Source organism: Bacillus sp. FAU20, assembly GCF_056033865.1.
On record NZ_JBVYHY010000003.1, the window covers coordinates 1,089,237 to 1,204,579 of the forward strand.

Consider the following 115,343-nt stretch of genomic DNA (forward strand, 5'->3'; position numbering starts at 1 on the left):
TCTTTTTATTTCCGCCACCTTTTCCTTCAATTGCAGGAAGAGCATCTTTTAAAAGAGCATTCATATCGAGCGTTACTGTTTTTCCGCAAGCGAGAATACATTGTAGTTTGTCATCATTTTCAATAACGAAATACGTAATTGCATGCTCTTGTTGTTCTGTAATGATAGCTGATAGTTTTGCAATTTCTTGCATAGAACGATCTGTAAATGCTTTAGAAATAAGTAACCCAGCATGTATTTCGGTGGGCTGTTGCAGTAATTCATTTGCCTCTGCAAATAATAATTTTTCATTCATTGTTTGTATTGTTTTTTCGTTTTCCTTTTGAGCGGTAAGAAGCTGTGCTACTTTTGCTGGGATATCAGTTTCGCTACTGTTTAATTGTTTGGAAACATCTTTTATAATTTGTTGCTGTTACCCCATTAATTTAAGTGTACGCCAACCAGCGATAAAGGTTAAGCGTATACCACCTTTATTGCGCTCCCATCCTAGTACTTGAATAGGACCAACTTCACCAGTGCATTTCGGATGGGTTCCACCACAGCCGTTGTAGTCGTAATTTTCGATAATAACAACACGTATATTCTCTGTCATAGTCGGTTCTTTACGAAGGGGCAATGTTTTCGCTTCTTCTAAGTTCATCCACTCTATACAGATTGGATGGTTTTCAAAAACTATATTGTTTGCAATTTGTACTGCTTTTTCAACCGTTTCTGCATGTAAATTTTCTGTTTCTAAATCAATTGTTACCGTTTCTTTACCAAGATGGAATCCAATCGTAGGTATGTTAAAATAATCCCAAAAAGCAGCAGATAAAATGTGCTGAGCCGCATGTTGTTGCATATGATCAAAACGGCGCTCCCAATTAATTTTACCTTCTACGTCTTCTGTATGTAATTGTTCTGCGATGTAGTGACGAATTTCTCCGTTTATCTCTTCTACATTGATTACATTTATATCATTTAATGTACCAGTATCGTATGGTTGTCCGCCACCTGTCGGATAAAATGCTGTTTCATTCAAAACAACGTATAAGTTACCATCTTTATCATAATCTTGCTTTATAATTTTAGTAGTAAAGTCTTGCTTATAAGCGTCAGTGTAATATAATTTGTGTTCCAATTTTCTTTCTCCTCTCGCATTAACTAGTTTCATTGTAAAGCAATTGAAATTAGTTTCCTAATATTTCAGAAGAAAGAAACTATTTTTAGAATTTTCTTGCTATAATAAGGGAAAGAAAATGCGGGGGTGGAATAAATATGTTATATGAAAACGGCGTAGATAAACTGCTTAGTTTAAGCAGAAATATTTCCGAATTATATCGAGAATTAAACGAAATGACCCGGATTTTAACGGATTGTAATCGAGAAAGTGTGAAGTTTGATCGATTATATGTAAAAGAGTTACTTTGGAAGAAAGAAGATGTAATAGAGAAATATGACCAGCTACTTGTACAACTTTGTATTAACGAATGCTTTGATCTAAAAAGTGTCATTACAGGGGAATATAAGTATACATATGAAGAAGTAGAAAACATCGTTTTACAATTTAATGAAAAGTATAATGTCGTAATCTTAATTAAAGATGTGTGTAAAGAATTACAATTCACATATGGAATTGATATGGACATAACGAGAACAACTCGGGTATCAACAGCTCAAGTATAGAAAAAGGAAAAGAAAGCAGATCCTTTGCTTTCTTTTTTTGTGAAAATAGAGAGAGTAGGTTTAACGATGAAGGGGAAGTTACAGCATATTCATCCGCTTGGAATGAGTATTATTTTAGGGACATTGTTTGCTAGGTTTGCAACTTCAATGAGTATCCCTTTTTTAGCGATTTATTTAACGACTGTTAAAGGTGTATCAGCTGGAATGACTGGTGCTATTATCGGAACGAGTGCACTTGTTGGCGTTTTTGCTAGTTTTATCGGAGGGAATTTATCAGATCGATTTGGCCGGAAAACGATTATGCTCTGGTCCATGATTGTTTGGATTTTTGTGTTTATAGGTTTTTCACTTGCGGATCATGTTTTAAGTTTCTTTTTATTAAACGCTTTAAATGGATTATGTAGGTCGTTTTTTGAGCCAACATCAAGAGCATTATTATCAGATTTAACAAAGCCTGAGTATCGGTTACTCGTCTATAACTTACGATACGGTGCAATAAATGTTGGAGTTGCAATTGGACCAATTGTTGGATTACAGATTGGAAGTGCAAAATCAACAATTCCTTTTTTAGTAGCAGCTGGGGTATATATTCTATATACAGCTATATTAGCGTTCCAATTTAAGAAGTATCCAATGGAAAAAAAGAAAGTGAGGACAGAAAAACCTGTTACAATGCTAAATGCAATGCGTATATTGCGAAAAGATATAGTATTTTTAGTTGCTTTAGTCGGTATTATTTTGAGTAATTGCGGTTTTTCACATTTAACGACGACAGTATCTCAATATTTTGCAAATGCATATATATTTGAGGATGGAGTGAAGCTATTCTCATATATGCTCGCTTTAAATGCAATTGTTGTAGTGATTATCCAATACCCTGTTATTCAAATGTGCAAAAAGTATACACCGTTAACATCAATTATGGTGGGGACTTTATTTGTGAGCGGAGGATTGTTTGGCTTTGGAATAGTAGAATCTATGCTAGGTGCTGCCGTTTGTACAATTATTTTTACAATTGGAGAAGTATTAATGTTTTCAATGACGGATGTATTTATTGATGATATTGCTGTTGCGCATCTAAAAGGAACATACTTCGGTGCGATGGGCTTTTCGGGAATTGGAGCAGTAATAGGTCCGTGGTTTGGAGGAGTACTTCTCGATTACTACGGGTACCAAAATGGGTTTGCAGTATTTTCAGCACTAGCTATATTTTCAACTGTCGCATTTCCTGTGCTTTTAGTTACAAAAGGTTTATTGAAAAAAAGATATGATAGAAATTCTAATATAGAAATGCATGCGAAATAACATAAGCCCCAGTAACCAACTGGGGCTTAGTTTGTATTATATTAACTCTTAATTTGAAAAAAGAACTTTCTTTTCATGCTTATCAGCAACTTCATTTTTGGAAATATGAATGGCTAAAAATCCGTTTTCTAAGCAGGCTAGCATCTTTTTGTAAATGATAGTAGTAGGTAAAGGGATTGTTCGTTGTAAGGAAATGTTTTTATGAAGTATGCAAATAGCTAGGCCTGTCTCTAACTTTTTAATGAGTACATTTTGTTCTGAAACATTTTGTACATCTGTTTCCAAAATATATTCTTCTTCAGTTTCACAAAGGTCGATGTGAATTTGATTTGGAAAGCTAAAGTTACTATAAGAATCGGAACAAAATTGATCCATCCATTCTTCGAAACCATCAACATGAAAAAGACAATTCTTCTTTTTCTTGCCCATGTAAGACACCCTCCGTAAAATATCAATTCATATCATGTTATGCATGAATGAAACAGAGGTGAAGAATAAATGATGAAATACAAACATTTTATGTTGAATGTGCACTGTATGTGAATGTTTTTTATTACATATCATGATGTGCATGTTTTTTTTGGCGTGAATGGTTACGGTTTTTTACTTTATGAGATCCGCTTAATGGCTCAGGTTGTCCTTGTTTTTCTTTTGATTCACGGTTGTTTTTACCCATTGTATATGACACCTCCTCTTTCTTTTTAGAATGAGAGAAGTTGACGATTTTATACGAGAATGTTTTTAGAAAAAAAGGTAAAGATAAAGGGGACTAACTATTACAGAAAGGGGATTATATAATGCCATATCATAAAGATAAGCAACAAGCTTTTCAAGCGGCACAGCAAGGCGTTACACAAGCAGAAAATGCATTTAACAACATTGTGAAAAATGATCCAAACTACGGTCATGATTTAAAAGAATTACGCCAAGAGGTTCAGGAAGCATATGAACAAATTCAAAATGCACTAGAGGTAGCTTCAGAAACACAACGTCCACAACTTGAGCAATATGAAAATAATCTCCAAAATATAATGCGAAATGTAGATCAATTAGAAAAGTAAATGAGGTTGTTGTTTATTCGACAACCTTGCTGCTTTAGTAAACGTTATGCTAAAACAGAAAATTTTTCTATTCGTTTTTTCTTTGCTATGTGCAGTACATATATTTCAAGTGGAAAAAGTGGAAGCGAAAATGTTGCTCAGAAAAGAGTTAGAACCAACTGGTTATGTAACATGGGAAGTACCTAATAATGAAAAAATTATTGCAATTACATTTGATGATGGGCCAGATCCAACGTATACACCACAAGTTTTAGATTTATTACGTCAATATAAGGCGGAAGCGACATTTTTTATGATTGGATTTCGAGTTCAGCGTAATCCATATTTAGTGAAGCAAGTGTTAAAAGAGGGACATGAAATTGGAAATCATACGATGAATCATTTGTATGCGAGTAATTCGTCAGATGAAAAATTAGAAAATGATATTTTAGATGGAAAGAAATTTTTTGGAAAATGGGTGAAAGAACCTTTGCTATTCCGTCCTCCTGGCGGATATATTAACGATGCTGTATTTAAAACAGCGAAAGAGGCTGGCTATCAAACCGTTCTATGGTCGTGGCATCAAGACCCGCGTGATTGGGCAAATCCAGGGGTTGACTCCATTGTAAATCATGTAGTGAAAAATGCTAAAAGTGGCGATATTGTATTGTTACATGATGGAGGGAATGATCGTAGTCAAACGGTAGCAGCGCTAGCAAAAATTTTACCTGAGCTGAAAAAACAGGGCTATCGATTTGTAACGGTTTCGGAATTACTACGTTATAAACATTAGAAGAAATCCCAAAAGGAAAATAGACCTTTTGGGATTTTTCTTTACTGGTTCTTTTTACGTTTCTTATTATTTTGTCGCTCTGCTGGAGTTAAAGGCTCGTTTGCAAATTCTTCATTGTAACCAGTTCCTTGTCCTTGTGCAGATGCAGCATTCATTCCTGAAATAGTATGATTTGCTTTTCTTTTACCCATTTTATTTCACCCCTATAACATTTTTTGTATGTTGAATGATGAGCAGTTCATAGTATGTATGAACTGTAAGTAAACCGCTGATAGAGCATTTTACTTTATGATAATAGTATTCATAAGGAGCATGAAAGCTATTCAAATTTAGAAACATAAAGAAAACTTATGATAATCTATAAGTTTCTTATTATTTACTTATTTAGAAAGTTGTAATAAGATATTATCGTAAGGTATTGAAAAGTTTGTCTACATTTTATATTCAGACAACTTAGTCACGTTTAACAGGGGGGAAACATAATGGTCAAACATAATCCATTTCAATCACGTGCAACTTTTGAAGTAGATGGAAAAACGTATCATTATTATGATTTGAAAGCGCTTGAAAATGCAGGGGTTGGCAACGTATCTCAATTACCATATTCCGTGAAAGTTTTACTTGAATCAGTACTTCGTCAAGTAGACGGACGTGTAATCACAGAAGAGCATGTTACAAATTTAGCGAAATGGGGAACGAAAGATGTTCAAGATATCGATGTTCCATTTAAACCATCTCGTGTAATTTTACAAGATTTCACTGGTGTTCCAGCTGTTGTTGATTTGGCTTCGCTTCGTAAAGCAATGGCAGACATGGGCGGAGATCCTGACAAAATTAATCCTGAAATTACTGTAGACCTTGTAATTGACCACTCTGTACAGGTTGATAGAGCGGGTACGGCAGACGCGCTTGCATTCAACATGGACTTAGAGTTTAAACGTAATGAAGAACGTTATAAATTTTTAAGCTGGGCACAAAAATCATTTGATAACTACCGTGCGGTTCCACCAGCTACAGGTATTGTACACCAAGTAAACCTTGAATATTTAGCACCAGTTGTTCATGCTGTGAAAAATGCTGAAGGTGATTTAGTTGCATATCCAGATTCGTTAGTTGGAACAGACTCACATACAACAATGATTAACGGTATCGGCGTTCTTGGATGGGGCGTTGGTGGTATTGAAGCAGAAGCAGGAATGCTTGGACAGCCTTCATACTTCCCGGTACCTGAAGTAATCGGTGTGAAATTAACTGGTACACTTCCAAGTGGTACTACAGCGACAGACGTTGCATTAAAAGTAACACAAGTATTACGTCAAAAAGGTGTAGTTGGTAAATTCGTTGAGTTCTTCGGAAATGGACTAAAGAGCATGCCTTTAGCTGACCGTGCAACAATTTCAAATATGGCACCAGAATACGGCGCAACTTGTGGATTCTTCCCAATCGATGATATTTCATTAGAATACTTACGTTTAACAGGTAGAGATGAAGAACAAATTCGCGTTGTTGAAGAATACTGTAAAGCGAACGGTTTATTCTATACAGCAGATAGTAAAGATCCAATCTATACTGATCTTGTTGAAATTGATTTAAATACAATCGAATCTAACCTTTCTGGACCGAAACGCCCACAAGATTTAATTCCACTTTCAGATATGAAAGATGCGTTCCACAAAGCTGTTGTAGCACCAGTTGGAACACAAGGACTTGGATTTAATGAGCAAGAGTTCGATAAAGAAGTGAAGGTTACATTAGAAGATAAAGAAGTAACGATGAAAACAGGTGCAATTGCAATCGCTGCAATTACAAGCTGTACAAATACATCAAACCCATACGTATTAATCGGGGCAGGTTTAGTTGCGAAGAAAGCAATTGAAAAAGGACTTAAAGTACCTGAGTATGTAAAAACATCATTAGCACCAGGATCAAAAGTTGTTACTGAATACTTAGATAAATCAGGTTTAACAACATATTTAGATCAATTAGGTTTCCAAACAGTTGGTTACGGCTGTACGACTTGTATCGGTAACTCTGGTCCATTAGCGCCAGAATTAGAAGAAGCAATCGCAGCAAACGACTTACTAGTAACATCTGTTTTATCTGGTAACCGTAACTTTGAAGGTCGTATTCATCCACTTGTAAAAGCAAACTACTTAGCATCACCACCACTAGTTGTGGCATATGCACTTGCAGGTACTGTTGATATTGACCTGAAAAATGATGAAATCGGTAAAGATGCAAATGGCAATGCTGTTTACTTCAACGATATTTGGCCATCAGCTAAAGAAATTGAAGATGTAGTTCAAAACGTTGTTACATCTGAACTGTTCAAGAAAGAATATGCACAAGTATTTAACAGCAATGAGCGCTGGAATGAAATCCAAACTTCAAACGAAGCTTTATATACTTGGGATAATGATTCAACATACATTCAAAACCCGCCATTCTTTGAAGGTTTATCTAAAGAGCCAGGTGAAGTCGAAACATTATCAGGTCTACGCGTAGTTGGTAAATTTGGTGACTCTGTAACGACAGACCACATTTCACCAGCAGGTTCAATCGGTAAGCATACACCAGCTGGACGCTACTTATTAGAAAACGGCGTACAACCAGTTGACTTTAACTCTTACGGTTCTCGTCGTGGTAACCATGAAGTTATGATGCGTGGTACATTCGCAAACATCCGTATTAAAAACCAAATCGCACCAGGAACAGAAGGCGGATATACAACATATTGGCCAACTGGTGAAGTAACATCTATCTATGATGCTGCTATGAAATATAAAGAAGATGGAACAGGTCTTCTAGTTGTTGCTGGTAAAGATTACGGTATGGGAAGTTCTCGTGACTGGGCTGCGAAAGGTACTAACTTATTAGGTATTAAAGCAGTAATCGCAGAAAGCTTCGAACGTATTCACCGCAGTAACTTAGTGTTAATGGGTGTACTACCGCTTCAATTTAAAGATGGCGAAAGTGCTGAAACGTTAGGTCTTGTTGGTAACGAGTCATTTGAAATTCAAATCGACAAAACAGTTAGACCACGCGATCTTGTAAAAGTAGTTGCAACTGATGCAGATGGCAACGAAAAACAATTTGAAGTAGTAGCTCGTTTCGATAGTGAAGTTGAAATTGACTACTACCGTCACGGTGGTATTCTGCAAATGGTTCTTCGTGAGAAAATTGAAGAATCTAAAGTATCGAACTAAATTATTGAAATGAACAATAAGGAAGCTAACAATAGTTAGCTTCCTTATTTTATGGAAAGGGATGAAACCATTTGGTTTCATCCCTTTCTTTTTACTATAAAAATGGAGGAAACGTCATGACAGAGTATAAAAGAATATTGTTGCCGTTACGACAAGAGAAAATATTAGTAATAGCAGCTGTATGTAGTGGGATAATTGCTGCCATTTTAAATTTATCACGCCCAATTTTCATGGGGTTAATTGTAGACAATCTTATTCAAAGGGAGCTAAAAGGTGCGTATTTATATATAGCCTTGTTTGCGGGTAGTCGCTTTTTAATGTGGGCGAACAATCTTTTATTTGATTATATAAGTTCAAAAGCGAGTCAACGTATATTACAAACGAAACGTATAGAATTATTACGTAACTATTTCTCATTACCGTTTGAAGAGAGTGAGAAGATTAAGCAAGGAGAGTTAGAAACTTTGGTCGTGTCTGATATTCCGAACTGGGTCAGATTATATGGCTCTATATTAATAGAATATATACACGCTATTGCCCAATTTATTGGGGCTTTCATAGCACTACAACATATAGATATACAGTTTATATTGTGGGTAACTCCGTTTTTATTTTTAAGTACAATTGTTCCAATACTGATGGGAGAAAAGGTAAGAGATATTGCAAGCGTTGCTCAAAAAAATCACTCAAGTGTTGTAGAGATGGTGTCACAGTTTGTAAAGGGGATACAAGATTTGCGGAGTTTACAAAAAGAAAAATGGGCAATTCGCTTATTTAAAAGAGTAACGGCACAATCGTATAAATCGGAAGTAAAGAAGACGATGATGCAACATTGTATTGGAGTAGTTGGAACGGTGATTGAAACAGGAGCATATATCCTTGTTCTCATTATAGGTGCACAAAAAATAATGAGGGGAGAAATAGAAGTTGGTTCACTCATTGCAGTGTTAGCGACAATTGAGATGCTCTTTTTCCCTGTCCGTTATGTGGGCGATTTATTAATAATGACACAAGTTGCAGTCGCTTCGGCAAATAGAGCTTTTTGCTTTTTAAATAAACGAGCAGCAGATAGCAATGTAGAAAGAGCGATGGGGATCAGGATAACAAATGTTTCATTTCAGGAGAATGATGGAGAGAAATGTAGAATTCATAATATCGATTTACAAATTCATCCTGGTGAACTCGTTATTATTGTGGGAGAAAGCGGTGCAGGAAAAACAACGCTTTTAAAGTTAATAACGGGCTTGTATAAACCATCTAACGGTAGCATTGCTTATTATGGTAATGAAGCTCGTATGACTACAGTGTGGCAAGAACCACGTTTTTTCCGAACGACGGTAACAGAGAATATGTATTTCGGGGAAGAGGGTTTAGAAAATCAGCTAGAAAAAAATAGTGAACTTATAAATGCAACGCCGATTATTAGAGGGTTACCTGAAGGGAGTCAAACTGTGCTACATAAAAGCGGTGAAGAGTTTTCAGGAGGCGAAAGAAAACGTCTTGCATTATTGCGAGCGATTGTATCAAATCCAACTCTTATTATTTTAGATGAACCGACGGCTGGGTTAGATCCGGGCAATCAAGAATTGGTTTGGAATATGATTGAAGGGATAGGAAGAGATGTAACGAGAATTGTGGCAACACATGATGTAGAGAGAGCGATGATAGCAGATTGTGTTGTTGTCATGAAGAATGGGATTATTGTGGAATGTGGGAATCCTAGAGAATTATTAAATTGCAACTCATTGTACAATGAGTTGCAAACAAAAAGATAAGAGATATGTAATGCTCTTATCTTTATTCCGCTATTTGCCGGGTAGCCCGATTGGTGAGGGCTGATTAAAGTTTCACTTTATTCGGTCTCATTAAGTTGATAAGTATAAGAATTCGGATCACTAGAATTAACTTCTTTGACGAGAGTAAGTTGATTTGTATCTGGATTATATTTAAAAATCTTAATTGTATGTTCGCTATTTAGTAATGGATTATATTCTTGAATAGCGAATGTATTTTCCGCAATTTGTGTCATATTACTGGTGGGAACATTTTCTATGGAATCATGATTTGTAGAAATTTCAACGACTTTTTCACTGTTGAAAAATAAAAGAACGATTACTAAAATAACTAAGCATATTCGTATATAGCGTAGCTCTTTTGTGATAGGGTGTTCTCCCAAAACAATCATCCTTTCTATAACTATTCTATAGTAGTAATGGTAGTCATTGTGAAAAAAGTAATAATGCCGAGGCCTGCCAAAAGGATAAATGAGATTAATGCGATATAGAGACAAATACGTCCAACTTGTTTTTTTAGGATCTTTACTAAATAGTGAGATAATCCATGTGATAATTCCGATTGGGAAAAATATAAAACTAAGAATATATAGAAGTATTTTTTCAAATAAATTCATGAGAGCTCCTTTCATTGTAAAATGTTCCGTGTATTTCTAATTATATGATTAAAAGGTAAATATTTCATATTATTTATAAAAATTCTGATTATTTAGAATGTGAATATTTTCAAGCTTGTCCGTATAAGCTAAAATAAGGTATATAGCATTTGAATGGATATATTAAAAGAAGATAAACACGTTAGGGTGATATAACATGTGGCGGAAGCTTATGATTATTGTAGTGTTACTTTGTTTAGCGGGATATGCAGCTTATGAACAGTTTGGTCATAAAGAGCAGGCGGTAAAAGTGAAGCAAGAAAAAAGTGAAGTTGCTATGAAAGAGATGATCGCAAGGAATGGTATTGAGATAGGGAAGAGTGCACCGGACTTTGAATTAACTAAGTTAGATGGGACAAATGTAAAGTTATCGGATTTAAAAGGAAAGAAAGTAATTTTAAACTTTTGGGCTACGTGGTGTGGACCATGTCAGCAAGAAATGCCGGATATGGAGGCTTTCTATAAAGAACATAAAGAAAACGTAGAAATTTTAGCGATCAATTATACGCCTTCAGAAAAAGGTGGGGGGGAAGAGAAGGTAAGCAATTTTGCTAAAGAAAAAGGAATTACTTTTCCTATTTTATTGGACAAGAACATTGATGTGACAACAGCTTATAAAGTAATTACGATTCCAACTTCGTATTTTATAGATACAAAAGGTGTCATTCAAGATAAGTTTATTGGGCCGATGACACAAAAAGAGATGGAGAAAAGAGTTGCTAAATTAAAATAATGGTGAAAAGGTAGAGGTGGAGAGTTCCCATTTCTGCCTTTTCTTTTTCAAGTAGTAATCACTTCATGATATGATGTAAGAAATATAAACGTTTAGAGATAAAGGAGTGTATGGAGTGGGGAATGTATCCTTACCGTTAGATTATGTTGTAATTGATTTTGAAACAACAGGATTTAACCCTTATAATGATAAAATTATTCAAGTTGCAGCAGTGAAATATCGTAATCATGAATTAGTAGATCAATTTGTTTCATACGTGAATCCAGAGCGGCCAATTCCGGACCGAATAACGAGTTTAACAGGTATTACTAATTATCGCGTTTCAGATGCACCGACGATTGAAGAAGTGTTACCTTTATTTTTAGCATTTTTACATACAAATGTTATTGTGGCCCATAATGCTTCTTTTGATATGCGCTTTTTGAAAAGTAATGTAAATATGCTTGGGTTGCCTGAACCTAAAAATAAAGTAATTGATACTGTATTTTTAGCAAAGAAATACATGAAGCATGCGCCTAATCATAAACTTGAAACGTTAAAACGAATGCTTGGAATTCGTTTAAGCTCTCATAATGCATTTGACGATTGCATTACGTGTGCTGCTGTTTATCAAAAGTGTGCAGCTATTGAAGAAGAAGGGAAACGAAAAGTAAATAAGGCTATGCTTGATGAAACTGCGGTATATGAAGCGGTGAAAGAAATACTTGCATGTAATAAACGTAATGTAGAATGGCTACGTTGTATGAACGTAGGAAGTTATTTAGATATAAAAGCTTTTTATCCAGTTATGAGATTAAAGGTAAAAGGGCGAAAGAAATATGTATTAACAGAGATATTAGAAGAAGATGTGAAAGAAATATGTACAAGTTTAAAATGTGAACCGGCGTTAAAAAGTGAAGTTGGTAATACGAGAATTATGCTTAATAGCTTAGAGGATGTTATGAAATTAGAAAGTTATATTTTAGAGCAGTATGATTTTGTATTACAGGCGCTTCATGATTATAAAGAAAATGAAATGAATGCAGATGAAAAGTTGAAAGAGTATTTAAATATTATGGTATAAAAAACTCCGTGTGCAATATATTGTACACGGAGTTTTTTTAGGAGTACTAAAACATAAAATTTTCTTACAAATCTGATTAAAGAGTTTTTTGTTTGCTCATACTATGTAATAAGAAAGTGAAGGAGAGAGGGTGAACAACATGAGAAGAAGTCGCCGTAAATCATTTGAAGAACTTGTAAATGAAAATAAACAACAATTATTAAGCGATCGTGAGGCAATTGATCGCATTGAAGAGCGCATTGAAAAACGTTATGAAATGAAACTTTTTAAGCAAGCTGAATAATTCTTAACACTAGTACGATACTAGTGTTAAGGAGGCGATAGTAATGGGTAATCCGAAAAAAAATTCAAAAGACTTTGCACCAAATCATATTGGAACACAATCAAAAAAAGCTGGTGGAAATAAAGGAAAGCAAATGCAAGATCAAACAGGTAAACAACCGATTGTTGATAATGGTTAAAGAAAAGGAGAATATTACATTCTCCTTTTTTATGTATAAATTTGAGGAAAGATAGGTAATTTAAGATGGTGTGTATATACAATATTAGGAGGGAAGTACATGCCAAATCCAGATAATCGAAGTGACAACGCTGAAAAGTTACAAGAAATGGTGCAAAATACAGTTGATAACTTTAATGAAGCAAAAGAAACAGCGGAACTTTCTAATGAAAAAGATCGTGCTGCTATTGAAGCAAAAAATCAAAGACGTTTAGAAAGTATTGACTCATTAAAAAGTGAAATCAAAGATGAATCTTAACAAAATGTACAAAAAGGGCTGACTTTTGTCAGCCCTTTTTCGTAATCGTAAAGTTTTCAACAAGTAAACGCCAATTTTGTGGAAATGGCAAGCCAATCTTCCAATAACTAATACCGCCAATGCCCTGCTCTTTCATTAAATTGAATTTACTTTGAATAGACCTCGCATCTTCAAACCAAACTTCATGTTGTACGCCATTTTCGTCAAAGTAATTAAAATGTGGAGCTTGAGCTGTGAAATCATAGCGGATAGGAACATTATATTTACGAGCAAGTGCAACAGCTGCGACAGAGCTAACTGCTTTTGCTGGTGGATTCCCTTGTTTGAACGGAAGTTTCCAATCGAATCCGTATAAGTTTTGCCCCATCATAATTTTTTGGGGAGGCATTTGAGATTTTGCGTATTGAAGTACTTCTTTTACAGGACCGATAGGAGAGATTGCCATTGGTGGCCCGCCCTGCCAACCCCAGTCATATGTCATAATGACGACGAAATCAACAATTTGCCCTTGCGCTTTATAATCATGGGCTTCGAAAAATTTTCCCTTTTGATTTGAACTTGTTTTCGGTACGAGAGTTGTGCTTAATGTGTACCCGCTAGGTAAGCGTGTTTTTACATTTCGTAAAAAGCGATTATACGCCTCGCGGTCTTCGGGTGCTACACTCTCGAAATCGAAATGAATGTCTCGCATGCCATATTTTTCAGCTGTTTGCAAAATGTTAGTAATAAATTTGTTTTGAATCGTTGCGTCGCGTAAAATAACCGATGTTAGATCGGCACTGAAATTACCATTTTCAATATTTGTAATAACGAGCATAGGGATTGTTTGCCCTTGCGTTGCAATATTAGCAATTTTAGCTGTTTCAGTAGGTTCTTTTAATGTGCCATCTCTTTTTGCCTCAAAACTAAAATAAGCTAAATATGTTAAAAATGGATTGATGGCACGTGTAGCATTAACTAAACTCTCTTTAATCGGTATAGTGGAAGGTTGTAAATAAGCGATGGATTCTACAGCTCGTTTTGTGCCTTTTGGTACATATAATTGTTGTCCGACATGGAGAATAGATTTTAAAGATAAATTATTAACTTTAGCTAAACTAGCGAGGGGGACATTATATGTTTGAGAAATCCGATAGAGGCTGTCACCAGGCTGTACATAATAATTATTTCCTTTTGTATTAACGATAAGTGCCTGACCAACAACGAGCGTTTCAGCTGGATTTAGTCCATTGTCTTTTACTATTTCGTCAGGTGTCGATCCATATTTTGATGCCAAGCTATATACGCTATCACCGCTACGAACCGTTACAATTTGAATCATATGCTGGCTCCTTTCAGTAAAAGATTCACTGTTTTTATTTTATTTTTGATGTTACTGTATTATGATTAAATGTATGCAAGGCAGCAGAAGTGAAAGAAGGCGAATACATATGTTTGTAGCAGAACATGAAGTTGAAATCCGTTATGCGGAAACAGATCAAATGGGTGTTGTTTACCATTCAAACTACTTAGTGTGGCTTGAGTTAGGTCGCACGAAACTTATACAAGATTTAGGTTTTTCATATGTTGAAATGGAGAAAGAAGGAATTATTTCTCCTGTGTTAGATTTACAAATTTCATATCGTAAAGCGATGCGTTACGGAGAAAAAGCAATCGTAAAAACATGGGTAGATACTGTGAGCCCACTTCGCGTTGTATATGGATATGAAATATATAATGGTGATGGTGAACTGTGTATTACTGCAAGTACGACGAATATTTGTGCGAAAAAAGAAGGGTTCCGTCCTGTATCATTTAAAAAGTTATATCCTGAGTGGTATGCGAAATATGAGGAAATTAAGAAAAAATAAAAAAGCGTGGCAGAAGCCACGTTTTTTTATTTTTCATAATTAAATTGTGGGAAGTCGTCACCTTCGTTAAGTGTAACAGATAAATTATGTCCATCGAAGAACCATTCATCATCGCCTTCAATAAAGAAGTTAATGCCTTCTTCTTGAATTTGAACAGCAGGGTGTGCAGGATCATCTTTACGAATACCTAAAGAAAGTCCTTTTTGCACAGTACTGCAACCACCGTATTGTACGAAAAAGCGTAGTGTTTCATTTGATTGTAAGTTTAATTCATTTTTATACCATTGTGCTGCTTCTTTTGTTACGGAAAGATTCATGTATAGTTCCTCCAAATTATGTTGCTTTTTCTTTAGTATAAAAAATAACGCAAAAAGACGCTATTAATATGCTTCACGTTTTCTTTTTGCGTTATGTGGGTTACGATCTTATTTTTGCTTTTTTGAAAAGTTTGCTTTTGGTTCAGTTTTATTTATAATTCGTCCGATATTTGCACGGTGTTTATAAATAACCATACCTGCTAATAAACACATCGCAATAATGAAGATTTTATCCCCGCTAACAATGGATGCAATAACAGCAACAACTGCTGTTACCATAGAAGAAAGTGATACGTATCTTGTTGTAAATAAAAGGGTGAAAAATACAACAGCCAATATTGCAAAAACAACTGGTGAATAGCATAATAGTACCCCAGCAGAAGTTGCAACTGCTTTACCACCACGGAATTTCGCGAAGATTGGATAGACATGTCCAAGAACAGCCGCTAACCCGAACCATAGTGGGTGAATATCTAATCCGAAAATCATTGGTAGACTTGTTGCTAAAGTCCCTTTTAAAATGTCAGCAATTGTAACGGTAAAACCTGCTTTTTTCCCTAATGTGCGGAATGTGTTTGTTCCGCCTAGATTACCGCTCCCGTGCTCACGAATATCGATTCCGTAGCCAATTTTTCCAACAACTAGTGCAAATGGAATCGAGCCAAGTAAGTAGGCAACGATAAATAAAAGATATGTAGTAACCATAAGTTCAGTCTCCTTTATTCAAATGTGTTGATAAAGGGTAAAAAGAGTTTTTCCCGTATATTGTACCATACATTTGTAAAGAGCACATTTCTTTTTTGTAAATGAAAAATTCATTATTTCGTGAAAAAAATTTCACAGTAATGTTACATTTCTCACAGAAACAGTAAGACTATATGTAGTAACATTTTAATCAAAAGATAACAACATATTGGTGGAGGGTTATAAATGTTACAAAATAATACACGTGGAGAAGAAGAATTAATGAAAGTGTTCGAGACAATAGTCCACGGCAATGAACAAGATTTAATGCAAGAAAATGCAAATGTAGACGGCCGCTCTCCAATGGGCGTAATGGGAACCTTCGCATCTGAGAGTGCAAAATATTATGCTGTTGAGAATTTATTGTCAGATCAAGTGAAAAAAGCAATAAATGAAAATATATTATATCCACATGATTTAGATTTTTATGCGACAGGAACGACGACTTGTTCACAAATTCCGTTAGCACAAATGCTTGCTAACGGTTTTCATACGGGGCATGGACATATGAGACAACCGCAAGACATTAAAAGTGCATTGGCTCTTGCGTCTATTATTTTTCAAGCGAATCAAAATATGCAGCATGGTGGTCAATCGTTTGCACTCTTTGATATTGATTTAGCACCTTATGTACGAAAAACAATTGAGAGACATAAAAAACGATTACAATTATATCCGCTTACGAAAGAACAAATAGAAGAATTTGCATGGAAAGAAACGGAAAATGATACGTATCAAGCGTGTGAGGCTTTCGTTCATAATTCGAATAGTATGCATAGTAGGGGCGGAGGACAAGTCCCGTTTATTTCTATTAATTACGGAACAGATACATCAAAAGAAGGAAGAATGTTAATTAAACAACTTTTAAAAGCGACACAAGCTGGACTTGGTAAAGGAGAGACACCGATTTTTCCGATTCAAATTTTCAAGATGAAAAAAGGTGTGAATTTTGAAGAAAGTGATCCGAACTACGATTTATTTGAATTAGCATTAGAGACAACCGCAGAGCGATTATTCCCTAACTTTTCATTTTTAGATGCGCCGTTTAATGCAGTGCATTATGATGGAAGACCAGAAAGTGAAGTATGTTACATGGGATGTCGTACCCGTGTTATGTCTAATATACATGGAGAAGAAACAGCGATTGGTAGAGGGAATTTATCATTTACGTCTATTAATTTAGTGAAATTAGCGTTAATTAGTGGTTCAAAAGAAGCGTTTTTTGAAGCGCTAAACTATTATTTAGATTTAGGAATTAAGCAGCTATTAGAAAGATATGCGTATCAATGTACGAAGCGAGCAAGAGATTTTCAGTTTTTATATTCACAAGGTGTATGGCGTGGTGGAGAAACGTTGCAGCCTGAAGACTCCGTAGCCTCGATTTTAAAACAAGGGACGTTAAGTATTGGTTTTATCGGTCTTGCGGAATGTTTAGTAGCTTTAACAGGAAAGCATCATGGGGAAGATGAAGAATCATGGAAACTTGGGTATGAAATTATTTCCTTTATGAGAGATAGAATGGATAAAGCGACAGAAGAACATCAACTGAATTTCTCAGTAATTGCAACTCCAGCAGAAGGATTATCAGGGAAGTTTGTGAAAAAAGATAGAGAAGAATTTGGTGAAATTAGCGGTATAACGAACCATAATTACTATACGAATTCATTCCATATTCCAGTTTATTATAACATTCAAGCGATAAATAAAATCCGTTTAGAGGGCCCGTTCCATGCTCTCTGTAATGGAGGACACATTACTTATATTGAACTAGACGGAGCAGCAATGCATAACAAAAAGGCATTAAAACAAATTGTACAAGCTATGGCAGAACATGGCGTTGGATACGGTTCAATTAATCATCCTGTTGACCGTTGTAAGTGCTGTAGTTATCACGGGGTTATTGGGAATGAATGTCCAAGTTGCGGGAATGAAGATGAGGCTAATATAGAAAGAATTCGCCGTATAACAGGCTATCTTGTAGGAGATATGTCGAAGTGGAATAGTGCGAAACGTAGTGAAGAGATAGATCGGGTGAAACATAAATGAAAGTGATGAATATTATTCATGATAGTGTAGTAGATGGAGAAGGATTGCGGACAGTCGTGTTTTTTGCGGGCTGTCCGCATCGTTGCGTTGGTTGCCATAATCCGAAATCATGGAATATTTGCAATGGAACGGAAATGACAGTAGAAGAAATTGTGAAAGAGATTGCAAGTAATCCATTAACTGATGTAACATTTTCAGGTGGAGATCCATTTTTTCAAGCTGCTGAAGTGAAAAAGGTAGCAAAAATCGTGAAAGATTTTAAAAAAAACCTATGGATGTATACAGGTTATACGTTAGAAGAGATACAGAGTTCTCAAAATAATGATATGATAGAGTTGTTACATTATGGGGATGTTTTAGTCGATGGAAGGTTTGAAATTGAGAAAAAAGATTTAACACTTCCATTTCGCGGAAGCTCCAATCAACGTATTATTCGATTGAAAGAGTAAAAAGGCGGGATAGATGATATGAATAAAACAGTATTGCTTGTTGAAGATGAAAGAAGATTACGTGAAATTGTTAGTGATTATTTTCGTAATGAAGGCTTTGAAGTAATCGAAGCAGAAGATGGAAAAAAAGCGTTAGAGTTATTTGCAGAGCATGAAATTGATTTAATTATGTTAGATATTATGTTACCAGAAATAGATGGATGGTCTGTTTGTAGAAGAATTAGAAAAGAATCAGCAGTACCAATTATTATGTTGACAGCACGTTCGGATGAGGATGATACATTGCTAGGTTTCGAATTAGGTGCAGACGAGTATGTAACGAAACCATTTAGCCCGAAAGTATTAGTAGCTCGTGCAAAGACGTTATTGAAACGTGCGGATGGTGCGGTAGGAGTAGCGGAAGAAAATGCTATGTCTTTAGCTGGAATAGAAGTAAATCGTCTATCTAGAACTGTTTTAGTAGATGGAGAAGAAATTATATTGACACATAAAGAATTTGAACTTCTTGTGTATTTAATGGAGAACAAAGGAATCGTGTTATCACGTCAACATTTATTAGATCAGTTATGGGGATATGACTATTACGGTGATGACCGAACGGTTGATACCCATATTAAAAAACTTCGAAATAAGCTAGGAGATAAAGCGAAGCATATCGGTACTGTTATTCGAGTTGGTTATAAATTTGAAGAATAATCTAGAACGATTTGTGTAATTTAGCCTAGGGAAATGGCGATTTTATACTCTCTTTTGAAGGTAGAATGTACAAAAAATACTTTTTTTGTCTACAATGTTAGATAGGAGTATTTTTTTAATTAGATTTCACGATGAGTTCACAAGAAGGACACAAAACGTGACTATACTGAAAATACGAATTCACCAGAGAGGGGAAATAAAACATGGGATATTACGACGGACCAAATTTAAATGAAGAGCATAGTGAAACGAGAGAAGTGAGAAAATCAGGTAGTAAAAAAGGCTATTTCTTCACAGGTTTAGTGGGAGCTGTAGTCGGAGCGGTTTCGATTAGTTTTGCAGCACCATATATGCCATGGGCTCAAAATAATGGAGCGCCAGTATCATCATTTAGTTCGGATTCAAAAGTAGAAGGTACTGTAGTTCCTGTTGTAAATAAAGCGAAAAATGAAACTGATTTACCTGGTATGATTGAAGGGGCGAAAGATGTTGTTGTAGGTGTTATTAATATGCAACAAAGTGTTGATCCATTTGCAATGCAACCGACAGGTCAAGAACAACAAGCTGGTTCAGGATCAGGTGTTATTTATAAAAAAGCAGGGAATAAAGCATATATTGTAACAAACAACCATGTAGTGGATGGAGCAAATAAACTTGCTGTGAAGCTGAGCGACGGAAAGCAAGTTGATGCGAAATTAGTTGGTAAGGACCCTTGGTTAGACTTAGCAGTTGTTGAAATTGATGGATCTCATGTAAATAAAGTTGCCACTTTAGGTGATTCAAGTAAACTTCGTGCGGGTGAAAAAGCCATTGCAATCGGTAACCCGCTAGGATTTGATGGAAGTGTAACGGAAGGTATAATCAGTAGTAAAGAACGCGAAATTCCGGTTGATATTGATGGCGATAAACGACCAGATTGGCAAGCACAAGTTATTCAAACAGATGCAGCGATTAACCCTGGTAACAGTGGTGGTGCATTATTTAACCAAAATGGTGAAATAATTGGGATTAATTCAAGTAAAATTGCACAACAAGAAGTTGAAGGAATTGGATTTGCTATTCCAATTAATATCGCAAAACCAGTTATTGAATCTCTTGAAAAAGATGGAGTAGTAAAACGTCCAGCGCTTGGAGTAGGTGTTGTTTCATTAGAAGATGTGCAAGCTTATGCAGTCAATCAATTGAAAGTACCGAAAGAAGTAACTAATGGTGTTGTATTAGGTAAAATTTACCCAATCTCACCGGCTGAAAAAGCTGGTTTAGAGCAATATGATATTGTAGTAGCATTAGATAATCAAAAAGTAGAGAATGCTCTTCAATTCCGTAAATATTTATATGAAAAGAAAAAAGTAGGCGAGAAAGTAGAAGTTACATTCTACCGTAACGGTCAAAAAATGACGAAATCGGCTACTTTAGCAGATAATTCAGCTACAAAGAATCAATAATCGAAATAAAAGAAAGTCTCTTTCATATTGAAAGAGACTTTCTTTATCGGCTATACTAAAGGAATAGGAGGGATTAATTATGACAATTGAAAACCCAACTCGTACGGAAATTGGTGAAGTGCTAAAGAAAAGCAAAACAATTGCGGTTGTTGGATTATCAGATAAGCCAGAACGTACATCGTATATGGTTTCAAAAGCAATGCAAGATGCTGGATACCGCATTATTCCAGTTAATCCAACAGTAGATGAGGTGCTTGGAGAAAAGGCAGTTTCTTCACTAAAGGATATTAAGGAACACGTTGACATAGTAAATATATTTCGTCGCTCAGAGTTTTTAATGGATGTTGCAAAAGAATTTGTAGAGATTGATGCAGATGTTTTTTGGGCACAATTAGGAGTACAAGATGAGGATACATATAAACTTTTAAAAGAAAAAGACTATACTGTAATAATGGATCGTTGTATTAAAGTAGAACATGCGATGACAAAATAGTGTAGATGTAAAGGTAGAAAGATTGATTCAGCCCTCATTATAGATAAGTAGGGCCGATGAACGAGGTGTTCATCATGAGATTTTTTAAAGGCTGTTTTTGGGGATTGTTATTTGTAATCCCATTTTGGATCTTGATCATTTGGATCATAATAAAGGTTTGGAATGTGTAATCTTGGAATACATATCCATTTCTCGTTGACAAACGATTATTTTTCTGAAATAGTAGCCTAGAGGAATCCTTGTGAGAAAACAAGGATTTTTCTATTGAAAATGGTATATAAAAGAGATAAGATAACTTGCCAAAACGATAGTCGAGGCGTTATTCTATAATAGAAACATATGTTCTGATTTTGGATTAGGAAAGGGGCAAGGAGTTTGGCGAAGCATCAGTTCCAATATAATGAAGATGCGATTCAAGTGTTAGAAGGACTTGAAGCCGTTCGAAAACGCCCGGGTATGTATATCGGGAGCACGGACAGCCGTGGATTGCATCATTTAGTATATGAAATAGTAGATAACTCCGTTGACGAAGCGTTAGCGGGATTTGGCGACGAAATTTCAGTCGTAATACATAAAGATAATAGTATTAGCGTTATAGATAAAGGGCGAGGAATGCCTACGGGAATGCATAAACTTGGGAAACCTACACCTGAAGTTATTTTAACTGTACTTCATGCCGGTGGTAAGTTTGGTCAAGGTGGTTACAAAACGAGTGGTGGTTTGCACGGTGTTGGGGCATCTGTTGTAAATGCCTTATCAGAATGGTTAGTCGTAACGATTAAGCGTGACGGAAATATTTACGAACAACGCTTTGAAAATGGCGGTGTTCCTGTAACGACGCTTGAGAAAATCGGGAAGACGAAAGAGTCTGGTACTACGATGCATTTCAAACCAGATACAACGATTTTCAGCACAACAAATTATAATTATGAAACATTATGTGAGAGATTACGCGAATCTGCATTCTTATTAAAAGGGATGAAAATCTCAATAAAAGATGAACGAAATGATTTAGAAGATGTCTTTCATTATGAAACAGGAATTGAAGCTTTCGTTTCCTATTTAAACGAAGAAAAAGATTCAATTCACCCAGTTGTATATTTCACTGGTGAACAAAATGGGATTGAAGCAGAACTAGCATTTCAATTTAACGATGGCTACTCAGAAAATATTCTTTCGTTTGTAAATAATGTACGTACAAAAGATGGTGGAACACATGAAGCTGGATTTAAAACAGCGATGACGCGTGTGTTTAACGAGTATGCTCGTAAAGTAGCACTATTAAAAGAAAAAGATAAAAACTTAGAAGGTACAGATATTCGTGAAGGTGTAGCGGCTATCGTTTCGGTACGTGTACCAGAAGAAGTGCTTCAGTTTGAAGGGCAAACGAAGGGGAAACTAGGTACAAGTGAAGCGCGTTCTTCAATTGATGCCATTGTATCTGAGCATTTAGCATACTTTTTAGAAGAAAACCCTGATGTAGCTACACTTCTTGTGAGAAAAGCAATTAAAGCAGCACAAGCCCGTGAAGCAGCCCGTAAAGCAAGAGAAGAAGCGCGTAGTGGTAAGAAAAAGAAAAAATCAGAAGGTACGTTAAGCGGGAAATTAACACCTGCACAATCACGTAACCCGCAAAAAAATGAACTATACCTAGTAGAGGGTGACTCTGCCGGTGGTTCTGCGAAACAAGGACGAGACAGACGTTTCCAGGCCGTATTACCGTTACGTGGTAAAGTAATTAATACAGAAAAAGCAAAGCTTGCTGATATCTTTAAAAATGAAGAGATTAATACAATCATTTATGCGATTGGCGGCGGTGTAGGAAATGAATTTGATGTTGAAGATATTAACTACGATAAAGTTGTAATTATGACCGATGCCGATACCGATGGGGCTCATATTCAAGTATTGTTATTAACGTTCTTCTACAGATATATGAAGCCACTTATCGAAGCTGGTAAAGTATTTATCGCACTTCCTCCTTTATACAAAGTAAGTAAAGGAAAAGGTAAGAGTGAGGTAATTGAATACGCTTGGTCAGATGAGGAATTAGACGGTGTAACGAAAAAAGTTGGAAAAGGCTATATGTTACAACGTTATAAAGGACTTGGTGAAATGAATGCGGATCAATTATGGGAAACAACAATGAATCCTGAAACGCGTACATTAATTCGCGTAAAAATTGATGATGCAGCAAGAGCAGAGCGTCGCGTTACAACGTTAATGGGCGATAAAGTAGAACCGCGCCGTAAATGGATTGAACGTAATGTACAGTTTGGTATGCAAGAAGAAGGAAATATTTTAGAAAATGAAATGATTATGGAGACGGAGGTGGAATAACATGCAAGCAGAGAAGTTTCATGACCTCCCGCTTGAAGACGTGTTAGGTGATCGCTTTGCACGTTATAGTAAATATATTATTCAAGATCGTGCACTTCCAGATGCACGTGATGGCTTAAAGCCAGTACAAAGACGTATTTTATATTCTATGTATGTAGAAGGTAATGTACATGATAAAGCGTTTCGTAAATCAGCTAAAACAGTAGGTAATGTTATTGGTAATTATCATCCACATGGAGATTCCTCTGTATATGAAGCAATGGTACGCTTAAGCCAAACTTGGAAAGTACGTAATGTTTTAGTTGAAATGCATGGTAATAACGGTAGTGTTGATGGGGACCCAGCGGCAGCGATGCGTTATACGGAAGCTCGTTTATCACCAATTGCATCTGAGTTATTACGTGATCTTGATAAAGAAACAGTTGAATTCGTGTCAAACTTTGATGATACGAGTGAAGAACCGGTTGTATTACCAGCAGCGTTCCCGAATTTATTAGTGAACGGATCTACAGGGATTTCCGCTGGTTATGCAACAGAAATTCCTCCGCATCATCTTGGAGAAGTTATTGATGCTACAATGATGCGTATTGATAAGCCAAATAGTACTGTTGATGATTTATTAACAGTTATGAAAGGACCAGATTTCCCAACAGGCGGTATTATTCAGGGGATTGATGGTATTAAAAAGGCGTATGAAACAGGTAAAGGTAAAATTATTATTCGCGGAAAAGCAGAAGTTGAAACAGTGCGTGGTGGGAAACAACAAATTGTAATCACTGAAATTCCTTACGAAGTGAATAAGGCAAACCTTGTAAAGAAAATGGATGAATTACGTCTAGATAAAAAGTTAGATGGTATTGCTGAAGTGCGTGATGAGACAGATCGTACTGGTTTACGAATTGTTGTTGAATTAAAGAAAGAAGCAAACGCCGAAGGTATTTTAAATTATTTATATAAAAATACAGATTTGCAAATTCCATATAACTTTAATATGGTAGCGATCAATAATCGTCGTCCAACACTTATGACATTACCGAAAATTTTAGATGCTTATATTGGACATCAAAAAGAGGTTATTACGAGACGTTCGCAATATGAATTAAGAAAAGCAGAAAATCGTCAACATATTGTAGAAGGTTTAAAGAAAGCATTATCGATTTTAGACCAAGTAATTGAGACAATTCGAGCTTCAAAAGATAAACGTAACGCGAAAGATAATTTAAGTGCAAAATTTGGCTTTACAGAAGCACAGGCAGAAGCAATTGTTTCCTTGCAATTATATCGCTTAACGAATACAGACATTACGGCGTTACAAGAAGAAGCAGATGAGCTTAATAAGAAAATTATTGAGCTACAGGCAATTTTACAAAGTGAAAAAAGATTGCTTCAAGTAATTAAAACAGATTTAAAGAGAGTTAAGAAAACATATAGTGATGATCGACGCGCGATTATTGAAGATCAAATCGAGGAAATTAAAATCGATGTAGAAGTGATGATCCCACAAGAAGATGTCATCGTTACTGTAACGAAAGAAGGATATGTGAAACGTACTGGATGGCGCTCACATAATGCCTCAAACGGCAAAGACTTCGGTATGAAAGAGGGTGACATCTTACTTGAACGATTCGATACGAATACGACAGAGACAGTCCTCTTATTTACGAATAAAGGAAACTATATATATCTGCCAGTATACGAAATGCCAGATATTCGTTGGAAAGATTTAGGTCAGCACGTTGCTAATATCGTTTCACTCGACCGGGATGAAACAATCATTTGGGCAACGGTTGTACCGAACTTTGAGGAAGAAAAACGATTTATCGTATTTGTAACACGAAATGGTATGATAAAGAAAACAGAATTAAATCAATATAAAGTTCAGCGTTATTCAAGGGCATTCGTTGCTGTAAACTTGAAAAAAGATGATGAAGTTGTCGATATATTTGCGACAGATGGAACGAGTGATATCGTTCTTGCTACACACGGTGCATATGCACTTATTTTCCATGAAGATGAAGTAAGTCCAGTCGGTGTAAGAGCTGCTGGAGTGAAAGCAATTAATTTAAAAGAAGATGACTATGTCGCTTCTGGTAAACCGTTAAATGGTGATAAAGATCAACTTATTCTCGTAACACAGCGCGGTGCTGTAAAACGTCTAAAAGCATCAGAAATTGAAAAATCAACGAGGGCGAAACGAGGTCTAGTTATTTTCAAAGAATTAAAACGTAATCCGTACCGCATTGTCGGTATTGAAATTGTTCGGGACGATGAATTAGTTTACATGAAGACAGAGAAAAACATTGTAGAAGAGATTGATCCGAAAGCGTATCGAAATAAAGACCGGTATAGTAATGGTAGCCTAGTGCTAGATGTTAATGATACTGGTGAAGTAGTAGAAACGTGGACGAAGAAAAGACCAGAATAAAGAGGGCATCTTGCTATGAATAATAGCAAGATGCTTTTTTCTAGGCAATTTATTATGTAAATAATAATAATCTTGTTATAATAACTGGATGAAATCGTTCTCATAAAGTGAAACTTTAATCAATGGGATTTTCTTTATCCACATTGATTATTAGTTGAATCAATCGGGCTTTAACGAGCAGTTGATTCCTCACCTAATTCCTTAGCTTTCGCTGAATTTTGAGTTAGGAATCTTACTGCCCGTTAGAGCGGGACAAATGGAGGGGCAACATGAAAAAAATAGGTGTAGGGATTGTAGGATTTGGTTTTTCAAGTACGACATTTCATATCCCACTATTACAAACGATAGAAGAATATGATATTCGTGCTGTATTATCCTCAAAAGAAGAGGTAGTAAAAGAAACATTACCAAACGCTAATGTTGTTAGTACAATTGATGAATTGGTGAAGCGAGCTGATGTTGACTTAGTTGTTATTACATCACCTAATACAACTCATTTTCCATATGTAAAAGAAGCAATTTTAAACGGTAAGCATGTTGTTGTAGAAAAACCATTTGTTGTTTCAATTGAAGAAGGGGAAGAGCTTATTTTATTAGCAGAGCAGCATAATGTAATGTTAAGCGTATATCATAATCGTCGTTTTGATAATGATTTCTTAACAATTAAGAAATTGTTAGGAGAAAACAGAGTAGGGAATGTATATGCATATGAATCGAATTTTGATCGTTTCCGTCCACATGTACGTGATCGATGGAGAGAAAAAAATCTACCAGGCTCCGGTATATTATATGATTTAGGATCGCATTTAATTGACCAAGCGTTATCAATATTCGGGAAACCAGATGCTATAAGTGCAGATGTAATAAAACAACGACCAGGTGCAGAGGTGGATGATTATTTCCACATAGAACTTCATTACGGAGTTAAACGTGTCATTTTACGTAGTAGTAGTTATGTGAAAAAAGCTGGACCGCATTTTATAGTGCATGGAGAGAAAGGTTCTATCGTGAAGTATGGTATGGATTCGCAGGAAGAGCAATTAAAAAATGGAATGAAGCCAGGTGATAACGGTTATGGAGTAGACGATGAAGAGAATTTTGCTACTTTAGAAACAGAAGAAAGCTTAGAGCGTATTCCAACAGAAGTCGGTTGTTATAACAATTATTATAAAGGTATACGAGATAGTATATTAAATGGTGAGAAACTACCTGTAACAGCAAAAGAAGGTTTAGATGTTATTAAACTGATTCAATTAGCGATTGAAAGCAGTGAAAAGGGTAGAGTCATTTCTATAAAATAAAAAGACACGAAATTCGTGTCTTTTTATTTTTGTGGAACAGAAAGACCATAGAAGAACATCGTAACGATATCTTGTATATGTTTTTCGCGATCTCCTTCAAGAAGTTGTGCTCCAAATTCATCACCTAACTTTGTAAACATTTGAATGTAAAGTAACATCATTGCTTTAGTAAGGTGTGGATTAATTTCGTTTTTGCGCTGAGCTCGTTCTAATATTTCTAAATACCAGGGCAGGATTTTTTCATTTTGATAACTATAAATAAACTTACGGAGTTCTTCGTCCCTTTGCATCATTTGTAGTAACATATCAGGTTGAAATAATCCGCCAGTATTCATTTTTCTTACAATCATTTTTTGCATCATATCATGAAAAGGTAATTTTTCTTCCGCAAGCTCTTTATAATATTGAAATTCAGATATGATAAATTCTTGTATAAGCTCCCTAAATAACGCATCTTTACTTCCGAAATGATTATAAATTGTAACTTGAGAAACGTTTGCTTCTTTTGCGATATGTTCTATTTTCACTTCATTAAATCCACGTTCTGAAAATAATACGAATGCTGCTTCTTTAATGGCACGCTTTTTCTTTTCTTTTACTCTTTCAAAGCCGTTCAATGCAATCACCTCACTTAAAATATACAAGAAAAAATAATGGAAAACAATAATTTTGAAATATAGACTAATAAATATTTCAAAAAATTGTTGCGAATATGGAAGATGAGGAGTACAATAATTTTGAAATATCACATATTAAATATTTCAAAAAATGAGGTGGAATTATGATTTCAGTTCAAGATGTCACAAAACAGTTTTCGAATGGAAAAGGTTTGTTTCATATTACATTTGATGTAAAAGAGGGAGAAGTATTTGGTTATTTAGGACCGAATGGTGCCGGAAAATCAACGACGATTCGTAATTTAATGGGATTTATAAAACCGACAGCTGGTAAAGCGACAATTTTTGGATTAGATTGTTGGAATGAAGCAGCGAAAATTCAAAGGGAAGTTGGTTATCTACCGGGTGAAATTTCTTTTATTGAAGGAATGAACGGATTAGAATTTTTAAAATTAATGCAAGGAATGCGTGGATTAAAGGATACAAAAAGACGAGATGAACTGATAGAGCGTCTGCAATTTGATGTGAAAACACCGATTCGCAAAATGTCTAAAGGAATGAAGCAAAAAGTAGGGATAGTCGCTGCATTTATGCACGATCCAGAGGTGTTAATTTTAGATGAACCAACATCTGGACTTGATCCACTTATGCAGCAAGTGTTTATAGATTTAATATTAGAGGAAAAGCAAAGAGGAAAAACAATCCTAATGTCATCACATATTTTCACTGAAATTGAGAGAACTTGTGACAGAGTAGCTATTATTAAAGATGGTCGACTCGTAACGGTTGAAAATATTCACGATTTACAAAGTATGAGAAGACAGGTGATAGATGTAATAGTATCATCACAAGAAGAGATTGAGTCCCTTACAAAGTGTAATTTGCAATTTGAAGCGGTAAAAGGCAGAGAGGCATCTATCATTGTACAAGGAAATTATCAAACTGTTTTACAAACACTTTCAAACTATAATGTAACGGCACTTCAAACGAGAGCGATGGATTTAGAACATTTATTTATGCATTATTACGATAAGAAAGAAGGGATAGCGCATGAATAAGCGATTATTTTTAGCTAGTTTGAAAGAAACACAAAAAAGTATTTTGAGTTATGCGTCTGGTGCAGCTTTATATCTGTGGTTATTAATTTGGATATTCCCGTCAATGGTATCAGCGAAAGGGCTAAATGAATTAATAGCTGCCATGCCTGATAGTGTGAAAAAAATCGTTGGTATGGAAAGTCCGATTCAAAACGTAATGGATTTTCTAGCGGGCGAATACTATAGTCTATTGTTTATTATCATTTTAACAATTTTTTGCGTAACAGTTGCGACACATTTAATTGCTCGTCATGTAGATAAAGGAGCAATGGCATACTTGCTAGCAACGCCTGTATCTAGAGTACGAATCGCAATTACGCAAGCGGCTATTCTTATATTAGGACTACTGATTATTGTAGCGGTTACGTATGTAGCGGGTATAGTAGGTGCAGAATGGTTTTTAGAGGATAATAACTTAAATAAAGAATTATTTTTGAAGATAAATGTAGTCGGAGGGCTCATATTTTTAGTCGTTAGTGCCTATTCATTTTTCTTTTCTTGTATATGTAATGACGAAAGAAAAGCACTAAGTTATTCAGCGAGTTTAACTATCTTATTTTTCGTATTAGATATGGTAGGGAAGTTAAGTGATAAGTTAGAATGGATGAAAAACCTATCATTATTCACGCTGTTTCGTCCGAAAGAAATTGCTGAAGGATCATATAATATATGGCCGGTAAGTATAAGTTTAACTGCTGTAGCGCTTTGTATTTTTATCGTAGCGATTGTAATATTTAGGAAGAGGGATTTACCGTTATAAAGTAGAAAGTCCACTGAGAAAGTGGGCTTTTTTTATTTGTAAATTTAAACTAGTATGTTCATTGCATCCTTATAAAGGATATTTATCTTTTTAATTACAAAAATATTCAAAAAAGTGAACCTTTTTCTAGGTTCATACGTCTAATACATGTAAAGTTAAATTGGAAGTGATGAAGTGAGGATGAAACAGGAGGAGCGATTGTGAAAGTAATCCCTTTATATAAAATGATTATAAAAGAAGAAACGGATGTTTCTTTAGCGAAAAAAGGTGATCATGAAGCCTTTATAGCGCTTATACATACAGAAAAAGTGAAAATGTATCGAATAGCAAAGGCGATGTTACGTGATGAGACAAATATAGAGGATGCGATACAGACAACAATTTTAAAAGCCTATGAAAATATAAAAAAATTAAAAAAAGAAGAATTTTTTCAAACTTGGTTAATTCGAATACTAATAAATGAGTGTAACAATATTATTAGAGCTTATAAAAAGGTAATTGTGACAGAAGAGAATGATTACAATATGAGTGCGTGTGATCAGTATGAAGATATAGATTTGTGTAATGCGATTCAATCGTTACATGAAGAATTAAGAGCTGTTACGGTGCTTTATTACTATGAAGACATGAATCAAGAGAGTATAGCAAAGCTGTTAGAAATACCGAAAGGAACAGTGAAATCAAGATTATCACGTGCGAGGGAACAACTACAAAAACGATTAAAGATGGAATAGGGGGTGCAAAGGATGGATAATGAAAAATTATTTGATGAGAAATTAAAAAAGAGAATAAAAGATGAAAATGTTATAGTACCTCCAGAGTTAAATGAAAAGATTAATGGCACGGTACATAATCTTAAGGTAAAAAAGAAGAGTTACAAAATTTATATGATGATAATTAGTGCAGCGGTTTGTATACTTTCAGTGGTATCTATGTCTGAGTTTTCTATACAAAGTTTTGCGCAAAACGGTGGAGTATTTGAATATGTAAAGAAAAAAGCATTTTCTGATTATGAAAATGAAGAAGAAATAAAATCGAATGTACATTATCCAGATAAAGAAAAGATTCATCAAAAGATGCTAGATTCTATTGATTATTTTAAAAATATTTCAGGACAATTTGAGGAATATTCTAGCTCATCAAGAATTGCTACAACATATAAGTATGCGATTGATACGGAGAAACAAAGAGGTATCTCTTCGAAAGAAGATAAACTAGCGAAAAAACGAACAATTATATATAACGAGGGCAAGAAAAAAGAGTTTGATGATGAGAAGTATACCTATAAAGAGACAAAATGGAACCCGAAAGAAAGAAACAATGAACTATTAAAATTAAATCCTACGGAAAGGGTAGTGAGAAAATCAGATGAGAAAAAGAGATATGATGATGAATATGTAGGGCTAGCTAAATATAGTATTCAATCAGAATTTGCAGATTTGTTAATTCGATATAAAGATTGGAATTATAAAGAAACGAAATATCTTGGATTAGATTGTTACAAAATTGAAGGAGTTATCAACATAGAGATGCCTGTTAGCACCTCTGAAGATTTAAGAGGGAAATTCGAAATGGTTGTGGAGAAAAATACAGGGATTATGTTGAAATTTCTTAGTTTTCAAGAAGGCTTGATTCAATATTCAGTTACGACTGAATGGATACAAATAGATAAGGGATTGAAAGAAAGTATGTTTCAAAAGGATAGCGCTAAATATGAAAAAATGAAAAACATATTTGATGAATAGAGACAGGAGGAGAGTAGATGGGGAATCATTCATCTTTAAGAGAAGAGAAAATTAAGCAAAAATATAAAAAGAAAACGATAATAAGTTTACTACTGGCGGTATTACTATTTGGTGGAATTGGCTATGGAGCTTATGTATATATGAAAACTTCTAGTCTCGTACAAAAATCTAATTTGAATTTAGCACGAGGTGAAAAATCCAATTTACGTGAAAAATCTGTAAAGCCAATTGCAAATCATGTTTCACTTTTAATTATGGGAATTGATGAAAATCAAGAACGACAAAAGGAATATAATGGTGCATTTCATACAGATGCATTACTGTTAGCGACTTTTAATAAAGATGATAAAACAGTGAAATTAACGAGCATACCGCGTGATACATACACATATGTTCCAGTTGAAAAGAAAAAAGATAAAATAACCCATGCATATGGAAGTGGTTTCGTTAAAAATGGTAAAGATGGAGGACCGCAAGCTTCTGTGGAAGCGGTAGAAAAATTGTTACAGGTGCCTGTTGATTATTTTGTGAAATTTAATTTTGGTTCCTTTACTAAAATTGTTGATGGGTTAGATGGTATTGAAGTGGATGTCCCAGTTGAATTTACGGAGCAAAATAGTAAAGATGAACCTGATACGATTCATTTGAAAAAAGGATTACAAAAATTAAATGGGGAAGAAGCACTCGCACTAGCAAGAACGCGTCATATTGATAGTGATGCAATAAGAGGACAGCGCCAACAACTTGTTATTGAAGCGATTTTAAGTAAATTAAAAAGTGTAGGATCGATTACGAAGCTAGAAAAAATAGTTGAGGCGGTTGATGGTGATTTTAAAACAAATTTAGTAATGGACGATATTTTATCTTTTTATAAATACGGTTTAAACGGTTCAGTTGAAAAAATACAATTAGCTGGTGATGATTTATACTTACCTAATGGCCCAAACGGGCAACGTGTATATTATTATAATCCTAATAAAAAAGATCTACAGAGTTTGAGTAATACTCTTAGAACACATCTAGGATTAAGTGAAAAGCAAATTGAGGAGAATTAAAGCAGATGTAATGTCTGCTTTTTTATTTTTGTCTAATGGTATGACATTTAGTTTTTAATGTTATATACTATTTAAGAATTAGAGTTAATAGTGTAACATAATAGTAGGGTTCAAGTTAAGTAGCAAGGGGGCTATCACATAGAATAAATGTTATTGCTTAAAATAGTTTGGGAGAAATGAAAATACAGGGGAGTAGCAAAAATGAGAATTGCAAAGAATTTAACATTCCAAGTTATTGTGGCCATTATTTGTGGTATTGCAGTAGGGGCAATTTGGCCGAGTGTTGGACAACAAATGAAGCCAATTGGTGAAACATTCATCAATATGATTAAAATGGTTATTGCACCGATTATCTTTTTAACAATTGTACTCGGTATTGCAAGTATGGGAAGTATGAAAAAGGTAGGCCGTGTTGGTGGGAAGGCACTATTATATTTTGAAATTGTTACAACAGCTGCTTTAATTATTGGTATCATCGTAGCGAATGTTGTGCGTCCCGGAGATGGATTAGATCCCTCAAAACTAAAAGGCGGAGATGTTTCACAATATGTACAAAGCGGGCAAGAAATGAAATGGATGGATTTCTTTTTACATATTGTACCGTCTAACATGTTTGAAGCATTTGCAAAAGGTGATATTTTACAAGTGTTATTCTTCTCCATTTTATTCGGCGCAGGATTAACGATGTTAGGGAAAAATGGACAACCGGTTATTGATTTTTTTGAAAGATTATCGAAAGTATTTTTTAACATTTTATCAATTGTAATGAAATTAGCACCGGTTGGAGCATTCGGTGGGATGGCATTTACAATTGGGAAGTATGGTTTAAGCACGCTCATACCACTTGGCAAATTAATGATTTGTGTATATGCGACAATGGCATTATTTGTTTTTATTGTTTTAAATTTTATTTGTAAACTGTATAAATTTAGTTTGTGGAAATATTTAGCTCATATTAAAGAAGAATTACTTATTGTTCTCGGGACATCATCGTCAGAATCAGTACTGCCGCGAATGATGACAAAGATGGAAGACTTCGGGTGTTCGAAACCGGTAGTAGGTTTAGTCATTCCAACAGGCTATTCTTTTAACTTAGATGGAACAACAATTTATTTATCGATGGCTACTATATTTTTAGCACAAGTTTTCCACGTCGATCTTTCACTAGGTCAACAATTAACTATAATAGCTATTTTATTAGTTACATCTAAAGGAGCAGCAGCAGTAACCGGCGGGGGATTCATTGTGCTAGCATCTACTCTATCTGCAATGAATGTTATCCCATTAGAAGGTTTAGCGTTATTACTTGGTGTAGATCGTTTCATGTCAGAAGCACGTGCTATCGTTAATTTAATTGGTAACGGTATTGCAACTGTAGTTGTTGCAAAAAGTGAAAATGAATTTGATGATGAGAAGTATACGAGAGTAGTAGAGGAAATGAAACGAAAAAAAATGGCCGGGTAAAAAGTCAGCTTTGCTGACTTTTTTATTTTTGTAGAAAAGATGTTTTTAGATATATGCATTATTTATTAGCAATAATTAACAAGTATTCAAGTGGTAAATGAGATGAAAGTGATTAAAACAACGAATGTGTATGAATGCGAAATAAGGTTTGAACAACATATGGCATTTTTATGAATATTACTGTAAAAAAATAATTTTTTAAAAATTTTCAATAATAATACTTTACAAAAATTAAAAAATTAGTAGAATAAGAATTAGTAAGAATCGTCTGATAAATATATAGAGAAAAACAGAATTATCAGAAAATTCTTTAATAGCTATCGTTAAGAATTAGGGAGGGTACAAAATGAAAAAGAAACAAATGAAAAAACTAACAGCAGTTGTAGCACCGGTTTTAGCAATGAGCATGGCGTTAACAGCATGTTCTACATCAGGCGGAGATAAAAAGACAAGCACAAACTCAAGTGGAGATAGCAAGTCAGAGGGAAAATTGGCGGCAAAACAAGTGTTGAATCGAACAGTAAACCAAGAGATTCCAACGATGGATTCTTCTAAATCAACAGATACAGTATCTTCACAAATGCTAGGGAATACGATGGAAGGATTATATCGTCTTGATAAAGATAATAAGCCTATTCCAGCTGCAGCAGAATCTAGCACGAAAAGTGAAGATGGTAAAAAATATACGTTCAAACTACGTAAAGATGCAAAATGGTCAAATGGAGATCCAGTAACGGCGAAAGATTTCGTATATGCTTGGCAACGTCTATTAGATCCAAAAACAGCTGCTGAGTATGCATTTATCGCATTCCCAATTAAAAATGCAGAAGTGGTTAATAAAGGTGAAAAACCTGTAGCTGAATTAGGAGTGAAAGCGGTAGATGATCTTACGCTTGAAGTTGAATTAGAGCAAGCGGTACCGTACTTCTTAAACTTAGTAGCATTCCCATCGTACTACCCATTAAATGAAAAATTCGTAAAAGAAAAAGGGGAGAAGTTCGGTATAGAGTCTGATACAACAGTTTATAATGGACCGTTCGTTCTTAAAGATTGGAAGCATGAACAAGGATGGCAATTAAAGAAAAATGATCAATATTGGGATAAAAAGACTGTAAAACTTGAAGAAGTTAACTTCAGTGTTGTTAAAGAACCAGCAACTCTTATCAATTTATATGATAGCGGTCAAGTTGACTTTGCTTTATTAACTGGAGAGTTCGTAGATAAATACAGAAATAAGAAAGATGAATTCGGAACATATTCACAAGTGAGTACGTATTTCATTCGTATGAACCAAAAACGTGATGGACAAGATACACCATTAAAGAGTAAAAAGTTACGTGAAGCAATTGCACTATCAGTTGATAAAAAGAATTTAGCAAACGTAATTTTAAATGATGGATCAAAAGAAGCTGACTTCTTAGTACCAAAAGGTTTAGCAACTGGACCAGACGGTAAAGACTTCCAAGAAACGTTTAAGAATGGTTTAAAACCAAATGCTAAAAAAGCTGCTGCAGCTTGGGAAGAAGCGAAAAAAGAGCTAGGTAAAGACCAAGTTACAATTGAATTCTTAAACTATGATACTGGTAATGCGAAAAAAGTTGGAGAATATATTAAAGACCAAATTGAGAAGAACTTAAAAGGTGTAACAGTTAACATTAAACTTCAGCCATTTAAGCAAAAACTAAAATTAGAATCTGAGCAACAATATGATATTTCATACGGTGGTTGGAATCCAGATTATGCAGATCCAATGACGTTCTTAGATATGTTTGAGACTGGACATTCTCATAACCAAATGAGCTTCTCTGACCCTAAATATGACGGCATGGTGAAAAAAGCTGGAACGGAATTAATGAGCGATGCGAAAAAACGTTGGGAAGAGTTAGGAAAAGCTGAAAAAACATTACTTGAAGAAGATGTAGCGATTGTACCTTTATATCAACGAGGAGATTCTTATGTTTTACAACCAAATGTAAAGGGAGTAGTAAAACATAATATCAGTCCAGAATTTAGCTTTAAGTGGGCATATGTGACTGAAAAATAATAGAGTTGAAAAAGCATTTAAAAGTGGCTTAGCTACTTTTAAATGCTTTTTTGTGAGCTTAAAATACTAATTTTTAGTGTGGTTAAATAGAGGCGAATAAGGTGTATAGTATGTACATATAGTAGATGGGGGATAAATCCTACTAAATTAAAAAATAAGAATATTTAAAATAAAACTATTTACAAGTACGAAAAAAAGAGTAGAATAACATTAGTTGTAATTTTCTGAAAAAATAAATCTTTAGTAAGGGGTCTCTCAAGGATTGGTAATGTACATATAATTAGGGAGGGTATAAAAATGAAGAGAAAAAAGATGAAAAAGTTAACGGCAGTTGTAGTACCAGTTTTAGCGATGAGTGTTGCATTGACAGCATGTTCTGGGGCAGGTGGGGAAAAGAAAACGACTACTACATCAAATAGTGGGGAAGAAAAAAAATCTGATATTAAATATGCAGCGAAACAAGTATTAAATCGTACGGAAAACCAAGAAATTCCGACGATGGATACTTCTAAATCTACTGATACATTAGGTTCGCAAATTTTAGGGAACACGATGGAAGGCCTATATCGTCTTGATAAAGATAATAAGCCAATTCCTGCTGCGGCAGAGTCTAGTACGAAAAGTGAAGATGGTAAAAAGTATACGTTTAAACTGCGAAAAGATGCAAAATGGTCAAATGGTGATCCTGTAACAGCGAAAGATTTCGTTTTCGCATGGAAGCGCTTACTTGATAAGAATACTGCGGCAGAATATGCATTTATTGCTTACTATATTAAAAATGCAGAAGCGATTAATAAAGGAGAAAAACCTGTAACTGAATTAGGAGCGAAGGCGGTAGATGATTACACGCTAGAAGTAGAATTAGAAAAACCGGTACCGTATTTCTTAAATTTATTAGCATTCCCATCATACTATCCATTAAATGAAAAATTCGTAAAAGAAAAAGGTGATAAGTACGGTTTAGAAGCAGATACAACTGTGTATAACGGTCCATTCGTTATGTCTTCATGGAAACATGAACAAGGTTGGCAGCTAAAGAAAAATGATAAGTACTGGGATAAAAAGACTGTGAAATTAGAAGAAATTAACTATAGTGTAGTAAAAGAGGTTGCAACGAAAGTAAACTTATATGATACAGGATCAATTGATTTTACATTACTATCAGGAGAGTTTGTAGATAAATATAAATCGAACAAAGAAGAATATGGTGAGTATGCGGAATCAAGTACATTCTTCTTACGTTTAAATCAAAAACGTAACGGACAAGATACGCCTTTAAAGAGCAAAAAACTTCGTGAAGCAATTGCATTATCAGTTGATAAAAAAGGATTGGCAAATGTAATTTTAAATAATGGATCAAAAGCAACAGATCAATTGGTTCCAAAAGGACTTGCGACAGGGCCAGATGGTAAAGATTATCAAGATACATTTAAAAATGGTCTGAAATATAATCCGAAAAAAGGAGCAGCAGCATGGGAAGAAGCGAAAAAAGAACTTGGAAAAGATCAAGTTACAATTGAATTGCTAAGCTATGATGATGGAACTGCGAAAAAGATTGCTGACTATGTAAAAGATCAAATTGAGAAAAATTTAAAAGGTGTAACGATTAATACGAAAATTCAGCCGTTCAAACAAAAATTAAAATTAGAAACTGCGCAAGATTATGAAATTTCTTATGCTGGTTGGAGTCCAGACTATGCGGATCCAATGACATTTATTGATATGTTTGAATCGAAGAGCCCGTACAACCAAATGAGTTATTCAAATCCAAAATACGATGAAATGGTAGGAAAAGCAGGTAATGAATTAATGAGTGATGCGAAAAAACGCTGGGAAACGTTAGGGAAAGCTGAAAAATTATTCCTTGAAGAAGATGCAGGGTTAGTTCCTTTATATCAAACAGGAAGATCGTATGTAATGAAACCGAATGTAAAAGGAATTGTGAAACATAACATCAGTCCAGAATATAGCTTTAAGTGGGCGTATGTAACTGAGGATGGCGGAAAAAAATAAAGTGAAAGCATTTCAAAAGTGGCTGAGCTGCTTTTGAAATGCTTTTTAGTATGTATAAGGGAATAAATCTCGTTAGCCTATTGAGAATCGGGTAGGTAATTAGGAAGGTTCTATCGGAGGGATTTAGAGAGGTCAGTAAGTAGTAAGACAGATGATAGTAAGAGACCTCATGCTAATAAGAAAAATATAGAACGTAGTAATAGATTGGAATAAGGGGAAGGATGTTTACATATAGTAGACAGGGGATAATCCATATAGTAGTTAAAACGATAAGTTACTATAATAAAAAAATAAATATTTAGAAAATTTACAAAAATACTTTACAAAATCTAAAAAAACAGTAGAATATTAATTAATAAGAATTTTCTGATAACGAAAGTTAGTAGAGAATTTCTAAATGTTAATATCGTACATATAATTGGGGAGGGTACAAAAAAATGAAGAGAAAAAAGATGAAAAAATTGACAGCGGTCGTAGCACCAGTTTTAGTAATGAGTATGGCATTAACGGCTTGCTCTGGATCAGGAGATAAAGAGAAGGCAAGCACAACACCAAAAAGCGGTGAAAAAGAAGGTGGAAAGCTAGCGGCGAAGCAAGTGCTTAATTTAACAGAGTCTCAAGAGATTCCATCTATGGACTCTGCTAAAGCGACAGACCAAGTATCGTTTCTCGCTTTAAACAACGTAATGGAAGGTTTATATCGACTTGATAAAGATAATAAAGCAACACCAGGAGTTGCTGAATCATATAAAAAGAGTGATGATGGTAAAAAATATACATTTACATTAAATAAAAATGCAAAATGGTCAAATGGAGAGCCTGTAACAGCGAAAGATTTCGTGTTTGCTTGGAAACGTGCGGTAGATAAAAATACAGCAGCAGAATATGCATACATTATGTTTGATTTGAAAAATGCACAAGCGATTAATGAAGGAAAAGCTGAACTAGATACATTAGGAGTAAAAGCTGTAGATGACTATACGTTAGAAGTAGAATTAGAAAATCCAGTTCCTTACTTTGTAGAATTAACTTCATTTGGAACATTTTATCCATTAAACGAGAAATTTGTAAAAGAAAAAGGTGAAAAGTACGGTTTAGAATCAGATACGACGTTATACAACGGACCGTTTACATTGACAGACTGGAAACATGAAGAAGGTTGGAAGTTAAAGAAAAATGCACAATATTGGGATAATAAAACAGTTAAGTTAGATGAAATCAACTTTAACGTAGTAAAAGATAGCGGTACACGTGTTAACTTATATGAAAGTGGACAAATCGATCGTTCAGGACTTACATCTGAATTTGTTGACAAATATAAATCAAACCCCGACTTCTTTACACAAAAAACACCGTCAACGTACTTCTTACGCTTAAACCAAAAACGTGGTGGGCAAGATACAGTGTTAAAGAGCAAAGATCTACGTTTAGCGATTGCAAAAGCGTATGATAAAAAAGGCTTAACGAACGTTATTTTAAATGACGGATCTACCCCGGCAGATTACTTAGTACCAAAAGAATTTGCTAAGAGCCCAGATGGAAAAGACTTCCGTAAAGAAAATGGAGATATTTTAAAAACAGATGTGAAAAAAGCAAAAGAGCATTGGGAAAAAGCGAAAAAAGAACTTGGAAAAGATGCAATTACAGTAGAACTATTAAACTATGATGGTGATGGTGCGAAAAAAGTAGGAGAATTCTTAAAAGGAGAACTTGAGAAAAACTTACCAGGTTTAACAGTGAATTTGAAAAACCAGCCATTTAAACAAAAGTTAAAATTAGAATCAGATCTAGATTATGATTTATCTTACGCTGGTTGGGGACCTGACTACTTAGATCCAATGACATTCATTGATATGTTCGTTACAAATGGCCCTCATAACCAAACAGGATATTCAAATCCTAAATATGATGAAATTGTACAAAAAGGTAAAGGTGAGCTATTAACGAAAACGAAAGAGCGTTGGGATAGCTTACTAAAAGCGGAGAAAATGTTATTGGAAGATGCAGCAATTGCACCATTATATCAACGTGGTGATGCTATCGTTCAAAGACCTAAAGTAAAAGGTATTGTTCACCATCCAGTTGGTGGAGACTACAGCTATAAATGGGCATATATTACAGAGGATAAGTAAGATGGGGGGCGTATAATACGCCCTTTTTTCTATGCACTTTTCTTCCGTGCTTGAATATATAAAATAAAAAAGGGAGAATCCCATGAAACGAAACACATACATCGATTTCCTAGCTTATTACGGAATAGGAAGTGCTCATCCTGGTGGCTTTACGTTAACAAAACAATTGTTAGCACAACTGCCTTTTAAATATGGAGCGAATGTCCTTGAGATAGGTTGCGGTACGGGGAGAACAGCGGCGTATATGACAAGGGAATTTGGCTATAAAGTAACAACGGTTGAAAAGAATGAAATTATGATTCAAAAGGCAAAAGATAGATGGTTGTTTGAAGGGTTAGATATACAATTAATTGAAGGAAATGTAGAGCATTTACCGTGTTTGAATAACTCATTTGAGTTCGTACTTGGAGAATCAATCATCGCTTTTACAGACAAAGAAAGGGTTATCTCGGAGTGTTATCGTGTATTACAGCAGGACGGTAAGCTTGTTGTCATTGAAATGATTATTGATAGGCACATTGATAAGGGTGAGGAAGAAAAAATCGCCCAATTATATGGCATGAAAGAACTATTAACTGAGAAGGAGTGGGTACAATTATTTCAGAAAGCAAATTTTAAAAGAATTACAACTGCAGGTGGTGGCACGATTGCAGAAACAATCTCTGGCTATGTAGAAGAGCCAGAATGGAATGTATCCTCACATATTCCGAATGAGTTATATGAGGCGTGGGTACAGCATGAAAATGTACGGCTTATGTACCAACACATTTTAGGGCATCGTATTTTTATATGTGAAAAATAAAGAAAAAGAGTTGGCTAAAGGTAGCCAACTCTTTACTATGTTAAATGAAAAATAATGCAGCTAATGTAATTCCGAAGATGAAACCAAATCCGAGTTCAACACCCCAGCCACAACCGCCGCCTCCCCAGCCGCCGCAACCACAACTACTACAACCACGACCACCACATCCGCAGCTGCTGAATCCACCACCGCATCCGAATCCACAACTATCACACCTGCTAAGGCCTCCACAAAGGTCACAACCACCGTTTGCATAAGCGTCGTAGTATCCGAATCCTGAATCAAAAGATGAGCGCTGTTGCACCGGTTCAATCCATACAGAGCTTTGTGTCACATCGATTATTTTCCCTAAATGTATACGGCCATCACGGTCTTCAATCCGAACAACTTTTCCGAAGTAACGTCGGCATGTATCATAACATTTTTGTCTATGCATGTTCTTTCCTCCTTCCGCATTACAGTAATACGATATGTAAGGGGGACAAGTGCGGCTTGTACGAATGCCCTATCTATCATAATTGTTATAGGAAAGGGGAAATATAAGAAGAGGATATATAAGGAGGAAAAGGCATGAAATCTACAGATCAGTTTCAGACATACGAAGTACCGTGGGAAGAATTTATTGAAGCGTTGCGAGAGGAAATGAAGAAGCAAGTAGGGGCAGATATTATTGATACAGTAGTTTGCAATTTAGAAGATGGTTTTGAAGTGTATACATATGTGCAGGGGGATTTAGATTTTGAATATAAGGAAGCGCTTGAGAGAAAATACGGAAGTGATGCGAAGACACCTAATGTGTTAACGATAATGTTATTAGCTAGTATTTATAATACAAGTGAAGAGAATATACGCTTGCATGCGGATCATAAAGAGAATCCGATTGTTGAAGTGTATGTAAAGCAATGAAACACGCTGTGGAAGGCGTGTTTTTTATTTGTATGATAAAATGTTAGAAAATTGAGAAAGAAGGTGAAGGATTGGGAATTAAACATCTTAATTTAACAGTTACAGATGTAACAGCATCTAGAGCGTTTTTAGAGAGGTATTTTAGTTTAACTTGTAGCGGAACAAGGGGAAATGGCTTTGCAGTTATGCGTGATAATGATGGGTTTATATTAACGTTAATGAAAGGGAAAGACGTACATTATCCAAAAACATTTCATGTAGGATTTCCACAAGAAAGTGAAGAACAAGTAGATAAGATAAATCAAAGATTGAAGGAAGATGGATTTTTGGTTGAGGCTCCTAAACGTGCACATGCGTATACGTTTTATGTGGAAGCACCTGGTGGATTTACAATTGAAGTGATGTGTTAGTTAAAAATCAAACTTTTTGTTAAGTGTTTTTAAAATAAAAAGTAGGAAAAGTCTGTTTTAAGTGTGGAGCTTAAACAGGCTTTTTTACTTATATAATTGGATAGAGAATGCTAGAAGGAATATTACCAAGTGTATGGTCTGTTTACATAATAAAGTTATGGTGGGTTAGTTGTCCTAAAATACAAGTCATATATCTTGTTTCCTCTCATAAATTTAAACATAGGAATTTGTCTACAAAGGTGGCGAAGCCTCATCATGAAAATCCGAATTTGTGCCACGTTCATGTTGTTTCTATTTATATGTTTACCTTTATCAGCTTTTGCAAAAGGAGAGGAGGCAAAGGAAAGGGTCGTTTCACTTGTATATGACGATTCGGGCAGCATGAGAAATAACGATCGCTGGAAATATGCCAATTATGCTTTGCAAAGTTTAGTTGCGCTATTGGATGAAAAAGATAAATTTTCTTACGTTCCAATGAGTAAGCCGAATGATACATTAAACATTTCGTTAACGAAGGATAAAAGGCAAACAGAAATTGAGGGAATTGGAGCATGGAAAACGTATTTAAATACTCCATTTAGCGCAGTCGAAACGGCGATGCAATCTATAAAAAAGGAAGCAGATATAGATGGAAAACGTGAATTTTGGCTTATTGTATTAACTGACGGGGCATTTAATGATTTAGAGAAAGATAAGGTTGGCGGAAAAGAACAAATTTTGCGGGAATTAGCCCAGTTTAAGAAAGAAATGGATGCAAAAAAGATATCGTTACATCCAGTCTTAATTACGATGGAAGAAGATTTAGGACAACAAGAAAAAGAACAACTAAATACGTTCAAGGAAATATGGAAGAAAGAGATAAATGGTGTTACGATGCCGTCAAGCGGAGAAGATGGCATTGTAAAAAGTGTAAATCAAGTGGCAGCATTAGTTGCAAATCGTGATCCATTCTCCTCTGTTGAATCGATTGTAAAAACGAAAGTAGTTGGGAAAAGAGTAGAGATTACAACACCGTTTCCGTTAAAGCGTATGACGCTTGTACGACAATCGCCTTCTCTGCTCGATTATCAGGTCACACAAATTTCTAAACCATTACAATTACAATCTTCTTTTTCCATACATGCACCAGGAGAAGCAAAATTGTTCGGAAATATAGTTCATATAAGTACGAAAAATGAGGAAGTTATTAAACCAGGAACTTATACGATAGAAGTGGACCAGGACATTGAGAAAGAAGGACTACAAGTACTAGTTGAACCAGCGCTTAATTATACGGTTTCTACTTATGACAAAGATGATAGTAGTCAAAAAAATGTAGAGAAAATGTACGAAGGTGTTACTGCTGTTATTGAAGCAAAGCCTACGGAGTTACCAGTTCAGTCTTCTTACTTTCAGGCAGAATTAGAAATAGACGGAAAACACTACCCGATGAAGTGGGACGATAAAAAACATGTATTTTACTACGAAATGAAGATTGCTAAAGGGCTAGTGCGTGGGAAAGTTCATATGAACATAAAGGGATTTTACAGACAGACGAAAGAATTTAAAATCGAAGTAACGGAAAAACCAAAATTATCACTACAAACGATTACGAAAGATTATGAAGAAAAAGTAACAAATTTAGAGAATAGTAAACCGTTTATTATACAACCACAGTTAGATGGTAAGCCGATGACAGAAGAGGCTGTAAAGAAACTATTAAAATCTACTGGTGTCACATCTAAACAATCAATCAACTATGAAATAAAACAACATGGTAATCAAATTTATATTTATCCTCGCCCTCATTACTCCGACACATTCAATTTCACAGATACCGGCACTATAGAAGCTACCATCGTAGTGCAAGATTCAAAATTACAAGAAGTAAAGAAAAAAATATCACTTCATATTCAAAATGCTCCGTTTTATGAAAAATATGCGCTTATTTTTAAGTTTGTCATTCCTATCACTTTATTACTGCTAGTAGTAGGAATCATTGTTTTAGGATGGATTGTTCGGCCAAGATTTCACAGGAAAGCACTACTGTATTATGAATGGGATCAAGAGGTAGCGAAAGATTGGCTATATCAATCTGAACCAGAATTACTTCGAAATAAATGGTGGAACCATTATTTTGGTATCCCATTTAGAGCAGAAAGAAAAACTGTGCAATCCGTTACATTTATAGCGAAGAAAGGTTCGAAATCTGTCTTTGTAGCGAAAGAATCACAAGTAGTTGGAATGATTATTGATGGAATGTTTATAACAGAGGATGAAGTAGGAATGGAACATAAGACACTATATCCAAATGAACTTTTACTAATTGATAGAGGATATGGTAAGGAGATTTACAAGTACGAATGTGAATAGTAGGTAGGGATAAGAAGGGGATGGAGTATGGATTCTCTTCTCCTTTTTCAAACAAGCAAGAATAGGAAGGTGGTTCACATGACATTACAAGTTCCAACAATATTAATTGGTTTAGGTGGAATCGGTAGTACTGTGACGCATCAAATATATGAAAAACTGCCTGAAGAGCGCCGAAAAAAGGTAGCAATGCACGTATTTGATACAGATGTGAATACATTAAGTAAATTTGATCATATTCGAAAGTTTAAGACACAAACAAGTTCTAGTAAAACGCCTAGGGAGTATATTGCAGGAGATCCAACGATCCCAGAGTGGTTTCCGATGGATCCGACTATACTTGATAAGCCATTAACAGAAGGAGCAGGACAGTTACGCGTTATTTCACGTTTAGCGTTACGTGCTGCGATGAAAGAAGATAAATTGACGTCTTTTTGGCAAGAAATCGAGAAAATTTTTCCGGTTACAAGTGATCAAACGGAATATGGTGTGCGTGTCATTATAGTAACATCACTAGCAGGCGGAACAGGTTCAGGGATGTTTCTGCAAATTGCTTTATATTTACGTGAAATGCTTCGGAAGAAATTGCAGCATCATAACATTTTAATACGCGGTGCGTTTTTAATGCCGGATGTTTTAGTAAAGACGAGAACAGTTAGCGCGAAAGAATTTGAAACGGTGCAAGCAAATGGCTATGCATCGTTAAAAGAATTACATGCTATTACGCTCGGGTCTACTGGAGAATTATCAAAACGCGGCGGTGTAACAATTGAATTAGAGTATCGCCCTGATCAAGTAGATGAAGACGGAAGAACGAATCATACAATTAAACAACATCATTTACCGTACAATTATTGTTTCTTATACGATTACGAAAACCTACATGGACACCATTTACACAATTTATCAGACTATATGGAACAGATGGCAAATACAATTTATTTACAGTTATTTAGCCCGATGTCCACAAGTCATTTTGCACAGGAAGACAATCAAATTCAGCAATTAGCAGAATCAAGCGGAAAAGGACGATATTGCGGGGCAGGAACGGCAAAGCTCATTTATCCATATGAACATGTGTTAAAATATTGTGCTTTAAAATGGGCGGTGCAAGGTTTAGATGAATCGTGGCTTCATTTAGATCAACTGTTTCAAGAGAAGAAGCAAAGATACGATCAAGATGTAAAACGTGGGATGCAACGTGAAAAGCCGGAAAGAGGTAAAAGTTATTTAGAGGACTTGGAGCATCTTGCTACCCGTCCAGAGCAAGCTCATATTTTCTATAGACAAATGTACAATGAAACACGTGAAGGAGCAGAGGGTGGTAAGCTCGGAGTTGCGAAATCAAAACTGTTTTTAGAAGCTGTAGAAAGTTATGTACAACGAACGGTGCAAAAAGATGAGGAATTAAATCGTCTGCAACATGAGTGTAAAATTTCAGCTACGAAACTGAAAATGATGGAACAAATGAAAGGTGAAGTGGCAAGAGTGGATCATGCGGTTCGTTTATATGCGTATGCGATTCCGAGCCGTGTACATGAACATGTAACGACACTTTTATATGACATGATTGAATCAGACCGCTTTTCACCAAGTGGTTCTGAAGGGCAGTCCTATCAATTAAATACATGGTTTTTAAAGAAAACAGATCCAGTTCACCCAGTAGCAGCTCGTTTTATGTTATATGAAATTCGAAAGCAGTTAGTCGAAAAAATGAATCGACTACATGAAAATAATGAACAAAAGCGTAATTTAATTCAAAACTACGATAAGAAATTTAATGTGAGTAATATTGATGGAACGGTAACAGCTGTACGCCGAGTAGAAATTGCGCAGCAACAAGGCTGGTTTGGAAAAATGATTAATAACCAGCAGCGTTTATTTAAAAAGGAATTTGAAGATATTGTAACGCAGTACGTACACAAATTAAACGAATACCGTAAAGAAATGCTATTAGAACTCGTTTATCAATCGCTATATCAAGCAGTTAACAAAATGATTCAATATTGGGAAAGATTTTTTGATAATTTACATGAAACACGTGAAAATTTACTGTTTGAAATTCAAAAACGAAGCAAGGAATTTGAAGGGAAAACAAACCCAACGAATGTATACGTATTAGCTGAAGAGAAGTTGCAAGAAAAGATATGGCAAGATATGCAACAACATTTAAATTTAGGTGTATTACCGAAAGATATATGTGCGGAAATTTATATGAGCTTATACGGGGAATATTGCCGGGATGCGAAAACAGAAGAGATTCAATCGAAAAAGGTAGAAGACTTTTATCGTGAGCACATACTAAACTATTGTTACGATGAGTTACAAATACGCTATCGCGATAAATTAGAGCTGAACATCGTTGAAGCATTACGAAAAGAAGCGGATTATAAGAATCGTGATCGTGATGAATATGTTCGTGAAAAAATTGAAGACTTGTTCCATTTAGCAAGTCCATTCGTTCCGAAAGTTTCGCATCATAGGGAATTACAATATTGGGGTATACACCCATCTTTAAAGAAAGAATTGCAAGAGGAATTAATGCAAGAAATGTTTAAAGAAAAAGATACAGTACATGAAGCTTTTTCACCATTTGAAGTCATTTGCTATCGTGCACATTACGGTTTATCACTGCAAGACTTTCCTAAGCTTTCGTCTGGGCATATTGCAAATGGATTTATGAATGATAAAGGTGATTATTTTCAGTCTTACTATCGCCGAGTGAACAAGTTGAATAGTAAAAAATCTAGTTTAACGCCGCATTTAGATAAGTATTGGCACTTACCAGCCTTCATGCCAGACTTAAATGCAACGCAAACGAAGTTAGATTACGATAAATGTAATCGTGCTCTACTATACGCGTATATGTATCGCTGGATTAGTTTAGTTGCTGTTGATGGCCAGTTTGTGTATCAATATAATGGCGTTGGACGTAGCTTCTTAATTCAGTCGATGGGGAAAAATATTTCAAGCGAAAGTTATAAATTACACAGAGCGTTGCTTCATAACCCATTTATTTATGAAAACATCTTGTCCAGGTTTGAAGAAGAACAAGAGAAGGCGATGATACAAGGTGGACATTTATATACACATCCGTTTGTATTAGGTGCTCAAGATATTAGATGGCTTCGTAAAGAGCATGTCCATAATATTTTAGATATGATTTTAATGTATGAACGTGAAGCGAAATATGACCCAACGTTAGAAGAAACTTCTGATGAATTATTGAGGCTATTCCTTGATGAAATTGAGTTATATTTCCAAAACTATTACGGTACAGGTGCCGATATGGTTGCAAAGAAAGAGAAAGAAATGTTTATTAAACAATTGTGGGATCGTTCGTACGCGAAAGGTTATGTAGACCCAAATAGTGCACCGTATAAAAAGTGGCAAAATTTATTAAGTGTTCATGATGAGGAGGAAACATCAAAAACGAATGTTTAATGAATGAAAAGGGAATCCTTAAAAGTGGCAATACAATTTTAGAAAAGAGGGATTCCGATGCCGTTTTTAGGAAGTGTATATCAAATATTTGGATTGTATCCAGAAATTTATTATGGAATGATTTCAGCCGAACTTGCAGAACAGCAAAGGTTGGAACAAGCGGAAAACGAAGAACAAGAAACAGAAGCGTAACTGCATAGGAAGCTTCAAAATAAAAATGATAACACACTACTTGCTCTTTAAACGTATAAGAGTAAGTAGTGTGTTTTTGCTATTTAATAATCCCATTTTCTAAAATTTTAATAGTTGGTGCCACTTTCACATTAGCTTTTGAAAAGGCACTCGGCCAATCATCTTCAACTGTTTTCCATTCTTTATATTGAAATGCTCTCGCATAATCACCAAACCCGAATGGATCGAGTTGCTGTTTTTGGATTTTGTGGATTAAATCGTTTAAATCTTTGTTTAGTTGTTTTGCAATGAGAGAAGTTAATTTCTTTCTATCTTTGTCTATATCCATGTTGAATGTAAGTTCAGATACGGCAATTTTTAAATCCATTTTAACATTAAATTTGAAGTGGTTATCGCTATAGTCTGTACGGATATCACGATTCATGCTAAGAACGTTTATTGTTACGAAATCGTCACCTTCTGTATCTTTTAGATGACTATTACTTTCAACTGAATGAGACGGAATTTTCATTGTAAGTGAAACGGGTATATTAGCTTTCTTTTGCAACATAAGCAAAAGGGCACTTTCATAACGATTTAAAGACATCTTATAAATTCCGCGAGAAGTTAATAGTGCAGAGCCTGTAACGATAACATCTTTTTTTCCTTTTTTTATTTCTGAAATAGCAGGTGTTATACCTTTATTAAACGTTTGCCTATGAAATTCATGAAATGGTGTGAAAACTGTCCGATTGTATAATTTATTTGTATTAATTAAATCTGTTAAATACTCGGGAAGGGCAGGTTTATCTTTAAAGTTATTATATATAACTGAAGAAACTGGACCGTCTACTGCGACCATGCGCATGTTTCCGGTATTTTTAGGATCGCGATACCAAACATCAAGGTAAGGCATAGCCCCTTCTTGTTTTAAAAAATTTGTGCTAAATAAAATGAGCTGTAACTTTTCTGTAGATACTAAACCGCCACTTGAACTATTAAACGTTGCTTTTGCTTCTCGAGGTGTACGCACTTTTGCTTCATGTGTTTCGTACTTTTTTTCTACGTCTTCATTAAAAGTAGGGTTTACGTGGTACACAATTAATTTTCCTTTTGCTTTTGCGTCAAAACCGTAAATTAATGAAATAGATTGTTTTTCTAAGTCTAGCCGGTCTCCACAGCCTGTTAATAAGGTTATGAGAAAGCAAGGTATAGTGAAATGAATAAAGCGCCTCATTTAAATTTTGCTCCTTTTCCAATGCTGATAAAGTGTCATGTATAAGAGAAATACGACTGGGAATAGAAAAACGATAAAATAACTGGCAGTTCCCCAAAATTCTCGCAACGCACTTATTTGGTAAGAGGAAGGGATATAAAAGAATAGAACGAAAATGCACCCGAATAATAAAATCCAAACAGGTAATGGACTCCCTTTTTTGTTAAGTAATTGATTGATTCCATCTGAAGCAGTGAAAATATAAGGAATACAAGAATCGAAAATAATGAAGAGATAAAATGATAAAAAGATAATTTCAAATCGTTCCAGAAATGAAAAGTGAAATGGTGTAACAAGAGAAAGAGTCGGCCATAAAAATTTCGTTATACCATCCGGGCTAAAATAAACGAAAGAAACGAACGTAACTTGTAGGTAAACAAATAAAGTAATCATATTTGCAATAACGATTCCTTTTTTTGCAGCTGATTTGTTAGTTAGATAGGGATAAAGGACGAATGCAAACTCGAATCCGAGAAACGCAATGATAGTTGATTTCACTGTGGTTACAACTGGTATCCATCCTTCCTTTAGAAAGGGAAGAAGATATATCCAATGACCATCTTTAAGAGGAATAAATAATAGTAATGGCATCCAAAGGGTAAAAATTACAGTGAAAACGGCAAAGCGACTAATAATAAGTACACCTTTACATGCAAGCATAAGCATTGGAATAGAAAGCAAAATCATAATTAAAAACATAGGAGATCTAGGTAAAATCCAAATGTGAATAACATACAGGAGGGAAAAAACTAAGGAAACTGCTGCAAGTACAGCATATAAAATCCAAAAAATCATTCCTACTCTTCCTAACCATTTTCCAAGATAACGAGTCAGCACATGAAGTAAAGTATATCCAGGATGCTTTTCCATAATTTTTACAATACATAAACTGACTAAAGTAGTGATAGCGCATCCGATAATAATAGACATCCAGCCATCTGTATTCGCACCTTGTGCAACTTCACGCGGAAGTGTAAGGACACCGAATCCTACTTGAACACCACTAATCGTTAAAATGTATTGAAATAAAGTGATCTCCCTCTTTGTACGTTTTGTCACTTATTCTCCTCCTTTTCCTCAACATCTCTTTGCCGGTTATCTTGTTTTAATTGTAGAGATAGTGGCCGTTTCTTCATAATTTTCCATGGGAAACGTACAAGGGTATCTTTTAAATCCGAAGCATATGACGGAGAAAAAGGACTACCATATGGCACACCAAGTGATTCCATAGAAAGAATATGGATGATAATAATTGCCATTCCAACCATAATTCCAATGACGCCAAATAAAGAGGCGGCTATCATCATTGGGAATCGAAGAAGCCGAATTCCTGCTGACATTTCTAAGTTGGGAATAATGAAAGAGGCAACCGCAGTAATTGATACGACGATAACCATAACGTTACTAACAATCCCAGCTTGAACCGCAGCTTGTCCAATTACAATTCCTCCTACGACGCCGATTGTTTGTCCAACAGGTCCAGGGAGCCGAATCGCTGCTTCTCGGAGCATTTCGAGAACTAATTCCATTAATAAAGCTTCTAATATGGGGGGGAAAGGAATTTTGGCTCGAGATTCTCCAATCGTTAACAACAATTTGAGCGGAATCACTTCATAATGGAAGGAAATCATAGCAATATAAAGAGCAGGAGCAAATATTGCAATAAATAGTCCAGTGAAACGAAGGAGTCGTATAAAAGATGGAATCATAGGTCTGAAGCTGTAATCATCTATCGTCTGAAAAAAGGATGAAAAGGTCATAGGTCCTATTAATACGCCTGGTGAGCGATCTACAACAACGGCAATTCGCCCATCAAGAATATGATGTGCTGTTGTGTCAGGGCGTTCAGTTATTGATAATTGTGGAAAGAGAGTAAAGGAATTATCTTCAACAAACCCCTCTAATTCACCAGTAGTAAGAATCGCATCAACTTTTACTGACTCGATACGGGATGCCATTTCTTTTACGACATTTTCGTTCGCAACATCTGCTAGATAAAGCAAAAAAATCTTTGAAGTAGCTCGTTCACCAACAGTGAATTCCTTCACTTTCAATTCGCGATTTGGAATATATCGACGAATAAGTGCAAGGCTGTCGCTCGCTACTTCATTAAATCCTTCGTGTGAGCTTTTTATGGAGCTCTCTGTTGTAGGTTCTTCAATACTCCTTTTTGGTGCCGCTTGCGTATCAAGCTCTAAAGCGGATAGTTGCCCGTTTATAAATAAAATACTTTTGCCGTGTAAAAGAGATTGTTCAATGTCTGTCCACTGTTGAACTTTTTTTATATTTCCGATAGAAACAGAAGCTTCCCAAAAATCGTCTTCATTCCACTCTTTAAATAAGAGAGGACGAAGAATGTTTATGTTAATAACAGTTTTGTCTACAAGTCCTTCCATATATATAAGTGCAGCTTCCTGTCCGTTTTTTAATGGAAAAGTGCGTGTTATTAATTCTGGAATACCGCTAAACAGTTTGGACAAGTGCTTTAAATTAAGGGAAAGGGAAGAAGAGATAGATTTATTTAATGCGTAATCAGCTTGTTCTTGGGTAGAAAAAGATTTTTCACCACGAATCCATTTATTAAAAGACCCCATTTGTTCGCTTACTCCTTGTTATGTTTTATATGGGTTATTATGGATAGTTACAAGCTGACATATGCGTAGTTTAAATTTTATATTGTATATTTTTAACTTTAACGCTATAATTATAGTGTTAAAGATGGAATCGTGATATGACCTGTTATGAATCTATCGTTTTATTTATGAATAAATGGATTGGTATTTTAGCAAGATGTGCTAATAAACTACTCCACCATGATGATAGCGTGCCAAAAATGTGGTGCGTATATTTTCGTGGTGGAGTTTTTTTATTCTCAAAAAGGGGGAAAGACCATGAATGACAACATGGTTCATATTACAATTGACGGAAAAAAGTATACAGCGGAGCCTGGTTCGACGATATTGGGTGTTATGAATGAGAACGGGATTGAACATCCGCAAATTTGTTACGTGCCAGAAGTAGATCCTATTCAAACATGTGACACTTGTATTGTAGAAGTTGACGGAAAGTTAATGCGTTCTTGTTCGACGATAGCAACGGAAGGTATGAGCATTGAACGTGCTTCTGTTCGCGCAAAAGAAGCACAAACAGAGGCGATGGATCGGTTACTAGAAAATCATTTATTATACTGTACAGTATGTGACAACAACAATGGGAACTGTAAACTGCATAATACAGCAGAATTAATGGAAATTGAACATCAAAAATATCCGTATGAACCGAAAGTAGATGTAAGTGAGGTTGATATGACGCATCCGTTTTATCGCTATGATCCTAATCAATGTATTGCATGCGGTCAATGCGTTGAGGTGTGTCAAAACTTACAAGTAAATGAAACGTTATCGATAGACTGGGAAGCGGAACGCCCACGAGTTATTTGGGATGAAGGAGTAAATATTAATGATTCTTCATGCGTTAGCTGTGGTCAATGTGTAACGATTTGTCCTTGTAACGCTTTAATGGAGAAAACGATGCTCGGTGAAGCTGGATTTATGACGGGATTAAAACCAGATATTCTTGAACCGATGGTAGATTTAATTAAAGAAGTTGAGCCTGGTTATAGCGGTATTTTTGCGATATCAGAAGTGGAAGCGGCCATGCGTGATACTCGTACGAAGAAAACGAAAACAGTATGTACATTTTGTGGTGTAGGTTGTTCATTTGAAGTGTGGACGAAGGGGCGTAAAATCCTTAAAGTACAGCCATCTTCAGATGCACCAGTTAACGCAATTTCCACTTGTGTAAAAGGGAAATTTGGTTGGGATTTCGTAAATTCTAAAGAACGAATAACAAAACCTTTAATTCGTAAAAATGGAACGTTTGTTGAATCTACATGGGAAGAAGCACTGAATGTAGTTGCAAATAAATTAGGCGCTATTAAAGAAGAGTACGGTAAAGGTTCTATCGGATTTATTTCTTCCTCTAAAATTACAAATGAAGACAATTATGTAATTCAAAAATTAGCTCGACAAGTATTTGGAACGAATAATATTGATAACTGCTCACGTTATTGCCAATCACCAGCAACGGATGGTTTGTTCCGTACAATTGGTATGGGCGGTGATGCCGGAACGATTAAAGATATTGCGCAATCTGGTCTTGTTATTATTGTAGGATGTAATCCGACAGAAGGTCATCCTGTTCTAGCTACACGTATTAAACGTGCACATAAATTACACGGACAAAAGTTAATTGTGGCCGATCTTCGTAAAACCGAAATGGCAGAGCGATCAGATGTCTTTATTAGTCCAAAACAAGGAACAGATCAAGTTTGGTTAATGGCTGTTACGAAATATATGATTGATCAAGGTTGGCATAATCAGGAATTCATTAATGAGAATGTAAACTTCTTTGAAGATTTCAAAGAAAGCCTAGAAGAATATACACTTGAATATGCAGAAGAAGTAACAGGTATTTCAAAAGAAACACTTATTCAAATGGCTGAAATGATTCGTGATGCAGATGGTACATGTATCCTTTGGGGTATGGGGGTAACGCAAAATACAGGTGGTTCTGATACTTCCGCTGCAATTTCAAACTTACTTCTTGCAACAGGAAACTATCGTCGTCCAGGAGCAGGTGCATACCCACTTCGAGGTCACAATAACGTACAAGGTGCTTGTGATATGGGTACTTTACCAGGATGGCTTCCAGGATATCAGCACGTTACTAACGAAATGGAACGTGCGAAATTTGAAACTGCTTACGGAGTGAAAATTGACAGTGAACCAGGTCTTAATAATATTGAAATGCTTCACGCAATTGACGAAGGAAAAATGAAAGCAATGTACCTTGTCGGAGAAGATATGGCTCTTGTAGATTCTAATGCAAATCATGTACATGAAGTGTTATCGAGCCTTGATTTCTTCGTTGTGCAAGATGTTTTCCTTTCTAAAACTGCTCAATATGCAGATGTTGTATTACCAGCAGCGCCATCTCTTGAGAAAGAAGGTACTTTCACAAATACAGAGCGCCGTGTCCAAAGATTATATCAAGTTCTTCCTACGCTAGGAGATGCGAAACCAGACTGGTGGATCGTCCAGGAAGTTGCGAATAAACTAGGTGCAAACTGGAATTATAGCCACCCAAGTGAAATCTTTGCTGAGATGGCAAGTTTATCACCATTGTTCTCGCAAGCGAACTATGAAGTGCTTGAAGGGTGGAACAGTTTCCATTGGGGAAGTTTTGATGGAACGAATACACCACTTCTGTTCCAAGACGGATTTAACTTCCCAGATAAAAAAGCTCGTTTTGCGATTGCTGACTGGGTACGTCCAGCTGAATTTCCAGCTGAGTTTGACCTTCACATTAACAACGGTCGTATGCTTGAGCATTTCCATGAAGGGAATATGACAAATAAATCAACAGGTATTCAAACGAAAGTACCTGGTGTTTTCGTTGAAATCTCTCCAGACCTTGCAAAAGAACGTGGAGTGAAAACTGGTTCATTAGTCCGTCTTGTTTCTCCGTTTGGAGCGTTAAAATTACGTGCACTCGTTACAGAGCGTGTAAAAGCGAATGAGTTATATTTACCGATGAATTCTACAGATAATGAAACAGCGATTAATTTCTTAACAGGTCCTGCGGTCGATACGCGTACGAACACACCTGCTTATAAACAGACGAAAGTGCGTATGGAAGTGCTAGAAGTTGATGGCGAAAATCCGATGCCAAAAGCGAACCCGCGTAATAAAAAACGTCATCCTCAAGCTGGTATTGAGGTACATCGTAAGTGGGCACGTCCAGGGTATGTGCATTTAACGGATAAGTAGGAGGAGAAAAATATGGCTGCACCTATAAAAATGATTCAAAAACAAGAATTAACTGAGGAAGAAATAAAACAGAAAAAATTAGATGATTTAAAAGAGCTTCTAGCTAATAATGAAGACGCTCTAAATCAAATGTTTAATATAGTAGGGGAATTGAATGATATTGGCATGTTAGAAGCAGCTAATTCTATGCTAAAGGCGAAAGAACCAATCGCAAAGATTGTTCTTGGCCAAGTGACTCGTGAGCCTGTTACAAATTTAATTAATAATATGATGGGGGCTGCGGGTGCTTTAACAGAACTTGATCCGGAGCTTACGAAAAAGCTTATAGGTAGCTTATTAGTAGGGCTAGAAAAAGGTAATGAACATTTAGAGAGTAATAAAAAAGTAGGGGTATTCGATCTTATGAAAGTATTGAAAGACCCAGATATTAACCGTGCTATCGGGTTTGGGCTTCATTTCTTAAAAGGTATGGGAAAAGGATTAAAAGAAGAATAAGTTTCATGAAGTGAACCTTTTCGCCCAAATGTTTGTACGAAATAGTTTGGGCGGAAGGCTCATTTTGGTAAAATATATAATAAAGTAAAATGAGGTTTGTGGGAGGTATAATGGTATGTCAAAAAAAGTACATGAATTTAATGATATGATACGAAAACTTCGAAAGGAACTTTTCGGAAAAGGGCCAGAACGAATTCATACTGTTTTTGCAGAAAACATGGCGATTGCGACTCTTTATGGAAACTTAACACCTACTGAAAAATTCATTTCAAGTACGATGGACGGTGCGGAAATGGTTCATATGGCTAGAACGAAAATGATTCAAGAAGTATATGCTGCGAATTCCCGTGAACATTTGGAGGAACTTGTTGGAGCGAAATTAGTGAACCTATTTTCAGATATGAAAGTAGAAGAAGATATTGCAGTTTCGGTATTTGTTTTTGATAAAAATATAACGTGAGAGAAGGATACTGATCGTGAAACCGATACAGGTAGAAAGAGAAATCTTTCGTTATGAACAAGGGGCGTTTAAACATATAGAGGACAGCATTGTAACAGAGTTTCCAGTCACGATTAAAATGAACGGACAGGAGTTTGTTACAATGGTTAGTACTCCAGAATATATAGAAGATATGGTAATAGGCTTCTTAGCATCTGAAGGAATCATTCGAAAGTATGAAGATATTGATGACATATGGGTACAAGAGAAAGAAGGATTTGTACATGTCACGACGGCAAAAGTAAATCCGTATTACGAACAAATGCAAAATAAACGATATATTACGTCTTGTTGTGGTATGAGTAGGCAAGGGTTTGTTTTTGCTAATGATGCACTAAGTGCAAAAAAAATGCAGGGTGTCCATGTACAGGTTGCGGCAGAGGATTGTTTTCGGTTAATGAAAGAAATGCAGCAATCTGCGGATACGTTTCATCATACTGGCGGGGTTCATAATGCAGCTTTATGTGATGTGAATGGTATTATTTTAAGCCGAATGGATATTGGTAGGCATAATGCACTGGACAAAATTTACGGTTATTGTTTAAGAAACGATATTTCTATAAAAGATAAAATCATTGTTTTTAGTGGTCGTATTTCTTCGGAAATATTATTGAAAGTTGCAAAAATCGGTTGTGAAATTATACTATCAAAATCAGCTCCAACTGAGTTAGCTTTGCAACTAGCGGAAGATTTAGGTATTACGACAATAGGATTTATTCGGAATCAATCCTTAAATGTATATACGCATCCAGAGCGTGTTTTAAATATAAAATAAGTAAAAGCGAGGCAATAAATATGAAATCTGTCACATTAGACAAGTTACAACGTCCGTTAAAGGATTTACGTATTTCAGTTACCGATCGCTGTAATTTTCGCTGTCGATATTGTATGCCAGAAGAAATATTTGGTCCTGATTACTCGTTTTTGTCTAATGATAAAATTTTATCTTTTGATGAAATTGAAAGGATAACTCGTATTTTCGTTTCTTTAGGTGTGAGAAAATTACGAATTACAGGCGGAGAACCGTTACTTCGAAGAGGGCTTCCAAAGCTTATTGAGCGGCTTCATAAAATAGATGGTGTGGAAGATATCGGTTTAACAACCAATGGATCGTTACTTAAAAAGTTTGCTCCTGATTTATATAAGGCGGGACTATCACGTGTAACAGTTAGCTTAGATTCCTTAGAAGAAGAGCGGTTTTTCTATTTAAATGGTAATAGGAGCAAAGTACAAAGGGTTCTGGAAGGAATACAGGCTGCTGCTGAAGTTGGTATGAAAATTAAAATAAATATGGTCGTTCAAAAAGGGAAAAATGAACAAGACATTTTGCAGATGGCGCAATACTTTAAGGAAAACAGGCATATTCTTCGTTTTATTGAGTATATGGACGTTGGAAATTATAATGGTTGGGATTTAAAAGAGGTCGTCTCTAAACAAGAAATAGTAAATACAATTCACAAAGTGATGCCGTTAGAACGGATAGAAGCAAATTATTCTGGTGAAGTGGCTACTAGGTATCGTTATATAGGAAGCGATGAGGAAATAGGTATTATTTCATCGGTAACAGATTCTTTTTGCTCCTCATGTACGAGAGCTCGTATTTCTGCAGAAGGAAAATTATATACCTGCTTATTTGCTTCTAAAGGAAATGATTTAAGAGAATTGCTTCGTTCTGAACATACAGATGAGGACATTACAGATGTAGTACGCGATATATGGAATAATAGGGAAGATCGTTATTCAGATGAACGCTTAAATCATACAAATAAGAAAACAATACCTAAAATTGAAATGTCACATATCGGTGGTTAATATATAAAGCTAGCGTCATAGTGAAAAATGGAAAATTTACAAGAGTTGTGGATTTTCTATTTTATAGTAAAAGTGATGATTGATATCTCTGTAAAAGATGTGCAGAGAAATTAAGCAGCATTCAAAAACCTTTATTTTGAGGAGGTTTTTTGAAGCTGCTTTTTTATTTGGAGAAAATGGAGGAATGGGTAATGGCATTTCATAAGCCGGAACAAATTGCTGAGCTTGTCATTGAGGCCGGTGTTCAAAAAGTAAGACAGACATTGCCAGCGATGCTTATTCTCGGTTTTTTAGGAGGAGCGTTTATTGCGATAGGTTTTTTACTTAACATTCGAGTTTTAGGGAATTTACCTGAGCGCTGGGGAAGTCTAGTTAATGTTTTAGGAGGGGCAGTATTTCCTGTTGGACTCATGCTCGTAGTATTAGCAGGAGGAGAATTAATTACGGGAAATATGATGTCACTGTCTATGGCGCTTTATGCAAAGAAAATTACATTGATAAGTGTACTGAATAACTGGGTTTGGATTACTCTCATGAATTTTATTGGGGCAATTTTCGTTGCGTATTGCTTTGGACATCTTGGCGGATTAACAGAGGGAGAGTATTTAAATAAAACGGTAGCGATAGCGGAAGGGAAGTTACATGAATCATTTGGGAGAACTTTAATTTTAGCAATTGGTTGTAATTGGCTCGTTTGTCTTGCTCTTTGGCTTGCTTACGGGACGAGTGATTTTGTCGGAAAAATCATCGGAATTTGGATTCCAATTATGGCATTTGTAGTCATTGGATTTCAGCAAGTAGTAGCAAATATATTTGTCATTTCCGCTGTTATTTTTGCTGGTCATCTAACGTGGATGGATCTGGCTAAAAATTTTGTTCCTGTTTTTATCGGAAATGTAATTGGAGGAGCTGGGTTTGTTGGTTTTGCTTACTTTGCTTGTTATCAGAAACAACATTCTAATATGAAATAGAGTTCTTGAGAGGAAGGGTATGTAATGGCTGATCGGTATTCACGACAACAGTTGTTCAAACCAATTGGGAGTAAAGGACAAGAAAAAATTCGAAATAAACATGTGTTAATTGTAGGAGCAGGCGCATTAGGAAGTGCAAGTGCCGAAAGTTTCGTACGTGCAGGTGTTGGCAAGTTGACGATTATTGATCGTGACTACGTTGAATGGAGTAATTTACAAAGGCAACAATTGTACTCTGAACAAGATGCGATAGAGAAAATGCCGAAAGCAATTGCTGCAAAAAATCGGCTAGAACAAATTAATTCGGAAGTACAAATACATGCTTTCGTAATGGATGCAACTTTAGAAAATATGGAAGGTCTATTAAAAAATGTAGATGTAATCATTGATGCAACAGATAATTTTGATATTCGTTTTGTAATAAATGATTTATCACAAAAACATAATATTCCGTGGGTATATGGTTCTTGCGTTGGATCGTATGGTATGAGTTATACAATTATTCCGCAAGAGACACCGTGTTTACATTGTATGCTGAAAAATATTCCTGTTACAGGTGTGACATGTGATACCGCTGGAATTATTAGCCCGACTGTACAAATCGTCGCAGCATATCAAGTGGCGGAAGCACTCAAAATTTTAATAGAAGATTTTTCAGCAATTAGAAAAACATTTTTCATGTTTGATATATGGAATAATCAAAACCATTTTATAAAACTAGGAAAAATAAAAACAGACGCTTGTCTCTCATGCGGTTTGAATCGAACTTATCCTTATTTATCATACGAAAATCAAACGAAAGCAGCTGTTTTATGCGGAAGAAATACAGTTCAAATTAGAACAGTAGACAATAGGAAATACAATTTTGATGATATAGAAAAAGTATTAAAAAAACTGGGAAAAGTAGATCGGAATCCGTATTTACTATCTTGCCAATTCGATGATTACCGCATCGTTTTTTTTCGGGATGGTCGTGTTTTTATTCATGGTACAAATGATATTTCGAAAGCGAAACAACTATATTATCGCGTATTCGGTTAATAGAGAGGGTGTCAACAATGGAAAGAAGAGTGCCAATTACGGTTGAAGAAGCTGTTCGTAAAGTGATGGGATTTGCTCATAAAGGCTTAAAGGAGCTATTACCAATTGAATTAGCTTACGGACGTATATTAGCAGAGGATTTAGTAGCTGACCATGATGTACCGTCATTTAATCGTTCGCCGTATGACGGATTTGCTATTCGAGCAGAAGATACTAATTTAGCAAGTTATGAAACGCCAATTGTATTTGAAGTAGTGGGTGAAATTGGTGCAGGAGCGCTATTCCATGAGAAAGTAGGTCCGTTTCAAGCAGTTCGAATTATGACGGGAGCACAAATTCCGACTGGGTGTGATGCGGTTGTTATGTTAGAGCTGACTCGTCAATATGAGAAGAATGGCAACAATTATACAGAAGTGAAGCGATCATTCAAAACGGGCGACAATATTTCTGTTCAAGGTGAAGATGCTCGTAAAGGAACAGTTCTTGCAAAGAAAGGATCGTACATTAATCCAGGTATTTCAGCTCTTCTTGCTACATTCGGTTATAGTGAAGTACCAGTTGCGAGAAAGCCTGTAATTGGACTGTTAGCGACTGGGAGTGAATTACTGGATGTCAATGAGTCATTACAGCCAGGGAAAATCCGAAACAGTAATACGTATATGATATTGTCTCAAATCCGAAGAGCAGGCGGAAGAGTAAAATATTTTGGGAAGTTTAGTGATGATTTTAATACGTGTTTTACAGCTGTGAAAGAAGCGCTTGGCCAAGTAGATATGTTAATTACAACGGGCGGTGTATCAGTAGGAGATTATGATTATTTACCAGCTATTTACGAAAAGTTAGGTGCATTTGTTCTTTTTAATAAAGTTGCAATGCGACCAGGAAGTGTTACGACTGTAGCACAATTAAATGGCAAGTTATTATTTGGTTTATCAGGAAATCCATCAGCTTGTTACGTAGGGTTTGAATTATTCGCAAGACCGTGTATTCGGACGTATATGTTTAGTGAAAAAGTACATTTAAAAAGAGAAAAAGCGTTATTAGGAGAAGATTTTCTAAAACCGAATCCATTTACAAGATTTGTACGAGCAAAATTGACATATAACGAAGGTCAGTTAATCGCTTATCCATCAGGGTTTGATAAATCTAGCTCAGTTTCTTCATTGGCAGAATCAAACGCGTTTATCGTATTGCCGGGCGGGACAAGAGGATATAAAAAAGATATGTTTGTCGATGTTCTTTTATTAGAAGATAACGAAGGTAGTAAATGGCCTTGGACATTTTGTAAAGGGAGAGGTGGTTCTAATGGGACAAGCGCTATTTGAAATTGTAGATATACCGATTGTAGTTGAAGAAGTAACGAATAAGGTTGCAAGAAGAGAAGCAGGAGCAATTACAACATTTATTGGTACGGTGAGAGAATTAACAAAAGGAAAAAGAACGCTACATTTAGAGTATGAAGCATATAAGCCGATGGCAGTAAAACAACTTATGAGAATTGGTGGAGAAATTAGTGGGAAATGGCCGGACGCAAAAGTAGCAATTACGCACCGTGTAGGGCGGCTAGAAATAATGGATATTGCAGTAGTCATTGCAGTTTCATCACCGCATCGTAAAGTAGCTTATGAAGCGAATGAGTACGCGATTGAACGTATAAAACGAATCGTTCCAATTTGGAAAAAAGAATTTTGGGAAGATGGAACGATGTGGGTTGGAGATCAACTTGAAAACACACCATATTCAGAAGGAAAACCAAAGAAGGAAGAATGAGAAAATGATTACAATTTTACTGTTTGCAAATTTGCGTGAGGAAGTTGGATTGGATCGATTAGTGATTTCAGAAAAGCAAGAAATGACAGTGCAGCAATTAAAAGAATGGTTCAAAGCCAGCTATTGTTTACAAACGCTGGATAAAGTGATGGTGGCTGTTAATGAAGAGTTTGTAATGAATGAAGATATGATAAAAACTGGAGATATAGTCGCATTAATCCCGCCCGTTAGCGGGGGATAATAAGTTTTTTCACCAGATGAAGCGCCAAGAAGATGTGGTATATAAATTAGAATAAGAGAAGGGATGAGTTCTATGCTTACTCAAGAACAAATAATGAATGCATTAAAACATGTAGAGGATCCAGAGTTACACAAAAGTGTTGTAGAATTAAATATGGTTAGAAATATACAAATGAACGGAACAGAGGTTAAACTTGAAGTAGTACTAACAATCCAAGGTTGTCCGTTAAAAGCAAAAATTCAACAAGATATTGAAGAATCACTTTACGCAATTGGTGTCTCTAAAGTGGAGGTAATATTTGGCTCTATGACACAAGAAGAACGTGCATCTTTAACAGAGAAGTTAAAGAAAAATACTAGAACAGAAACTGGTATGCCGAGTATGCTTCGCCCGGATTCAGGAGTACGTTTTATTACTGTAACGAGCGGAAAAGGCGGAGTTGGAAAATCAACGGTGACAATTAATCTTGCAACTGCACTAGCTCGTATGGGCAAAAAAGTGGGGATATTAGATGCAGATATATATGGTTTTAGTATTCCAGCTATGATGGAAACGAATAAGAAACCAACGATGATTGATCAAACGGCAATTCCAGTCATTAGTCACGGTGTTAAAATCATGTCGATGGGATTCTTTACAGAAGGAAATAACCCAGTGATGTGGCGCGGACCGATGCTAAATAAATGGATTCAAAATTTCCTTGCGAATACGCACTGGGGAGAATTAGATTATTTATTACTTGATTTACCACCAGGTACAGGAGATGTTGCCATTGATGTTGCGGCAATGGTTCCGCAAGCGAAAGAAATAATTGTTACAACTCCGCACAATGTAGCTTCATTCGTTGCTTCAAGAGTCGGTGTAATGGCAAAACATACGAAGCATGAGATTTTAGGTATTGTGGAAAATATGGCTTATTATGAAGAACAAGATGGATCGAAAAATTATCTCTTCGGAAAAGGCGGCGGCGAAATGCTTGCAGAACAATTGCAAACAGAAGTAATTGCCAAAATACCTTTTGCGAAACGTGAAGAAAATAATGGTTCATCTGTATATGATGAAGATTCTCTTGTTGGAGAAGTGTTTACATCGTTAGCTGAGGATATTATTTATAGAGGATAGAGGGGGAAGTTTAGTATGGCATGTAACATTGATCATTCTATTGAAGATGTGATGAATAAGCTTGAAAGTCAAAAGAATTTTTTACCTGAAGGGATTTTTAAAGAGTTAAAGAATTTTTTGCAAGGTACTCATTCACAGAAATTATTAAATGATGTTTTTCACCTCCTAAAAAAGTATGATTTAGTCAGTGAGGAAGAACGAGAGACGAGAAACGCACAATTATTATACATTTTGAATTAAGTACTCTTTGGCTTTAGAATTTTTTCAGAAGGGGTGAATGTGATGGATATGAAAAAGATGATTGAAACGATAGAAGTAACTAGAGTGACTGACGAGGAATTATCGATTTCGAATTTACATCCAAAGCTTGTGAAGTTGTATAGTCAAAAAGATAGTGCAGAGTATACGAAGCTATTAAAATATATTTTATCATTATCCGTGCAACTGAAGCTGAATCTCGTATTGAAATATTTTGGTGTACGTCCCATTGTTGCTGCAGACGAGCGTATGCAATTTCAAGAGATATTTAAATGTTTAGCTAACAAAGATGATAATGGCGAATGGTTTCTAAATTTCGTTTCTTTATACGTAGGGTTAATCGTAGTTCTTTATTTTGATGAAAAAGAGATTGAGAGAAGTTTTTTCGATGATATGGTAGTGGGTGAAGGGAATGAAATATAAGCTTCTGCTCATAACATCTTTTTGTTTAATTGCTATAACTGCGATTTTAATTGGTTATATAAATATGCAAGTAATGAATTAAACTAGTTTGATAAAAAGCGTTCTTCAGTTGTTTCCGTCGTTTTTTCGTGCTACTATTAATCGAATTTTTCATAAGGAGAGAAAGCGATGAAATGGATTTATTTTATTATTATTAATGTTATAGCTTTTAGCCTTATGGGGCTTGATAAACGAAAAGCAAAGAAGAAACAGTGGAGAACGCCAGAAAGTACGTTGTTTTTATCAGCGGCAGCTGGGGGAGCAGTTGGAGCTTGGATTGGTATGTATATGTTTCATCATAAAACTCATAAAAAGAAATTTGTTTTCGGCATACCGTTACTTGTTGCAATAACGGTATGTTTATTATTCGTTGTATGAGAAATGTCGAAAGAAATGCAGATTGATTATTGGTAAAGTGAGCATATGAGAACGTATAATGGAGAAAAAATGAGAAGAGGAGAAAAAGGAAGATGGGGAGTCAATCAGCAGAGCAAAAAAAAGGGATACTATATGCGGCTGGTGCTTATACGATGTGGGGTATTCTGCCGATTTATTGGAAATGGATTGAAGAAGTTCCTGCAGATGAAATATTAGCACACCGCATCGTTTGGGCGTTTGTTTTTATGTTACTCGTATTAGGTGTTACGAAGAGATTTCGCCAGTTTATTGGGGAATTTGTGAATCTTTTTAAACGACCTAAATTATTAATGTCATTAACAATAGCTTCAGTCTTGATTAGCGGAAATTGGTTTGTTTACATATGGGCTGTTAATCATAATCATGTTATTGAAGCGAGTCTTGGCTATTATATTAATCCGCTTATTAGTATTTTACTTGGTACAGTCGTTTTAAAGGAAAAGTTAAACTTTTGGCAATATGTTGCAGTTGGTTTAGCTGGAGTAGGAGTTGTCATTTTAACAGTACGTTTCGGATCTATTCCGTGGGTTTCTCTTTCACTTGCCTTTTCATTTGGATTATACGGATTAACGAAAAAATTGTTAAACTATGATGCGACAATCGGGCTTACGATGGAAACGATGTTAGTGACGCCGTTTGCAATCATTTACCTTGTTATAACAGGCGCACATGGTTTCGGCTCATTTGGATCTATTTCCATGTTATCAACGTTACTTTTAATAGGAGCAGGCATTGTAACAGCATTACCACTATTTTATTTTGCGAAAGGAGCGCAACTTATTCCACTTTATATGGTCGGATTTTTACAATATATTGCGCCAACAATTAGCTTAATTTTAGGTGTATTTGTATTTGGTGAACATTTCACAGCTACACATATGATTGCATTTTTCTGTATATGGGTTGCTTTATTTGTATTCTCGGTAGCGAAGACAAAGTTCTTAGTGCAGAAACAACCGAAATTTATAAAAAATAAATCAGCAAAAGTATCATAATGCGTAGTATTTTCTACGCATTTTTCTTTATACTGATACTATATAGGATTTCCATTATAGCTAGTAGGGAGCTGAGAACGTGGAAACAATTTTACATAACGATCCGCTTATGGCTGCTGTACTTTCATGGTTTTTAGCACAATTAACGAAAGTAGTCTTTAAATTAGTCAAAACAGGTGAATTTGATTTTGCAAAGTTTTTTGCTTCAGGTGGGATGCCAAGTTCTCATGCTTCAACAGTTACAGCGCTTGCTACAGGAGTTGGAGTTGTGGAAGGTGTGGAAAGCTCGATGTTTGCGGTTGCTGCTATTTTTGCCATTATAGTTATGTATGATGCTTCAGGAGTAAGGCTTGCAGTAAGTAAACAAGCAAAAATATTGAATGAGTTTTTTCACGGTAGAGAAACAGAATATAAGAAGTTAAATGAACTTGTTGGGCATACACCGTATGAAGTAGTAGTCGGTGCTTTATTAGGGATTATTGTCGGAGTAGGATATTGTTTATGAGCAGAACATTTTATATGTTCTGCTTTTCTTTGTTTTCATACATATTCAGCTATCTTTTTGAATATCGTTATACGGATTTCGAAAGGGTGGGTGAGTAACTTGTTATTATATGAAAAAGTGCATGAAGAAATAGCGAGAAGAACAACTGCACTTCAAACAATGCAACGGCAAGATGGTACGTGGCGGTTTTGTTTTGAAGGAGCTCCACTAACAGATTGTCATATGATTTTCTTATTAAAATTATTAGGTAGAGATAAAGAGATAGAACCGTTTGTAAAAAGATTAGCATCACTCCAAACAAATGAAGGAACATGGAAATTGTATGAAGATGAAGCGGGGGGGAATTTATCTGCTACAATTCAATCTTATGCTGCCTTACTTGCATCGGAAAAATATACAAAAGAAGATGCGAATATGAAGCGAGCGGAAATGTTTATAAATGAGCGCGGTGGGGTAGCGCGTGCTCATTTTATGACGAAGTTTTTATTAGCGATTCATGGAGAATATGAATATCCTTCTCTCTTTCATTTGCCAACACCAATTATGTTTCTGCAGAATGATTCCCCTCTCAGTATTTTTGAACTGAGTAGCTCAGCACGTATTCATTTAATTCCGATGATGCTTTGTTTAAATAAAAGATTTCGAGTAGGGAAAAAGTTATTGCCAAATTTAAATCCCATTGCAGGCGGGGGCGGAGAATGGTTTCGGGAGGACCGGTCTCCGGTTTTTCAAACATTATTAAGTGACGTGAAGAAAATTATAACGTATCCACTTTCTTTGCATCATAAAGGATATGAGGAAGTAGAACGTTTTATGAAAGAGCGTATTGATGAAAATGGAACATTATATAGCTACGCAACTGCCTCGTTTTATATGATTTATGCTTTACTTGCATTAGGACATTCTATTCAATCACCAATTATTGAGAAGGCTATAACGGGAATCACATCTTATATATGGAAGATGGAGAGAGGGAGCCATTTGCAAAACTCTCCATCAACTATATGGGATACAGCTTTACTCAGTTATGCTTTGCAAGAAGCTCAAGTTCCGAAAGCAAGTAAAGTGATTCACAATGCATCAGCATATTTACTAAGAAAACAGCAAACGAAGAAAGTAGATTGGAGTGTACATGCACCGGATCTCTTCCCGGGGGGGTGGGGCTTTTCGGATGTGAATACGACGATTCCAGATATTGATGATACAACTGCTGCGTTAAGAGCATTGGCGCGAAGTAGAGGGAACGAAAATGTAGACAATGCTTGGAAGCGAGCTGTTAATTGGGTTAAAGGATTGCAAAATAATGATGGTGGTTGGGGGGCTTTTGAAAAAGGGGTAACGAGCCGTATATTAGCAAATTTACCAATCGAAAATGCAAGTGATATGATTACAGATCCTTCTACACCAGATATTACAGGAAGAGTGTTAGAATTTTTTGGGACGTATACGCAAAATGAATTGCCCGAGAAACAAAAACAAAGTGCGATAAATTGGTTAATGAATGTACAAGAGGAAAATGGATCGTGGTATGGGAAATGGGGAATTTGTTATATATATGGTACGTGGGCTGTTATGACAGGTTTACGGTCATTCGGAATTCCATCTAGCAATCCATCATTAAAACGAGCAGCTTTATGGTTTGAACATATACAGCATGAAGATGGTGGCTGGGGAGAATCTTGCCAAAGTAGTGTGGAAAAAAGATTTGTTACTTTGCCGTTTAGTACACCATCCCAAACAGCATGGGCGTTAGATGCCCTCATTTCTTACTATGATAAAGAAACGCCAGTTATTCGAAAAGGTATTTCATATTTGCTCTCCAACTCTTATATAAATGAAAAATATCCTACTGGAACAGGTTTACCAGGTGGGTTTTATATTCGTTATCATAGTTATGCTCATATATATCCGTTGCTTACTTTGGCTCATTATGCAAAAAAATATAAAAAATAAACCGAGAGATGTCTCTCGGTTTATTTTGTTGGGTAGTAGGTCCCTTTTGAAAAGAATAAGGTTGTGATGTACCTTATTTTTCGGTTGATTGGCGCTTTTGACGTGCATCAGCGGCATTTGCACGTGCGTTTGCTTCTAAGTCATTGTGGTCAGCGAGTTCGCGAGAGAACTCAACATCAATGCCATCAGTAGCTTTGTTTTGTTTGAAATTTTTTTTGTTCATTCGACACAATCTCCTTGCACTTTATCCCGCTTTAATGGGCAGTAAGACCTCACCTCAAAATTCAGCGAAAGTAAAGAAGTTAGGTGGGGGTCGGGCTGCCCATAAAAGTCCGATTGGTGAGGGCTAATAATCAGTGGGGGATGAAGAAAACCCCCACTGATTAAAGTTTCACTTTATGCGACGTTGCAAAGTTAGTTTGACACAAATAGACTTTTTTATACAAAGAGGAATTGGAAAGTAAAAAGCCGAAATATACAGTATAAGTAATAGAAATGGGGGATAGGGATGGAGTTTTTAAACGGGAAAACAGCTGTTGTAACAGGAGCTGCACAGGGAATTGGAAAAGAGATTGCAAGGGTTTATGCAAAACTAGGGGCGAAAGTATTAATTAGCGATGTAAATGAAGAGAATCTACAAAAAACGACACGTGAGTTATCAGATGAAGGATATGAAGTGTGCTCATATCGATGTGATGTAAGTAATCAAAATGAAGCGAAGTCGTTAATTGAATATGCGGTTCAAAAATTTGGTACATTACATATTTTGGTGAATAATGCTGGAATTACAAGAGACGCAATGTTACATAAAATGGAGAAGTCTGCTTGGGAACAAGTGTTACAAGTAAACTTAACTGGAGTTTTTTATTGTATGCAACCAGCGCTTCTTTACATGAGACAACAAGGGTATGGGCGCATTATTAATATATCTTCAATTAGTAGAGAAGGAAACATAGGGCAAGCAAATTATGCGGCTACAAAGGCAGGAGTTGTAGGTTTAACGAAAACGGCAGCGAAAGAAGTTGGAAGTTTCGGTATTACTTGTAACGCGATTTGTCCGGGGTTTATGGATACAGATATGACAAAAACGATACCAGATAAAGTGAAAGAAAAGATGGTTGGCGCTATTCCAGTTGGTAGAATTGGAACGCCAGAAGATATTGCGAACGCAGCAGCCTTTTTAGCATCAGAATACGCATCCTATATTACAGGTGAAGTATTAAATGTGAGCGGAGGACTGCAAGTTTAAAGGAATACATAATGAAAAGAACCTGACCAGGTAGGTCAGGTTCTTTCTCATTAATTTAAGTTAAGCCAAACGCTCTTCACTTCTGTATAGTTATTTAATGCGTAAGATCCCATTTCACGGCCGAGGCCAGATTGTTTAAATCCTCCAAATGGAGATGCTGCATCAAAGACGTTATAACAGTTTACCCATACTGTACCTGCACGTACTTTACTTGCAACATAGTGTGCAGTTTTAACATTTTCTGTCCACACACCAGCAGCTAAACCAAATTGCGATTTATTTGCACGTTCAATTACTTCATCAATATCGTTAAACGGTATTGCAGAAATAACTGGACCGAAAATTTCTTCTTTTGCGATCGTCATTTCATCATTTACGTCAGCGAATACTGTAGGAGAAACGAAGTAGCCTTGATCGAATGGATTACTTCCTCCGCAAAGTACTTCAGCGCCTTCTTCAATCCCTTTTTCAATGTAGCCCATTACACGTTTTTGTTGTTCTTCGGAAACGAGAGGACCAATTGTTGTTTCAGGGTTAAGACCGACACCTTGATTTAGTTTTTTAGAATAGAGGACGAGATCAGCCATGACATTATCATACATTTTCTTCGGAATAAATAAGCGTGATCCAGCAGAGCATACTTGCCCTTGGTTAAACATAACACCAGAAAGGGCACCAGGAATCGCGCGAGATAAATCAGCATCTGGCAAGATGATATTTGGTGATTTACCGCCTAACTCAAGTGTAACGCGTTTTAATGACTCAGATGCTTGTCGCATAATTTGTTTACCGACTGGAGTAGAACCAGTAAATGCAATTTTATCAACGAGTGGATGATTAACAAGTGCTTGTCCAGCTGATTCACCGAATCCAGGAACAATATTAATAACACCTTTCGGGAATCCAGCTTCTTCAATTAATTCAGCTAAGTATAGAGCTGATAGTGGAGTTTGTTCTGCAGGTTTTAAAATGATTGTACATCCTGTAGCAAGCGCTGCTCCCATTTTCCACATCGCCATAAGAAGAGGGAAGTTCCAAGGGATAATTTGACCGACGACACCAACAGCTTCATGGCGTGTATAGTTAAAGTAATTACCGGAAACAGGGATTGTTTGACCAACGATTTTCGTAGCCCAGCCAGCATAATAGCGCATATGTTCAATTGCAAGTGGTATATCTGCTGCCATTGTTTCACGGATTGGCTTTCCGTTATCTAACGTTTCGAGCTGTGCAAGCTCTTCTTTATGTTCTTCCATTAAATCAGCTAACTTGTACATGAGACGGCTTCGCTCAGCAGTGCTCATACGAGACCAAGGACCTTCGTCAAAAGCCATGCGAGCTGCGACTACAGCTTTATGAATATCTTCGCGACCAGCTTCAGAAACGACAGCAAGTGTTTCACCAGTTGCTGGGTTTGGTGTTTTAAACGTTTTTCCAGAAGCGCTTTCAATGAAAGATCCATTCACATATAACTTTTTTGTACCTTGAAGAAACTTTTCTACCTTTTCATGAAGATTTACAGCTAGTTGACTCATTGTATAACCCCCTTGAAAATATAATGTAAACGCAGTACGAGACGGCGCTTATTCCGAAATCAAGGATGTGGAAACTAGATGGAAAGCCTCTAATTAAAATCATAATTAATAAATACTGAAAATTCAAATTTCATTTGTGTTACAATTGTAAAAAATATGTAATGTAACAGAATCTTCTATATGATTATAAAAAATCCTGCTTGTTTTGCTTTCTAGTAGGAAAAACTAGAAGAACAATGGTACAATAATACATCGTGAGAGGAGGGGGAAAAATGAAAGATTATCATGATGATCCACGCTTTCGAATAGCCCATAGAGAAGCGTTAATTGGTCTTGGACTTACTATTATTAATTTTATAATATGGTACGGATTCGCTTATGGGCTTGGTAGTAAAAATCCGAGTGAATATACATATGTATTAGGTTTTCCCGCATGGTTTTTTTATAGCTGTATCGTTGGATTTATCGTTATGGTTATTTTACTTAGTTTAGTTGTTCGTTTTGTATTTCAAGATATTTCACTCGATGAGGAAGAAAAAAGTGAGGAATAATAGATGAATTGGTATGTAATCATTCCAATGATAATTTCGTTTATCGTTGTATTTTTAATTGGTGTATATGCTTCAAGACGCGTTCAAGCAACTGCTCATAATAAATTTTTACAAGAATATTTTCTTGGTGGGCGTGAGCTAGGCGGTTTATTATTAGCGATGACAATGATTGCTACGTACGGTAGTGCAAGTAGCTTTATTGGTGGTCCTGGTATTGCTTACAATATGGGGCTTGGATGGGTATTGTTATCTGCGATTCAAGTTGTAACAGGGTATATCGTTTTAACGGTTATCGGTAAAAAGTTTGCAATTATCGCTAGGAAGATGGAAGCCATTACTCTTATCGATTATTTAAAAGGGAGATACAATAATAAAGCAGTTGTTATACTTTCAGCGTTATGTATTATTATCTTTTTATTTTCAGCGACAGTAGCCCAGTGGGTCGGTGGTGGACGATTAATCGAGTCACTAACGGGTCTATCGTACACAACAGCACTATTTTTATTTACTTTTTCTGTACTTGTTTACGTATTAATTGGTGGATTTCGTGCAGTCGCTTTATCAGATACATTATTAGGAATTATTATGTTAGTTGGAACGACAATCATTTTAATTGCTACTGTCATTGCTGGTGGTGGAATTGAAAAGATTATGCAGGAACTTGTTCAAATCAATCCAAATTTAATTACACCATTCGGAGCAGATGGCAGTTTAACGAAGTCATATGTGACATCATTTTGGATTTTAATTGGAATTGGTGTTGTAGGTTTACCGCAAATTAGCGTGCGTGCCATGTCTTATAAAAATTCAAAAGCTATGCACCAAGCTTTAATAATTGGAACAGTTGTCGTTGGTACAATTATGATCGGTATGCATTTAACAGGTGTATTTGCAAGAGTAGTACTTCCAGGTATAACGGTACCAGATAAAGTAATGCCGCTACTTGCGATGGAAGTGTTGCCACCTTGGTTAGCTGGAGTTTTCTTAGCTGCACCAATGGCAGCGATTATGTCTACAGTAAACTCGTTATTATTACTTGTAAGCTCGTCAATTATTAAAGATATATACGTAAATTACATAAATAAAGATGCAGCAGACAGTACGATAAAAAAAGGAAGTTTGTGGATTACTGGTATTGTAGGACTACTCGTTTATGCAGCGGCCATTAAACCACCAGATTTTTTAATATGGCTAAATTTATTTTCTTTCGGTGGATTAGAAGCAGCATTCATTTGGCCAATCGTATTAGGGTTATATTGGAGGAAAGGAAATGCAACAGGAGCGCTTGCTTCCATTTTCGTTGGAGTAGGTTCATATATGTGTATTCACCTTTTCTATCCAAATCCGTTTGGTATACATACAGTTGTCTTTCCGATTTGTTTTGCGTTTATCGCTTACATTATTGGAAGTATGAGTGCTGTAAAAAAAACTGTATAGGTTAGCTGGAGAACGTAGTCCTTATAGGACTGCGTTTTTTCGTATGAAATTGTTCTTTTTTATTCTGTATGCCAATTGTTATTCATAAATTAATAACAATTGAGGGGATGGAGTTGAGGTCGATGAAAAAAGTATTATTTTTAGGAGACCCAGGAATTGATGACTCTTTAGCAATTATGTACGGATTGTTGCATCCTGATATTGATATTGTTGGTGTGGTTACAGGATATGGAAATGTAACGCAAGAAAAGGCGACAAGTAATGCGGCATATTTATTACAGTTAGCAGGTAGGGAAGATATACCAGTTATTAATGGTGCGAAAATTCCTTTATCTGGAGATATTACAACGTATTATCCAGAAATACATGGGGCGGAAGGTTTAGGACCAATTCGACCACCGAAAAATCTTTCTCCAAATATAAAGCCTTTTTGTGAGTTTTTTGACATTCTTGAAAAATATAAAGGAGAATTAATTATAGTTGATGCTGGGAGGTCAACGACACTTGCGACAGCATTTATTTTAGAAAAGCCAATGATGAAGTATGTGAAAGAATATTATATAATGGGCGGTGCTTTCTTAATGCCTGGCAATGTTACACCAGTCGCAGAGGCGAATTTTCATAGTGATCCGATTGCGTCGCAATTAGTTATGCAAAATGCCAAGAATGTGACACTGGTGCCGCTCAATGTTACATCTGAAGCTATTATTACGCCAGAGATGGTAAAGTATATTACGAAACATTCTAAAACAAGTTTTAATAAATTAATTGAACCGATTTTTACGTATTATTATAAAGCTTATAGAAAATTAAATCCGAAAATAAAAGGAAGTCCAGTACATGACGTCGTTACAATGATGGTTGCCGCAAATCCTTCAATATTGGATTATGTGTATCGCCGTGTAGATGTAGATACAGTGGGAATAGCAAAAGGAGAAAGTATTGCAGATTTCCGTCCTCAACCTGATGCAAAAGCCTTAAAAAACTGGGTGCGAATTGGTTGGTCATTACATTATAAAAAATTCCTTGAGGATTTTGTGAAAATCATGACGTAGACATAATAGGAGTATACAAGTTAAAATAATGGAGATGGTTATTTGAATAACCATCTCCATTATTTTGTTTTTTAAAGATAGAGAGAAGAGTTACACAATAGGAGAGGAATTTTACTTGAAAAAAACTATAGTATGCGCAGTGATTGTGGGTATTTTCGTTTTGCTAATATCGGGTAACTTTTTAGTGAAAAAAGTGTGGAGTTCAAATAATGATGATGCACAGTATATTGCATCTTTTATTGAAGAACATAAAGATGAAAAAAATAGTGCACTTCTAGTAAAGAGAAATGATAAAGTTGTTTATTCTGTAAATCCAAATGTTGTATTACCAGTTGCTAGTACGATGAAATTGATTATAGCGCTTGAATATACGAAACAAGTTACGGAAGGGAAAATTGATTCTTCTAGTTTCGTTTCCATTAATGATGTGAATCGGTATTATGTACCGAATACAGATGGTGGTGCGCAAGATAGATGGCAAAGGTACTTGGAAAAGAAAGGAAAGATAACTGAAGGAGCGGTTTCTTTAGAAGAAGTAGCAAAAGGAATGGTTAAGTTTAGTTCAAATGCAAATGCTGAGTACTTAATGGAAGTGTTAGGATTAGATAATATTAATCGGAATTTACAAAGTTTATCACTTCCTGCACATCAACCACTACTTCCAATCGTTTCATCTTTGTATATCCCGGGATATTTGCATAAAGAATTACATGTTCCAAAATATAAAATAGAGAAAAAGTTAAAAGAAATGTCTCAAGAGCAATATCGTGAATATGCGATGATTATTCATGAACGCTTAAAGAAGAAGGGACCATTATTACAGAAGGAAATTCCGCTTTATTTAGAGGAACGTTACGACAAAATTTGGTCAGATAGATTACCAGCAGCTTCTGCAAATGATTATATGGTATTACTTCAAAAGGCAAACCATAAAGGTGGCTTGACAGAAGCTGAAGAAAAAGTGTGGGCAAATATCGTTGAAACAGACATGAGTGCCAAGAAATACCGTAAAACATTTAGACATGCTGGGCAAAAAAATGGTTATACGCCATGGACAGTTACAAAAGCAGTTTATGCAATGGATAAACGCGGGAACTGTACAGAAATAGTGTTCTTAGCAAATAATTTAAATGAAGATGACAGCGCAGAAATACGGAAACATTTAGCAAACTTACATTTTCAAGTGTTGCAAAGTGATAAGTATGATGCGACTTTTATTAAATAAACTCGGTGCAGAGAGCACCGAGTTTATTTTTGTGTACAAGCACTTTTTTCCTATCTCTGGGTATGATGGGTAGTAATACTTAGGTGAAAGGGGAAAAGGTGATGAAACAAAGTAAAGAAGAGTTTATAAAGAGCGAAGGCGCTGATTTCCCTGGGAAAACATACGTGAATTGCGTATTACAACATGTATTTGAGTTTCAACGAAATTACTTATTGAAAGACATGTTTCAAGTGCATAAAGCGCATATTACAATGCTGACGGAAGAAAATTTAATGAAAAAGGAAGAAGCTAAAGTTATATTAAACGCACTAAAAAAGATAGAGGGAATTCCAAAAGATCAATTGCTCTATACAGAGCAGCATGAAGATCTCTTTTTTTTAGTGGAACATTTAATTTTTCAAGAAGCGAAATGCGATTTTGTAAGTAATATGCATATTGGTAGAAGTAGAAATGATATGGGTGTAACGATGTATCGCATGAGTTTAAGGCGATACGTACTACAATTAATGGAACATCATTTGTTATTGCAAGAAAGTATGCTGCAACTTGCCGATGATCATAAGGAAACGATTATGACAGCTTATACACATACACAACCAGCGCAGCCAACAACATTTGGTCATTATACGTTAGCGATTTATGATACGATGCAGAGAGACTTAGAAAGAATAAAACGAACGTACACACTTTTAAATCAATCGCCAATGGGAGCAGCTGCTCTTTCTACAACAAGTTTCCCAATTAAACGAGAGCGAGTTGCTGATTTACTTGGATTTACTAATGTAATTGAGAACTCATATGATGCTGTCGCTGGAGCTGATTATTTATTAGAGGTTAGCTCGTTACTTACGGTAATGATGACGAATACGAGTAGATGGATTCATGATTTCTTACTATTAGCGACGAAAGAATATGATGGTATTACTGTTGCAAGGCCATATGTACAAATTAGTAGTATTATGCCACAAAAACGAAATCCAGTTTCAATTGAACATGCCCGTGCAATTACGAGTAGTGCTTTTGGAGAAGCATTTACAGTATTTCAAATGATTCATAATACACCATTTGGTGATATTGTCGATACGGAAGATGACTTGCAGCCGTATTTATATAAAGGAATTGAAAAGGCTATTCGTGTATTTTGCATTTTGAATGCAGTCATTCGAACGATGAAAGTAGAAGAAGAAACGTTGAAAAGTCGTTCCTATAAACATGCAATTACGATAACGGATTTCGCAGATGTTTTAACAAAAAACTATGAAATTCCATTTCGGCATGCTCATCATGTAGCAAGTGTTATTGCGAATATGTCATTGGAACAGAAAAAGGAGCTACATGAATTATGTTTCAAAGATGTGAATATATACTTACAAGAAAAATTTAAAATACAATTATTAGAAAAAGAGTGGGAAGAAATTATATCGCCAGAAGCATTTATTCAAAAAAGAAAGGTGTACGGTGGACCGAGTAAAAAAGAAATGGAGCGCATGATTAAAAGTCGAAAAGAGTCATTTTGGAAAGAAGAAGAGGTATTTGAAAAGGAAAAACAGAGAGTTTTACAAGTCGAAAATGATTTAAATATATTAGTTTCGTATATTATTGAATCGTAAAAGAAGGATTTAATGAATTAATCGCCAATACTTTAATGAAACTATAAATAGAGAGAAGAGATTGTCGATGATTCAATTACGTGTATATGAAGAGATTGTTAATTTTAAAGAAGCGGTTACACCATTTTTAGAAAAAAATGAACAGGAAAATAATCTCATATTAGGTGTATTACAAATGGTACAACAACCGATATTTATGGGGGTAGTAAAACAAGAGGAAGAAATTACAATTGTATTTCTTCAAACAGAAGAAAAGAAACAAATTATTGTTGCTACGTCTGAAATGGTGGGAGAGGCCATCGTGGAACTTGCAAAAAAATTAGCGGAAGTATATCCGAATGTTCCTGGATTAATTGGTAATAAGAAAATTGTACAGAGATTAGCGGAAGAGATTGCCGTGTTAGAAAATAAGAAAACTACTATTGCAATGGAGCAAGGTATATATGAATTAAAACAAGTGAAGAAAAAGTGGAACGGAGATGGAGTCTTTAAAGAAGTAAGTAGTGATGAGCTACCAGTAATAGAACAGTGGATATACCAATTTTGCGAAGAAGTGAATCTTCCTACTACAAAAGAAGAAGCGGAACAAACCGCACATATATTAATTACTAATCGTCGTCTATTTGGTTTAGAAATAGACGGAAAACTTGTTTCTGTAGCTGCAAAAACACGCCCAACTAAAAATAATATAACAGTTAATTTCGTGTATACGCCGAAAGAAGAAAGGAAAAAAGGATACGCATCTAATTGTGTAGCGGCACTTAGTCAACGTATGTTAGATGAAGGATACAAGACAACTACGTTATATACTGATCTAGCGAATCCGACATCGAATAAAATTTACCAAGAAATTGGTTATGAACAAATTGCGGAGTCTATGCTTATATTTTTAGAGAAGTAGAACAAAAAGGCATGCTAATCTAGCACGCCTTTTTGTTATTCATCAATTCTAATAACCTCGCCTTGAGGGAAGTCTTCAGTTTCTAGTAAGTTACGAATAGCTTTTGCTACATATTCAGGTGATAATAGTTTTCCTTCTTCTTTTAATGTGATGAAGCGGTCTAAATTTGTGAAGTCTTCTTTATTTGTTTCACGAATTTGTGCTTGCATATTTGTATCAACAACACCAGGTGCAAAAGCGACGATTTTTACTGGGTATTCTTTTTCCCCTTCTTCAGTCGCTACGCACTGTGTAAACATATTTACACCTGCTTTCGTTGTACAATAAGCGCCCCATCCGAAATAAGGATTTTTTCCTGCGCCAGATGAAATATTTATAACGCGTTTATCTACTTTCCATTCTTTCGTATGTTTCATGAAAGTAGATGTAAGAATCATAGGTGCAAGTAAATTAATGTGAACGTTCGTAATGAATTGTTCGCTTTCTGCTTTTTCAATTGGTTTCATAGGTGCGAGTGTACCAGCGTTATTAATTAAATGAATAGATGATACAGTGTCTTCTTGAATAGATGAAATGATTTTGTTAAAGTTCGTTTCTAAATTATGTACATCTTGAAGATCTAAGGAGTGGAAAACACAATTGCTATTATATTGCTGTGCAAGTTTCGTAAGTTCTTTATTTTCTCTTCTAGAAATAGAGATAATACTCGTGTTTTCTTCTAACAATTGCGCGGCGATAGCCTCACCTAAACCTTGTGAAGTTCCTGTTATAATAACATAGCGCATAGTGTAGTAAGCTCCTCTCATACGTGCGGAATTTTGTTGGACAAAGTACATTGCATAGTTTGTCTACATTTTATAGTATAGAGCACTTTTTACTATAAATGAAATGAGATGATTACGTGCCTTTTTTGAATCGCTTTACGACAACAGTAACTGGTGCCGTCACGTTCACTGGGAACACGTTAGGACTTAGTCCCACATCGCCTGCACCAGGTAATATTTTTGGTACACTTGCTGTTTTTACAACGGTAAATACAGCGCTGCAAGTACCAGGGTTCCCAGCAGGTACAACGGATGACTGGCGATTGAATTCTTCAAGTGCAATTTTAAATCTTCCGGCAGGGAGTAGTATTTTGTATGCAGAGTTAGTTTGGGCAGGAACTTTCCGGACTGATACGGAAGATGTTTTACCATTTTTAAATGATAATATTACATTTACAACACCAGCAGGAACATTTTCTGTTACGCCAGACCCTGCTACCGCGCAGCAAGGTTCAGTAGGCAATCAGTTTTATTATGCTCGCTCTGCTAATGTAACGAATCTTGTTAGTGCGGGTGGGGCAGGGACTTATACGACAGGGGCCGTGCCAGCTACAAGAACTTCGGCTGATCCGACAATCAGTCGTTCAGCTGGATGGACGCTTGAGGTAGTGTATCAAAATGCAAGTTTACCACTTCGGAATTTGTCGGTATATGCAGGTCAAGAAATTATCGATGCTTCATCACCACCAGTTGATACTATCATTTCAGGATTTGCTACTCCGGGAACAGGAGCAGTTACAGGAAGAGTGCTCGTAACTGCTCAAGAAGGTGATTCCAACATTGTTGGAGATCAACTTCGCTTCGGCCCGAATGCAAATGCTACAATTGCATTATTCGGCCCGAGAAACCCTGCTAATAATTTCTTTCAGTCACAAATTTGTAACGACATTGGAGAGTTAGATACAACTGGAACGTTTGGAGAGTTGAATCAGCCGTTAGGGATAGCTTTGGCTGTCCGAAGACAAGGATGGGATATTACAAATGTAAATGCCACTTCATCATTAGTAAATAATCAAACGTCAGCAACAGTTCGATTCGTTACAAATGGAGATGGATACGCTGCAGCTGGTTTTGGTGTTCAAATTGATGCGACGGGTCCAATTATTAATCCTGTTAAATCAGTTGATAAAACAGTTGCAGGAGTTGGAGATATTCTCACCTATACAATTACTGTTCCGAATACAGGGACAGGAAGTGCAGATAACGTTGTATTACAAGACAGTATTCCAAACGGAACGACGTTTATAACTGGTAGTGTGACGGTAGGGGGAGTAGCGCAACCGAGCGCGAACCCAGCTAGTGGAATTAATTTAGGAACGATACCTAATAATGCGCAGAGAATTGTAACATTTCAGGTAAGGATCACGTCATTTCCAAATCCAAATCCAATTCCAAATCGTGCGGTGGTATCTTATCAATTCCGTCCTTTCGTAGGAAGCCCACTCGTTACAAGTACAGCTTCTTCAAATACAGTACAGACGATAATTAATCGTGCGAATGTAAGCTTACAAAAGTCTGTAGATTTGCAAACAGCAACAATTAATGACATATTAACGTATACAGTTAATGTGACGAATAATGGAAACATCACTGCGAACAATGTTATTTTTGTTGATAATATCCCTGCTGGAACAACATTTGTTCCAAATAGTGTTACGGTAAATGGAGTAGCGCGTCCAGGAGCAAATCCAGCAAGTAGTATTAATCTTGGGAGTATTAATGCCTCGCAAACGACTGTAGTCCGCTTTCAAGTTCGAGTAACATCTAATCCTCTTGTAAATCCAATTCCAAATCGTGCAAGTGCAACATTTACCTATACCCCAGTGCCTGGTCAAACACCAATTTCAGGTCAAGCGACAAGTAATACTGTATTTACTACAATTAATGTAGCTGATATAAGAACGCGAAAAACAGTAGATCGAGCTTTTGCAACTGTAAATGACGTTCTTACGTACACCGTTACAATTGAGAATACAGGAAATGTACTTGCGACGAATGTTGTTTTTCAAGATCCAATCCCAACTGGAACGACTTTTATCGTAAATAGTGTAACTATAGATGGGATTTCACAACCTGGAGCAAATCCGGCAACTGGGTTTACGATAGCAAATATTTCTCCAGGCGGAAGTAGGACGGTTACATTTCAAGTACGGGTTACATCTACGCCATCCGGAGGCACGATTGCGAATCGCGGAAATGTATCTGCTAATTTCGTTGTTATTCCGAATCAACCACCAGTGACGATTAATAGACAAACGAATACAGTTGTGACACAAGTTAATACAGGTGGTTTAAATGTAATAAAAGAAGTGAATACGACACAAGCGGCAGTAGGTGATACTTTAACATATACGATTGCCGTCCAAAATACAGGAAACGTTCCGTTAACAAACGTGTTTTTCCAAGACACTATTTCTCCCGCTGTCTCATTTGTTGCAAATTCTGTAACAATTAATGGCGTACCACAAAGTGGATTGAATCCAAATACAGGATTTTCTCTTCCGAATATTCCTGCGGCTCAAACAGTTGTAGTCACATTTGACGTATTAATTGTACAGGATCCAGAAAATGAAGATATTTTAAATCAAGCAAATGTAACAGCAAGTTTTCAAGTGGATCCGAGTGAACCACCCGTAACAATCAATGTTCCGAGTAACATTGTGAATACAACAGTACAATCAGGGAACTTTGAAGTTGTGAAATCAGTGAATACGGATGTTGCAACGGTAGGGGATGTTTTAGTATATACAATCGAAATCATAAACGCAGGTAGTGTACCAGCAACAAATGTATTTTTCCAAGATTCAATTCCACAAGGTACATTATTTATTGAAAACAGTGTCTTTGTGAATGGGGTCTTACGAGAAGGGGCAGATCCAGAATTCGGATTCCCATTAAATAATTTGCCTACTGGTGCGAGTGTAATTGTTACGTTTGAAGTATTAATTGATGACATTCCCCAAGGAAATAATGTCCTAAATAATGCGAATGTAACTGGAGATTTTCTTGTAAATCCCACAGAACCACCAATTACTGTAACGGTACCAAGTAATACTGTTATGACAGTCGTGAATTCTTCAGGGTTAAATGTGAGAAAGAGTGTAAGCGCTACTGAAGCAGGAATAGGAGATACGTTAACATATACAGTTCGTATACAAAATAGTGGAACGGTAGCAGCGACAAATGTATCATTTCTTGATCCAATTCCAGTTGGAACAACGTTTGTAACAAATAGTGTAACAATAAACGGAACATCTCAACCAGGTTTAAACCCAACAACTGGATTTCCACTTGCCAATATTCCAGTAGGAGGGATGGTAACAGTTGCTTTTCAAGTGACAATCACGAGTGTACCACCAAATAGAGTTCTTCCGAATACTGCGAATGTAACTGCGGATTTCCAAGTAAGCCCTCTCCAGCCGCCAATTACAATTGTAACGATTAGTAATATTGTTGTGACGCGAGTGAATGTAGGATCACTTAATGTAATGAAGAGTGTAAATACATCGCAAGCAGGAGTAGGAGATACGTTAACGTATACGATTCTTATTCAAAATACAGGAACTGTTCCTGCAACGAATATTATTTTTCAAGATCCAATTCCGTCTGGTACTGCCTTTGTAGCAAATAGTGTGACGATAAACGGAGTCGTGCAGCAAGGTGCGGATCCTATGGCAGGTTTCCCAGTACCAAATATTCCGGTCGGGCAAACATCTACGATTACGTTTCAAGTTACAGTGACGAGTGTTCCGAACGGTGGAAATATAAGAAACCAATCGAACGTTACTGCAAGTTTTCTTATAAATCCAGCAAACCCTCCAATAATGACTGTAACAAATAGTAATTTTGTAGTGACGCAAGTAAACACAGCACAGCTAAATATACAAAAATCTTCATCTGTACAACAAGCAGCACTTGGAGAAACTTACACGTATTCTGTAGTCATTCGAAATAACGGCACAGTAACAGCAACGAATGTTTCTTTTATTGATCCAATTGCTGCAGAGACAACATTTGTCGCAAATAGTGTAACGATAAATGGAGCGCCACAACCTGGATTTGACCCAAATGTTGGTTTCGCACTTCCGAATATTGCAGCTGGAACATCATTGACAGTAACGTTCCAAGTTATGGTAGTTGCACCGTCTACACGTGGAGCAGTATTAAATACAGCATCTGCTACAGCCACTTTTTTATTAAATCCTTTACAACCACCTGTAACAACATCGAATTCAAGTAATACAACGGTAGTTACAATACCGTTACCTCCTCCTGGTGAAGTAACAGCAACAAAAACAGTTGATGTTGCAACTGGGGCTGTTGGAGATGTATTAACGTATACCGTGCTCATTTCAAACGTAGGGATTATCCCTGTTACAGATGTATTCTTCCAAGATGTCATACCAGAAGGAACGACGTTTGTAGAAGGTAGTGTAACGATAGGTGGAGTGCAGCAACTTGGTTTAAATCCAGAAATAGGATTTACAGTTACGCCATTATTAATCGCTAGTGGAAGTATTGAGGTCACATTCCAAGTGACAATTACAGAAATTCCAGATAATGAAGTCATATTAAATGATGCGGACGTTACATTTACTTCACAACCAAATCCGCAGGAACCACCAATTACGGAAACGATATTAACGAATTTAGTCGTTACGACAATTAATATAGCGTTTATTTTTCCATTGAAACTAGTAGATAAGGAAGTAGCCACTGTAGGAGAAATATTAACGTATGATGTATTGATCTTTAATTTCGGAACAGTGCCAGCAACCAATGTTCAATTTATCGATACGACTTCTGCTGGTGTAGCGTTTATACCAGGAAGCGTGAGCATAAACGGGGTACCGGCACCAGGATTAGATCCTTTCATTGGTTTTACAGTTCCAGATATACCTGTAGATAGTTTTGCACGTGTCACATATCAAGAAGTGGTTACGAGCATACCAGAAGGTGGAACGATTGTTAACTTTGTAGACGTTACAGCGACATTTGCTGTAAGTGAAACAGAGCCGCCTATTACAGAAACAACGACAAGTAATACGACATTAACAGAAATTAATGAACCTGGTTTAAATGTTTTAAAATCAGTGAGTCAACCGGTTGTTGCAGTAGGCGATACAATTATATATACAACAGTCGTTCAAAATACAGGAACAGTGGTAGCGACGAATGTTCAATATAGCGATGTATTACCGGCCTCTATCACATTTGTACCAGATAGTGTAACGATAGACGGTGTGTTACAACCTGGGTTCAATCCGAACAATGGATTCCCGCTTCCAGATATAAATCCAGGTGAAAGTGTAGAAGTCACATTCCAAGTAACTGTTGTTAGTGTGCCAACAAACGGAACAATTGCCAATACGGCAAATGTAACAGGAAGTTTTGTATTAGTACCAGGAGAACCACCAGTTATAGTAACAGAGCCGAGCAATACAACACTTACTACTGTAAATAGAGGACAATTTAATGTTATAAAACAAGTAAATAGGGCTGCTACTCTCGTTGGAGATGTATTAACGTATACGGTTCAAATAACGAATACAGGAACAGTAACAGCTAATGATGTTCAGTTTATTGATACTATTTCAGCAGGAGCGTCATTTGTACCAAATAGTGTAACGATAAATGGAGCCCTGCAACCAAACTTAAATCCAATTACTGGATTTGGAGTTGGAGATATACCAGTTGGTGAAACGGTTATCGTGACGTTTCAAGCGATAGTTACAAACATCCCGTCATCAGGAACAATTACGAACGTTGCAAATATAACAGGAAGCTTTACTTTAGTACCAGGAGAGTCACCGGTTGTAGTAACAGAGCCGAGTAATACGACGATAACAAGAATAAATAGAGGGCGTTTTAGCGTTATAAAATCTGTAAATAAAGAAGCAACACGTTTAGGAGATACGTTAACGTATAGTGTGCAAGTTACAAATACGGGAACGGTAACAGCAACGAATGTTCAGTTTATTGATGTCCCATCACCTAGTTTAGAATTCGTTCCTGGAAGTGTACAAATAAATGGGATTCCGCAAGTAGGTTTAAATCCATTTGTAGGCTTTTCATTATCGGATCTTGCAGTAGGGGATAGCGTATTAATTACATTTGAAGTAAATGTAATCGCAGTTCCGCCGTCTAGTAGCATTATGAATACAGCAAGAGTAACGGGTGATTTCGAATTGATTCCAGGAGAACCTCCGTCTACAATTACAAATTCAAGTAATACGACGGTTACGCCGATAAATAGAGGCAGCTTAGAAATGCTAAAAGAAGTAGACCATTCAGTTGTTGGCGTAGGAGAAACGGTAACGTATACTGTTCGTATATTAAATACTGGTACTGCTGATGCAATGAATGTTCAATTTATCGATGTACTATCTCAGGAAGCTGATTTCGTACCAAATAGTGTAACGATAAATGGGGTTCCACAACCGGGGTTAAATCCGCAGATTGGATTTACGATACCAGATATTCCAGTTGGTGAGACGGCACTTGTAACATATGAAGCTACGATTACAAGTTTTCCGGATGGTGGAACAGTAGTAAATGTTGCTGGAGCGTTAGCAGAATATATTTTAGTACCAGGAGAGCCGCCAGTTACATTGATGGACACGAGCAATACAGTTATTGTAACGGTAAATACTGCAATCTTATTTGTTGCAAAAGGAGCAAACTTTGAAGTAGCGATGGTAGGGGATGTTGTCACTTACGGAATTGCCGTTATAAATGATAGTACAGTTCCTGTGACCAATATTGTGTTAACAGATATCATTGATCCGAATACGCTATTTATAAATGGCACGGTAACGGTAAATGATGTACCTTTTCCATTCGCTAACCCGAATACTGGTATTCCGTTAGGTGATTTTCAGCCAAATGATGCAGCAATTATTAATTTCCAAGTTGTCATAACAGGAGAACAAATAAATAATTTAGTTACAAATACTGCTACAGCGAATGGGCTCGCAACTGTAAATCCGAATGAGCCGCCAGTAGTAGTTGAAGGTGATAGTAATACAGTTGTTATCCCGTTTATTCCTCAAAATGTCTCAACGACAGTCGTAAAAACGGCAGACCATCAAACAGCAACGATTGGAGATGTTATTACGTTTACGACAGTTATTACAAATACGGGGGATACAGCAATACAAAATATTCGTTTTCAAGATATGTTAGATAGTAGTGTTCGATTTGTCCTTGGAAGTGTAACTGTTGATAATACGCCAGTGTCAAATGTAAATCCAGTATCAGGATTTCTTATAGGAAGTTTAAATCCGGGTGAGGCACAGACAGTTTCGTTCCAAGTAGTAGTGGAGAGAGCACCAAGCGGTTCAGGGAATTATATAAACCAAGCGAGTATTCGTTTCGAACATCAAGTAGGCACAGTATTGCCACCTGTTACACAAATGGTAGAAAGTAACATAGTTGTTATTCCATTTGTTCCAACGATAGAACAAATTTGTGAAACGAATCTTAATTGCTTAGGGAAAATTCCTTTTCAATGTTCTCCGTGTAATCATTTGCAAATAAATAAAAAATAAATACAGAAAGAGCATCCGGAAAAAAGGATGCTCTTTCTGTATTGATCATGTAGATTCTTTTTTGGGTGAGGTGAAAAATTCGTCGATTTTGTCGGAGAGTAGTAATGGAATGGCTCCTTTTATAACAGAAATGTCCCAGTCCCACCATGCGAGATTCTCTAGTTTGTCAATCGTTTCTTGCGGGAAACGATATCGAACAAATTTTGCAGGATTACCAGCTACAATTGCATACGGGGGTACATCTTTTGTAACAATGCTCCTGGCGCCGATAATGGCCCCGTTACCAATTGTAACACCAGATAAAATGCAGGATTGATAACCAATCCATACATCATTGCCAATTACGATATCACCTTTTGAAGAAGGGTGACCAGTAATATGTGCTCCTTCATCAAAAAGTGCATTAAATGGATAAGTTGTTATCCAGTCTGCTCGATGTTCACCGCCAAGTATGAAAACGACTTCTTCTGCTAAGGAACAAAACTTACCTATTTTTAATTTTGTTTCATCGTTCCAAGAAAAAATGGTTGGCCCTACTTTACTATAAGTATAATCACCAATATCATATTTATTATATTCAGGTTTTTGATTTAAATATAACATGCTTCTTCAGCCTCCTTTCTCAATTAAGCGATACGTATGGAATATTATATGCAAGATGTAGTAATGTGAACTGTATTAATAGGTGAAATGAACAAAAGGGAGTGGGATGTATGCGATACGAAATGGGTTTATATAATAAACCGTTTCAGTCAATTCAATCAGGAAAAAAAGTATATGAAGTACGCCTATACGATAAAAAACGTCAACTAATAAACAAAGGCGATGAAATCGTATTTACGAATCTTACGACGACGGAAATGATGACGGTAAAAGTAACGGAAATAAAGCGATACGAGAGCTTTAAATCTATGTATGAACAAATTGATAAAAAATTATTGGATTGTGAGAATGATAGTTTAGAGGAAATGTTAGAAAGTACATACAAAATATATACGAAAGAACAAGAAAAAGAGTGGGGAACAGTCGCGATTCGTATTGAGGAAATAAAATGATAAGAAATCGCGGGGCGGCTATCATTGTACAGGAAGGGAAAATTGCTCTTATAAAACGTATTCGAGAAGAGGAAACATATTATGTTTTTCCTGGCGGAGGGGTTGAGGAAGGTGAAACGCCTGAAGAGGCAACGAAAAGAGAGGTATATGAAGAATTAGGGCTACATATAAAAGTGGAGCACCTTATTGCAAAGGTAAAATATAAAGGAAATGAATATTATTATGATGCCTATATTACAGGCGGAGTGTTCGGAAGTGGAACAGCTGAGGAATTTCAGCGGGAAGGTAGAGGAAGTTATATTCCGTTATGGCTACCGATAAACGAGTTGGAAAAAGTGAATATAAAGCCTTATGAAGTGGTCGGAAATATATTTAATCATTATAAAATATAACGTCTGACAACATACAAAAAAAACCATTGACATAGGCTTCTGATTTAAGTATTGTATTCGAGTATGTTTATAATCAGGAGGTTTATATGAGCAATCAAACTACTACACATCATGTGAAAATGACAACAGCGGATCCATCTGGAATTGGTCTATTTGGATTAGCGATGGTAACACTTGTAGCATCATCTCAAAAGTTAGGCTTAACAGATGGCGTTTCACTTGTATTACCGTGGGCAATCTTTTTAGGAGGATTTGCACAAATCTTTGCTTGCATTCACGATGCAAAGCATAACAATACATTCGGTACGACAGCATTTGGTGCGTACGGCCTATTTTGGTTAGGTGTTGGAATGACTTGGTTAATTCAACTTGGAGTATTTGGCGAAAAATTAGCACAAGCTGCAGATTCAAAACAGCTTGGTGTAGCCTTTATCGGATATTTGATTTTCACAATCTTTATGACGATTGGTGCAATGGAAACACATAAAGTATTATTTATGATCTTTGTCCTTATTGATTTCTTATTTATTGGTCTTTCATTAAGTACTTTAGGTGTTATGCCGCACGCAATGCATAATTTAGCAGCATATTCTGAACTTCTTATTTCATTATTATCTTTCTATGGTTCAGCAGCAGCAGTGTTAAATACACACTTTGGAAAAGTTGTTTTACCAGTAGGAAAGCCTTTTGGTATTTTTAAAAAGTAATAAAAAAGCACAGATGATTGTATAGTCATCTGTGCTTTTTTATTTATCCCGCTATTTGCCGGACAGTAAGACCCCCCACCTCAAAATTCAGTGGAAGCAAAGAAGTTAGGTGAGGGCCCTGCTGCCCGTAAAAGTCCGATTGGTTCAACTAATAATGAGTGGGGGATGAACAAAACTCCTACTCATTAAAGTTTCACTTTATTTGAAATAAGTAATGTAAATAAAAGTAGAAAAAATCAATTGAAATTGATTCTCATTATTAATATAATGAGAATGAGAATCATTTATTGTAAGAGGGGGATGCCGAAGTGGCGAAAATTTTAATAGCTTATGCAAGTATGTCAGGAAATACAGAGAGTATTGCTGATTTAATAAAAGTTAGTTTAGATGCTTTTGATCATGAAGTAGTATTGCAAGAGATGGAAGGCATGGATGCTGAAGAATTATTAGCTTATGATGGAATCATTTTAGGATCTTATACGTGGGGAGATGGTGAACTACCATTTGAAGCGGAAGATTTCCATGATGACTTAGAAAATATAGATTTATCAGGGAAAAAAGTAGCGGTATTCGGATCAGGAGATACGGCGTATGAACTGTTTTGTGAAGCGGTAACGATATTTGAAGAGAAACTTGTAGAACGTGGTGCAGAGCTTGTACAAGAAGGATTGAAAATTGAATTAGCTCCAGAAGATGAAGAGGATGTTGAAAAATGCAGTAATTTTGCAATTGCATTTGCTGAGAAGTTCTAAGAATGGGAGTGTCAACGTGGAGACAATGTTAAGTGCAACTGCTATTACAAAGTTAAGAGATGGAAAACTGTTGTTAGCTACTACATATAATGGCTTATTTATTGAACAAGACGGAGAATGGAAACGAATTTTAAATGGTTTTCAAAAACGAATTAGGGATTTACATAGCGAAGATAATGTAGTTTATGGTGTAGGTGACGAAGGGATTTTTATTCGTAGTATGAATGGTGGAGAGAACTGGACAATTCAGCGTTTTCCAACAAAAGCAACGAGTTGGAATGTATGTAGCAATGTACAAGGAACTGTCATTGCTCATGGAGAAAAAACGCTGTATCTTTCTAATAATTTCGGTTCGACATGGGAGACTATTCATCCGTTTCTTGAGTATGGCAGTGCGGCACCGTCTATTCGATCGTTATTTTTATATAAGCATTACTTATTTATTGGTACGAAAATACATGCTAAATATGGTGGTGTTTGGCTCTTTGATTTGAAGACACGTAAATTAAAGAGGATTAAAATTGCGATGAATCAAATGATCTCCGCGTTGACTTTACACAATTCTTATTTAGTAGCGGCAAGTGGATCGTGCAAGGGAGTTAGCGGGAATATTTCTTATTGTAAAATAGATGAAAGTATTGTGAGTGAAAAAATATATTGGCATACATGTCAAAGTGAGCAGAAAGCAAGTAGTTATTTAGACTTAAGTGTAGATCAACATGTTTTATATACAACTTCAACACAAAATAAGGCGGGTATTAGTAGTGTGTGCCGTGTGCTTCTTGACGAAGGTATTGTTACAGTATGTGATTCAGTTAAAGGGCACGGATGGCGCATTGTTAATCAAAAAGATGGTTATGTAGTAGCCGGATCAGGCGAATTAAAAGCAATGCAGTGGGAACGAAAAATAATTTAAGAAAAAAACTTTACTTTTATTATATTGATATGATATAGTATATTTAAACCATTTTACTTTTAATAATATAGAGATTTAAATGAGCTGTAACTTCCGAGGAGGATAGCAATGTTAAATCTCCTCAGGGGTTGCAGTTTTTTAATATCTGGCTTATTATTGTAAGGTGGTTGAAAATGAATATGTACATATAGGTACATTGTAGGAGGATTTTTTTCATGCAAAACGGTAAAGTAAAATGGTTTAACTCAGAAAAAGGTTTCGGTTTCATCGAAGTTGAAGGCGGAGAAGACGTATTCGTTCATTTCTCAGCTATCCAAGGCGAAGGCTTCAAAACTTTAGAAGAAGGTCAAGAAGTTACTTTCGAAGTAGAACAAGGTAACCGTGGACCTCAAGCTACTAACGTAAACAAGAAGTAATTTTTGAAAAAAGAAGGGCTCGCCCTTCTTTTTTTTTGCATTTTTATAGATGTCCTCCTACTTACATATCATAACAAGACTGAATTTTCATTTATTTTTTTGGGTATTTTTGTATAAAGTACATGAATAAATAAATACTGAAAATAAAGTGTTTGTGTGAAAAGGAATTTAGAAAGAGGTAAATAAATTGAAAAACGCTACACATTACATTGTGTTTGATATTGAGAGGAATTTCAGACCGTATAAATCAGAAGATCCGTCAGAAATAGTTGATATCGGAGCTGTAAAAATAGAAATAGGTACAATGAAGATAATCGAAGAATTTTCGGAGTTAGTAAAACCAAGTGCACGATTAACTCGTCATACAACAAAATTAACCGGTATTACGAAGAAAGATTTAATGGGTGTAGAAAAATTCCCTCAAATTATAGAGAAATTTATTCAGTTCATCGGCGAAGATTCTATATTTGTTTCATGGGGAAAAGAAGATTATCGTTTTCTATCTCATGATTGTACATTACATGGTGTTGAATGCCCAAGTATAGAAAAAGAAAGTAGAATTGATTTGCAAAAATTTGTTTTCCAAGCATATGAGGAATTGTTTGAACATACGCCAAGTTTACAATTTGCGGTAGAACAGCTCGCTTTAACGTGGGAAGGGAAACAGCACCGTGCTTTAGCAGATGCCGAAAATACAGCAAATATACTTCTTAAAGTGTATAGTGAGAGAGATATTAATAAGCGATACAAAAGACATGGTGAACTTGAACTTGTAAAAAACGGAAAACTAACAGAAAAAGCGAAAAAAAAGATGCGAAAATGGGTGTTTAAAGAACTAAAGAAAGATACAGAACGCCTTTTTGAATGGAGTACATTTGAAAGTAGTGACACGTGGGAAAGTATAACGGAAAGATATTATATAAGTGAAAATACAGTAGAACTGCTGAAAAAACATTTTCGTACGGCGGTTAGAAAAGCGGAAAGGCAGATTAGATACTTGGCTGAAATGGAGGAGAATACAGAGGTTAAATGAATTTCTTCTCCATCTCTAACTACATACATGTAATAACAGCGTATTGATATTAAATAGGCATCAACTTGTTGTTGTGATTGCGCATTATAATTGCTTAGGGAGTGTTAAGACGTAATAAGAGTTTTAAACCGTATTAATAAAATAAAAATATATATAAAGAAAAGAGTGTAGTTTAATGGAAACAATCTTTAACATTTTAACTGTTTTAGTTTTTGGGATAATATTTACCACACAATTAGCATTAACTACACTTTCTTTCATAGTAAAGAAGAATTGGAAAAAACTTAATATCTCTTTAAGTTGTGGTGTATTAAAGTTTAAAATAGAAGAGTAAGATTGAGTTTTGTACAAGGGAGGTGTGGTAGTGGTAGACTTGGATATTAAAGATGTCACAGTAAAGATGGAATTAAACGGTGTCTTTTGGAATGAGGATGGGATTGCTGAAATGAAGGTGACTACAAAAGAAGAGCATTCTTTTATTCTTCGTCTAGTAGTTGATTTAGAAAGTAAAACTATTAGGGCGACGAGTGCGGAAATAGTGAATGGATTCTGCCCTCTGTGCAAACAGAAAAAGGACGAATGTAGTGAACTTAATGACTTGCAAAACAAAATGGAAATTTTAGAAGAAGCCTACGATTGGGTAAGAGAACATCCGGAATATCGTTTTCAATTATCTTTTTACGAGTACAATAAATTTGAGGTAGTGAAGTGAAGTTTTAATTTTGAGAACATACATAGTGACTAAAAGGAACAACATAAAAAACTTATAGAAGGGTTTAATCAACTAGAAATATTGAAGCAGATATCTTTAATGGAAATACGCTTGTATAACAAGGAAAGAATCTACTTGATTCTGCAACAAATTTCATCTTAGATTAAAAAATTTTAAACATAAACATATTTTGCTATAAAGCAGAGCAACCGATTCTTAGTAGAATCGGTTTTTAATATAAATGTCAACTAAGTCTAAAATAAAAGAGCGCTTGTTAAAAGCGCTCAGTAAAAATAGTTATATGGAAGTATTTATTCAATACCGCTCGGATCAAACGAATACTGCTGCTTATTCTCAATCCGCTCAATCACATCTTGCAGCTCATCTGGCTTCAGAAACTCAATAGGAGAGAAGCCTTTTTCAAACGTAAGTGTGTCTGCTTCAATCATAAGTACATATCGGTCATTTACCTTCGCAATATGTATTTGATCCCCGAAATCAGCAAGCAGGGCCTTTACAGAGATATGGTCTGCTTTTAGCTTTAATTCCACTTCAGGAGCGTGCTCGACGATTTGAGCGGTTGCTTCCATTACCTCTTCGGTTGAAAATTGTTCCATAATTTCGCGTTTCGGACTGGCAGCCCATACTTCCATCGCTTGGTCGAATTGTTCGCGTTCTTCCGTACCTTCTTCAAATACATCTTCAATTTGGTCGTATACCATGTCCATTACCTGTGTTTTCATAATTTCAGGCATAGAGCGTTCATATTCGACAAATTTTAAGAAGTCTTCGAAGTAGCGGGCATGTGATGCTTGGTGTATTTTTAGTTCGCCTACTTCAACCATACCTTCTTCAGGCATGTACGGATATTGGATAGATTTCATATTCTTTGTTGTGATGGCCATTTCAACGTTACGAATCAGTGTTGATTCATCAGAAATAGAAGCCACCTTTGGTTCGAAGTCACATTTCATTACGAATACGAATGGATCATCAAAGTATTTGCGTAGTTTTGCCTGTGCAATTAAAAATACACCTCCGCGTACAGCGCTTGTGTCAAGATATGTATAAACGAGAGGTTCGCTCATATCTTTAAAGCTTTCCTTTGTTTCTGCAAAGCGAATACGATTAAAAAGGTTGTAATGAGGGTTTGAATCCAGTTCGTGTCCTTCTTCTACAATAAAGCGACCAATCTTTGTTGGGGCTTGTTCTGTTTTTGCATGACGTTCTACTTTTCGCTTTGATATTTTTAATAACTCACCATTCAAAAATTCTTTTAATGAGCTATCTTCATATTCTTCAGCGTCTAAAGTTTGAAAATGTTTGTAGCGTTTATCAACTGCTTCACCTTTTCCTTCTACTTGTACAACATAAAAGGAAAGATAATTTATTTCAAAATCCATATTTATCACCTTGTTTCATTTCATTAACTCTTATCAGTATAGAGATGGAAAAAACTTTCGTCAATTTATATAAGGAAGGGGGAGCCCCTTCCTTATATAATTTTTATTTTCTCGATTAAAATCCGTCTTCTAATGCTGCGAATGGAATGTTTAGTCTGTTTTCTACTGTGCGTAAACGTTGGTTTAAGCGGTTTAGTCTACGTGTATGGCGCTCAACTGTATTTTCTAGTCGACGTACTCTTTGTTCAAGCTCATTTACGCGTCTTTCTAATTGACGATTTCCAGTGCCAGGAAAAGAGATTGGAAGTTGGAATTGTCTATTTTGGTCATATGAATTCGTTTGCTCTGCTTGATCTATATAAGATTGGTATTGTGCTTGTAAGTCATACTGTGGTTGTTGGTACGCATATTGATTATATGGATCATATGGATTGTAGGGATACATAATAACATCCTCCATTTCTTTAAAATAGGTTGAATTCACCATAATGTATGTGCAAAAGCGGAGCGGTGACACGGCAAATACCTATTTATATTGAGGGATTTCTCTTTATCGTGCTATTTGCTGGGCAGTAAGACCCCCACTGATTAAAGTTTCACTTTATAAAAAATAGCTTGAGGGTTTTTAATTTGTATTTCTTTTGGTTAATGGTATATACTGGATAAAAGGGGAGTTTACATAAAAGTTACAATTCTATCAAGCTCAAACTTTTATGTAAATATGTATAGACATTTGTAAAAGAAAAGAGTAATTTATATAGAGTGAAAAATAACTTGTAACATTTTATAAACATATTGTAAAATGATTGTAACAAAACATACATAAAAATGAAATAAATACATAATAGTGATGTTGGGGAAAGGGAGAGAGTATATTGTTCCGTAAAGTAAAGGGTATATTAGTTGGGGTGTTATGTGTAGCTATAATGAGTGGCTGTGGTGCAAAAGTAAGTGATGTTGCATTGGTAAGTGATATTGGTGGGCACACTGTAGAGGCTAAAGCAGAAGTGCAGAATACTATTAGTTTAGTTGATGGTCGAACTGGTACTGAAGTGAAAAAATTAGATTTATCTAGTTTAGGCTATTTTGAAGATGAAGCGAAATTTAAAAAGTCTGTAACAAAGGTTGTTGGTGAGGTTGGAAAAAGCGTCGACAAAAAAATGGTTCCTTCACGTATAGCACCTGATGGAAGTTGGCAAGAAGGAAAACCTTCTTATGAATTAATGGAAAAAGAATTAGTAGATAAATTGTTAAATGTTGGTATGTGGGATGCTACGTATCAGTTGCCGATCGTGGAGAAAAAACCAGTCGCAACATTAAGTGATGCGCAAGGAAATGGTACGGTAATTGGTAGATATGAAACGAACTTAGGTGGTTCAACAGGTGGCCGTATTGAGAATATTCGTTTGTCAGCAGCGAGCATAAATGGAGTTGTGCTAGCAAAAGGAGACCGTTTCTCTTTTAATTCATTAATCGGTGATACAACACCAGATAAAGGATATCAATTAGGGAAAGAAATAGTTGATGGTAAATTAGTAGATGGATATGGCGGTGGTGTTTGTCAAACATCTTCAACTTTATACAATGCAGCAGATCAAGCTGGCCTGAAAATGGTGGAGAGAACTACACATTCTAAAACGGTAGGTTATGTTCCACAAGGAAGAGATGCTACAATTGCATATCCATATTTAGATTTAGTATTTGAAAATACGAATGATGCACCTGTGAAGCTTTATATGGGCATTCAGGGTGGAAAGCTAGTTGCTGAAGTACATAAAATGAGATAAGAGTTAAAAAGCCACCTTTTCTAAAAGTTAAAATGAAGTGCACCCCAATTGTTAGACACAGTCTAACAATTGGAGGTGCATTTTTTATTATGAAAATAAAAATGTATGTAAATTCTGACTTTTATTATTTACATAGGATGATTTTACTTGTATCCTTCATAGTAACGGTTATATGTAATGGGAAAATATAGGGATAAGGAGATGAAGTTATTCATGGTACAAATTCATCCGAAAACACGTATTGGTCATGTTGAATTTAAAGTGAAAGATTTAGAGCGTCAAATTGCTTTTTATGAAAATGTTGTAGGCTTAGAAGTAATTAAGCAAGAGGAAAATAAAGCATATTTATCTGGAAAAGGTGGAAAGAACGCGTTACTTGTTCTTGAAAAGTTAGAGGAAGGGGTACTGCAAGAACCGCGTACGACTGGTATATATCATGTAGCCTTTTTAGTTCCGACTCGTGAAGCTTTTGCTTCTGCGCTATTTGGGGTTCTTCGTAATAAGAATGTAATTGACAGCCCGGCTGAGCAAGAAGGGCGTTATACATATTCAAATGAAATTTTACCAATTTCAAGGTTTAATAGTGCAAGTGATCATACATATAGCGAAGCTTTTTATTTGCAAGATTTAGAGGGGAATGGTATTGAAATTTATGCAGACCGTCCGCGCGATCGATGGGGAGAAGGGCCAGGAGGAAGTACACCACTTGATTTAAAAGAATTGGCAACACTTGTTGATTATGAGTTTGCTGGTTTGCCTGCTAATACTGTCGTTGGGCACGTACATTTACGAATAGCTAATGTAGAGAAATCACATGAATTTTATGTGGAAACAGTAGGTTTTGAAGTACAACAGCGTGAAGAGGATTGCTTATTTATTTCAGCAGGGGGATATCATCACCATATTGGTGCAAATACGTGGAACGGAGTAAACAATCCACATCCACCAGTACATGCAACTGGACTAAAGGTATATGCGATTGTACTACCGCATAAAGAAGCATTAGATGAAGTGAAAGAAAGATTAATAGAAAAACAACATGAAATAAATGAAACTACAAATGGGTTTGCGGTGGAAGATCCAAGTGGTATTACAGTGCAGTTTGAAATAGAAGCAGTGTAAAAGAAGCGAGAAAGTGTATAATCACTTTCTCGCTTTTTTGTGATCATTCATAGCTCAATCCAATATCTTCTTACTACATTCCCATCTTCCTCAGTGAAATCATCATCACGAATCCCGCCGTTATGTAAAATTGTTTTTTCAGAAGCGGTATTCACTGCGTCGCAAACGACAAGTACTTTCGTGATGTCTAATTCCTTCGTTTTTTCTAATGATAATGCTAGTAACTTCGTAGCATAACCTTTTCTTCTTTCAGAAGGGCGAATGCCATAACCAATATGACCGCCAGCGTTAAATAAATGTTCGGTTAAACTATGACGTATATTAACAACTCCCACAATTTTATTTTCATCTGTAACAAGCCAATATGTAGAGTCTGGTACCCAAGTTTCAGGGATATTTATTCCGTTATGCGCATCGAGAAGTTCTTGAACCATAGCTGGGAAGTTGGCAGGATTTTTTGAGATAACCCACGGGATCATTTTTTCATCGCTATCTTTCCATTCGTTATAGAAATCTAAGTATTCTTCTTGTAAATCAGTAGTAGGTGTAAGTAACGAGACGTTCATTGTTAGTAAGCTCCTTTATTTATGTAGTTTTTATAAAAAATTATGACAAAAAATGAAAGCGTTTTCCATAATTTCTCAACCTAATTTCATGTAATCCACCTTTGGTTTTTTAGAAAATTAGTGAAGGTTTAAAATTAGGAGTTATTTATTTTATGTTAATATTTAAAATATTAACATAAAACGGTCGGAGTATTAAGTTTATTTTAGTGATATTCTTTCATGTTGATAAATGGATATTTGTGATAATTTTTGTTTTATCTATCTATAATGAATGAAAGGGGGAAGTGCCCGTGAGTGTAGATTTTGATTTTATTATACGAATCGGTGTTGCTGGCTTGTTAGGAGCAATGATTGGTATTGAAAGAGAAATTCGATCGAAAGAAGCTGGATTAAAGACTCATTTCCTCGTAGCGGTAGGAAGTGCGTTAATAATGGTTGTTTCGAAATATGCCTTTTCAGATATTGTGTATGAAGAGCATACGTCTCTAGACCCAAGTCGGATTGCAGCGCAAGTCGTTAGTGGAGTTGGTTTTTTAGGTGCAGGCACAATTATTATTCAAAAGCAGGCGGTGAAAGGATTAACGACCGCGGCTGGTTTATGGGCTACTGCCGGCATAGGATTAGCAATTGGAGCAGGAATGTATGTAGTAGGCATTGGAGCGACGATTCTCGTTTTAATTGGTTTAGAAATTGTAAGTCGTATTTTTAAGGTGCAATTTTTATTTCCACAAAATATTACAGTGCAAATGTTTGTAAACAAACATGAAGCGGTACAACAAGTATTGGAAACACTACAAGTGAAAGGCATCCCAATACTCTCATATGAGGTGGAAGCTTCACAGCAAGGTACAGAAACTGTTTATAAGATAGGGATGCAACTGAAAAATATATCGTCAGAAGAACAGAATGAGTTTATTCAGCATATGCAAACATTACCGGAAGTTACGTTTATAAAGTTAAAATCATAGTGTTGAAAATGAGGATAGATGTAGCAGGAATTTTGCTATTATCTATCTTTTTTTGATATAAAATGTACGGAAAGTCAAGCGTTAATTTTACATGGAATGAATACATGTGTGAACGTTACCTTATTTTTTCTCAATACAGGACATAAAGTGAAAATAGTAAAATAATGGAGCGGGACACTAAAAATGTAAGGTAGGGGAGAGCATGAAAGGCTATTCAAAGAAAATGTTAGTAGGGGTAAGTTTTGCTAGTTTAATGTTAGGGAGTTTTCAAGGGGGAAGTTTGGCAGAAGATACTAAGGGAGAGCAAGTTTCTTATCGAAATGTGCTCAAAATGGAGCCAGTCGGTGTACAACTACTAGTACAAGAATTAGCTCATTCATCGAAAGTGCTCGAAAGCAAGTCTTTTGAGAAAAGGCTACAATTTGCCGATTTATCACAAAGACCACCTGAGGTGAAAAAAGAAAGTAAGCAATTAGCTGTAGCGAAAACTTATACAATTGCTGAATTAAATCAATTAAGCAATCAGCAGTTAGTAGATTTACTTGTAACAATTGATTGGGAGCAAATTACGGGGCTATTTCAGTTTAATACAGACAGTCTAGCATTCTATCAAAATGATAGTAGGATGCAGGCGATTATTGATAAATTGAAGCAGCAAGGACAAGCCTATACGAAGGATGATTCAAAAGGGATTGAGACATTAGTGGAGGTATTACGTTCAGGATTTTATTTAGGATTTTATAATTCGGAACTTAGTAAATTAAATGAACGGGGTTATCATGATAAATGCTTACCCGCATTAAAAGCGATAGCTAACAACTCAAATTTCAAGCTGGGTACATTAGAGCAAAATAGAGTGGTATCATCATACGGAAAGTTGATAGGAAACGCTTCGAGCGATGTGGAAACGATAACATCGGCTGCAAAGATTTTTAAACAATATAATGATAATTTTTCTACATTAGTAGATAATCTTTCAGCTGGAAATGCTATTTACGATATTATGCAAGGTATTGATTACGACATTCAATCGTATTTGTACGATACGAGGAAAGAACCGAAAGATACAGTATGGTATCAGAAAATAGATAGTTATATTAATGAACTAAGTCGTTTTGCATTAATGGGAACGATTACAGAAAAAAACGGTTGGCTTATTAATAATGGCATTTATTATACAGGTAGACTCGGTATGTTCCATAATACAGGAACGAAAGGGTTACAAGTTGTAACAGATGCGATGAAAATTTACCCGTATTTAGGGGAGCAATATTTCGTAGCTGCTGAGCAAATCGCAACGAATTATGGCGGAAAAGATGCAAATGGTAACGTGGTGAATTTAGATCAAATAAGAGAAGAGGGAAAGAAAAAATATTTGCCAAAAACGTATACGTTTGATGATGGGGCAATTGTTTTAAAAGCTGGAGATAAAGTGACAGAAGAAAAAGTAAAACGTTTATATTGGGCGGCAAAAGAAGTGAAGGCACAATTCCATCGTACGGTTGAAAGTGATCAACCTTTAGAAAAAGGAAATCCTGATGATGTATTAACGATGGTTATTTATAATAGCCCAGCAGAATATCAATTTAATCGTCAATTGTACGGTTATGAAACGAATAACGGTGGTCTTTATATAGAAGGTACAGGTACGTTCTTTACTTATGAGCGTACGCTAGAAGAAAGTATTTATAGTTTAGAAGAATTATTCAGACACGAGTTCACGCATTATTTACAAGGTAGATATGAAGTACCAGGGTTATGGGGACAAGGGAAAATATATGAAAATGAAAGGTTATCTTGGTTTGAAGAAGGGAATGCTGAATTTTTTGCAGGGGCAACGAGAACGGATAATGTTGTACCGAGAAAGAGTATTATAGGAGGATTATCTTCAAATCCAGCAGAGCGTTATACGGCAGAGCGAACGTTAAATGCAAAGTATGGAACGTGGGATTTCTATAATTATTCCTTTGCTTTACAATCGTATATGTACAATAAGAGATATGATATGTTCGATAAAATACATGATCTTATTAGGAAAAATGATGTAACAGCATATGATGCATATCGCTCTACATTAAGTAAAGATGCGAATTTAAATAAAGAATATCAAGATTATATGCAAATGCTAGTTGATAATCGTGAGAAATATAATGTGCCATTAGTATCAGACGATTATTTAGCGAATCATGCATCGAAGCGAGTTTCAGATATTGCGGCAGAAATAACAGCGGAAGCAAAATTGAAAAATGTATCAGTGAAGAAAAATAAATCACAGTTCTTTAATACATTCACACTACAAGGAACATATACAGGAACTACAGTAAAAGGAGAATATGAAGATTGGAAAACAATTACACAAAACGTTAATGATACGTTAAAACGTTTAAGTGCAAAGGAATGGACAGGCTATAAAACAGTAACAGCATACTTCGTAAATTATCGCGTGAATGCATCAGGACAATTTGAATATGATGTTGTGTTCCACGGTATTAATACAGAAGAAGGTGCAGAGAATAAAGCACCAGTTGCAGTTATAAACGGTCCGTATAGTGGAAATGTAAATGAAGCAATTTCATTTAAAAGCGACGGATCAAAAGATGAAGATGGGAAAATTACTTCATATAAATGGGAGTTTGGTGATGGAGCAGTAAGTAATGAGCAAAATCCAATTCACGTATATACAAAAGAAGGAACGTATACGACGAAATTAACGGTAACAGACGATAAAGGAGCAACTAATACTGCTACAGCGACTGTAACTGTTCAAAAGAAAGAAGATAACAGTGTAGAAAAAGAACCGAATAACTCATTCCAAACAGCAAACAAACTGCAGTTAAATCAAGTTTTACGTGCTAGTTTAGGAAATGGCGATACAAGTGACTTCTTTGAAATTAATGTGGAGACTGCTAAAAATCTTCAAATTAACGTAACGAATGAAAATAATATTGGAATGAACTGGGTACTTTATTCTGAAGCAGATTTAAATAATTATGTTACGTATGCTCAGCAACAAGGGAATAAACTAGTAGGTAGTTACTACACGTATCCTGGAAAATATTATTTACATGTGTATCAGTATGGCGGGGGGACAGGGAATTATACGGTGGAAGTGAAGTAGTAAAAGGGTAGTTGCCTTTTTCAATGAATGGAAAAAGGTCTGTACTTTAATGAAAAAACAACTGCAGGAAATGTCCCTAATGATAATAACAAATTAAGTGTCGCGAGATATTATATTTACATTAAACAAGTCTAATCAGTAAATGAGATAAAATCGATGAACTAATATTTCATCACGATGTAAGAAAAGTTATAAATATTAAGTGTTTTTAATTGAATTAAACTAAAGGATCAGAGTATATCTGTAACAATAGATAAGCTCTGATCCTTATTAGTTTTAATTAACACACATAAATTTAAGATAATTAATAAATAAGCTAGCTAACGGGATTCTTAAAATGCGCTTATGTAATTAACTAAACAGAAAATTGTTATCACGTTAGCAAGGGATACTAATAGAAAAGCGTGTCCCTTTCCCTAATTCACTCTCTATTTCTATATCTCCGTTTAATTCTCTAATAATACTATAAGCAATCATAGTACCAAGCCCAGTTCCTTTTTCTGTTGTTGAATAGAATGGCAAAGCAATTCGTTTTATTTGTTGAGATGACATCCCAATTCCTGAATCAATAATATCAATTATGATATTTCCTTTTACTTTTTGTATATTTATTTGTAATAATCCACCATTTTTCATAGCTTCAATTCCGTTTTGGATGATGTTGTTTAGACAGAGTTTGAATTTTTTGGGGTCCCCATTTATATAAAAGGAATCTGTACTATTTTGTTTGATTTCAACTTTGTATGATAGAGCGAGTGGTGAAATAGTATCTTTCACCTGATTTAAAATGTGATTAATATCTATTTTTTCTTTTAGGGTGTTCTGTGGTTTGGTTAAAGATAAATAGTTATTAATAGTAGATTGTATTTGCTGCATTTCAATTAACATGATTTCTAAGTATTGATCCTGAGAAGGCTTAGAGGCATGTTTTTCATTTAATAATTGAGTGAATCCATGTACCGTGGTTAGTGGATTGTGGATTTCGTGTGCAATTGAAGCTGCTAGTTCGCTAGCTATATAAAATTTTTCAGCCCGTTGCAGTTTTTCTTTCATTTTATATTTCTCAATCATCTCCTCTATAAAATAAACTGATAATAATAATGTGAAAATATTAATGACTATATAATTTAATAAAAATTCTATGAGAGTAGAGTCTATTTTACCTCCTGTATTTATTTGAGTTACAATACCGCAAATAGAAAGTGAAGCTGTACATACTAAAATAAGAAGTAAGCTAAGTGATATCTTTTTTTCTTTAAAATACATAGGTAATAAGTAACGAAAGAGCATTGTTATACCCAAAATAATAGTGAAGATAATAAATGATGGAAGAACGCCATTTCCGCCTAAGTAAAACCGATAAGAAAGATATAAAATTCCTATAAAAACAATGTTTTTTGTATTTCCATATAGAAAAACCAATATTATAGGAATAAAACGTAAATCATAAATAAATCCGACATGTAAATGAAAAGGAAAAGTCATACAAAAAATAATAGCAATGGAGGAAAGGATAGAAAATAACATATTATTACATGTTATTTTTTCTTTAAACTCTAGCCAAAATACGTGATAGCTAAGGATACAAATTATTATAATAAAGGTATTTAATAAAAGAGTAGAAATTCCCATAGTTTTGCATCTCCGATAGTTTGTAAGTAGAATTATGTATGAGTTGGACATAGATGTTTAGTATTAGTAGACTTTTTATCTAAAAAAGGAAGGGTACTTGAAAAGTGCTGTTATATTACTCGTATTAAAATTGATAAGGAAAATAGAAAAAAATAATAGATAAAAAATCTATTTAAATTTATGTACATATGAAATCATAAACTAACTTTTGTATAGGTGAAATTTGGATTGAGTTACTGATAAAATAAGTCTTTTTAAGTATGAATATTCTGTGAAAATGATATGCGTGGTGACTCCTGTTTTGTAGCCTTCGTTATATTAACATGGAATATATCAAATTACAAAGTGAAATTTTAGAAAAATTTTATTAGTACATTTTATCTGAAATAGAAATGCTATTTATTTGATTATTTTGGTACTTACTCGTATAAAACTTTGTTAGAAAAAGACTTTAAAATTTACATGTTTTTTATGAAGTGTAATATTGTAGCTTTATCTATGTGGCTTTCTCAATAACTATTAAGGTGAAAGGTTAAAATATATAGGTTTATAGATATGAATTATTACATAAAAACGCACTTAAAAAAGGATGTATGATGGTAATAGAATACAAACATCAAGGGGGAACTTAAAATGAAGTTAAATAAACTAGTGCTTAGTTGTGGAGTAGTTTCAGCATTAACACTTGGTGTGTTAGGGAATAATACTTATGCTGAAGAAGTACACAAAACGAATGATCCAATTCATTTAGTTGAACATGTTTCTGCAGACTTATTATTAACTCAAACAATGGATTATAGCGGCGAGGCTGTAACTTCTTTCGTATATGATGGGAGTACTGACTTAAGCTTCTCTATGAAAAATAATGGTCAAAATACAATGGGATATAGTGTAAAAGGTCCAAATACAGAGCTAATTGTTGGTGGTTATATAAAACCTGGAGAACAACAAATTAATGTTACAAATGTACGGAATGCTTTATCTCCATTACCGAATGGAACATATAAAATTTACGTTTCAAATGATGATGGTTCTAAGGGGCAATTCCAAGTTTCAGTAAGATCTATGAATTAAATTTAAAACGCTTTGTTTTTAAGTTAATTTAATCTTTGCTTATTGGAAAGAAGCTAAAATGAATTGAGAATTACCGATAAAAATGAAAACGAGCACCTTATCTAATTGTGAGAGGGTGTTCGTTTTTTGCTATTAAACAGAAAATAATTATAAATATATTTTGATATCCCCATTGCTAACCTACTAGATTGTGTCAACGAGAGAATGTCTACTATAAAAGATATTAAAATAAAGATGATGTAACATTTAGCTACATTATATGGGGAAATAGAAAAACCACTCTTATATGAGTGGTTTTTAGTAATTATTTTTAGGTTATACATTTAAAATTAGGCTAAGTTATAGAAATAATAAACATTTTATCCGTTGTTATTATTTTGGTTCTGGATAATGATTGTAGTATGAGATTCTAATAAATTCTTGGTAGACATTTGTTAATTTGGCATCTCTAAGAGCATCGTTGAATTTTTGCATACGTACACTCCCTTGAGCGTAGCCTCCACCTGGAGTATAAGGGTTTCTAGCTTCAAAGTCATCCAAAAATACTTTTAATTTTTTATAGTCTTGAGATTGATAGAAAGCCACGGCCTCTTCAGGAGTGACATCAAAGTAAGAGGATGACGTTAAGTTATAAGAAGCTGCTTGAGCAGTAGGTGCCTCTAGCATAGTTGCAGCTCCACCGAACATAGTAAGCGCCATAGAAGATACAATAATTTTTTTAAACATAATAAAACCTCCATGTAGAATATTGGATTAATAGTAATCCTGTAATCATTATAGTTACATTGAAAATGATTATCAAATGCAATATTGCATAATATATCCCGCTATTTTTGGGCAGTAAGACTCCCGCCCAAAAATTAAATGAAAGCAAAGAAGTTAGAGGGGAATCGGGCGGATTAAAGTTTCACTTTATTCTTTGAACAAGAAGTCACCTTTATATTTAAATGGAGGAGTATAATAGATTAAAAGAGGTGTATAAATTACTCAGATTAATAAGAAAATGAAAAGGCTATTTTTAATAGGGGGAAAGCTTAATAATTGGAGTAAAGGAATTGCTATTTATATATTTAACATACATATTTGTCTTTTAAATTGTAGGCATGTTTTAGAATTTGTATATAGTAAATTCGTTAAAAAACTTGATAAATAATAAAATGTGTAAATTTTTTGACTATTTTATTAAAATTATTTAATATTTGTAATTTATTGTTTTATAATGATAATTGGGTCGATCGTGAATGTTTTAGATATTGCGATATATACTCGAATTAATTTATTCTAGGGAGGTTACAAAATTGGGTAAGAGAGTCATTATAAGAGTTTTTACATTATTATCAGTACTGGTATTATTCCTTAATGTATTTTTACCTAGGGCTAGTGCAGAGGTTATGACGCATGAGAAATATTCAATGGACTGGAGTTATAGTAACAGTCTAGCTAAGTACATTCGCACTGAAATGATTAAAAATTCAAGTGGTCAAATTGCTTATTGCTTAACTCTTGGATTAAAATCACCAAATGGTGAAGATCTTCCTGAAATGGGGAAAACAGATAATGTAGTATATAGAGTCTTATTAAATGGTTTCCCGCAAAAAAGTGCTGAACAGCTGGGAGTAGCTAATAAAAATGAAGCGCATTATGCAACGCAACTTGCGGTTTGGAATGCATTAGGTCAACTCGATGTAAATGAATTAAAACATGAGAATAAAAATGTTGAAAAAGCAGCTAAGGCTATTATTAGTAATGCTAATAATAGTGAAGAGACTCAAGATGTTTTTATGAATGTGATTCCTGCTGAAAAGCAAAAAGCAGAATTAAAGGGTGAATTCTTCGAAACAAATCTATATTCAGTACAAACAAATGCTAAGAGTGGTTCTTATAAGGTAGTAGCGAAAAATGCACCTAATGGAGTTAGAATTGTTAGTGAAAATGGAGAAGTGAAAGATCAGCTTTCAGTTGGAGAAAAATTTCGTATCCAAATTCCTAAGAATACAAAAACGGGTGAATTTAATTTAAGTGTTGCTGCTAATTTAACTAAAGTTCAAGCAATTGCTTACCGTGGTACGGATACTGTTCAGAATGCTACAGTACTATTAGAAAGAAATGAAGAAAAGCTTAGTAGTGATCTTGCAGTAAATTGGGAAGCAGCTGGTTCTTTAAAAATTAAAAAGGTTGGAGAAAATGGAGAAGTTTTAGCTGGTGCAGTATTTGAGGTCTTTAATACAAATAATGAATCAGTCGGAAAAATCACGACTGGTGCTGATGGTATGGCAGAATTAAACAACTTACCAATTGGTACTTACACATTAAAAGAAATTAAAGCACCAACAGGCTATGTTTCAGATGATAAACCACAAACTATTGAAGTTAAGACAGGAGAAACAGGAGCTGTCCAAATAGTAAATAACAAAGTAAAAGGTAACATCGAAATTAAAAAGCTTAGTGATTCAGGAAAGATTTTACCAAATGTTGAATTCACAGTCTTCACTGAAGATGGAAAAGAAGTGAAAAAAGTAGTAACAAAAGAAAATGGAATTGCAAACGTTGAAGGTCTTACGTATGGTAAATATTATTTCTTAGAGACAAAAACACCTAATGGATATGTTGGAAATAAAACAAAGTATCCTTTTGAAATTAAAGAGCACAATAAAACACTTACTTTTACAGTGGAAAATACCGAAGTGAAAGGTAGTGTAAAATTACTAAAAGTAGATAATGAAGATATTAGTAAAAAATTAGAAGGTGCAGTATTTGAATTGAAAGATGAAAGTGGAAAAGTAGTTGGGAAATATAAGACAGATAAAAATGGCGAGATTAACGTCAAAGATTTAGCGTATGGTAAATATTCATTTGTAGAAAAGGCTTCTCCAAACGGTTACGTTCTTGTTAAAGAACAAATCGTGTTCGAAATAAAAGAACATGGGAAGATTATTGAGTTATTGGCAGTTAATCATCTTATCAAAGGTGATCTAGAAATTACAAAGGTAGATGTGGCTGATGGAAATAACAAGCTTCCAAATGCAGAATTTACGATTTATAACGAAGTAGGAAAAGAAGTAGTAAAAGGAAAAACAGACGATAAAGGAATCGCTAAATTTGAAAAATTACCATTTGGAAAATACACATATAACGAAACTATTGCACCAAAAGGCTATGTATTAAATGAAGAAACGTTCTCTTTTGAAATTAAAGAGAATGGTCAAATCATTAAACACATTGTCAAAGATGAAAAGATTCCTTCAATAAAAACAACAGCTACTGATAAAACAGATGGTACAAAAGAAATGCACACGTCTAAGTCTGTAACAATCCAAGATAAAGTGGAATACAAAGATCTACAAGTAGGTAAAGAGTACACTTTAAAAGGTAAATTAATGAATAAAGAGACTAATAAACCATTAGTTGTAAATGGTAAAGAAGTAACAGCTGAAACGAAGTTTACACCAAAAGAAGCAAATGGTTCTATTACATTAGACTTTACATTTGATGCAACTGGTTTAGAAGAAAAAGAAGTAGTAGTATTCGAAGAGTTACTGAAAGACGGAAAAGTTGTTACGACACATGCTGATATCAATGATAAAGGTCAAACAGTTAAGTTCGTTAAGCCATCAATAAAAACGACAGCTACAAACAAAGCTGATGGTGGAAAAGAGATTCATTCAAAGGATTCTATCACTATTCAAGACAAAGTAGAGTATACTAACTTAGTTGTAGGTAAAGAGTACACTGTAAAAGGTAAACTAATGAACAAAGCTATTAACAAACCATTATTAATTGATGGTAAAGAAGTAACAGCTGAGACTAAGTTTACTGCAAAAGAAAAGAACGGTTTTGTAACATTAGACTTTACTTTCGCTGGTGCTGAACAGCAAGGAAGAGAAGTAGTCGTGTTTGAAGACTTATTACATGAAGGTCAAGTAATTGCAACTCACGCTGACATTAACGATGTAGGTCAAACAGTTCGATTTGTAGAACCGTCCATTAAAACGACAGCTACAAACAAAGCTGATGGTTCTAAAGAGTTAGACGTTTCTAAATCTGTAACAATCCAAGATAAAGTGGAATACAAAGACTTAATCGTGGGTAAAGAGTACGTTGTGAAAGGCAAACTAATGGATAAAGCAACAAACAAACCATTATTAGTTGATGGTAAAGAAGTAACAGTAGAATCTAAGTTTACTGCTAAAGAGAAGAATGGTTCTATCACATTAGACTTCATATTAAATGCTTCTGAACTACAAGGTAAAGAAGTAGTAGTATTTGAAGAACTGTATCAAGATAATATATTAGTAGCTATTCACGCTGAAATTGAAGATAAGGGGCAAACAGTGAAATTTAAAGAGGTAAAGCCGGAACAACCTAAACCAGAACAACCAAATTCAGATAAAAATACGCCAACACCAGAGCAACCTAACGAGCAAGTAAAAGAACAACCACAACTTAAGAAAGAAATTCAATCTAAAATTGGATGGTTACCACAAACAGGTACTAATCTTACAAGTTGGATCTCTATGGTTGCAGGAGCATTACTATTAATTGTTGGTGGAGTGATTTTCTTAAAACGTAAAAATGCATAGAAATTAAAAAATAAGCACATCTGTTTTTATAACAAGATGTGCTTATTTTTATCATTTTAGCCAAGAAGACTCCTATATTTAAGCGTGAATGGCATTTAAAATAGCAACTTTATTTGTAGTAAACAATACATAATTTTGTTTTACTGTTTTAATTAAAATACGGTCTGTTGTCCCATAAGCTGTTCCAATACATATTACATCTACTTCTTCAACACCAGCATAGGTAGCATCTTCGGTAACCTCAATCACATCACGTAATGGAATTATAATCTCCGCCAATTGCCATGAAATAATTAACTCTTCATTTGTTTTTTTTACATTAATGCCTAGCATTATACCAAGACCTTTCAATAATAATAATATGCTATACTTCTGATCTTATTATATAAATTTTTAGATTATTTATCTATATATAGGAATAGAATTTATTTCTATTTGTGAGCATCTTAATGATGTCAAACAAATAGAAGGATATACAGTCTTTCTATTAAGAAATATGTTAAGAACAAAATTTTACTTCAAATTAATATGAATTTGATATGGTTGAGATATTATGAACGAGAAACAGTAAGAGTTGCAGGAAGGAAATGAATAATGAGACTTAAATTAGTAGGGATTTTCATTTGTGTAATTATGATGTTAGGTATCTTTATAATTTACACCAATCAATCTATTGCTAAAGAACCAGATAAGATGAACTATGAATCTCGTGAAAACTTCATAAATAAAGAGAAAGATAGTAGAGGAAAAAGGCAATCAAAATACAATGAAAGTTCTTTTGCTAGTATACAGGCTGTAGTTAATAAGGAATATGGATTACCCGAAGACTTAGTGGACAGGATTGTTACTGCATTAACAGATAAACCTAATGTGTAAATTATTCAGTGTTTATGAATTCTATTATTACTATTTAAAGCCTAATTTCTCAATGTATTGTAGAGAAATTAGGCTTTTTTAATCAATTCATTAAAGTTTTTATAATTCAAGGACTCAAGTTAATGATTATATTTTCAAGTATTCGTTTTGAGCTACATAGATATAGTTTTCGTTGCAACTGTTTGTTGAAATATTTTATCATGCTCAACAATAACCATTGTGGGATTAAATTGTTGAATAAGTTCTTCAATCTGCATACGGGAATAGATATCTATAAAATTTAGTGGTTCGTCCCATATATATATATGAGCTTTTTCACATAAACTTTTAGCGATAAGCAGTTTTTTCTTTTGTCCACCAGAATAATGAGATATATCTTTTTCAAATTGAATTCGGTCAAAGTCCATCTTACTTAGGATGGACTTAAATAAGGTTTCATCAATCTTGTGCTCTTCAATAAAGCCTGATAGCGATCCCTTCAAATGAGAAGTATCTTGTTCGACATAGGAAATGATGAGTCCTGTACCTAAATTAACTAAGCCTGTATGCTGTATCGGATGTCCTAGAATTAGTTTTAGGATACTACTTTTTCCGCTCCCATTCGTTCCATCAAGTACAATTCGGTCACCTTGTTCAACTATGAAGCTAATCGGCTCATTCACAATTTGATCATTGTACTTAACGGACACGTCAACTAAAGTAACCAATTCATTTGATTTAAATTGCAATTGTTCCAATTTTAATGACTCAGTTTTTTCCACATTTTTTAGTAATTTTGATTTTTCCTCAATAGCTTTTTGTTGCCTTGATTCAAGGTTTTTTGCTCTTTTCATCATCTTGGCTGCTTTATGTCCTACAAACCCCTTATCCAACTTAGAGCCTGAATTCCTCGTTCCATTTTTTGAAGCTTCCACGTCATTAGACCAACTTGCTGAACGTTTGGAAGACTGTTTTAATCGCCCTATGTCTTTTTGTAGACGCTCATTTGTAGCCTTCTCGTGTTCTTGCTGTCTATCAAAATTTAACTTCCAAGAAGAATAGTTACCACTTTGAACTTCAATATTTGCTCTATTAATAGATAGGATATGGTCAACGCACCCATCTAAAAAGATTCTGTCATGTGAAATTAAAATAAATCCTTTTTTCTTCCTTAGATAATCGGAGACTATCTTTCGTGCATCTGTATCTAAGTGATTTGTTGGTTCATCAATTAATAGAAATTGACCCGCATTTAAAAACAGTGCAGCAAGCAACACTTTTGTTTGTTCCCCATTTGATAATGTTTTAAATGGTCTGTACATGACCTCAGCATCAACATTTAAATAGGATATCTCACGTAGAAGTTCCCAATCTGCAGCTTGGGGACAAATTTCTTCAAGGATTTCATGAGTGAATTTGTTCTTATCTGAAACAGAGTAGGGGAAGTAATTGAATTCTACTGAAGCAAGGATTTTCCCGCTATACTCATAATTCCCTAACAATAAATTAAAGAATGTCGTTTTACCTCGTCCGTTTCTACCAATAAATCCTAGCTTCCAATCCGTATCTATTTGGAAGTTTACACTTTCAAAAATATTATCAAAGCTACCTGGGTATGAAAAAGTTAAGTCTTGGACCTTTATCATTGACATAATAATTCCTCCTTTATATATCGAAACGTTTCATATAAAGTCGGAACATCCATCCATTTTTTAATTCCTCTATATAAGTTTGATGGATATTAACGACTTATATAGAGCATTACATGTGTAACAATAGTATCTGAAGTACTCATTTTTCTCGCTCCTTTATTTGTGAAGTACATTTAACAATTAGTAAGTTTCAACTAAGACAAACGGGAATAAAAAAATCCCCCAATTTGTAATCGGAAGGATTAGTCTTTCGTCTATACTTAATAAGTACTTATTAATCATTTGAATCATGACAAATAAAGTATGAACTGAATTTTAAAAATGGATAGACTAACCCTATATTTTGTAGTTTGAAGTTATAAAATTCAACTTAAAATATAAATTAGTTAATCATTATTCATCCATCATTCCTTTCATAATTCTATTTTTAGAGTAACATTCTTTTTAGGGAGATGCAATATTAGCTTCAATTTCATCTAATTCTAAATCATTTATAATTCTTTGAGTAAGGAGATAAAACTTTACCGCCCTTTTTATAAACATCACATTTTTGTTCAATAGGTCATGTCTTTTGTCCGTTAAAAAGGGAGGATATGAAATTGACATCAACTTTTTGTGTAACTATAATAGTTACAGTTGGTTTCGTAAATTAATTTGAATTTCTATTTTAACGATAGTATATTTTCATTCCTTTTTAAGTGTGACAGATAGCAACTAACTATAATCCAATAGAGGAGTAGATTCTATCTCATATGTAAAGAGTAGATAAGTTGTACCCGCCAAATTTACGATGCGCAAATACTTAAAAAACTACATTTTTCAGCTTATCCTTTTTAGAATCCTCAGTATTAATAATTGTAAACATCTACAAAAAGTTAACAAGACTGTTGTATGTAGAAAGAAATCTTTTAAAAAGGTCATAATATGGATAATAGGTAGCACACATTTAAATTTACTAGGAGTTGTGCCACTATCAAGACATTTTTTAATAAAAGTATAGAAAAAACTCAAGAAGGTGAGTCCATTGCGTAAGCATGCATATGTGCAATTTTATGTATTGATATTGGCTTTAATAGCTTATATAAGCTTTTGCTTTATATGTATATTTGTTTTTCCAAGTCTTTATTTCGTATCAGATTTTAATATCCGACTATCATCTTTAGTCGTTGAAACTACTGTATTTATCTCATTACTGTATTCTATATTATCCCAAAAAATTAAGTTAGGAGTATTCTGGGTTTGCATTACTATTGCAATAGGGTGTTTTTTGATAGGAAATTTCATATCCGCTTTTCAAGTACTTAATGTAGAATTACCAATACAAAATTTTAATATTTCTGATGTATTTCTACTGTTTTTCTTATTCTTCTTTCTTTTTGCGTTCTTTTATAAAATTATGATGGAATGTAACAAATGGGAGAAAGCGTATTTACTTTGTGATTTATGCATTGTTGTTACTGCTATTTTTACATTAGAGTGGTACCTATTTAATAAACCATCTGCAAATATTTTATTCTTATCAATTGGAGATGTTTTTCTCTCATTTATTTTTCCAATTATAGATTTATTGCTTCTATTACTTGGAGTTACACTGATCTTTCGACCTGCTATTTTCAATGCAAAAAGTAAATTGTTTATTTTTATCCTAGTATTAACTGGATTGGCTATTACGGACTATTTGTATTTTTACTTACAAGGTGATTTGTCAGAGCGTTCAGTTATATTTTTAAGGTGTTTGTATAGAGTTTTCCTATTATTTATCGCTATTGCTGCTACAATCCCAAAGAATACTTCTTCTAAAAGAAATTATTTTATTATTAATCCGACATTTGGAGAGAAACTTCTTGGTATATTCCCTTATCTTGCAGTTGCAGTCTTAATTGGCTTTACTTTGAAAGAGCAAACTTCTTCAGCTACATTGATTACGGGAAATTGTATTGCCTTTGTATTTGTACTGATTCGTCATACAATCGTACGAATGCAAAACAAAGATTTAACTGAAACATTAAAAGTGTTTAATAACCAATTAGAACAAACAATATCTCAAAGAACAAGGGATTTAATAAACAAATCTAATGATTTGGTAAAAAATCAAGAAAGGTTTAAGTCATTATATGAGTATCATCCGGATCCTATTTTAACGATTGATTCAAACGGTATCGTATTAAATATAAACCAGGCTGGAAGTATGTTATTAGGAAAAGAAAGTGCTGCATTGATAGGGAAAGAGTGCTTCTCTATTTTTTTAGATGAAGATAAATCTGAATTGGAAGCAGCTATAAAGAAAGGGAAACGATGTAGTTCATCTTCACTACAGTTACGTGTGAAAAATAACAATGAGAAGGATATACTCTTTTGGTATGTCACTATAGTTCCTATTATGATAGAAGGACAAACCTTTGGGAGCTATGTAATGGTAAAAGACATAACAAGGATGAAACAACAACAGGAAGAGATAAATTACCTTGCATTCCATGATACGGTGACGGAGATTGGAAATCGTATATTCTTCCAACAAGAATTAGATAGATCTATTAAGCGTGCACAAAAAACACAGGATAAGTTTGGGCTCCTGTATATTGATTTAAATCGCTTTAAGACTATTAATGATACATTGGGTCATTCGATTGGTGACAAGGTTTTAAAAGAAGTTGCCAAACGTTTTAGGACATGTCTGTCACCGACTATTCCTCTAGCAAGAATAGGTGGTGATGAGTTTGCAATCATTATCCATAACCAAACAGAGCGACAGTTATTGGATTTGTGTAAAACTCTATTTCGTATAACTGAAGAACCATTTGTAGTAAATCAGCATAGTTTTTACTTATCTCTTAGTATAGGAATAGCAGTGTATCCATTTGGAGGAATAAATACTACTACACTTTTACAACACGCTGATATCGCTATGTATAGCGCAAAGGAAAAAGGTAACAATGCTGTTTGTATGTATGACGAGACATTATCTCAAAAAGTAACTCGTCGATTACGATTAGAACAGGATTTACCAAATGCAATTGAAAATAATGAGTTGTTTTTATTGTATCAACCACAAATTGATAGTAAGGCAGGTAAGGTTATTGGTGCAGAGGCTTTAATACGTTGGCAACATCCAGAGCTTGGGCTGATTTCTCCTTTTGAGTTTATACCTATCGCAGAAGAAACGGCGCAGATTATTTCAATTGGGAAGTGGACGTTACAGAAAGCGTGTCAACAACTGAAAGAATGGCATTCTGCGGGCTTTTCAAATCTAAAGATGGGGATAAATTTATCAGCTATAGAGTTTGAACAGAAAGATTTTGTTCAAACCATTATATCTACCATAGAAGAGATAGGAGTACCTACTAATTCGATTGATTTGGAATTAACAGAGCGAATAGCAATGGTAGATGAAAAGGAAACCTTATCGAAGTTAAAAGCATTAAAATCATATGGTGTACATTTATCAATTGACGATTTTGGTACAGGTTATTCTTCATTAGCGTATCTGCCTCTTTATCCAATTGATACTTTGAAAATTCCAAGAGAATTTGTTAATAGGATTGGAACTTCTACTGATGGAGATGAAATTATACAAACCATTATTTCACTTGCTCATACTTTAAACATGAAAGTGATAGCAGAAGGGGTAGAAACGAAGGAACAATTAACAGTGTTACAACGTACTGCATGTTATCTAATTCAGGGCTATTACTACAGTAAACCTGTAAATGAAGATGAATTTATTGGTTTTTTAAGTACAATACAAAATGAATAAGTGAAAAATCAGTATATGTATGAAATAAAGTGAAAAGACGATCTATCCATATGGATTTGAACGTCTTTTCATTTTATTTTCAGTAGTTATGCAGCAAGGTTTCAGCCTTTGAAAGTAAAATAAGTATCTATATTCCTTGTATTTAGGGCTAATGCGATATGAGGTGAAAGTTGCTTCTTGTGAAACCGCATTAGGGACAGCTCGTATATTCTTAAAGCAATTTGAAAAAGCGGAAGAACATTTCAATCGTTCCATTGACCTTTTGCAAAAACATAATGAAGAAAAATTGATTTTAATAGTAAGGCATAATCTAGGACTATTATATGCAACTCAAAATTTATCTAAATTAGCAATTCGTCATTTATCAGAAGTGACAGAGAAGAATATTGCCCATTTTAAAGCATTGTTCTTACAAGCGCGTGAACACTATAAGCTAAGAAAAACAAATATTGTAAAAGAACTTATTGAAAAAGGATTAGCAGTTTGTATGGAATTAGGAAATGAAGAGTATATCATTTCAATATTTTACGTTCTCTTAATGAAGATGAAGCAATTAAACTCTTAGAAGAAGTGAAAAAAGTATTTCTTACTTCGAAAAGCAAGGTTTATGGGATTTCGTAGAAGAATATGCAGATCTAAAAAAGGAAGAAATTATACAATAATCACATGCTATCATTTTTAATAGCTAATTAACAAAAGGACTTCAATTATGGATTCTCTTTGTTAATGGGATAATGCTTTAGTTTATCTAATTATAACAATATTTGTAAAAAGTGTAAAAGGGTCCTAGTTTGGAGGAGGAATTATTTAATCTTTTTTATTTAATAAAAGGGATGATATTTAGTTATCTGCGCTTCTTAATTATGTTTTTTATCACAATTTGAAGTAAATTTCAGTTAATCTTATTTATTTTATAGGAATTATAAGTTATACTAAAAGTAGGTGCAAAATGTACCATTTGAAAAAGAGTGCATTGCAAAAAGGAATCCGTAAAGGATTCCTTTTTTGTTTCTTTTAAAATGAAGCAACGTTCTAATTATCTCTTTCTTTTTTTATAAATGAACTACCAATGTATAAATTTAAAAAGGTATTTTTGGAAAATTGCCATATTCCTGTAACAAAACAAAGGTATGTTAT

99 protein-coding genes and 4 pseudogenes (2 of these 103 cut by a window edge) are annotated in these 115,343 nt (G+C 35.2%); 78 read left to right on the top strand and 25 right to left on the bottom strand.

What is annotated here, in order from left to right; genetic code table 11:
• Positions 1-1,120, bottom strand: a pseudogene (locus AC0OM3_RS06090) (alanyl-tRNA editing protein); it reaches 83 nt to the left of the window's first position.
• 137 nt (positions 1,121-1,257) lie between these two features.
• On the opposite strand from AC0OM3_RS06090, the gene AC0OM3_RS06095 reads away from it, so the two are divergent.
• Both AC0OM3_RS06095 and AC0OM3_RS06100 read left to right on the top strand, forming a co-directional pair.
• Complete coding sequence (locus AC0OM3_RS06095) at positions 1,258-1,665, top strand: hypothetical protein (protein WP_000965150.1); 408 nt, start codon at positions 1,258-1,260, stop codon at positions 1,663-1,665.
• 66 nt (positions 1,666-1,731) lie between these two features.
• Positions 1,732-2,970, top strand: coding sequence for an MDR family MFS transporter (locus AC0OM3_RS06100; RefSeq protein ID WP_000676809.1), 1,239 nt, complete (start codon positions 1,732-1,734; stop codon positions 2,968-2,970).
• Positions 2,971-3,018: 48 nt separating this feature from the next.
• Here the strand turns inward: AC0OM3_RS06100 and AC0OM3_RS06105 are convergent, their stop codons facing one another.
• Together AC0OM3_RS06105 and AC0OM3_RS06110 are read right to left on the bottom strand one after the other, a co-directional pair.
• Positions 3,019-3,399, bottom strand: coding sequence for an Hsp20/alpha crystallin family protein (locus AC0OM3_RS06105; protein ID WP_000516756.1), 381 nt, complete (start codon positions 3,397-3,399; stop codon positions 3,019-3,021).
• Between the two features lie 124 nt (positions 3,400-3,523).
• Positions 3,524-3,646, bottom strand: a complete 123-nt coding sequence (locus tag AC0OM3_RS06110) for a small acid-soluble spore protein P (RefSeq protein ID WP_000517653.1) — start codon at positions 3,644-3,646, stop codon at positions 3,524-3,526.
• Between the two features lie 121 nt (positions 3,647-3,767).
• Here AC0OM3_RS06110 and AC0OM3_RS06115 point away from each other — a divergent pair, with 121 nt between their 5' ends.
• On the top strand, positions 3,768-4,031 hold the full coding sequence (locus tag AC0OM3_RS06115; protein ID WP_001146295.1) for a hypothetical protein: 264 nt from the start codon (positions 3,768-3,770) through the stop codon (positions 4,029-4,031).
• Between the two features lie 46 nt (positions 4,032-4,077).
• Positions 4,078-4,803 carry a polysaccharide deacetylase family sporulation protein PdaB gene (pdaB, locus tag AC0OM3_RS06120; RefSeq protein ID WP_102947840.1) on the top strand — a complete coding sequence of 242 codons (726 nt, stop codon included), beginning with the start codon at positions 4,078-4,080 and terminating at the stop codon, positions 4,801-4,803.
• Positions 4,804-4,844: 41 nt separating this feature from the next.
• Here pdaB and sspO read toward each other — a convergent pair whose 3' ends face one another.
• Positions 4,845-4,994, bottom strand: coding sequence for an acid-soluble spore protein SspO (gene sspO / locus AC0OM3_RS06125; protein ID WP_000518057.1), 150 nt, complete (start codon positions 4,992-4,994; stop codon positions 4,845-4,847).
• Between the two features lie 291 nt (positions 4,995-5,285).
• Between sspO and acnA the strand changes: the two genes are divergently transcribed.
• Together acnA and AC0OM3_RS06135 are read left to right on the top strand one after the other, a co-directional pair.
• Entirely contained in the window at positions 5,286-8,009 is a 2,724-nt protein-coding gene (acnA, locus tag AC0OM3_RS06130; protein ID WP_000238559.1) for an aconitate hydratase AcnA, read from the top strand.
• A gap of 116 nt (positions 8,010-8,125) precedes the next feature.
• Complete coding sequence (locus tag AC0OM3_RS06135; RefSeq protein WP_000141524.1) at positions 8,126-9,784, top strand: ABC transporter ATP-binding protein; 1,659 nt, start codon at positions 8,126-8,128, stop codon at positions 9,782-9,784.
• Positions 9,785-9,861: 77 nt separating this feature from the next.
• On the opposite strand, the gene AC0OM3_RS06140 is transcribed toward AC0OM3_RS06135, so the two are convergent.
• Positions 9,862-10,194 (bottom strand): YmzC family protein, encoded by a 333-nt coding sequence (locus AC0OM3_RS06140; protein WP_074593090.1) that lies wholly within the window; start codon positions 10,192-10,194, stop codon positions 9,862-9,864.
• An 11-nt stretch (positions 10,195-10,205) separates the two neighbouring features.
• Positions 10,206-10,419 (bottom strand): annotated as a pseudogene (locus AC0OM3_RS06145) (hypothetical protein).
• A gap of 196 nt (positions 10,420-10,615) precedes the next feature.
• Between AC0OM3_RS06145 and AC0OM3_RS06150 the strand changes: the two are divergent.
• The 5 genes from AC0OM3_RS06150 to tlp all read left to right on the top strand — a co-directional run bounded on the left by AC0OM3_RS06150 (position 10,616) and on the right by tlp (position 13,012).
• Entirely contained in the window at positions 10,616-11,191 is a 576-nt protein-coding gene (locus AC0OM3_RS06150) for a TlpA family protein disulfide reductase (RefSeq protein WP_000269041.1), read from the top strand.
• A 115-nt stretch (positions 11,192-11,306) separates the two neighbouring features.
• On the top strand, positions 11,307-12,254 hold the full coding sequence (locus AC0OM3_RS06155; RefSeq protein WP_000528755.1) for a 3'-5' exonuclease: 948 nt from the start codon (positions 11,307-11,309) through the stop codon (positions 12,252-12,254).
• 139 nt (positions 12,255-12,393) lie between these two features.
• A complete protein-coding gene (locus AC0OM3_RS06160) occupies positions 12,394-12,537 on the top strand; it encodes an FbpB family small basic protein (RefSeq protein WP_001254703.1) in 144 nt (47 codons plus the stop codon).
• A 43-nt stretch (positions 12,538-12,580) separates the two neighbouring features.
• Positions 12,581-12,715, top strand: coding sequence for an acid-soluble spore protein SspN (sspN, locus tag AC0OM3_RS06165; RefSeq protein ID WP_000527987.1), 135 nt, complete (start codon positions 12,581-12,583; stop codon positions 12,713-12,715).
• A 99-nt stretch (positions 12,716-12,814) separates the two neighbouring features.
• Positions 12,815-13,012, top strand: coding sequence for a small acid-soluble spore protein Tlp (gene tlp / locus AC0OM3_RS06170; RefSeq protein WP_001133511.1), 198 nt, complete (start codon positions 12,815-12,817; stop codon positions 13,010-13,012).
• A gap of 28 nt (positions 13,013-13,040) precedes the next feature.
• Here the strand turns inward: tlp and AC0OM3_RS06175 are convergent, their stop codons facing one another.
• Positions 13,041-14,333 (bottom strand): glycoside hydrolase family 18 protein, encoded by a 1,293-nt coding sequence (locus AC0OM3_RS06175; protein ID WP_000614862.1) that lies wholly within the window; start codon positions 14,331-14,333, stop codon positions 13,041-13,043.
• Positions 14,334-14,442: 109 nt separating this feature from the next.
• On the opposite strand from AC0OM3_RS06175, the gene AC0OM3_RS06180 reads away from it, so the two are divergent.
• Positions 14,443-14,862 carry an acyl-CoA thioesterase gene (locus tag AC0OM3_RS06180; RefSeq protein ID WP_000495812.1) on the top strand — a complete coding sequence of 140 codons (420 nt, stop codon included), beginning with the start codon at positions 14,443-14,445 and terminating at the stop codon, positions 14,860-14,862.
• Between the two features lie 26 nt (positions 14,863-14,888).
• On the opposite strand, the gene AC0OM3_RS06185 is transcribed toward AC0OM3_RS06180, so the two are convergent.
• Together AC0OM3_RS06185 and plsY are read right to left on the bottom strand one after the other, a co-directional pair.
• Positions 14,889-15,179 carry a HesB/YadR/YfhF family protein gene (locus AC0OM3_RS06185; RefSeq protein ID WP_001054453.1) on the bottom strand — a complete coding sequence of 97 codons (291 nt, stop codon included), beginning with the start codon at positions 15,177-15,179 and terminating at the stop codon, positions 14,889-14,891.
• Between the two features lie 108 nt (positions 15,180-15,287).
• On the bottom strand, positions 15,288-15,884 hold the full coding sequence (gene plsY / locus AC0OM3_RS06190; RefSeq protein WP_000258974.1) for a glycerol-3-phosphate 1-O-acyltransferase PlsY: 597 nt from the start codon (positions 15,882-15,884) through the stop codon (positions 15,288-15,290).
• A gap of 225 nt (positions 15,885-16,109) precedes the next feature.
• Between plsY and AC0OM3_RS06195 the strand changes: the two genes are divergently transcribed.
• The 8 genes from AC0OM3_RS06195 (at position 16,110) to AC0OM3_RS06230 (ending at position 27,118) form a co-directional block, all read left to right on the top strand.
• Positions 16,110-17,969 (top strand): anaerobic ribonucleoside triphosphate reductase, encoded by a 1,860-nt coding sequence (locus AC0OM3_RS06195; RefSeq protein ID WP_474211184.1) that lies wholly within the window; start codon positions 16,110-16,112, stop codon positions 17,967-17,969.
• On the top strand, positions 17,966-18,418 hold the full coding sequence (gene nrdG / locus AC0OM3_RS06200; protein WP_000867074.1) for an anaerobic ribonucleoside-triphosphate reductase activating protein: 453 nt from the start codon (positions 17,966-17,968) through the stop codon (positions 18,416-18,418). The genes AC0OM3_RS06195 and nrdG overlap by 4 nt, the downstream gene beginning before the upstream one ends.
• 18 nt (positions 18,419-18,436) lie before the next feature.
• Positions 18,437-19,114 carry a response regulator transcription factor gene (locus AC0OM3_RS06205; RefSeq protein WP_001044679.1) on the top strand — a complete coding sequence of 226 codons (678 nt, stop codon included), beginning with the start codon at positions 18,437-18,439 and terminating at the stop codon, positions 19,112-19,114.
• A gap of 203 nt (positions 19,115-19,317) precedes the next feature.
• Positions 19,318-20,559 (top strand): S1C family serine protease, encoded by a 1,242-nt coding sequence (locus tag AC0OM3_RS06210; protein ID WP_000542644.1) that lies wholly within the window; start codon positions 19,318-19,320, stop codon positions 20,557-20,559.
• A gap of 79 nt (positions 20,560-20,638) precedes the next feature.
• On the top strand, positions 20,639-21,052 hold the full coding sequence (locus tag AC0OM3_RS06215; RefSeq protein ID WP_000151386.1) for a CoA-binding protein: 414 nt from the start codon (positions 20,639-20,641) through the stop codon (positions 21,050-21,052).
• 375 nt (positions 21,053-21,427) lie between these two features.
• Complete coding sequence (gene parE / locus AC0OM3_RS06220; protein ID WP_001062202.1) at positions 21,428-23,392, top strand: DNA topoisomerase IV subunit B; 1,965 nt, start codon at positions 21,428-21,430, stop codon at positions 23,390-23,392.
• 1 nt (position 23,393) lies between these two features.
• Positions 23,394-25,817 carry a DNA topoisomerase IV subunit A gene (parC, locus tag AC0OM3_RS06225; protein ID WP_001147463.1) on the top strand — a complete coding sequence of 808 codons (2,424 nt, stop codon included), beginning with the start codon at positions 23,394-23,396 and terminating at the stop codon, positions 25,815-25,817.
• Positions 25,818-26,086: 269 nt separating this feature from the next.
• Positions 26,087-27,118, top strand: coding sequence for an oxidoreductase (locus AC0OM3_RS06230; RefSeq protein WP_000719765.1), 1,032 nt, complete (start codon positions 26,087-26,089; stop codon positions 27,116-27,118).
• A gap of 23 nt (positions 27,119-27,141) precedes the next feature.
• Here AC0OM3_RS06230 and AC0OM3_RS06235 read toward each other — a convergent pair whose 3' ends face one another.
• Complete coding sequence (locus AC0OM3_RS06235; RefSeq protein ID WP_157464239.1) at positions 27,142-27,744, bottom strand: TetR/AcrR family transcriptional regulator; 603 nt, start codon at positions 27,742-27,744, stop codon at positions 27,142-27,144.
• Positions 27,745-27,899: 155 nt separating this feature from the next.
• Between AC0OM3_RS06235 and AC0OM3_RS06240 the strand changes: the two genes are divergently transcribed.
• From AC0OM3_RS06240 to AC0OM3_RS06285, 10 genes are all read left to right on the top strand, one after another.
• The gene (locus tag AC0OM3_RS06240) at positions 27,900-28,793 is read left to right on the top strand and encodes an ABC transporter ATP-binding protein (protein WP_000626564.1); all 894 of its coding nucleotides are present in this window, start codon (positions 27,900-27,902) and stop codon (positions 28,791-28,793) included.
• Entirely contained in the window at positions 28,786-29,592 is an 807-nt protein-coding gene (locus AC0OM3_RS06245; RefSeq protein WP_474211185.1) for an ABC transporter permease subunit, read from the top strand. Before AC0OM3_RS06240 ends, AC0OM3_RS06245 begins: the two co-directional genes overlap by 8 nt.
• Before the next feature lie 200 nt (positions 29,593-29,792).
• A complete protein-coding gene (locus AC0OM3_RS06250; RefSeq protein WP_000864721.1) occupies positions 29,793-30,326 on the top strand; it encodes a sigma-70 family RNA polymerase sigma factor in 534 nt (177 codons plus the stop codon).
• A gap of 12 nt (positions 30,327-30,338) precedes the next feature.
• Entirely contained in the window at positions 30,339-31,337 is a 999-nt protein-coding gene (locus AC0OM3_RS06255; protein WP_000368249.1) for a hypothetical protein, read from the top strand.
• Between the two features lie 17 nt (positions 31,338-31,354).
• A complete protein-coding gene (locus AC0OM3_RS06260; protein WP_474211186.1) occupies positions 31,355-32,392 on the top strand; it encodes an LCP family protein in 1,038 nt (345 codons plus the stop codon).
• 201 nt (positions 32,393-32,593) lie between these two features.
• The gene (locus AC0OM3_RS06265) at positions 32,594-33,856 is read left to right on the top strand and encodes a dicarboxylate/amino acid:cation symporter (protein WP_001216973.1); all 1,263 of its coding nucleotides are present in this window, start codon (positions 32,594-32,596) and stop codon (positions 33,854-33,856) included.
• A gap of 346 nt (positions 33,857-34,202) precedes the next feature.
• On the top strand, positions 34,203-35,900 hold the full coding sequence (locus tag AC0OM3_RS06270) for a peptide ABC transporter substrate-binding protein (RefSeq protein WP_000730150.1): 1,698 nt from the start codon (positions 34,203-34,205) through the stop codon (positions 35,898-35,900).
• A 297-nt stretch (positions 35,901-36,197) separates the two neighbouring features.
• On the top strand, positions 36,198-37,913 hold the full coding sequence (locus AC0OM3_RS06275) for a peptide ABC transporter substrate-binding protein (protein ID WP_151522733.1): 1,716 nt from the start codon (positions 36,198-36,200) through the stop codon (positions 37,911-37,913).
• 437 nt (positions 37,914-38,350) lie between these two features.
• Entirely contained in the window at positions 38,351-40,045 is a 1,695-nt protein-coding gene (locus tag AC0OM3_RS06280; protein WP_000823446.1) for a peptide ABC transporter substrate-binding protein, read from the top strand.
• An 82-nt stretch (positions 40,046-40,127) separates the two neighbouring features.
• Entirely contained in the window at positions 40,128-40,847 is a 720-nt protein-coding gene (locus tag AC0OM3_RS06285; protein WP_474211187.1) for a class I SAM-dependent methyltransferase, read from the top strand.
• A gap of 40 nt (positions 40,848-40,887) precedes the next feature.
• Here AC0OM3_RS06285 and AC0OM3_RS06290 read toward each other — a convergent pair whose 3' ends face one another.
• Positions 40,888-41,283 carry a hypothetical protein gene (locus AC0OM3_RS06290; RefSeq protein WP_000555000.1) on the bottom strand — a complete coding sequence of 132 codons (396 nt, stop codon included), beginning with the start codon at positions 41,281-41,283 and terminating at the stop codon, positions 40,888-40,890.
• Positions 41,284-41,417: 134 nt separating this feature from the next.
• Here AC0OM3_RS06290 and AC0OM3_RS06295 point away from each other — a divergent pair, with 134 nt between their 5' ends.
• From AC0OM3_RS06295 to AC0OM3_RS06315, 5 genes are all read left to right on the top strand, one after another.
• On the top strand, positions 41,418-41,753 hold the full coding sequence (locus AC0OM3_RS06295; protein WP_000842901.1) for a hypothetical protein: 336 nt from the start codon (positions 41,418-41,420) through the stop codon (positions 41,751-41,753).
• A 71-nt stretch (positions 41,754-41,824) separates the two neighbouring features.
• Positions 41,825-42,163 (top strand): VOC family protein, encoded by a 339-nt coding sequence (locus AC0OM3_RS06300; protein WP_000511527.1) that lies wholly within the window; start codon positions 41,825-41,827, stop codon positions 42,161-42,163.
• A 255-nt stretch (positions 42,164-42,418) separates the two neighbouring features.
• Complete coding sequence (locus AC0OM3_RS06305; RefSeq protein WP_474211188.1) at positions 42,419-44,515, top strand: vWA domain-containing protein; 2,097 nt, start codon at positions 42,419-42,421, stop codon at positions 44,513-44,515.
• A 78-nt stretch (positions 44,516-44,593) separates the two neighbouring features.
• Positions 44,594-47,956: a tubulin-like doman-containing protein gene (locus AC0OM3_RS06310; RefSeq protein WP_474211189.1), complete on the top strand. Its 3,363-nt coding sequence runs from the start codon at positions 44,594-44,596 to the stop codon at positions 47,954-47,956.
• Between the two features lie 57 nt (positions 47,957-48,013).
• Entirely contained in the window at positions 48,014-48,148 is a 135-nt protein-coding gene (locus AC0OM3_RS06315; protein ID WP_001116180.1) for a phosphonate ABC transporter permease, read from the top strand.
• 79 nt (positions 48,149-48,227) lie between these two features.
• Here AC0OM3_RS06315 and gerSC read toward each other — a convergent pair whose 3' ends face one another.
• Genes gerSC through AC0OM3_RS06330 form a run of 3 tightly spaced genes read right to left on the bottom strand, consistent with a single transcriptional unit; the run spans position 48,228 to position 51,997 of the window.
• The gene (gerSC, locus tag AC0OM3_RS06320; RefSeq protein WP_046945593.1) at positions 48,228-49,364 is read right to left on the bottom strand and encodes a spore germination protein GerSC; all 1,137 of its coding nucleotides are present in this window, start codon (positions 49,362-49,364) and stop codon (positions 48,228-48,230) included.
• Positions 49,365-50,462, bottom strand: a complete 1,098-nt coding sequence (locus AC0OM3_RS06325) for an endospore germination permease (RefSeq protein WP_000167005.1) — start codon at positions 50,460-50,462, stop codon at positions 49,365-49,367.
• Positions 50,459-51,997, bottom strand: coding sequence for a spore germination protein (locus AC0OM3_RS06330; protein ID WP_046945591.1), 1,539 nt, complete (start codon positions 51,995-51,997; stop codon positions 50,459-50,461). The genes AC0OM3_RS06325 and AC0OM3_RS06330 overlap by 4 nt, the downstream gene beginning before the upstream one ends.
• Before the next feature lie 297 nt (positions 51,998-52,294).
• Between AC0OM3_RS06330 and fdhF the strand changes: the two genes are divergently transcribed.
• From fdhF to AC0OM3_RS06415, 17 genes are all read left to right on the top strand, one after another.
• A complete protein-coding gene (gene fdhF / locus AC0OM3_RS06335; RefSeq protein WP_074593079.1) occupies positions 52,295-55,234 on the top strand; it encodes a formate dehydrogenase subunit alpha in 2,940 nt (979 codons plus the stop codon).
• Between the two features lie 12 nt (positions 55,235-55,246).
• Entirely contained in the window at positions 55,247-55,729 is a 483-nt protein-coding gene (locus AC0OM3_RS06340; RefSeq protein ID WP_000729889.1) for a helical membrane plugin domain-containing protein, read from the top strand.
• A 115-nt stretch (positions 55,730-55,844) separates the two neighbouring features.
• Positions 55,845-56,189: a Na-translocating system protein MpsC family protein gene (locus AC0OM3_RS06345; protein ID WP_000039582.1), complete on the top strand. Its 345-nt coding sequence runs from the start codon at positions 55,845-55,847 to the stop codon at positions 56,187-56,189.
• 16 nt (positions 56,190-56,205) lie between these two features.
• Positions 56,206-57,003, top strand: a complete 798-nt coding sequence (fdhD, locus tag AC0OM3_RS06350) for a formate dehydrogenase accessory sulfurtransferase FdhD (RefSeq protein WP_000802676.1) — start codon at positions 56,206-56,208, stop codon at positions 57,001-57,003.
• A gap of 20 nt (positions 57,004-57,023) precedes the next feature.
• Positions 57,024-58,040, top strand: coding sequence for a GTP 3',8-cyclase MoaA (gene moaA, locus AC0OM3_RS06355; protein ID WP_000844116.1), 1,017 nt, complete (start codon positions 57,024-57,026; stop codon positions 58,038-58,040).
• Positions 58,041-58,231: 191 nt separating this feature from the next.
• Positions 58,232-59,011 carry a formate channel gene (locus tag AC0OM3_RS06360; protein WP_002164134.1) on the top strand — a complete coding sequence of 260 codons (780 nt, stop codon included), beginning with the start codon at positions 58,232-58,234 and terminating at the stop codon, positions 59,009-59,011.
• 24 nt (positions 59,012-59,035) lie between these two features.
• On the top strand, positions 59,036-60,052 hold the full coding sequence (locus AC0OM3_RS06365) for a molybdopterin-synthase adenylyltransferase MoeB (protein WP_000785256.1): 1,017 nt from the start codon (positions 59,036-59,038) through the stop codon (positions 60,050-60,052).
• A 17-nt stretch (positions 60,053-60,069) separates the two neighbouring features.
• The gene (locus AC0OM3_RS06370; protein WP_199696878.1) at positions 60,070-61,377 is read left to right on the top strand and encodes a molybdenum cofactor synthesis domain-containing protein; all 1,308 of its coding nucleotides are present in this window, start codon (positions 60,070-60,072) and stop codon (positions 61,375-61,377) included.
• Positions 61,358-61,822, top strand: a complete 465-nt coding sequence (moaE, locus tag AC0OM3_RS06375; protein ID WP_000529378.1) for a molybdopterin synthase catalytic subunit MoaE — start codon at positions 61,358-61,360, stop codon at positions 61,820-61,822. Before AC0OM3_RS06370 ends, moaE begins: the two co-directional genes overlap by 20 nt.
• 4 nt (positions 61,823-61,826) lie before the next feature.
• Positions 61,827-62,063 carry a molybdopterin converting factor subunit 1 gene (moaD, locus tag AC0OM3_RS06380; RefSeq protein WP_474211223.1) on the top strand — a complete coding sequence of 79 codons (237 nt, stop codon included), beginning with the start codon at positions 61,827-61,829 and terminating at the stop codon, positions 62,061-62,063.
• Between the two features lie 72 nt (positions 62,064-62,135).
• Positions 62,136-63,185, top strand: coding sequence for a P-loop NTPase (locus AC0OM3_RS06385; RefSeq protein WP_000957516.1), 1,050 nt, complete (start codon positions 62,136-62,138; stop codon positions 63,183-63,185).
• Positions 63,186-63,200: 15 nt separating this feature from the next.
• On the top strand, positions 63,201-63,425 hold the full coding sequence (locus tag AC0OM3_RS06390; RefSeq protein ID WP_000752373.1) for a hypothetical protein: 225 nt from the start codon (positions 63,201-63,203) through the stop codon (positions 63,423-63,425).
• A 42-nt stretch (positions 63,426-63,467) separates the two neighbouring features.
• Positions 63,468-63,866 (top strand): nucleoside triphosphate pyrophosphohydrolase family protein, encoded by a 399-nt coding sequence (locus AC0OM3_RS06395; RefSeq protein ID WP_000367298.1) that lies wholly within the window; start codon positions 63,468-63,470, stop codon positions 63,864-63,866.
• A 168-nt stretch (positions 63,867-64,034) separates the two neighbouring features.
• A complete protein-coding gene (locus AC0OM3_RS06400) occupies positions 64,035-64,283 on the top strand; it encodes a DUF1294 domain-containing protein (RefSeq protein ID WP_000871325.1) in 249 nt (82 codons plus the stop codon).
• Positions 64,284-64,375: 92 nt separating this feature from the next.
• The gene (gene rarD / locus AC0OM3_RS06405; protein WP_474211190.1) at positions 64,376-65,317 is read left to right on the top strand and encodes an EamA family transporter RarD; all 942 of its coding nucleotides are present in this window, start codon (positions 64,376-64,378) and stop codon (positions 65,315-65,317) included.
• A gap of 79 nt (positions 65,318-65,396) precedes the next feature.
• Entirely contained in the window at positions 65,397-65,822 is a 426-nt protein-coding gene (locus AC0OM3_RS06410) for a divergent PAP2 family protein (protein WP_000447824.1), read from the top strand.
• A gap of 99 nt (positions 65,823-65,921) precedes the next feature.
• Positions 65,922-67,775, top strand: coding sequence for a terpene cyclase/mutase family protein (locus tag AC0OM3_RS06415; RefSeq protein WP_474211191.1), 1,854 nt, complete (start codon positions 65,922-65,924; stop codon positions 67,773-67,775).
• Positions 67,776-67,848: 73 nt separating this feature from the next.
• On the opposite strand, the gene AC0OM3_RS06420 is transcribed toward AC0OM3_RS06415, so the two are convergent.
• Complete coding sequence (locus AC0OM3_RS06420) at positions 67,849-67,998, bottom strand: YfhD family protein (protein WP_001035808.1); 150 nt, start codon at positions 67,996-67,998, stop codon at positions 67,849-67,851.
• 285 nt (positions 67,999-68,283) lie between these two features.
• Here AC0OM3_RS06420 and fabG point away from each other — a divergent pair, with 285 nt between their 5' ends.
• Positions 68,284-69,024: a 3-oxoacyl-ACP reductase FabG gene (gene fabG / locus AC0OM3_RS06425; protein WP_000395038.1), complete on the top strand. Its 741-nt coding sequence runs from the start codon at positions 68,284-68,286 to the stop codon at positions 69,022-69,024.
• A 50-nt stretch (positions 69,025-69,074) separates the two neighbouring features.
• Here fabG and dhaS read toward each other — a convergent pair whose 3' ends face one another.
• On the bottom strand, positions 69,075-70,559 hold the full coding sequence (gene dhaS, locus AC0OM3_RS06430; RefSeq protein WP_474211192.1) for an aldehyde dehydrogenase DhaS: 1,485 nt from the start codon (positions 70,557-70,559) through the stop codon (positions 69,075-69,077).
• 272 nt (positions 70,560-70,831) lie between these two features.
• Between dhaS and AC0OM3_RS06435 the strand changes: the two genes are divergently transcribed.
• From AC0OM3_RS06435 to AC0OM3_RS06460, 6 genes are all read left to right on the top strand, one after another.
• Complete coding sequence (locus AC0OM3_RS06435; RefSeq protein ID WP_474211193.1) at positions 70,832-71,110, top strand: YhdT family protein; 279 nt, start codon at positions 70,832-70,834, stop codon at positions 71,108-71,110.
• 3 nt (positions 71,111-71,113) lie between these two features.
• On the top strand, positions 71,114-72,547 hold the full coding sequence (gene panF, locus AC0OM3_RS06440; RefSeq protein ID WP_001104823.1) for a sodium/pantothenate symporter: 1,434 nt from the start codon (positions 71,114-71,116) through the stop codon (positions 72,545-72,547).
• A gap of 68 nt (positions 72,548-72,615) precedes the next feature.
• Positions 72,616-73,602, top strand: a complete 987-nt coding sequence (locus AC0OM3_RS06445; protein WP_003302260.1) for a nucleoside hydrolase — start codon at positions 72,616-72,618, stop codon at positions 73,600-73,602.
• A 115-nt stretch (positions 73,603-73,717) separates the two neighbouring features.
• Complete coding sequence (locus tag AC0OM3_RS06450) at positions 73,718-74,827, top strand: serine hydrolase (protein ID WP_474211194.1); 1,110 nt, start codon at positions 73,718-73,720, stop codon at positions 74,825-74,827.
• Between the two features lie 83 nt (positions 74,828-74,910).
• Positions 74,911-76,437, top strand: coding sequence for an argininosuccinate lyase (gene argH, locus AC0OM3_RS06455; protein ID WP_157407009.1), 1,527 nt, complete (start codon positions 74,911-74,913; stop codon positions 76,435-76,437).
• 67 nt (positions 76,438-76,504) lie between these two features.
• Positions 76,505-77,338: a GNAT family N-acetyltransferase gene (locus AC0OM3_RS06460; RefSeq protein WP_000615485.1), complete on the top strand. Its 834-nt coding sequence runs from the start codon at positions 76,505-76,507 to the stop codon at positions 77,336-77,338.
• A 35-nt stretch (positions 77,339-77,373) separates the two neighbouring features.
• On the opposite strand, the gene AC0OM3_RS06465 is transcribed toward AC0OM3_RS06460, so the two are convergent.
• Positions 77,374-78,123, bottom strand: a complete 750-nt coding sequence (locus tag AC0OM3_RS06465; RefSeq protein ID WP_001271038.1) for a (S)-benzoin forming benzil reductase — start codon at positions 78,121-78,123, stop codon at positions 77,374-77,376.
• A gap of 116 nt (positions 78,124-78,239) precedes the next feature.
• On the opposite strand from AC0OM3_RS06465, the gene AC0OM3_RS06470 reads away from it, so the two are divergent.
• Positions 78,240-85,712, top strand: a complete 7,473-nt coding sequence (locus AC0OM3_RS06470; RefSeq protein ID WP_474211195.1) for a DUF7507 domain-containing protein — start codon at positions 78,240-78,242, stop codon at positions 85,710-85,712.
• Between the two features lie 45 nt (positions 85,713-85,757).
• On the opposite strand, the gene AC0OM3_RS06475 is transcribed toward AC0OM3_RS06470, so the two are convergent.
• Positions 85,758-86,315, bottom strand: a complete 558-nt coding sequence (locus tag AC0OM3_RS06475) for a CatB-related O-acetyltransferase (protein WP_000966299.1) — start codon at positions 86,313-86,315, stop codon at positions 85,758-85,760.
• A 110-nt stretch (positions 86,316-86,425) separates the two neighbouring features.
• Here AC0OM3_RS06475 and AC0OM3_RS06480 point away from each other — a divergent pair, with 110 nt between their 5' ends.
• The 8 genes from AC0OM3_RS06480 to AC0OM3_RS06515 all read left to right on the top strand — a co-directional run bounded on the left by AC0OM3_RS06480 (position 86,426) and on the right by AC0OM3_RS06515 (position 91,695).
• The gene (locus AC0OM3_RS06480; RefSeq protein WP_001268365.1) at positions 86,426-86,767 is read left to right on the top strand and encodes an ASCH domain-containing protein; all 342 of its coding nucleotides are present in this window, start codon (positions 86,426-86,428) and stop codon (positions 86,765-86,767) included.
• Positions 86,764-87,159 carry an NUDIX hydrolase gene (locus tag AC0OM3_RS06485; protein ID WP_000620833.1) on the top strand — a complete coding sequence of 132 codons (396 nt, stop codon included), beginning with the start codon at positions 86,764-86,766 and terminating at the stop codon, positions 87,157-87,159. Before AC0OM3_RS06480 ends, AC0OM3_RS06485 begins: the two co-directional genes overlap by 4 nt.
• Before the next feature lie 86 nt (positions 87,160-87,245).
• Positions 87,246-87,866: an acetate uptake transporter gene (locus AC0OM3_RS06490; RefSeq protein ID WP_000070938.1), complete on the top strand. Its 621-nt coding sequence runs from the start codon at positions 87,246-87,248 to the stop codon at positions 87,864-87,866.
• 308 nt (positions 87,867-88,174) lie between these two features.
• Positions 88,175-88,618 carry a flavodoxin gene (locus AC0OM3_RS06495; RefSeq protein WP_001062755.1) on the top strand — a complete coding sequence of 148 codons (444 nt, stop codon included), beginning with the start codon at positions 88,175-88,177 and terminating at the stop codon, positions 88,616-88,618.
• A 16-nt stretch (positions 88,619-88,634) separates the two neighbouring features.
• A complete protein-coding gene (locus AC0OM3_RS06500; RefSeq protein ID WP_061884465.1) occupies positions 88,635-89,534 on the top strand; it encodes a WD40/YVTN/BNR-like repeat-containing protein in 900 nt (299 codons plus the stop codon).
• A gap of 215 nt (positions 89,535-89,749) precedes the next feature.
• Complete coding sequence (gene cspB / locus AC0OM3_RS06505; RefSeq protein WP_001179150.1) at positions 89,750-89,950, top strand: cold shock-like protein CspB; 201 nt, start codon at positions 89,750-89,752, stop codon at positions 89,948-89,950.
• A gap of 187 nt (positions 89,951-90,137) precedes the next feature.
• Entirely contained in the window at positions 90,138-90,983 is an 846-nt protein-coding gene (locus AC0OM3_RS06510; RefSeq protein ID WP_000786428.1) for an exonuclease, read from the top strand.
• 364 nt (positions 90,984-91,347) lie between these two features.
• Positions 91,348-91,695, top strand: a complete 348-nt coding sequence (locus tag AC0OM3_RS06515; protein WP_000227979.1) for a hypothetical protein — start codon at positions 91,348-91,350, stop codon at positions 91,693-91,695.
• A 311-nt stretch (positions 91,696-92,006) separates the two neighbouring features.
• Here the strand turns inward: AC0OM3_RS06515 and AC0OM3_RS06520 are convergent, their stop codons facing one another.
• Both AC0OM3_RS06520 and AC0OM3_RS06525 read right to left on the bottom strand, forming a co-directional pair.
• Entirely contained in the window at positions 92,007-93,098 is a 1,092-nt protein-coding gene (locus AC0OM3_RS06520) for a DUF3900 domain-containing protein (RefSeq protein WP_000345055.1), read from the bottom strand.
• 115 nt (positions 93,099-93,213) lie between these two features.
• Positions 93,214-93,543: a hypothetical protein gene (locus tag AC0OM3_RS06525; protein ID WP_000283713.1), complete on the bottom strand. Its 330-nt coding sequence runs from the start codon at positions 93,541-93,543 to the stop codon at positions 93,214-93,216.
• 430 nt (positions 93,544-93,973) lie between these two features.
• Here AC0OM3_RS06525 and AC0OM3_RS06530 point away from each other — a divergent pair, with 430 nt between their 5' ends.
• Together AC0OM3_RS06530 and AC0OM3_RS06535 are read left to right on the top strand one after the other, a co-directional pair.
• Positions 93,974-94,885, top strand: coding sequence for a VanW family protein (locus AC0OM3_RS06530; RefSeq protein ID WP_000488974.1), 912 nt, complete (start codon positions 93,974-93,976; stop codon positions 94,883-94,885).
• 213 nt (positions 94,886-95,098) lie between these two features.
• Positions 95,099-96,007, top strand: coding sequence for a VOC family protein (locus tag AC0OM3_RS06535; protein ID WP_474211196.1), 909 nt, complete (start codon positions 95,099-95,101; stop codon positions 96,005-96,007).
• Positions 96,008-96,054: 47 nt separating this feature from the next.
• On the opposite strand, the gene AC0OM3_RS06540 is transcribed toward AC0OM3_RS06535, so the two are convergent.
• Complete coding sequence (locus AC0OM3_RS06540) at positions 96,055-96,573, bottom strand: GNAT family N-acetyltransferase (protein ID WP_061884463.1); 519 nt, start codon at positions 96,571-96,573, stop codon at positions 96,055-96,057.
• Positions 96,574-96,863: 290 nt separating this feature from the next.
• On the opposite strand from AC0OM3_RS06540, the gene AC0OM3_RS06545 reads away from it, so the two are divergent.
• Both AC0OM3_RS06545 and colA read left to right on the top strand, forming a co-directional pair.
• The gene (locus AC0OM3_RS06545) at positions 96,864-97,541 is read left to right on the top strand and encodes an MgtC/SapB family protein (protein ID WP_000109731.1); all 678 of its coding nucleotides are present in this window, start codon (positions 96,864-96,866) and stop codon (positions 97,539-97,541) included.
• A 202-nt stretch (positions 97,542-97,743) separates the two neighbouring features.
• Positions 97,744-100,659, top strand: coding sequence for a collagenase ColA (gene colA / locus AC0OM3_RS06550; protein WP_199717647.1), 2,916 nt, complete (start codon positions 97,744-97,746; stop codon positions 100,657-100,659).
• A 378-nt stretch (positions 100,660-101,037) separates the two neighbouring features.
• On the opposite strand, the gene AC0OM3_RS06555 is transcribed toward colA, so the two are convergent.
• The gene (locus AC0OM3_RS06555; RefSeq protein ID WP_474211197.1) at positions 101,038-102,291 is read right to left on the bottom strand and encodes an ATP-binding protein; all 1,254 of its coding nucleotides are present in this window, start codon (positions 102,289-102,291) and stop codon (positions 101,038-101,040) included.
• Positions 102,292-102,924: 633 nt separating this feature from the next.
• Between AC0OM3_RS06555 and AC0OM3_RS06560 the strand changes: the two genes are divergently transcribed.
• Positions 102,925-103,365: a hypothetical protein gene (locus AC0OM3_RS06560; protein ID WP_000773515.1), complete on the top strand. Its 441-nt coding sequence runs from the start codon at positions 102,925-102,927 to the stop codon at positions 103,363-103,365.
• 372 nt (positions 103,366-103,737) lie between these two features.
• On the opposite strand, the gene AC0OM3_RS06565 is transcribed toward AC0OM3_RS06560, so the two are convergent.
• Positions 103,738-104,091, bottom strand: a complete 354-nt coding sequence (locus AC0OM3_RS06565; protein ID WP_061884460.1) for a hypothetical protein — start codon at positions 104,089-104,091, stop codon at positions 103,738-103,740.
• A 572-nt stretch (positions 104,092-104,663) separates the two neighbouring features.
• On the opposite strand from AC0OM3_RS06565, the gene AC0OM3_RS06570 reads away from it, so the two are divergent.
• A complete protein-coding gene (locus tag AC0OM3_RS06570; protein WP_061884459.1) occupies positions 104,664-107,945 on the top strand; it encodes a VaFE repeat-containing surface-anchored protein in 3,282 nt (1,093 codons plus the stop codon).
• A 78-nt stretch (positions 107,946-108,023) separates the two neighbouring features.
• On the opposite strand, the gene AC0OM3_RS06575 is transcribed toward AC0OM3_RS06570, so the two are convergent.
• Complete coding sequence (locus tag AC0OM3_RS06575; protein WP_061884458.1) at positions 108,024-108,278, bottom strand: SunI/YnzG family protein; 255 nt, start codon at positions 108,276-108,278, stop codon at positions 108,024-108,026.
• A 261-nt stretch (positions 108,279-108,539) separates the two neighbouring features.
• On the opposite strand from AC0OM3_RS06575, the pseudogene AC0OM3_RS06580 reads away from it, so the two are divergent.
• Positions 108,540-108,773, top strand: a pseudogene (locus tag AC0OM3_RS06580) (hypothetical protein); the annotation flags it as partial.
• 200 nt (positions 108,774-108,973) lie between these two features.
• Here AC0OM3_RS06580 and AC0OM3_RS06585 read toward each other — a convergent pair.
• Entirely contained in the window at positions 108,974-110,452 is a 1,479-nt protein-coding gene (locus tag AC0OM3_RS06585; protein WP_061884457.1) for an Lsa family ABC-F type ribosomal protection protein, read from the bottom strand.
• A 1,024-nt stretch (positions 110,453-111,476) separates the two neighbouring features.
• Between AC0OM3_RS06585 and AC0OM3_RS06590 the strand changes: the two genes are divergently transcribed.
• The 3 genes and pseudogenes from AC0OM3_RS06590 to AC0OM3_RS06600 form a co-directional block, all read left to right on the top strand.
• Positions 111,477-114,206: a putative bifunctional diguanylate cyclase/phosphodiesterase gene (locus AC0OM3_RS06590; RefSeq protein WP_474211198.1), complete on the top strand. Its 2,730-nt coding sequence runs from the start codon at positions 111,477-111,479 to the stop codon at positions 114,204-114,206.
• A 157-nt stretch (positions 114,207-114,363) separates the two neighbouring features.
• A pseudogene (locus AC0OM3_RS06595) lies at positions 114,364-114,844 on the top strand (tetratricopeptide repeat protein); the annotation flags it as partial.
• Between the two features lie 497 nt (positions 114,845-115,341).
• Positions 115,342-115,343 carry a 2-nt sliver of a glycoside hydrolase family 5 protein gene (locus tag AC0OM3_RS06600; RefSeq protein ID WP_474211199.1) on the top strand. Its footprint extends 1,267 nt past the window's final position, so just 2 of its 1,269 coding nucleotides fall inside the window; its start codon straddles the right edge of the window (only 2 of its three bases are visible, at positions 115,342-115,343); its stop codon lies off the right edge, out of view.

What these genes read in the sequence shown, in the direction of transcription:
- AC0OM3_RS06095 (WP_000965150.1), top strand. Translation starts at nt 1,258, where the DNA reads ATGTTATATGAAAACGGCGTAGATAAACTGCTTAGTTTAAGCAGAAAT.
- AC0OM3_RS06100 (WP_000676809.1), top strand. Translation starts at nt 1,732, where the DNA reads ATGAAGGGGAAGTTACAGCATATTCATCCGCTTGGAATGAGTATTATT.
- AC0OM3_RS06105 (WP_000516756.1), bottom strand. Translation starts at nt 3,399, where the DNA reads ATGGGCAAGAAAAAGAAGAATTGTCTTTTTCATGTTGATGGTTTCGAA.
- AC0OM3_RS06110 (WP_000517653.1), bottom strand. Translation starts at nt 3,646, where the DNA reads ATGGGTAAAAACAACCGTGAATCAAAAGAAAAACAAGGACAACCTGAG.
- AC0OM3_RS06115 (WP_001146295.1), top strand. Translation starts at nt 3,768, where the DNA reads ATGCCATATCATAAAGATAAGCAACAAGCTTTTCAAGCGGCACAGCAA.
- pdaB (WP_102947840.1), top strand. Translation starts at nt 4,078, where the DNA reads ATGCTAAAACAGAAAATTTTTCTATTCGTTTTTTCTTTGCTATGTGCA.
- sspO (WP_000518057.1), bottom strand. Translation starts at nt 4,994, where the DNA reads ATGGGTAAAAGAAAAGCAAATCATACTATTTCAGGAATGAATGCTGCA.
- acnA (WP_000238559.1), top strand. Translation starts at nt 5,286, where the DNA reads ATGGTCAAACATAATCCATTTCAATCACGTGCAACTTTTGAAGTAGAT.
- AC0OM3_RS06135 (WP_000141524.1), top strand. Translation starts at nt 8,126, where the DNA reads ATGACAGAGTATAAAAGAATATTGTTGCCGTTACGACAAGAGAAAATA.
- AC0OM3_RS06140 (WP_074593090.1), bottom strand. Translation starts at nt 10,194, where the DNA reads ATGATTGTTTTGGGAGAACACCCTATCACAAAAGAGCTACGCTATATA.
- AC0OM3_RS06150 (WP_000269041.1), top strand. Translation starts at nt 10,616, where the DNA reads ATGTGGCGGAAGCTTATGATTATTGTAGTGTTACTTTGTTTAGCGGGA.
- AC0OM3_RS06160 (WP_001254703.1), top strand. Translation starts at nt 12,394, where the DNA reads ATGAGAAGAAGTCGCCGTAAATCATTTGAAGAACTTGTAAATGAAAAT.
- sspN (WP_000527987.1), top strand. Translation starts at nt 12,581, where the DNA reads ATGGGTAATCCGAAAAAAAATTCAAAAGACTTTGCACCAAATCATATT.
- tlp (WP_001133511.1), top strand. Translation starts at nt 12,815, where the DNA reads ATGCCAAATCCAGATAATCGAAGTGACAACGCTGAAAAGTTACAAGAA.
- AC0OM3_RS06175 (WP_000614862.1), bottom strand. Translation starts at nt 14,333, where the DNA reads ATGATTCAAATTGTAACGGTTCGTAGCGGTGATAGCGTATATAGCTTG.
- AC0OM3_RS06180 (WP_000495812.1), top strand. Translation starts at nt 14,443, where the DNA reads ATGTTTGTAGCAGAACATGAAGTTGAAATCCGTTATGCGGAAACAGAT.
- AC0OM3_RS06185 (WP_001054453.1), bottom strand. Translation starts at nt 15,179, where the DNA reads ATGAATCTTTCCGTAACAAAAGAAGCAGCACAATGGTATAAAAATGAA.
- plsY (WP_000258974.1), bottom strand. Translation starts at nt 15,884, where the DNA reads ATGGTTACTACATATCTTTTATTTATCGTTGCCTACTTACTTGGCTCG.
- AC0OM3_RS06195 (WP_474211184.1), top strand. Translation starts at nt 16,110, where the DNA reads ATGTTACAAAATAATACACGTGGAGAAGAAGAATTAATGAAAGTGTTC.
- nrdG (WP_000867074.1), top strand. Translation starts at nt 17,966, where the DNA reads ATGAAAGTGATGAATATTATTCATGATAGTGTAGTAGATGGAGAAGGA.
- AC0OM3_RS06205 (WP_001044679.1), top strand. Translation starts at nt 18,437, where the DNA reads ATGAATAAAACAGTATTGCTTGTTGAAGATGAAAGAAGATTACGTGAA.
- AC0OM3_RS06210 (WP_000542644.1), top strand. Translation starts at nt 19,318, where the DNA reads ATGGGATATTACGACGGACCAAATTTAAATGAAGAGCATAGTGAAACG.
- AC0OM3_RS06215 (WP_000151386.1), top strand. Translation starts at nt 20,639, where the DNA reads ATGACAATTGAAAACCCAACTCGTACGGAAATTGGTGAAGTGCTAAAG.
- parC (WP_001147463.1), top strand. Translation starts at nt 23,394, where the DNA reads ATGCAAGCAGAGAAGTTTCATGACCTCCCGCTTGAAGACGTGTTAGGT.
- AC0OM3_RS06230 (WP_000719765.1), top strand. Translation starts at nt 26,087, where the DNA reads ATGAAAAAAATAGGTGTAGGGATTGTAGGATTTGGTTTTTCAAGTACG.
- AC0OM3_RS06240 (WP_000626564.1), top strand. Translation starts at nt 27,900, where the DNA reads ATGATTTCAGTTCAAGATGTCACAAAACAGTTTTCGAATGGAAAAGGT.
- AC0OM3_RS06245 (WP_474211185.1), top strand. Translation starts at nt 28,786, where the DNA reads ATGAATAAGCGATTATTTTTAGCTAGTTTGAAAGAAACACAAAAAAGT.
- AC0OM3_RS06255 (WP_000368249.1), top strand. Translation starts at nt 30,339, where the DNA reads ATGGATAATGAAAAATTATTTGATGAGAAATTAAAAAAGAGAATAAAA.
- AC0OM3_RS06260 (WP_474211186.1), top strand. Translation starts at nt 31,355, where the DNA reads ATGGGGAATCATTCATCTTTAAGAGAAGAGAAAATTAAGCAAAAATAT.
- AC0OM3_RS06265 (WP_001216973.1), top strand. Translation starts at nt 32,594, where the DNA reads ATGAGAATTGCAAAGAATTTAACATTCCAAGTTATTGTGGCCATTATT.
- AC0OM3_RS06270 (WP_000730150.1), top strand. Translation starts at nt 34,203, where the DNA reads ATGAAAAAGAAACAAATGAAAAAACTAACAGCAGTTGTAGCACCGGTT.
- AC0OM3_RS06275 (WP_151522733.1), top strand. Translation starts at nt 36,198, where the DNA reads ATGAAGAGAAAAAAGATGAAAAAGTTAACGGCAGTTGTAGTACCAGTT.
- AC0OM3_RS06280 (WP_000823446.1), top strand. Translation starts at nt 38,351, where the DNA reads ATGAAGAGAAAAAAGATGAAAAAATTGACAGCGGTCGTAGCACCAGTT.
- AC0OM3_RS06285 (WP_474211187.1), top strand. Translation starts at nt 40,128, where the DNA reads ATGAAACGAAACACATACATCGATTTCCTAGCTTATTACGGAATAGGA.
- AC0OM3_RS06290 (WP_000555000.1), bottom strand. Translation starts at nt 41,283, where the DNA reads ATGCATAGACAAAAATGTTATGATACATGCCGACGTTACTTCGGAAAA.
- AC0OM3_RS06295 (WP_000842901.1), top strand. Translation starts at nt 41,418, where the DNA reads ATGAAATCTACAGATCAGTTTCAGACATACGAAGTACCGTGGGAAGAA.
- AC0OM3_RS06305 (WP_474211188.1), top strand. Translation starts at nt 42,419, where the DNA reads ATGAAAATCCGAATTTGTGCCACGTTCATGTTGTTTCTATTTATATGT.
- AC0OM3_RS06310 (WP_474211189.1), top strand. Translation starts at nt 44,594, where the DNA reads ATGACATTACAAGTTCCAACAATATTAATTGGTTTAGGTGGAATCGGT.
- AC0OM3_RS06315 (WP_001116180.1), top strand. Translation starts at nt 48,014, where the DNA reads ATGCCGTTTTTAGGAAGTGTATATCAAATATTTGGATTGTATCCAGAA.
- gerSC (WP_046945593.1), bottom strand. Translation starts at nt 49,364, where the DNA reads ATGAGGCGCTTTATTCATTTCACTATACCTTGCTTTCTCATAACCTTA.
- AC0OM3_RS06330 (WP_046945591.1), bottom strand. Translation starts at nt 51,997, where the DNA reads ATGGGGTCTTTTAATAAATGGATTCGTGGTGAAAAATCTTTTTCTACC.
- fdhF (WP_074593079.1), top strand. Translation starts at nt 52,295, where the DNA reads ATGAATGACAACATGGTTCATATTACAATTGACGGAAAAAAGTATACA.
- AC0OM3_RS06340 (WP_000729889.1), top strand. Translation starts at nt 55,247, where the DNA reads ATGGCTGCACCTATAAAAATGATTCAAAAACAAGAATTAACTGAGGAA.
- AC0OM3_RS06345 (WP_000039582.1), top strand. Translation starts at nt 55,845, where the DNA reads ATGTCAAAAAAAGTACATGAATTTAATGATATGATACGAAAACTTCGA.
- moaA (WP_000844116.1), top strand. Translation starts at nt 57,024, where the DNA reads ATGAAATCTGTCACATTAGACAAGTTACAACGTCCGTTAAAGGATTTA.
- AC0OM3_RS06360 (WP_002164134.1), top strand. Translation starts at nt 58,232, where the DNA reads ATGGCATTTCATAAGCCGGAACAAATTGCTGAGCTTGTCATTGAGGCC.
- AC0OM3_RS06365 (WP_000785256.1), top strand. Translation starts at nt 59,036, where the DNA reads ATGGCTGATCGGTATTCACGACAACAGTTGTTCAAACCAATTGGGAGT.
- AC0OM3_RS06370 (WP_199696878.1), top strand. Translation starts at nt 60,070, where the DNA reads ATGGAAAGAAGAGTGCCAATTACGGTTGAAGAAGCTGTTCGTAAAGTG.
- moaE (WP_000529378.1), top strand. Translation starts at nt 61,358, where the DNA reads ATGGGACAAGCGCTATTTGAAATTGTAGATATACCGATTGTAGTTGAA.
- moaD (WP_474211223.1), top strand. Translation starts at nt 61,827, where the DNA reads ATGATTACAATTTTACTGTTTGCAAATTTGCGTGAGGAAGTTGGATTG.
- AC0OM3_RS06385 (WP_000957516.1), top strand. Translation starts at nt 62,136, where the DNA reads ATGCTTACTCAAGAACAAATAATGAATGCATTAAAACATGTAGAGGAT.
- AC0OM3_RS06390 (WP_000752373.1), top strand. Translation starts at nt 63,201, where the DNA reads ATGGCATGTAACATTGATCATTCTATTGAAGATGTGATGAATAAGCTT.
- AC0OM3_RS06395 (WP_000367298.1), top strand. Translation starts at nt 63,468, where the DNA reads ATGGATATGAAAAAGATGATTGAAACGATAGAAGTAACTAGAGTGACT.
- AC0OM3_RS06400 (WP_000871325.1), top strand. Translation starts at nt 64,035, where the DNA reads ATGAAATGGATTTATTTTATTATTATTAATGTTATAGCTTTTAGCCTT.
- rarD (WP_474211190.1), top strand. Translation starts at nt 64,376, where the DNA reads ATGGGGAGTCAATCAGCAGAGCAAAAAAAAGGGATACTATATGCGGCT.
- AC0OM3_RS06420 (WP_001035808.1), bottom strand. Translation starts at nt 67,998, where the DNA reads ATGAACAAAAAAAATTTCAAACAAAACAAAGCTACTGATGGCATTGAT.
- fabG (WP_000395038.1), top strand. Translation starts at nt 68,284, where the DNA reads ATGGAGTTTTTAAACGGGAAAACAGCTGTTGTAACAGGAGCTGCACAG.
- dhaS (WP_474211192.1), bottom strand. Translation starts at nt 70,559, where the DNA reads ATGAGTCAACTAGCTGTAAATCTTCATGAAAAGGTAGAAAAGTTTCTT.
- AC0OM3_RS06435 (WP_474211193.1), top strand. Translation starts at nt 70,832, where the DNA reads ATGAAAGATTATCATGATGATCCACGCTTTCGAATAGCCCATAGAGAA.
- panF (WP_001104823.1), top strand. Translation starts at nt 71,114, where the DNA reads ATGAATTGGTATGTAATCATTCCAATGATAATTTCGTTTATCGTTGTA.
- AC0OM3_RS06445 (WP_003302260.1), top strand. Translation starts at nt 72,616, where the DNA reads ATGCCAATTGTTATTCATAAATTAATAACAATTGAGGGGATGGAGTTG.
- AC0OM3_RS06460 (WP_000615485.1), top strand. Translation starts at nt 76,505, where the DNA reads ATGATTCAATTACGTGTATATGAAGAGATTGTTAATTTTAAAGAAGCG.
- AC0OM3_RS06465 (WP_001271038.1), bottom strand. Translation starts at nt 78,123, where the DNA reads ATGCGCTATGTTATTATAACAGGAACTTCACAAGGTTTAGGTGAGGCT.
- AC0OM3_RS06475 (WP_000966299.1), bottom strand. Translation starts at nt 86,315, where the DNA reads ATGTTATATTTAAATCAAAAACCTGAATATAATAAATATGATATTGGT.
- AC0OM3_RS06480 (WP_001268365.1), top strand. Translation starts at nt 86,426, where the DNA reads ATGCGATACGAAATGGGTTTATATAATAAACCGTTTCAGTCAATTCAA.
- AC0OM3_RS06485 (WP_000620833.1), top strand. Translation starts at nt 86,764, where the DNA reads ATGATAAGAAATCGCGGGGCGGCTATCATTGTACAGGAAGGGAAAATT.
- AC0OM3_RS06490 (WP_000070938.1), top strand. Translation starts at nt 87,246, where the DNA reads ATGAGCAATCAAACTACTACACATCATGTGAAAATGACAACAGCGGAT.
- cspB (WP_001179150.1), top strand. Translation starts at nt 89,750, where the DNA reads ATGCAAAACGGTAAAGTAAAATGGTTTAACTCAGAAAAAGGTTTCGGT.
- AC0OM3_RS06520 (WP_000345055.1), bottom strand. Translation starts at nt 93,098, where the DNA reads ATGGATTTTGAAATAAATTATCTTTCCTTTTATGTTGTACAAGTAGAA.
- AC0OM3_RS06525 (WP_000283713.1), bottom strand. Translation starts at nt 93,543, where the DNA reads ATGTATCCCTACAATCCATATGATCCATATAATCAATATGCGTACCAA.
- AC0OM3_RS06535 (WP_474211196.1), top strand. Translation starts at nt 95,099, where the DNA reads ATGGTACAAATTCATCCGAAAACACGTATTGGTCATGTTGAATTTAAA.
- AC0OM3_RS06540 (WP_061884463.1), bottom strand. Translation starts at nt 96,573, where the DNA reads ATGAACGTCTCGTTACTTACACCTACTACTGATTTACAAGAAGAATAC.
- colA (WP_199717647.1), top strand. Translation starts at nt 97,744, where the DNA reads ATGAAAGGCTATTCAAAGAAAATGTTAGTAGGGGTAAGTTTTGCTAGT.
- AC0OM3_RS06555 (WP_474211197.1), bottom strand. Translation starts at nt 102,291, where the DNA reads ATGGGAATTTCTACTCTTTTATTAAATACCTTTATTATAATAATTTGT.
- AC0OM3_RS06560 (WP_000773515.1), top strand. Translation starts at nt 102,925, where the DNA reads ATGAAGTTAAATAAACTAGTGCTTAGTTGTGGAGTAGTTTCAGCATTA.
- AC0OM3_RS06565 (WP_061884460.1), bottom strand. Translation starts at nt 104,091, where the DNA reads ATGTTTAAAAAAATTATTGTATCTTCTATGGCGCTTACTATGTTCGGT.
- AC0OM3_RS06575 (WP_061884458.1), bottom strand. Translation starts at nt 108,278, where the DNA reads ATGCTAGGCATTAATGTAAAAAAAACAAATGAAGAGTTAATTATTTCA.
- AC0OM3_RS06585 (WP_061884457.1), bottom strand. Translation starts at nt 110,452, where the DNA reads ATGTCAATGATAAAGGTCCAAGACTTAACTTTTTCATACCCAGGTAGC.